This is a genomic window from Cohnella sp. GCM10020058 (genome assembly GCF_042683485.1).
Classification (GTDB): Bacteria; Bacillota; Bacilli; order Paenibacillales; family Paenibacillaceae; genus Cohnella.
In genome coordinates this window covers 775,192-890,534 of record NZ_JBHUJV010000009.1, presented here as the reverse complement: position 1 = coordinate 890,534, position 115,343 = coordinate 775,192, and the positions used below count along the sequence as shown (strand labels likewise).

Sequence of the window (115,343 nt, the reverse complement as noted above, 5' to 3'; positions counted from 1 at the left end):
TCGGCACGCGCGCAACGGATGCGGTTCCGTTGCTTGGTCTTGTCCAGGGTATCTCCTCGGGGTTGTTCTGGCTTTCCTTTAACGTCGTCTACTTCGAAATTACGGATCCCGGCAACCGGGATCGTTTCAACGGCTGGAGCGGCTTGCTCGGCTCGCTGTCCGGCATGCTGGCGCCCTGGCTCTCCGGCATTCTAATCGCAAGCAGCGGCGGCAACACGGGCTATCGCCTCATATTCGGGATCTCGCTGGCAATCTTCATCGCAGGCGCGGCGCTGACGTTCGGGCTGCACAAGCGGGAGCCCGCCGGCCGCTATGACTGGCGGATCGGCCTTAACAGGCTGCTGCGTGCAGGAAGCCCCTGGCGGGCCATCACCTGGGCGATGGTCGCCCAGGGCTTGCGGGAAGGCATTTTCGGCTTTGTCATCGCGCTTCTCGTCTACACGTCGACAGGAAGCGAAATGAAGCTCGGCAGTTTTTCGCTGTATACGTCTGCCGCGGCGCTGCTCAGCTTTTGGATCGCGGGCAGACTGCTTAAGCCGAAGGGCCGTTACTGGGGTATGTTCATAGGGGCGGTCATGCTCATTGCGTTCATCGTCGTCCCTCTATTCTGGGGAACGGGCTACTCGCAGCTCCTCATCTTCGGTCTCGGGACTGCCATTTTCATGCCACTCTATTCAATCCCGTCGGTCTCCGTCGTTTTCGATCAGATCGGCGGCAACGAAGCGGACGTGAAGCAGCGGGAAGAACGCGTCATCCTGCGGGAGCTGGCGCTCAACGCCGGCCGCTTCCTCGGCACGATCGTGTTCATCGTCTGCGTATCGCAGAGCGCGAACCCGTTACTCATCCGCGTGCTTCTGCTCGTCTTCGGCAGTTCGCCGCTATTAGCGTGGGCCATGCTGCGCAAGCGTCTGCGCAATGGGGTAGGCGCGACTGCGGTAAATAAGGGACACCCCTAGCTAACCTAGCCAATCGCAAATCCCAGCTTTCTGCTTGCATAACTGTGTATGATCAAGTTACAATTACAACTGATACTTTATTGCATACAGTTGAATGGAAAGTGAGTGATGAACGTGAGCAGTCTCGGATCTCCTTATTCACTAAAAGGATTAGCGCTTCGCAACCGCATCGTCATGAGTCCGATGTGCCAGTATTCCGTTGACGCAGAAGACGGCGCGCCTAACGATTGGCACTTCGTTCACTACGTTTCCCGCGCAGTCGGAGGCGCCGGCCTCATTCTCGTCGAGATGACCGACGTCGAACCCGATGGACGCATCTCGAATAGAGATCTCGGCTTATGGTCGGACGAGCAAATTCCGGCTTACCGGCGTATCGTAGACGAGGTCCACAAGCACGGAGCCAAGATCGGCATCCAGATCGCGCACGCCGGGCGCAAGGCGCTTGACGCAGAACCGCCGGTCGGCCCGTGGAACGAGCCGTTCGACAACACTGCCAAGCAGCCCCGCGCGCTCAGCACCGAAGAAGTCTGGGCACTGGTCGGCAAGTTCGCGGACGCCGCAGTCCGTGCGGTCAAGGCCGGTTTCGATACAATCCAGCTCCACGGCGCTCACGGCTACTTGATCCACCAATTCCACTCGCCGGGCATCAACAAGCGCGACGACGAATTCGGACGCGACAAAGCCAAATTCGGCGTCGAGATCATCAAGGCCGTCAAGGCCGTCTTGCCTCCCGATATGCCGCTGCTCATGCGGGTGTCCGCGATTGAGTATGCGGAATATGGTTACGACCTTGACCATATTCTGGAGGTCTCGCGCGTTTACCGCGATGCAGGCGTCGACCTGTTCGACGTCTCCACCGGCGGCGAAGGCGGTCCGGCAGTGAAGGGGAAGCCCGGCAACTATCCGGGCTACCAAGTGCCGTTCGCGCGTGCGCTGAAGGAAGCGCTCGGCGTCCCGGTCAGCGCCGTCGGCATGCTTGACGATGCCGAGCTAGCCGAGCACGTCGTCGCATCGGGCGACGCCGAGCTGGCCGTCATCGGCCGCGCCATGCTGCGCAACCCGTACTGGGCGATCGACGCGCTGCGCCGTCTCGATGGCAAAACCGACGTCGCGAAGCCCTATGAACGCGGCTATCCCGTTCATCGCTAATTTAACGCCGTCTGTGGGTCGACGCGGGTAACCCCCGCGTCGGCTTTTGCATTGTCGTCGCATAAGCTAAAGCCGTCGCCTCTTATCGCCGCATTCTGCTACTGTGCACCATTCTGATGCACCATCCACCCCGGCACCCGCTACTCATCGCCTCACGCGTCTACCGTGCACTATTCTTGTGCACCACCCCCAACACCAGCGCCTCATCGCCTCCCCCCGGCCACCGTGCACTATTCCTGTGCACCATCACTCCGACGCACGAGACAAGTTATCTATAGATCTGACTTTCACCCGGCAAGTAGCGATACTTGTTTTTGTGATCCGGGAAAAACGCAAAAAGTAGATGGAAGCATACGTCAATCCGGACTTTAGCCGCAGCAATCTGGCTCCTTTAGCTGTCCGGAGCGTCGCGGCCCACCAGAAGGCGAATGCTTTTTCAAAATGTCGGTTGGCCTCCGGATCTCCCTGCCGGTACAACGGATCGGCCTTAAACTTTTCCAGGTTAAACAAGTCTGAACCCATCGCCTCTCTGCTCCTTTTTTCACCTAACAAAAAAGCCGCCCGCCTCCCTCATCCGAAGATAAGGAATGCAAGCGGCGCGTGCTTCACGCCAATATGGTTTTTGGTTAAATTCCCGTTTCTGTTATCGTCATCGTCGCCTCGATATGCGCCCCGAGCCACCGAAGCTTGTTCGCGGCTTCGTCGTCTTGCGCGGCTTGAAGCTGGAGCCGGACTTGCTGCCGGAGCCGCTCGTGCCGTCGCGGGTAATGCTGCCCGTCGTCGACTTTTTCTTGCCGAACAATCCGTCGGAGCCTACGCTGCCGCTGGAGCCGGACTTGTTGCCGCGCTTGAAGATCGAGCCCTTTTTGTCCACCGTGAGCGGCGGCGCGACCTTCTGATCGCTGACCGTCGGCGTGCGGTAGGTACCCGTGGTTGGCGGATACGACTTTTGGCTGCCGTAGCCGCGATAGTCGCCGTAGTAGCCGCCTCTCGACGAATCGAACAGATTGCCGATCAAGCTCGCGAGCAAGTAGCCTTCCAGGAAAGAAGGACTGTAGTTCTGCCGCACGTATTCTTTGGAGTCGACCTCGACCAGGCTGTCCTCCGGCTTGTTCGGATCCTTTTGCACGTGAATGACCTGATCCGAATAGACGAGGAACATATGCTCGGGATCGTCCTTGGACACCTGCTCAGGCTTCTTCTTGGCCTCGAGCGCCGTCGCGACCTCCTGTACCGTCTCCCCCGCCGCCCGATAGACATACGAGGTCTGGCTGCCGCTGCCGCTTACTGACTCGAGCGGATACGTCTCCTGGACGTTAAGGCTCGGCCCGCACGCGGACAGCAGCGTTACGACGAGGGCCAGCATGACGGTCAGGTGAATGGAGGAACGCAGCCGTCCGCGAGTGGAACGCCGGCGCGCCGGCCGGCTCATCGTCCGCTTCCTCTCAGCCACTCCACGTCTCCCGGCAGTACGCTTTCGCCTTCATACAGCATGAAGCGTCCGTCCTGCCATTCGATCCGCAGCAGCTTGCGCCCGTCCGATTGGAAACGCCATACGTAAAGATCGCCTCCTGCGGAGGTAAAAGGCGTGCTGCCCGCCTCGACGATCCGCGTGCTGTATTGGTCCTCCAAATGGTAATCGATACCGTCCAACTCGATATGCGCCGGCACTTCGTCCATCGAATCGAGACGCCCGTCAATCGTACTGAACAAGGAATACGACAGATCGAGCCGCTGTTCAATGTTCAGATAGCGGACGTCTGCGCCGTCCCGAAGCGTCAACCAGACTTCGTTGCGGGCTGTCGGCTTGGTACGCCCGGTCACCTGGTAAGTGACAAGCGACACCTCGCACACATCTCCGGGCCCCATCGTCAGCACGCTTCGCTCCTGCGGAAGCGGCTCGGCTTTTTTCAAAATATTTTTAACCCTTTTGAACAAGCTCATCTCTTGTCCTCCTCTCCCGCAGCCTTACAGGCACGAGCCGATGATCATCGCACCGACCAGATGCAGAGAGCCCGCGATCAGGCCATGCCCTACGACGCCGTCCCGCACGCCTTCGTCCAAACGCAAATCTCCGATGCGCCTGAACGCGAATTCGACGATCCACTCCAGCACGAAGAGGATGACGAACGAAATGAAGGAGACAAGCAGCGCCTCGCCCAGATCGTCGGACGTCGCGATCGAGCGGGACAGAATGTAACCTTGTGCGACGAGCTTCAGCACGAACCGGACGGTGACGGCCGTATTGCCCCGCTTCATCTCTTCCATATCCTTGTACTTGGTGAAATAAGCGTCGATGCCCATGAGAATGAACAGAAGCACCGCGCCCGCCGCCGTCCACAGCAGCGTGCCGACCACGTTTTCAATCGTCAATGTTAACGTCTCTCCTCCCGCGGATAAAACCGGGCGATATCCGCATGAACCTGCGGGAATAAGCTGCCCGAAGCGCCCCTTTTCGGACGCGCCATGAATGCTTAACTCATTTTAGCTTAGATGGGCGTTTGAAAAAAGGACCCCGCGGGGGAGTCCTCTTGGATCGCCTTAGCTCTCGTACTTCTTCATCAGGGCCGCCAGTTCGTCTTCGACGGCTTTGTCCTTGCCTAGCGTCGCGAACTCGTCGTCCAGCGACCTGCCTTTGGACTGGCTAAGTTCCTCTGTCGCCTCGGCGTGCGCTTCCATCTGCCGGACCTTCTCTTCCATCCGGCTGAGACCGGACATCGCCGTGTCGGTACCGAATCCAGCCATCGCCTTGTTGATGCCGGCTTGCGCCTTGGCCGCGTTGGCACGGGCGACCAGCGTCTCGCGCCGGTTCTTGAGGTCGGTGAATTGCTTGCGCATCTCATCGAGCTTCAGACGCAGATTGTCGGCGGCCTGCTTGTTCTGCTCGTAGCTGGCCTTGTACTCGGCAACCTTCGTCTCTGCCGCTTTCTTCTCCTCGAGCGCGCGGCGCGCAAGGTCGATATTTTTTGCCTGCGCGGCGATGTTCGCCTGCTCTTCGCGCTTGGCGACCAGAGCCGATTGCTCCTCGTACAGCTGCTTGAATCGCTTTTCGATCGCGATCTGGGCGGCGACCGCCTTTTCCGCATCCTCGAGATCCTCTGCCATATCGCGCAGATATTGATCGGTCATCTTGACCGGGTCTTCCGCCTTTTCGATCAGGGCATATACGTTAGACAGCGTGAGATCGCGCAATCGTTTGAAAATAGACATTTACACGAATCCTCCTCTTGTCCGCTTGTTCGCGGCTATGTATTCTAGTACGCGGATGCAGGCCGACCGTTTCAACATTTCCCCGCAGACGCCCAAGTATCCGTCAAAATAAATATACATCCGGCCTGCCTCGGAAGGCAAAGCCGGATGTATGATAAAAGACCGATTAATCTCCGATCTGATAAGGCCGCTTGACGTAAGAAGTGCGGAGCCCGTAATCCTCGGAGTCCGTCCAGTCGATCGTCAGCGACCCGATCTTCGATTCGCTGCCCGGCAGCTCGGTCAGCCACAACGCGTCGTCGGGGCAGTCTGCCGTGATGAACTTGCCTGCGTCGTCGTCGGGTGACGCGTGAAACTTCAGATAGGCCTTGCCGCCTTCGACGGCCAGCACTTCGACGAAGCCAGCGTCGTGGTTCACCGCAAGGCGCGCCCGCCGCCCGAGCCCCGCCGTCGTCAGCTTGGCTTCTTCGACCAGATGGTACGCCCTGGATAGCGGCACCGAGAATTCCCCGTTCTCCTCGCTCGGACGATCGACGAAAAAGTAATACGGCGTCACGCCGGCCAGCTCGAGGCGATCCAGCAGCTCACCCAGCAACTCCGGCGCGTCGTTGATTCCGCCAAGGATCGGCGTCCGGTTCACGATGACGGCTCCTGCGTCGCGGAGCGAGCGGAACGCACGAATCGCTTGATCCGTCATCTCCCGCGGATGATGAATGTGCGCCATCAGATAAAGCGGCTTGGAAGGCGTAGAAAATTCGCGGATAAGGCGCAGCAAGCCCAGGTCGTCCGATATGCGCATCGGCTCCATGACCGGCATGCGCGTGCTGAGCCTGATAATTCCGACGTGCGGGATGGCCCGCAAGCTTTGGATTAGATTCCGCAGCTTGAGCGTAGGAAGGCTGAAGCAGTCGCCGCCCGCCAGAATCACCTGGCGGATCTCCGGATGAGCCGCCACATATGCGAGCGCCGGCGACACGCCCTCTTCGGCCTCCGTCTCAGGAAGCATCAGGAAAGCGGACGTCCGGAACTTATGGCGATAGCCTTGTGCCAGATAGTCGGCTTCGTCGTCGGAGGCGCCCCAGATCCCTTGGCCGCCGGCCGCCGGCAAAGATGGAGACAGCAGCTTGCGGAGCGGATCGTCGGCGTCGCCCCAGTCGATGAGGCTATGATAATACGTATTCGTGTTCGTGCAGAAAGGAGCGGCAGCGTCTTGGTCCATGTTTCTGGCGAATTCCGGCATGGCCAACGTAAATTCCTCCTTCTCCCGGTCTAAAGTCGACACGCCTCGAAGGACAGAAAAGACCCTTCTGCAACAGGCGCGCGCAATACGCTTAGCCAGACAGAGGGGTCTTGTAGAGACGCCAAAAGACCCGGCGAGGGTCATTCAAGCTTCAATAAATTAGATGTGACCCATCCACTGCCTACGAGGTTAGCTGACGGACTCGGGTAAGATGGTACCCTATGAAGCCTGGAATAGCTTCAATTCGCCCCATAAAGACTTGGTTCCCCCGTTTCCCGGCCGATACCGGGAATTAAGCGTACACTTAGTTTATACCGAATGTCCCGAATCGTCAAACAAATGGCGCCCAATTCGGCCTCGAAAGGTCAAAATTGGGCGCCTGTACCTGTTTTTAGGATACGCTGGCGAGCCTGGTCTTAGTATTCAAGACCTTGATACAGCGGATATTGCGAGGCGAGCTCGCGTACCAGCTTGCGCGCTTCTTCAAGCTTGGTCTCGTCCTTGGCGTTCTTCAATGTGATGGCGATGGCCTGGCCGACCTTCTTCATCGCCGCGGCGTCCATCCCGCGCGAAGTAACGGCCGGCGTACCGATGCGGATGCCGCTCGTGATGAACGGGCTCGTCGGATCGAACGGAATCGCGTTCTTGTTGACGGTGATGCCCACGGAGTCGAGCAAGTGCTCGGCATCCTTGCCCGTAATGTTCAGGCTGCGGGTGTCCACGAGCATCAAGTGGTTGTCCGTGCCGCCGGAGACGAGGTTGATGCCCTCTGCGGTCAACGTCTCGGCAAGCGCCTTGGCGTTTGTCACGACGTTAGCCGCATAATCCTTGAAGGACGGCTGCAGCGCTTCGCCGAGCGCAACGGCTTTGGCTGCGATCGTGTGCATGAGCGGACCGCCCTGCGTGCCGGGGAATACCGCCTTGTCGATCGCCGCAGCCCACGGCTTGGTGCACAGGATCAGGCCGCCGCGCGGTCCGCGCAGCGTCTTGTGCGTCGTCGTCGTGACGAAGTGCGCGTGCGGCACCGGGCTCGGGTGCTGGCCGCCTGCCACGAGACCGGCGATATGCGCCATGTCGACCATGAACAGTGCGCCCACGTCGCGGGCGATCTGGCCGAGCACTTCAAAGTCGATGATGCGCGGATACGCGCTCGCGCCGGCGACGATCATGCGCGGACGGTGCTTGAACGCGGCTTTGCGGACTTCGTCGTAGTTGATCGTGAAGGTCTGCTCGTCGACGCCGTAAGCGACGAAGTTGTACAGCAAGCCGGAGGCGTTGACCGGGCTGCCGTGCGTCAGGTGGCCGCCGTGCGCGAGATTCATGCCGAGCACGGTGTCGCCCGGTTGCAGCGTCGCCAGGTAGACGGCGAGGTTGGCCTGCGCGCCGGAGTGCGGCTGCACGTTGGCATGATCGGCGCCGAACAGTTCCTTGGCGCGGTTGCGGGCGATCTCTTCGGGAATGTCGACGTACTCGCAGCCGCCGTAGAACCGCTTGCCCGGGTAGCCTTCGGCATATTTGTTGGTCAGAACGGTGCCCATCGCTTCAAGGACGGCTTCGCTAACGATGTTTTCGGATGCGATCAGCTCGAGGTTGTCGCGTTGGCGGCCGAGCTCGAGGTTAAGGGCTTTGACGATCTCGGGATCTTGCTTGCGCAGATTGGCGGTCATGGGTGGTCCTCCTTGGGGTTATGAGAAAGTTGAATTTAAAGCGATGACGAGAATAACTGCAATCATGCAATCATGTTGCTTTTTTCATTTATGTTGGCCGATGACGAGGAGATAACTGCATACATGCAGGTATTTCTCATCATTTGGTTGTTTTGTTTACAGCTAAAGCAATTTAACTGCAATCTGCAGCTATCCGGCTCATCTGGCCGCCATCCCGCTCCATAACCTGCATATTTGCAGTTATTTCCGTTCGGAACGGGACGAAATCGGCGCCAAAGTGCGCTGATAGCCGCCGCTTTACTCGGGGTTAATCGGGCAATTCGCCTCTTCCGCACGTACGAAGGCTGAACAAACCGGCGGCAGAAGCCGTTGCCAGCCTGGCGGCTCAGTCGCACGTTCCGGAAGGCGGCGCCTCCCGGCTCGGCTTCGCGTATACTGCGCGCTCGCCGCCGATCAGCTTCGGCCGCGCGTATGCCATCGTCACCCGCGCTTCTCCGATCCAGCGGCCGGATGGCCTTACCGGCACGGCGACCTGGCGCAGGTGCATGCCGATCAGCGTTTCGCCGATATCAAGGCCCGCATCGACGGCTACCGCCTCGACGAGGCAGGGATCCGCCAACTGACTGAAAGCGTAGGCGGCCATGGAGCCGCCGGCCTTGGGCACGGGCACAGCCGATACGATCGTCCAGCCCCGGGCCATGGCCAAGCTTCGCTCGGTCACGAGCGCGCGGTTCAGATGCTCGCAGCATTGCCATACCGTCTCGAACCCCTGCCGCTCGCGGACGCGCCGCACGCCTTCGTAGATCTCCCGGGCGACGGCCGGCGCTCCGGACGTGCCGATGCGGCGTCCTTGCACCTCGCTCGTGCTGACGCCCAGCACGACGATCTGTCCGGCGCCCAGCGCAGCCGCTTCGGCCAGCTCGGCCAACGCTTGCTCGACTTGTCCCGATACGGGCAATGCTTGGTTACGGTCAGTCATTCGCTATGCGCCTCCGCTTCCGTTCAAGGGTGGAGTGCCTGCTGCTCTTCAAGGGCCTTGACCTTGTTCAGACGCCCGACATGGCGAGGCCCTTCGGAGAAGGGCGTGTCCAGCCAGACGCGCACGATCTCCTCGGCAACGCCCGGTCCGACAACGCGCTCGCCCATCGCCAGCACATTAGTGTCGTTGTGTTCGCGCGTGGCCTTGGCCGAGAACAAATCGTGCACGAGCGCGCAGCGGATGCCCGGCGTCTTGTTGGCCGCGATCGACATGCCGATCCCGGTGCCGCAGATCAGAATGCCCCTGTCCGCTTCCCCGCTGACGACCTTGCCGCATACGGGCACGGCATAATCCGGATAATCCACCGAATCCCCGCAATGGCATCCGAGATCGATAATCTGGTGACCCTGCGCTTCCAGGAAAGGGACGATGACGTCCTTGAGACGATAGCCCGCGTGGTCGGCGCCGATGGCGATGATCATGACTGTACCTACCTCCCTTGATTGTCAGTTGTATTATACCGAATTTGCCGAAAAAAGACGAAAAAGAGCACGCATGCTTAAAGCACGCTGCTCTCTGCCCAGGCGACCGGCCGACATTCCGGTGCTCCACTGTGGTTAACCCCACTTGTGTCGCCAGTTACACCGGAACTGCAACTTGTAGCTTCATCATAGCGAAGGAAAATGCCGAAGTCAATCGAAAATAGACTATAATCATCCTTATCAAGGCTTACGACGGTTCAGTAAGGAGCTCGCATGAACAATCTGCTGATTACCGGATACCGCGCGCACGAGCTCGGCATTTTCGGACAAAAACACAAGGGTATTCCTTTTATACGCAAAGCAATCGAGTCCAAGCTGATCCCGTTAATCGAAGAAGGTCTCGAATGGGTCATCACGCCCGGCCAATACGGCGTCGATCTGTGGGCTTGCGAATCGGTCATCGCGCTGAAAAAGGAGTATCCGCAGCTGCGGCTGTCGATCCTGACGGCCTTCGAGGGCCAGGAGGAAAAGTGGAGCGAGGACAAGCAGGAATATTACCGCGGCATCCTGAAGGATGTGGACTATTACGGCGCCGTGAGCAAGCAGCCTTACAACGGCCCCTGGCAATTCGCCGCGCGCGACGATCTGCTTCTCCGCAAAACGGAAGGCATCATTCTCGTATACGACGAGGAAGCCGGGGATGCCAGCCCGAAGTTTATGAAGGAAAAGGCGCTGCGCAAAAACCGCGAAGACGGTTACCTCTATTTATCCGTCAGCTCGGAGGACATTCAGAGTGCCGCAAACGAGGAGCAGTACGAAATGGCGGACGGGATGGCCGAAGCGGAGAATTACGGGGACAGGAGTCCGGACTGGAACGAAGAGATTTGATGGGGACCGGGCGTTGCAACTTGACCGATCGCCTGATAAACTGATGTCACGAATACGGTCGCAAAGCATGCGTCGCACGCTCTCCAAGGAGAGTTTGCGGCGCTTTTTGTTTGCCCCGGGGGAGCGTGAGATCCGAGATGGCACCGCATGACGAAGCCTTCAAGAAGCTGCTGCAAGCTTTTTTCGCCGAATTCATGTCCTTGTTTTTTCCCGAGCTTTATCGTTTGATCGACTTTGCGCATACTCGCTTTCTCATGCAGGAACTGCTGGTGGATGTCGTTGGAGGCGAGAAACGTACGGTAGATCTGCTGGTCGAGGTTCGCCTGCGAGACGGCAATGCGTTTATTCTTATTCATCTGGAGCCTCAGTCTTATGCGCAGGCGGATTTCGGAGAGCGAATGTTCCTCTACTTCGCCAGGTTGCTGGAGCGTCACCGCAAGACCTATAAGGTAATTCTCCCTGTAGCCGTGTTCACCGGAAGCCGCACACGAGACGAACCTGGCGGATATGCCATGCGCTTTGAGGAGGAGAGCATCGTGGAGTTCCGCTACCGCAAGCTGGAGCTGGCCCGCCTGGATTGGCGGCGCTTCGCCAAGTCGGATAACCCTGTAGCCGCTGCGCTGTTATCGCGGATGGGTTATAATGAAAAGGATAGACGCGAGCTTCGCCTGGCTTACCTCAAAATGCTGGCGAGGCTGCATCCGAAGCTGGACGACGCCAAGCTGGCGCTCGTCATGTCGATTGCGGATCTCTACTACCGGCCCGAGCCCGAAGAGGATCGGTCCATATTGCGCGAGCTGCAGGCTCGCGACCCGGAGGAGGCCGAACGCGTAATGGAATTGATGCCCGCATGGAAGCGTTGGGGTTACGAGGAAGGCTTGGAGGAAGGTCTGGAAAAGGGAAAAGAAAAAGGCATAGAAGCCGGCCGCGCCGAGAGCGTGCGCAAGCTGCTGGCCAAAGGCTTTACGCCCGGACAGATCGCCGACCTGCTCGATCTGCAGCAGGAAGAGATCGCCAAGCTGCGGGATTCGCATTAAGAATAGCGCCGCCCGCTCCCCTGACAAGAAGCAGACGGCGCTTTGCCGTTCGGTATGGACGCATAATTTTAAAAGGATTCAATTCGAAGCGGGCCGCCCGCCAAAAGCCCGGTCGATCGCCTCGCGAATCTGCCGCGCGCAAGCCTCGTATACCGCAAGCGGACCGCCGTACGGATCCGCGATGTCAAGATCGGGCGCGCGCCGCGACAGCTCGGTCAGACGCCGCCTATCCTGTTCGGGGAACGGCTTGCCGAGCGCCAGCGCCATCTGAAATTCCGCATGAAGGCGATCCATCTCCTGCAGGTCGGGCAGCAGCGCTTCGCTCTGACGCGCGTATTCCTTTAAAGTATAGGTCTTGGAAGCGGCGTGCGGATACCGTTCCGCGATCGCGCGCTTGTGAGAAGCGGTCATCGTCAGGATAAGTTCCGCCCACTCCACGTCTCCCCGGTCAAGCCTCGTCGAAGAACCGGGAAGTGCGACATTGCTGCGCCTTAGCGTCTCCGCCGCATTCGCGGAGATCGGCATGCCCGATTGGGCGGCCACGCCGGCGGACCGTACTTCCATCTCCGTGCCCGTCCGTCTTGCCCAATCTCGCAGCAGGGCTTCGGCCATCGGACTCCGGCATGTATTCCCGGTGCACACCATCAATATACGCCGCATCATCCTAGCCTCCTCGTTCGGACGGACCGTCGCACCGTCACTTTATAGTGAACTAGTTATATCAGAAACAGCAGGCCGAATGCAAACAAAATGACCCCGCCGAACGCTTCTCCGTAGCCGCCCAGCGACTGGCTCACCCGCGTCCCGAGCAGCAGCCCCAGCACGCTCATGGCGCCGCCCACGAATCCGAACATGAGCACCGTGAACATCATATGCGCCGAGAACATCCCCAGGGAGACGCCGACCGAAAAAGCATCGATGCTCACGCTGAGCGCAAAAACGAGCATCCCCCAAAACGTCCGATGGTTGAACGACGAGACCGACTCTCCGCGAATCGCGCTGTACACCATATGCCCGCCGAGAAGGATCAGAAGCGCGCCCGCCGCCGACGTGGCGACGCCGCCCAGCAGTCCGCTCACATAGTGACCGGTCAGCATCCCGCCAAGCGGCATCAGGATGTGAAACAATGCGATCAAGGCGCTCAACTTGAGCACGTCCAGCTTCCGGATGCCCTTAAGCCCGATTCCGATGCCGAGCGAGAAGGCATCCATCCCGAGCGCGACCGCCATAATGCCGATCGTAATCAAATGCCCTGCCGCCGCAGACCATTCCATGATTTAGCCCCCTTGTCCAGCTAACCCGATATAGGGAGTATATGCGGACAAGACGGGGAACATGACCCGACGAAGGCAGATGAACCGGTTTGCGCCAGAAGAAGAGCAGAAGCGTGTCGAAGCTGCGAGCCGGGGGACGATGATAAGCAGAGCAGCTGGGCTATACGCGAGAACCGGCAGGCTCGTATCTAGCGACGAGCCTGAAAGCCTTCATGGCGTCCTTGGGCAGCGCCGGTCAGACCGGCAGCGTGCGGCCGCCAGCCGCCTTGCGCATGCGGTTCATGAGCGCGGCCCCGATGCCTTCCTCCGGGAAGGCTTCGGCCGCGATGAACCGCAGACCGCGCGCGTCGCACTCGCGCAGCGCCGCGTACAGCGCCTGCGCGGCGGCCGCCGGCGCAGCGCGCTGGCCCAGCGCGATGACGGCGTCCGCGCTGTAAAACGCTGCGTGCTCGTCGCAGCACAGCACGCCGGCAGGCTCGCCCCGCCGCCGCGCCGCGTCGACGGCGGCTTGAACCGCGGCGCGCACGGCCTCCGGCGCGCCCGAGGCGATTGCCATTGCGCCCTGCGGGGCGTAATGGGCGTACTTCACGCCGGGCGAGCGCGGCGCGCCCGCAGCACCCACAGCCGCCCCATCGGCGCCGGCGGCATCGATCGCCCTCGCGGCGTCCGCGGAACCGGCGGCTGCATCGACCTCGCTCCCGCCGGCCGCAGCCTCCGCCTCCGCGCCCGAGACCACGATGCGCGCCGCGCCGCCCGCGGCCTCGCGCAGTTGCTCGGCCGTCACGCCGCCCGGCCGCAGAATATGCACGTCGCCGCCGAGCACGCGGACGACGGTCGACTCCACGCCGACGCCGGTCGGGCCGCCGTCGAGCACGCCGTCGATGCGCCCGTCGAGATCGTCGCGCACATGGCTCGCGAGCGTCGGGCTCGGTCGGCCCGAGCGGTTCGCGCTGGGCGCCGCGACCGGGCAGCCGGCGGCCGCGATCAGCCGCCGCGCGATCTCGTGCGCCGGCACGCGCACGGCGACCGTGTCGAGCCCCGCGGTGACGCGGGCCGCTATGGTCCCGGGACGCACGGGCAGTACCAGCGTGAGCGGCCCCGGCCAGAAGGCGGCCATGAGCGTCCGCTCCAGCGGCGACGCCTCTGCGGCCAGCGCATCCACGTCCGCCGCATCCGCCAGATGCACGATCAACGGATTGTCGGAAGGCCTCCCCTTGGCCGCGAAGATCCGTTCCGCTGCGGCTTCGCTGCGCGCGTCCGCCCCGAGCCCGTACACCGTCTCGGTCGGAAACGCCACGACGCCGCCTGCGGCAAGCGCCGCGGCGGCTTCGTTCAAGCCGGCATCCCCGTCGGCCGGCGTCCAATATTTCGTTTTCGTATGCATGTCCGTCCCTCGCGTTCCTTCAAGTTAGGACGATTATATCACAGCGTTCGGGAGAACAACGATCCGTTCAGGAGAACAACGATGCGATAAAGCTGAACAGCTTCTCGAGCAGCACGATCAGGAAGAACTCGGCCTTCGGCTTCTCAGCAGGCACTGCCGCGGCGATGACGCCGTCCTCTTGCGCTGCGTTTGCGGACGCTTTTTTAACCTTTGCAGCATTGTCTTGATCGCCCTTTTGCACGGCTGCCGTCTGCTTGGAAGACTGCTTCGCGTCCGACGCGGCAGGTTCTTCCGCCTTGGCCGACGCGGCCAGGCACAGCGGCGGGAACAGCACGCACCACCAGTTGGCGCCGCCGCCCTTGCCGAGCGTAATCCGGAGCGCCTCGTACTGTCCCGCCGGATACGTTTTTCCCTCGAACGTTTTCGCCGGAAAATCCACGACCGCAAGCTCCGTTTTTTCGCCGTAACCGGCCTTGGAGCCCTTCAGCGACTTGTCGGCCGCCGCCTCGACATCCGACAGCCGCGAGCGGATAAGCGCACGCGCTTCTTCGATCGTACCCGGCATTTCGCCCCAAGCTTCAATTAACGCGGAGACGTCGTCGCGTACTTTGCGTTTGATCGCCTGATCGCGATCGCTGTCCGAATTGGCGATGATCCGGATGCGGATCGCCTGGTTCGGTATTGTATCGTCGCCTTCGGCGTCCGCCGAGGCGCGGTTCACTGCCAACGTGGAAAAGCCCGACAAACCGATAAGAAGAAGAAAAAGAAAAGGACCATAATGACGAAGACCACGCATCGTTCTCGCTCCTTGTGCGCACCCGTCGGTGCGGCCGATGCGTTCCGGAACGGCTTAGTCCTCATTATGTCCTTCTCTCAAATCTGTAAACCTAGCAATCTATATTTTGTTATTTTAGAAACGAAGCGCGAGCACGTGACGGTCGATGCCGGCGTAATCGCGTACGATGCGGATCTCGTCCCACTCGGCCGCCTCGCGAAGAAGCGACGACGCTTGCTCCGCTTGGTGGATGCCGACCTCCCAGGCGACCATCGCCGGCAGTTCCGCCAGCCCACTCAGCTGCTCCGCCATCCGGCGGTAAGGCGCCAGCCCGTCCGGCCCTCCGTCCAGCGCAAGATGCGGTTCGTGCTCCCGCACTTCTGCCTGCAGGCCGGACAGGTCCGAAGAAGGGATGTATGGCGGATTGGAAACGAGGATATCGATCCGCTCGCCCGCATGCGCGCCTCCTGCCAGAAACGGCGCCAGCAGATCGCCCTGCACGAAGCGAACGTTCGCGCCGAGCGCGGCCGCGTTGCCTGCCGCCACTTCAAGCGCTTCCGGCGACAGATCGCTGGCGGTCACCTGCCAGCCGGGCTGCTCCAGCTTCAGCGTGACCGCCAGCGCGCCGCTGCCCGTGCCGACGTCCAGCAAGCGCAGCTCTGTTTCCGGCGCATTGACCGGCGCTGTCTCCGCCTGCCCTTCGCCTCGTGCCGCCTTGCGCGCCACTGCGATCTGGGCCGCGCCTTCGAGCACCGCTTCGGCCAGCAGCTCCGTCTCGGGCCTCGGAATCAGTACCGCAGACGTCACGGCAAATCGCCGTCCGTAAAAATATTGCTCGCCGGTCACGTATTGCGCCGGCTCTCCTGCAGCCCTTCGCGCCAGCATCGTCTCCCACGCCTGCCGCTTCGCCTCCGGAAACGGCTCCCGCAGATCCCGCAGCAGCTCGCCCTTTCCGATCCCGAGCGCGTGCAAGATCAGAAGCTCCGCCCCCGCTTCTGCCTCAGTATTCTCGATACCGGCTTCCGCCAACTGCCGGGCACCGGCCTTCCACACTTCGCCGTACGTTCTTCCTCTTTCCATGCCGTCCTCCCTTTGCCGAAAATACCGCGATTCCGGTCTTCGATATACCGCCATGGTACCACATGCCGCTGTATTGGACGAGAATGGCGTCAGTTTGTGCTTATTTTGCTCGGAAAGAAATTACAAGGTTTTTCCGTGCAACGCCGCTCCCCGGCGGACGGGGCAGACAACTTGCCCGCAGCAGCGGCGCCGACTGCCGTTATTCGTTCCCTAACGCCAAGCGCCGCCCCGCAAGCACGCCTATCGCCGACGCTCCCGCCCGATCCCCGACCAAGCCAGGATCGCACCCGCCGCCAGGACGAGCCCAAGCGCGACAAAACCTTGTCGGACGCCCGCTTCCATCGACTCGGCATGCCGCAGGAAGGCGCCCGTCAGCACGACACCTAGCGTCGCGCCAAGCTGGCGCGAGGCATTCAGGGCGCCGGAAGCCGCCCCCGTCCACTCGTGCGGCGAAGCGGCCATCACGGCGGCCATCAAGGACGGGATGGCTAAAGAAGTGCCGAACCCCACGAGCAGCAAGCCGCTAACATCATAAGCGTAGCCGTGATCTCTCGTCGCAGCCGCCAGGGTCATTACGCCGGCCGCGCATAAGCCGAAGCCGAAGGTCATAGGCAGTCTCGCGCCGACGCGGCCGACGATTCGCCCCGTCAATATCGGGTTAAACGCCAGCGGGATCGTCATCGGCAGCATCGCCAGGCCCGCCGCATGCGCCTCGTCCCCCCGTGCCTGCTGGAAATAGAGCGGCAGCGCGAACAGCACACCGGACAGACCGATATTGACGAGCAGTCCCGACAGCATGCCTGCAGCTACTGTTGGCACCGCAAACAGGCGAAGCGGAAGAAGCGGCGCCTTGCCGCGGGACTCCGCAATCGCAAAGCCAGCGGACGCGAGCGCAAACAGGCCGAATGCCCCCACCACGATAGGCGACGTCCATCCGCGAGCCGGCCCTTCGGTCAGCGCGTAGGCAAGCGAAGCGATCGCCGCGATACAGGTCGCTTGTCCGGCCGGATCAAGGCCGCGCCGCACTCGGCCTGCATCGGTGCCCGCAAGGCGGCCGACCGCGACCAGACTGACGGCGGCGAGCGGTACGTTGATCAGGAAGATGCTCCTCCAGCCCAAGCCGTCAGCGAGCAAGCCCCCGGCGACGGGACCGACTGCCATGGCGGCCCCCGTCGTCGCCGCCCAGATGCCAAGCGCCCTCGCCCTGGCGGCCGGCTGCGGATACGACTTTGCCAGCAACGCTAGGGAAGCGGGCAGCAAGGCCGCCCCGCCGACGCCCAGCATGGCACGAAACCCGATAAGCGCGCCCAGCGAAGGCGAAGCGGCACACAACGCGGATGAAGCGAGAAACACGGCCAGTCCGGCCGAGTAGACTCGCTTCGCGCCAAGCCGGTCCGCCAGTGCGCCCATGGACATCAGCAGCCCCGCGAAAACGATCGTGTAGGCGTTGACCACCCATTGCAAGCCGGATAAACCTCCGCCAAGATCGGCTCGGATCGCGGGCAGCGCCACGCCGAGCGCCGTCGTGTCCATCAGCACCATAAAGTAGCCGAGCGACAGGCCGAGCAGCAGCGCGGCGCGACCTTGCCTGGTTTCGCGCCATACGCTTGTTCGAGCGACATTTTCCATTTGTATTCCTCCCGTTTCCCGGACGGCGTCGGTCGCCATCCGCATCCAGGTCAGTTTATAATGGTGCTGACGCATGCGTAAGCGGACGGTTTATCCCGGGAGCGGCGCTCCCCGGATAACGCGCCTCTCGGAAAAGGAAGTGAAGCAAGTCATGGAACCTGCAAACGGCAAGCGACAGCAGGAGCTCGCGCTGTTTTTGAAGACTCGGCGAGCCAGACTGACACCGGAGCAGGTAGGATTGCCTGGCGGCGGCAGGCGTCGGACGCCCGGTCTGCGGCGCGAGGAAGTGGCCATGCTGGCAGGTGTCAGCGCGGATTGGTACAAGTGGCTGGAGCAAGCGCGCGATATCCAGGCATCCGCTCAGGTGCTGGACAGCATCGCGGCAGCCCTGCAGCTTGATGCAACCGAGCGCAGGCATCTGTATCTGCTCGCGCTGCGGCAGCTTCCGGCCGACCCCCAGCCCAACGATGGGGTCGTGCCGCGGACGCTGCGGCGATTTCTCGAGCTGCAGGCGCCCAGTCCGGCCATCGCGACCGATCAGCGGATGGACGTGGTGGCCTGGAATCGGCCAGCCGGCCTGATTTACGGCGACTACGGGGCGATGCCGCAGCGGGAGCGCAATACCGTGTGGCGGACCTTTACATCGTCCTACGTACGCGAACTGCTTCGCGAAGGCTGGGAGCCGCATGCGCGCCATCGGCTGGCCCAGTTCCGGGCAGGGTACGCCAGATATGCCGGCGATCCTTGGTGGCTGGCGATGATCGAAGAGCTCGCCCGCGTGAGCGCCGAATTCCGCGAATGGTGGCCGACGCACGACGTGCTGATCGGGCCGGAGGGCACAAAGCGCAACTACCATCCGACTGCCGGACTGCTCGTCTTCGAGCAAGCCGCCTTCACCGTGTCGAATGCGCCTCATTTGACGGTTATCGTCAATATGCCCTCGCCCGAAGGCGACACGGCAGCCAGGCTTGAACGCCTGTCGAACGATCCGCGCCCCGCACAAGCCGAACTCGCCGATTAAGCCAAAGCTCCCCAAACAAAAGAGCTCCTGCGCGGTTTAATCGCAAGAGCTCTTTTTTGCCAATTCCAGCTTCTTCAGCAAACTACAGCTCCACCCAAGTCAACGTGAGCTCCACGACGCCAAAAAAAAGCAGACATCCGCCCTCATATAGGCTAGCTGTCTGCTCGTTCATTTCAATGGCTCTGTGCCATGCCTTCCTTCTCCAACAGCTCTGCCTGCTCCGCGATCGACAGCGCGTGAACGATGTCGTTCATCTCGCCGTTCAGCACGGAATCGAGCTTGTGCAGCGTCAGGCCGATGCGGTGGTCGGTAACGCGGCTCTGCGGGAAATTGTACGTGCGGATGCGCTCGCTGCGGTCGCCCGTGCCGACCTTCTCGCGACGTTCGCCCGCGTACTTGGCAGTCTCTTCCTGGATCTTGATGTCCATGATCCGGGTACGGAGCACCTGCAGCGCCTTCGCCTTGTTGTCGTTCTGGGACTTGCCGTCCTGACAGGTGGCGATGATGCCGGTTGGAATATGCGTCACGCGAACCGCGGACTTGGTCGTATTGACCGACTGGCCGCCCGCGCCGCTCGAGCAGAACGTGTCCACCCGGATGTCTTTGTCCAGAATCTCGATGTCCAGCTCTTCAGCCTCCGGCATGACGACGACGGTCGAGGTCGACGTATGAATCCGGCCGCCGGACTCGGTCTCGGGTACGCGCTGCACGCGGTGGGCGCCGCTCTCGAACTTCATCTTGCTGTAGGCGCCCTGTCCGTTGATGGTAAAAATGACTTCTTTGAAGCCGCCGAGATCGCTCACGCTCGCTTCAAGCAGCTCCGTGCGCCAGCCCTGGCTGTCGGCGTACTTGGCGTACATCCGGTAAAGCTCCGCGGCGAACAAGTTCGCCTCTTCGCCGCCGGCCGCGCCGCGGATCTCGACGATCACATTCTTGTCGTCGTTGGGATCCTTGGGCAGCAGCAGGACGCGCACCAGTTCCTCCAGTTCCTCTTTGCGGGCGGCGAGCTCCTCGATTTCCATTTTGACCATGGATTTCATCTCGTCGTCCAGCTTTTCTTCGAGCATCGCCTTGGCATCGGTCAGCTGCTCCGACACTTGCTTATATTCCACGTAAGCCTGAAAGGGCTCTTGCAGGTCCGATTGTTCCTTCGCATAGGCGCGCAGACGGGCCGAATCGTTCATCACGTCCGGGTCGCACAATAACTCGCTCAGCTTCTCGTATCGGTCCGCCAGTGCCTGCAAACGATCCAGCACTTCAACCAACCTCCGGTAATTTTAATCGTAGTCTCTCCATTATATCATACCGATGCAAGTACCGACGCGTTATAGCCTTAAGCCCGCTCGGCCGTCACCGGGACGCTCCGGGACGCCGTGCCGCGCCAGTTGACAAGGAAGATGCCCGCGCAGATCATCGCGCCTCCTGCCGCCACGTAAGCATGGAGAGGCTCGCCGAGCAGTATCGCTCCGCCGATGACGCCGAAGAACGGCGCGAGGAACAGGAAAGCGTTGGTTTTTGCCGGATCGCCCCGCTGAAGCAAGAAAGACCAGCCCGAAAACTGCAGGATCGAATTAATGAGCACGAGCCAGACGAGCGAGAAATAAAAGCCGCCGCCGAATGCAATGCGGGGATGCTCGAACAACGTACTCATGAGGCCAAGCACGATGCCGCCGAACAGCATCTGATAGCCGCTCAGCACCCAAGTGTCGAACGCCTGCCCCCATCGTTTGATCAGCAGCGATGAGGCCGCGAAGCAGCAGGCGCCGAGCAGCGAGATCAGCGTGCCGGGATTCATCGATAGATGCGCGCCCATCGTGCAGAAGACGCCGGCGAAGCCCAGCGCCACGCCCGCCCACTGCAGGATCCTGTATCTGGCCTTCATAAATAGCGCGCCGAACAAAATGACGAGCAGCGGATTCACAAAGATCAGAATCGCCGACTCGCCGGAGGTGATCCACCGCATGCTGTAATAGCTGCAGCCCATGACGCCGGCGGAGCCCAGCGTGCCGATCAGCGCGATGCGCAGCCAGGAGGAAACGTCCTTCGGCTTGGGGCGACGCGCGGTAAATGCCGCCATGAGCAGGCCGGCAATTACGAATCGCACGCTCATCAGCAGGAATGGCGGCGCATAGTCGATGCCGATCCGTCCGACCGGAAAGGCAAGCCCCATCGTTAACGTGGTGACGAGTATCAGCACAGCGTAGGCTTTAGGATTCATCGGGTATTCTCTCCTTCGGGAATTCGTTTGATAAAAATGATTGTATTCTTCGTTCGCGTTCAAATAAAATAGAAATAAATCATAGTCGCCATCATAATAAGTGATATCCAAAAAGGGGATGACGAAATGGAGAGCGGGGACTTGCGCGTATTTCGGGCGGTGGCGCTAGAGGGAACGGTGACGGCCGCCGCTGCCAAACTCGGGTATGTGCAATCGAACGTAACCGCGCGCATCCGCCAGTTGGAGACCGATCTGGGCAAGCCGTTGTTCCATCGCCACAACCGTGGAATGACGTTGACGGCCGACGGCAAGCTGCTGATGGAATACGCAGGACGGATCGTCGGCCTGTTGGACGAGGCGGCCAAAGCCATATCATCGCTGGAAGGACCGCTCGGGCCGCTCGCGATCGCCTCCACGCAGAGCTGCGCGGCCGTGCGGCTGCCGGCGCTGCTTGCGGGCTATCACCGCCTGTATCCCGACGTCGAGCTGTCGCTCTCGACGGGACATTCGGCTTCCGTGCTGGAAAAGGTGCTGCGGTATGAAGCGGACGGCGGATTTCTGGCGGGACCGTGGCCGGAGGACGAGATTAGTGCGGTGCCCGCGTACGACGAAGAGATCGTCCTGGTGTCCGCCGCGGACGATAAGGAGACGGACGGCCTTGCAGGCGCCCCGATGCTCGTGTTTACGGACGGCTGCTACTACCGATCCGTGCTGGAGCGCTGGACCAAGGAGCGCGCCTGGTCGCAGCCCCGGATCATGGAATTCGGCACGCTGGAGGCAATTATCGGCGGCGTATCCGCCGGGCTCGGCATTTCGCTGCTTCCGCTTAGCGTCGTCGCCAAGGCCGCGGCGGAGGGCGCGCTGCGCGTGCATCCGCTGCCGGAGCCGTACAACCGGATACGGACATACTTCGTCATGCGCAGGGATGCTTACGTGAGCCGGCCGTTGGCATTGTTTCTGGAGGAGTTGGCCGGCGCGCGGGAAGGTGCCGGGGCTATTCGGACCGTTGAGGACGGAAGTCGTGATGGTGCTGCCGTTCGTTCGGAGGACAAGGATGAGAGCAGTCGGAATAACGCAGGCGGTTTGTTGGATGCAGGCAGTTATGATCTGGCTACAGGAAGGACATCCGACGCGGAAGCGGACCGCGGCTTGATGCAGGATACCGGGCAATCGACCGACCCGGGGCAAGTTAAATCTTCCCGCCGCGGAGGGCGCAAAGGAGAGATTATCGCATGAAGCTGGACCGGTTGCTGGCCATCACGATGCTGATGCTAGGCAGACGGCGGATCGGCGCCAAGGAGCTTGCCGATCGGTTTGAAGTATCGCTCCGGACCGTTTACCGCGATATGGAGACGCTCTGTCAGGCGGGCATCCCCATCGTGTCGTATGCGGGCGAAGGCGGCGGCTACGAGATTATGGAGCGTTACCGGCTGGAGCGGCAGTTCCTCACGCTCGAGGAGCTGCAGGCGATGGTCATCGCGCTGAAGGGCATCAGGCCGACGCTGGAGGAACGGGAGATCGGCAGGCTGCTGGACAAAGTCGGTGCGATGCTGTCGGGGACGGAGCATGACCGCCTGTCGGACGCTTCGGAGCAAATGGTCATCGACATTAATCCCTGGAGCGGCGGCACGCAGGACAAGGCGAAGGTCGCCCTGCTCCGGGAGGCGATCCGCGACCGGCATATCGTGCGATTCGCCTACACGGATATGGCCGGAGAGCGCTCGGAGCGCCGCTGCGAGCCGGTACGCCTCGTACTCAAGGGCCTGGTATGGTATGTATACGGTTATTGTTTGATCAGGGAGGACTTCCGGTTGTTTCGGCTGTCGCGCTTAAGAGATCTCGCAAGGACGGACGAGACCTTCGAGCGCCGGGAAGAGCCGGAATCGCGGCCGCTCACATGGAGCAGCATGTCGCGGGGGGAGTGCGCTCGCGTCAAGGACATCGTCGTTCGATTCGCGCCGGTCGCGCGGACGCGGGCGGAGGATTACTTCGGATCGCTCGACGGCACGCAGAGCATGGAGGATCTGCCCGACGGCTCGCTGCTCGTGCGCGCGACGCAGCCGGATGAGCCTTGGCTGCACCTGTGGCTGCTCGGATTCGGTACGAGCGCTTACGTCGTTTCGCCTCCTGAATTGGCCGCCGCCGTCCGCGAGCGCGCCGAGGAAGTGCTGCAGCTCTACCCGGTCGCTGACACGCTGTTGTCAGGAGTACGGTGATAAGCTGGTTGGGCAAGGTACGGAGCGGCCGTCTTTACGGACAGGCGGCGGCCGATGAATCCTGAGAGGATGATCGTCATGTTTACGAGTATCGAGAGCTTTATTCAAGAGTGGGAAAGCGTATCCGCCGGCACGCGCCAGCTGCTGGAGGAGCTGACCGATGCGTCGCTGTCCCAGAGCGTGGGCGATGGCTTCCGAACGCTTGGGCGGCTCGCCTGGCACTTGACCTGCAGTCCGCAGGAAATGCTGGTGCGCACGGGACTCTCGCTGCCGGTGCCTGGCGACGAGCATGTCGTGCCTGCGTCGGCAGCGGAGATCGCGGCCGCATACGCGCGGACCGCGCGCGAGGTCGCCGAGGCCGTAAGCGGGCAGTGGACGGACGCGAATCTGGCGGAGTCGAGCGACATGTACGGCGAGCAATGGCCGAACGGCCTGACGCTGCGCGTCGTGATCCAGCACGAGGTGCATCACCGCGGTCAGATGACCGTGCTGATGCGGCAGGCGGGCCTGCGCGTGCCAGGTCTGTACGGACCTTCGCGCGAGGAGTGGAGCGACATCGGCATGGAGCCGCCGGTTGTCTAAGAGGGTGCCGAGATAGCCGGGTTTTCCGGCTATCTCCTCCCGCGAACCGCGGATCCGCGAGCGTAACTCTGTTGCAGATAAGCGCATTTGGGCATTAACGCCACCTTCGAGGCGCTCGGGGCGGTGTCGATAAGCGCATTTGGACACTAACGCCACCTTCGAGGCGCTCGGGACGGTGTCGATAAGCGCATTTGGGCACTAACGCCACCTTCGAGGCGCTCGGGACGGTGTCGATAAGCGCATTTGGACACTAACGCCACCTTCGAGGCGCTCGGGACGGTGTCGATAAGCGCATTTGGGCATTAACGCCACCTTCGAGGCGCTCGGGATGGTGTCGATAAGCGCATTTGGACACTAACGCCACCTTCGAGGCGCTCGGGACGGTGTCGATAAGCGCATTTGGGCATTAACGCCACCTTCGAGGCGCTCGGGACGGTGTCGATAAGCGCATTGGGGCACTAATTCGCCTGTAATGTCACTTTCCTCGCAAAAAAGCTTTCCGCCCCCAACCCGTCACCTGCATCAGCCGACTCTTCGCGATCCCTTCTCTCCCTGGCTCATTCTTCATTTCCGTTCCTCTGTACCGACTTAAAAACTACTCCCCGGCGCCCGCCGGCGTCTCCGCGAATTGCGTGCGGTACAGCTTGGCATAGAGGCCGTCCCTCGCCAGCAGCTCCTCATGGGCGCCCAACTCGACGATGCGTCCGCGGTCCATAACCGCGATGGCGTCGGCGGCACGGATGGTGGATAGCCGATGCGCGATGGCTACCGTCGTGCGGCCGGCCATCAGGCTGTCGAGCGCCTCCTGCACGTACGCCTCCGAACGGGAGTCCAAATGCGAGGTCGCTTCGTCGAGCACGAGAATGCGCGGATTTTTCAGAATCGCCCTCGCGATCGCGATCCGCTGGCGTTCGCCGCCCGAGAGCCGGTGGCCCCGCTCCCCCACCTTCGTGTCATATCCCTGCGGCAATCCCGCGATTACGTCGTGGATATAAGCCTGCCTGCAGGCAGATTCCATTTCCGCCTTCGTTGCGTCCTCTTTGGCAAACCGAAGGTTGTCTGCGATCGTGCCGTAAAATAAAAAGGGCTCCTGCGTCACGTAACCTACCTGCTCGCGCAGCGACGCAAGCGTCACGCCGCGAATATCCCGTCCGTCGATTCGCACGGAACCCCGCGTCGGATCGTACAGCCGGCCGACAAGTCCGGCCAGCGTCGTTTTGCCCGCGCCGCTCGGCCCCACCAACGCGAGCAATTGTCCCGGCCGAGCAGTAAGGTTGATCTCCTTCAGCACGGCCGCCCCACCCGACGCATACGCGAACGATACGCCGTCAAACTCGACCAGACCGCCTCCACGTTGAAGCGGCCGGGCATTCGGAGCGTCCGCGACCTCCGGCTCCAGATCGAGATATTCGAAGATGCGCTGAAAAATTCCCATCGCCGCAGACAAATCCAGATGCATGCCGAGCAGGCCGGACACCGGCTCGTACATACGACCGGTCAACGCGGCGAACGCGATGACCGAGCCGATGGACAAGCCGCCGTGAATCACGAGCCAGCCGCCGTACAAATAGACAATCGCCGTGGCCACAGGATTGGACACGCCCGCAGCCATCCCGTACCATCTGCCGATGAGGCCGAGCCGCAGCTCCATGCTTTTCACCGTGTCGTTCATCTCGCCGAACTTGCGGACCTGGGCCTCCTCCCGCCCGTAAATGCGGGTCAGCAGCGCCCCCGACACGCCGAACGTCTCCGAGAGGTGGGAAGACATCTCGCCGCGCAGCGTTTGCACGCGCAGCCGGAGGGACTTGCGCAATGCCCCGATTCGTCTGGCGGGCAACAGCAGCACCGGGATGACGACCATCGACACGAGCGCCAGCCGCCAATCGAGCCGAAGCAGGATGACGACGGTTGCAATTAAGGTGACTGCTTGCGTAATCGCATTGACGATCGTGCCCGTAATAGCGCCCTGCACGGCCTGCACGTCGCCCGAGATGCGCTGTACAATCTCGCCTGTCCGCGATCTCGTAAAGAACGACATTGACTGCCGCTGCAAATTGCGGAAGAGCCGGTCGTTCAGATCCCGCATGACGCTCTGCCCCACTTTGTTGTTCAGATGGGTCTGCCAGACGTTCAAGACGCCTTTGGCGAGCGGACTTGCTGCCATGAGGCCGGCGAACAGCAGCAGAAGGCCGGCGTCCTTTTGCGGAATCGCCTGGTCGACGAGCTCCTTGGTTGCGAGCGGAGCCGCCAGCCCTGCAAGGGTCGCCGCAAGAGAGAGTAGCAGGATAAACGTCAATTGGCTGACATACGGCCTGAACAACAGCAAGACCCGGGACAGCTTGACGTCCGACAGCTTTGCGCCTGCTTGATGATTTTCGCTTAGTCTTCGCATTTTCGCATAGCTTCTTTCCGATGATCCATAGTAGAAATCCGATAGCTCGATTATAACAAGATCGGCACGGCCTCACATCCGCCTGCTTAAGTGCCGATTCACGTGTTGTTCCTACGCCGGAAAAGCCTGCAAATATACATCTTATTTCTACGATGTCTATCCTTATTGGAAGAAAAGATGCATATGTGCAGGTATTTCACGACAACTGCCCGATTTCTGGCTTTCACTTTGCATTTACCTGCATATTTGCAGGCATTTCGTCAGTTACCGTTGGCCGGCAGAAAATACATGTAAAAATACAGGTTTTGGGGCACACAAGCGTCCGAAAAGCGCCGGCATGCCGAATGTACGCTTACCTCCACTCAAATCGCCGCCAAATCTAGCCAAATCTATAAAAAAAAACGGCCCCATCGGGACCGTTCCGGCTCAAACTATCGTGCGAAAGCTTTTGCTGAAATTATTGCGCGTCCGCCGGCAGCACGACGATCGTGTCCGCCGCGCTCTGCGGGGGAATGCTGCGCGTCGTCGCCGGGCCGTAGTACGCCTGCACCTTGTCGCCGACCTTGATATCCTCGGCCTTGACCGGTTCGCCCATCGACGTCACGATCAGCGTGTCCGCGCCGACGTTCAGCACCAGGTTGGAGATGGCGGCATCGCCCGTGCCCGAGCCGAGCTGAATCTGCCAGCCGCTATCAGTCTTATTGACGGCGCCGACTTTATCCTCCTTGATCGACCGTTCGCCGAGCACCGTGACCTTGGCCGCGTGCGATTGGGCCGGGAAGCTCAGCGCGACAATCGGGCCGTATTCGACAGAGACGCGCGAGCCCGCCTTGAGATCGGCAGCCGTCTTGGCCGCACCGGACTCGTCCACGATGACCGTATCCTTGTCCACCTTGGCAATGATCCAGTTAAAGGTTCCCGCGGCCCCCTTGCCCATGACGTTCAAGCTCGTCAGGCCGTTCGCTGTCTGCGCGTCCGTCACGACGCCCGTACTTACGATATAAGCGTCCACCGGCGCCTGCTCCTCCTTCTTCGGTGTCAGGTCGAACTGCTTGGCTTGCTGATTCCAGGTCAGCTCGTAGCCCAGGGCGCCTGCGGTATCGCGCAGCGGCACGTAAGCCTTGCCGTCGATATAGACCGGCTGGATTGAGCCGTAGGCGGCTCCGTTGACGGATACATGGATATCGCCGCGCAGGAGGCCACTGACCTTCTGGGTGAGGCCGGAGGCGCCGGCGACCGCGGAAGCGCCGAGAATGCCGGCGGCGGTCAGCAGAATTACGGATTTCTTTTTAAGATTCATGTGTGATGCTCCTCTCTAGGTTGCGTTGTCTTGATCCCAAGCCGCCCGATTGGCGGTGGCTCTAAAGGCAAGCCAGGTAAGTCTTGCACATTCCCCCAGACGAGCATTAGACATGAAAGGTTGCACAGAAGCGCAAACGGCCGTCTCCCGAATAGCAGGAAACGGCCGAACTTGGTGACGGATCAGTGTGCGCCGGCTTTGTCGACATGCAGCAAGTGGCGCCGATTCAGCATGATAACGATGACGGCCGCCAGAACGAAAGCGCCCCCGACGACAAACGGTACGTGCGGATTGTACCACTCGGCCAGCTTGCCGGCGAAATAAGGCGCGATCGCGCCGCCGATGAAGCGCAGGAAGCTGTACGCGGCGGACGCCGTCGAGCGCTCGACTGGCGCCGCATTCATGACCGCCGTCGTAATGAGCGTGTTGTTGTTGCCCAGCAGGGCACCTGCGAACACGATCGCCCCTACGACCACCCACTCGGTCGTCGTCCAGATGCCCATCGCGAACAGCACGAGACCGAACAGCGTCAGCATGGCGTACATCGACTTAAGCGTGCCGAACTTGCGCTGGAGCACCGGCGCCATAAATACGGACGTGACGGCAAGCAGAATGCCCCAGCCCAGGAAGATGTAACCGAGACCGTGCGCATCGTAGCCGAAATAGTGATCAAGAACGAGCGGCGCATATGCCAGCAAGGTGAAAAATCCGAAGTTGTACAAGCAGGCGCCGAGGCCGAATACGAGCAGCGAGCGGTGCTTCAGCGCGCGGAACGGATCGGCCAGCGATGCTTTGCGGCGAACGGCGGACGCTGCGTGCTTCTTCGCCTTCGGCATCGTGAACGCGAGAGACAAGAAGGCGATGACCATAAGCGTAGCGACGCCGAAGAACGGTCCCCGCCACGAGATGGAGCCGAGCTCGCCGCCGATCAGCGGGCCGACCGAGATGCCGAGGCCGATCGCGGCCTCGTATAGGATAATTGCGCGGGCGACGCTGCCCGTCGAGAGCGAGACGATCGCCGTCAGCGAGGTGGCGACGAACAGCGAGTTGCCGAGGCCCCAGCCGCCGCGCAGTCCGATAAGCGGCCAGATGCCGCTGGATGCGCCGCCTAGCGCAGCGAATATCGCAATGATGACGATACCGGTCAACAACGTCCCTTTCATGCCGAGACGGGATTGGATGACGCCGGTGATGAGCATCATGACGGCCATAACGGCATTATAGCTGGTGAAGAGCAAGGAGACTTCGCTTGGCGAGGCCTCCAGTTCCTTGGCGATGGCAGGCAGGATCGGGTCGACGAGTCCAATGCCCATAAACGCGATGACGCAGGCGAAGCCGACCGCCCATACGGCGCGCGGCTGCTTGAGCAAGCTCCCTTCCGGCGCTAACGGCAACTCGGCAGGGGAAGCCTTGGATGTGGATGACATATGAAGATTAGCTCCTTTGAATGATGAAGTGTGAATACTGCCCCGCCCATTCCTACAGCAGATTCTCGAACGCATGACGCACGACATTGCCGCGGCTGATGATGCCGACCAGCACGCCGTCCCGTTCCACCGGCACCTTCTTGATCTGCTTCTTGCCCAGCATGGCCGCGATATTTTCGACCTCGTCGTCCCACATCGCCTTAACTACCTTGGTCTTGGCGATGGACATCACGTTCAAGTCCAGCAGCCTGCTGGCTCTTTCCTCGAACTGCTCATTATCCCCTTGAATCAGGATGGACGCGTAAAAAAAGTCGACATACCGATCCTCGTGCTTGCCGATGTACCGCATAACGTCGCCGTCGCTGACGTATCCGACGATCTCGTTGCGGTCGTTGACGACGGGCAGCCCGCTGATGCCGTGCTCGATGAACTTTTCGATCACGCGGCGTACCGTATCGCTCTCTTTGACCTTGTACACCTGCTTGATCATAACTTCTTGCGCTATCATGCGAAGCCCCTCCATTTAGTTGTATTGCAAAACTAAACATTTAAGTGTATTATACAACTACTTTGCGAAATGTCAATCCTTCCGCCTCGACTTCCGCTTGAAATGCGCGCGGCTTGTGTTACGATGGGGAACAGAAAAGCAGCAAGGTGGTGAGATTCGTGAGTCACGAAACCAATACAAGCATCGAGCTTGAGATCGCCCTTCTGATTCGCCGCCTCACTTCGATCTCGACCAGCCGCAGATTCGGTGCGCTCGATCGCTCCGCTTATTTGCTGCTCGGCCAGATCGAGTCGCACGGCTCTGCCGGCGTCAAAGCGCTCGCGGAGGAGTTCCGCCTCGACATCTCCACCGTCAGCAGGCAGACGTCCGCGCTCGAACAAAAAGATTACGTCTACAAAATGCCCGATCCGGAAGACGGAAGGGCCTACTTTTACCAGCTTACGGACGAAGGCCGCCGCATGCTCGAGGAGACGCGGAAGCAGCGTAGCGAGCGAATCGACGAGCTGCTTAAGGATTGGACCGAGGACGAGCGTACCCGGTTCGGCGAGCTGCTCGCCAAGTTCAATCGGACCTATCTGGACGATTAGCGCCGCTCTTATTGTATTCAAAAGCTGCAGAAGTTATTGGGCGGCATGCCCAACGCGAGGTTTCTCGCGCAAAGGACAGCTGGCCAGGTGAGATAGCGAGGAGCGTTGTACGGCGGAATCGCATAACTCGCGGCTTTGGCCGTCTACGGGGCGGAGTTGTGCGGTAAAACCGTACACGCCTGCTGTACCTGCCGCATCCCGCTCCATACGCATACAGAAGAGCCCCGGGCATCCGCCCGGGGCTCTTCCATGCGCTTTTCGGCGCCAACCGTCTATACGTTAAACCGGAAATGCATGACGTCGCCGTCGGCTACGACATATTCCTTGCCTTCGAGGCGGAGCTGGCCCTTTTCCTTGGCGGCATTCATGGAGCCCGCGCCTACCAAGTCCTCGTACGACACGACCTCGGCGCGGATGAAGCCGCGTTCGAAGTCGGTGTGGATGACGGCGGCCGCCTGCGGCGCCTTGGTGCCCTTGCGGATTGTCCAGGCACGCACTTCCTGCACGCCGGCCGTGAAATACGTGTACAGGCCGAGCAGCTTGTAGGCCGCCCGGATGAGCCGATCGAGGCCGGATTCTGTAAGCCCGAGCTCTTCGAGGAACATCTCGCGGTCCTCGCCCTCGAGCTCCGCGATCTCCGACTCGACGCGCGCGCTGATCGGTACGACCTCGGAGCCTTCGGCCGCCGCGAATTCGCGGACGCGCTGCACGTACTCGTTGCCGTCGGCGTTCGCCGCCTCGCCCTCGCTCACGTTGGCCGCGTACAGCACCGGCTTGATCGTCAGCAAGTGAAGGTCGCGCACGAGCAGACGCTCTTCGTCCGACAGCTCGACGCTGCGGACGGGCTTCTCTTCGAGCAGCGCGGCATGAATGCGCTCCAGCACTTCGACCTCTTGGGCGTACTTCTTGTCTCCGCCCTTCATGTTCTTGCGGGAGCGGTCCATGCGCTTCTCGACGGAGTCGATGTCCGCCAGGATCAGCTCCAGGTTGATGACCTCGATATCGTTGATCGGATCGATCTTGCCCGATACGTGGGTAATATTCTCGTCGACGAAGCAGCGCACGACGTGCACGATAGCGTCGACTTCACGGATGTTGGCCAGGAACTTGTTGCCGAGGCCCTCGCCGCGGCTCGCGCCCTTGACCAGGCCGGCGATATCGACGAATTCGAAGGCGGTAGGCACGATCCGGTTAGGCGTGACGATGTCGGCGAGCTTCTGCAGGCGCTCGTCCGGCACCTCGACGACGCCGACGTTCGGGTCGATCGTGCAGAACGGATAGTTGGCCATCTCGGCACCCGCTTGGGTGATGGCATTGAATAAAGTCGACTTGCCGACGTTGGGCAGGCCGACGATACCACAGGACAGTGGCATTCGCTAAACACTCCTGACTTCGCGCGGCCTTCACGGAGTAGCGCCGGACGGCCGTTCACGGTTCAATTATACTTCAGCCATTATAACGGAAGGCCGGGACCTGCGTCCACCTGGCCGACACCCCCGGCTTTCAAAAACCAACGCCACCCGCCGATTCTTAATAGGAATCCAATCCCTCAAGCCCGTCTATCCCATCCAGTCCGTCCAACCCGTCCAGCGTCCCCAGATCGCCCTGGGTCGCCTCCGGGTCGTCGATCGGCGGATCGAGCTCCGGCGCCTCGAGCGCCGCCTTCGGCACCGAGATCGCTTCGGTCGTTCCGTGCTTCGCATAGGTGCCTTCAAACGTCTGGCTCAGCTCGGACGGCAAGCCCGGCTCGTATTCGATCGTCATCTTCGAGTCAACGCGATAGGCAAGCGGCAAATGCGTAGCGGCGTCCAGCGTGAAGCTGGCGGACAGCGATTCCAACGCAATGCTGCGCTGCACCGCTTCGTCCAGACCGCCGAGGTCGAGCGTCCCCTCCAGAATGTGCTTGAGAAACGCCAGCGCCTCCGGCCCCTTCCCTTCGTAGCGGATGACGTCGCGCCCTGCCTCTCTTGCGGACGAGAGTCCGGCGCCGAGCGAAGCGGCCGAAGCCAGCGCGGCAGCCGGGTCGATCTGATAATCGGACAGCGTCCGCGCGATATCCGCGGCTTGTTCGCTGGACAATTTGCCCCATTCTTCAAAAGAAGGGTCGTACACATAATAGGCGTCGGGCACGAGGATTGCGCGCAGCGAGGACGTCTCCCCGTCCTGGACGCTGTCGATCGTCTGGTCGAGCTTGAGCGGCGAACGCTCGGCCTTGCCGGCATTGGTCACTTCGAAGACCGAGTCGGCCGCTGCGCCCCCGCTCAGTTTCTGAACGAGATGGAGCGTGAATGCATAACGTCCGACGTCCGCCATGGCCGCGCGGGCTTGTCCGATCAGCGCTGCCGCTTCGCTGCCGGCTTCCGAGTCGGAAGGCGATGCGACGGCAGTCTCCAACTGCTGCGCGGCCGGGGACGAAGCGGCGTCCGGCTCCGCAGGCGAAGCGCCGCCGCTGCACGCCGTCAGTGCCAGCGCTGCCGTGAAGATGAAGGCAAAAACGAAAATCGAGTATCCCTTGGATGTGCGTGACATGATGGATAACAGCCCCTTCAATTCGGTTAACCTATGCTGCGCGAGGCGCTGCGGCCGATGCCGGCAGTCGTCCCTACGCCTACATTCGCACGAGCCCAAGGAGGATTCGCATGGAAAACGAAAGCCACAAAGGAAATTACAAAGGAACGAAGGCGATGGCTGCCAAAAACCAGGATATGGCGTTCGTAAACGACACGCTGGAGAATACGAAGTCCGTCGCCCCGACGCCGCAAAAAAAGAAAAAGACCGACTGACGCGGCGCGGTCCATTCAATAGAAATCCCCGCAGGGCGGCGCTCATGCCGCTCTGTTTGCCATCCCCGTCAAAAGTCTCTCTACCCTACCATACCCCCGACGCCTCCACAACGATCAAACCGGCAAAAAAAATTTAGCGGCATATATTTAGCGGCATATATTAGGGAACTTTTGGCTGCGCACGTCGTTCCTTAGATGTGCCGGCCGCACGAACATCGGACAAAGGAGAATGCGAGGCGGTCTTCCCCGGACGGCGCCGGAGGGCTACTATGAAAAAAAGAAAGCACGGAAGCTCCGGAACGGCTGCAGCCGTCGACGGAGGAGAGGTGGCAGCGTTGGATCACGATTATTTGAAGCATATGACCGAAGGCGTCGATCGCGACGCCGTGCTGGAGGAGCTTATGCTCACTTACGGCCGCGACGTGTGGAATTACGCCTTTTTTATGACCGGCAAACGGGAAACGGCCGAGGATATCGCGCAGGACGTGTTCGTCAAGGCTTATCAGAGCCTGCATACGCTCCGAGGCGAATCGGGGGCGCGCGCCTGGCTGCTGAAGATCACGCGCAATACGGCGCTGGATTACTTCAAGTCGGCCTGGTACCGCCGCATCCGGCTGCCAGCGGACTTGCCGACGCGCGAGTCGCAAATGTCTGCGGAAAACGAATGGCTCGGCTCCTACCGTCAGCGGGAGATCTGGCGAACGGTGATGGAACTTCCGCGCAAGCTGCGGGAGAGCCTGCTGCTTCAGGCGCATCATGGGCTGAGCATGGCCGAGATCGCCGAACTGCTCCAGGTGTCGGAGGGTACGGTCAAGTCGCGCATTCACCGGGCCCGGGCCGCCATGAACAAAAAGTTCGAGCATGGGCGCGAAGACGACGAGGAAGGGAGCGGGCGAGCATGAAGGACGATCGCGACCGCTGGGAACGCACGCTGTCAGACCTGCCGCTCGGCTCCGGCGGCTTCGGCACCCCGACGATAAAAAAAGTGAAGGAGCGCATCAAGATGCTGGAACGACGCGCCAAGCGCAGAAGACGCGTCGCGGCGGCCTCCGTCGTCGCGCTGCTGATCGCGGGAGCGGTAGTCTTCCGGGGCGAGCTCTCGGAGCTGCTGACGCGCGAAGAGACGGCGAAGCCGGTCATCAGCGAGACGGAGACGACGACGCTGAACATTATGTATTGGGACAACAGCGGCTTTATGTCCATGTACGGACAGCCCTTTATCATCAGACATCCGTCCGTACGATTCGAATATTCGGAATACCCGGGCAAGAGCGCCAATGTGTACAACCTGACGCCAGGCATCGACGCCTTTAAGGCGCAACTGCAAAAAAGTCATGCCGACCTGGTGCAAGTCCCGCTTGCCTACGTATCCGAGCTGTCGGCAGCCGGACTGCTGAAGCCTCTGGATACGTGGATGAAACGGGATAAAGTATCCGACGACAACTGGCAGACGGCCGTCAAGCAGACGGTGCGCGAAGCCGGTGGCGGCGAATTGTACGGATTCGCGCCCGAATTCACGGGTCACGCGCTTTATTTCAACCGCAAGCTGTTCCGGGAAAACGGCGTTGCCGAACCGACGGACGGCATGACGTGGGACGAGGTCATGAACCTGGCCGCAAGATTCCAAGGCATCCAAAAAAACGGCAAACCGGTCTACGGCCTGAGTTTCGGCTATAACTCGACGATCTGGTTCGAGGCCCATTCGATCGCGAGCAGTCAGGGGCTCCGTCTCGCCGACGCCAAGCTCACAGAAGCGGCGGTCAACACCCCCGCGTGGACGACGCTGTGGACGAAGCTGGCTGCAGGCCATCGGGAAGGCTGGATCAGCAACGAACCGGCGCTCAAATGGGAAGGCAGCGTCGAGATGAAGCAGCTGTACGCGCACGATCCGTTCCTGAACGGCCGTTCGGCGCTGGCATACGCCTCCAGCGCCTATCTCAACAATATCTCCCAGACCGGAACCGGAATGGGACTTGGCGACGAAGACTGGGGCGTCTTGGCTCCGCCGACCGACGAGGGATCCCGGGGCACGGACGGCGCGTTCGAGATTCCGTTCGTGTTCGCCATTTCAGAAAAGGCCGCCAACGCGGATGCCGCCTGGGAGCTGCTGAAATACATCATGAGCCCGTCGCAGGCGAACCGGTCGGTCCGGCTCCCGCACGGCGACGTCTTGCCGACCGTCGCGGCGGACGCGGCGGCCGACGATGCCAGGTCCTCCGTCTTCTACCGCGCAGCCGTCGATCCTGCGCGCGTGCTTGACGCAGCCGCGCGCAATTCAGATCCGGCTTACCAAAAAATCGTTAACGCCGTTTGGACAGCAGCGAACGACAAGACGAAGGATTTAGGCGACGATCGCGAGCTCGACGTGCCCGCGCTCCTCAAGACGCTGCAGGCCGAGGCCGAGCAGGCGATTCACGCCGTCGCCGCGGACGGCCAAGCGAAGACGGAGGCGAACCCATGAAGCGGCTCGCGGCGCTGATCGCGCTCGTCGTGCTGCTCGCGGCTGCGGCCGGATGCACGAAAAGCGCTCAAACGATAGACGCACCCAAGACGCTTACCGTCGCCTGCTGCCAGACTTATACGTACGACATCCAGTTCAGAGACTTCGTCGAAGCCGGTTTTCCCGACTGGGACGTCCGCTTCGTCCCCATGCAGCCCGACAACGACTATAAAGCTTACGACGAAAAGACGCTAGCCGCTTTTATAGATAAAGAAAAGCCGGATCTGCTCATTTTGAACGTCCCGGACTACCGACTGCTGCATAAAGCCGACAAGCTTCAAAATTTAGAGGAATGGGCCGCACGGAAAAAGGTGAAGCTGACCGATAGCTTGACGCCGGGCGTGCTGGACTTCCTCCGCGGCGAGGACAGCGGTCCCCTCTACGGAATCGGCCCGGGTTTCCACGCCAGCGCCATGTATTACAACAAAAATATATTCGATCGCCTCGGCATTCCCTATCCGACGGACGGCATGAACTGGGAGCAAACGATCGCGCTGGCCGACCGCGTCATGCAGGACAAGCGGCTGGAAAAGGGCGAGGTCGGACTGCATATCCCCTGGCTGCGCGGCCCCTTCGACTTGCTGCAGCGGATCGCGGGCACCGAAGGGCTGACTTATGCGAATGCGAAGACCGGCGCGGTTACCTTCGATTCCCCCGGCTGGGAGCGCCTTTTCAAGCAGGTCGCCGCCGCCTACAAACGCGGGACGTTCGTCGCCACTTGGCCGAAGGCGCGGGAGTCGGACGGCCAGACCTACTATGACCAAGCCGCAATGGAAGCGGTCGATCTGTTCAAGCAAGGCAAAGCAGCGATCACGATAGACGACGACAACCTGCTGATGAACCTCAAGGCGCAGGCGAAGCCCAAGTTCGAGTGGGGCGTCGTCACGACGCCGGCCCGCAGCTCCGACCTTACCGTCGGCGGGGAGCTTCAAATGTACGAGATGTTCGCGATTCCCGCCGCCGCTGCCCACGCCGAAGAAGCCTGGGCGGTTCTGTCCTACTTTATGTCGGCGCACGTCGGCCAAGCCAAAGCAGCGTTAGGCGGCACGCTCGGAGGCATGGACCTGTCCGTCCAGTCGGACTACCCAGAGTGGAAGCAGGACGCGAGCTTTAAGCCCTTCTATGCGCTGCGGCCTACCAATACGATCGATCGCTATTATTTTGGCGAACCGCAAGGTCCCGGCAGCTTCGACGAAGCTTTTGCCGAGCTGGTGAACGGGCATATCCGAGATGTGCTGGAAAACAAAGAGACGCCAGATGCGGCGTTCGGCGCGATCCAGCCCCATGCGGAAACACTCATGAAAAAAGCGCTGTCGGAGGCGCAAGCCGACAGCGCGGATGGGGAAGGCAAAACCAAATAAACGAATGCAATACGCAGGGTGGGGGCCGATCAGGCCTTCACCCATGCGTCGTTGTCATAACCCCGTTCTTCCCAATAGCCGATATGGGGACGATCGATCAGCTCGATGCGGTCCAGCCATTTCACCGACTTGTACGCATACATACCCGGCACGATCAGTCGGACAGGACCGCCATAATCGCGGTGAATCGGCTTGCCGTCGTGGAGCACGGCGACCAGGACGTCCTTCATGCGCGCTTGCTCAAGGGACAGGGCGTCCGTGTATTCGCCGTCCCCGGAGTAGAACTTCACGTACTGCGCGCTGGCCTGCACGCCCGCGGCATCCAGCAGCTGCGCCAGTGGAATCCCCTCCCACGTGTTGCCATACACCGACCATCCCGTGACGCAGTGAAAGTCGCTGACCTGCACCTTGCGCTTGATCTCAAGAAATTGTTCCCACGCCAACGTCGCAGGTTTGTCGACCAGACCGTCAATCTTGAAGCGCCAAGTGTCCGAGTCGAAATGCGGGAGCGGCGTCACCGTGTAGAGGCGGAAGCTGCCCTTGGCGCCACCGCCGATCACGTTCGCCGAGTCCGGCAGCGGCTGCGGCGCCGGAAGCATGCGGTTCGCATCCGTCTCGTCCGCGGCGATATTGCCCGACCCGGAGGCCGGGATCAGGCTGCCGCCCATCCAGCGGAAGAAGGACGGCAGCACTGCGGCGGCCAGCGCCACGCCGACAGCGCTCCGGATGAACTGGCGGCGCGTCATCCAGGGCTGCGGGGTCGCGGCCGGATGCAGACCGCCGGCGGCATACTGGCGCATCGCGTCCGGTCCGCCTGCTGCCGCAGCGCCCTCGTCCGTGCGAACGGCTCGACGCGCCGGCTTTTTGGCCCAACGCATCCGGGTAATCGAGTGATACGCCGCGTACGGCAGGCCCACCCACGTCAAGAGATCGTGAACGACGAGCGCATTGGTCGCCCAGCGCGGCGGCAGATGGCGGAGCTGCCAGAGTACGATGCCCGAAGCCAGCCAGCCGAGCAGCAGGAAGACGACGAACGCCAGGTTGCCGCGCTGCCCGGACCTGCCGCGCAGTTGCTTCAAATGCCGTTTCAGCAGGGGCGCATACAGGACGAGCACAATGCCCGTGATGAGACCGATGTAGATGTGCAGTTGCTTGATCCACACGCGCCCCTCGCCGAGCCACCCTCTCGCCGCGCCCCAGGACAGAATCAATCCGCTTACCGCCAGCACGACGACGAGCCATGCATTCCAGCGGTGAAGCTCTGCCAGCTGTTTGCCGAAGCCCGGCCGTTTACGATCCTTCATCTTTGTCCCCCCTTCCGTCCGAGCGCTCCGCCCGGCCGACGCCGCCGCGCCCGAGTCCTCGCCCTTATCCGATTACCCAGATTATAGCATAACGCCCGGCTCGGATTGTGAACGCTTCCTGAACGCCTCTCCCCTGCTCCCGTTTAAAGTTCCAGATTTCACCGCTTTTTTATCCTAATAATCGTTCCGCCTCACCGGAACATCCGGCGACATTTTGCGTCTAAGATATACGAAATTTAAAAAAAAGTTAAATTCCGTATCTCTTCTAGGAGGTTATACATCATGAAACGCAGGATGTTCCCATATTTGGCCTTGCTGCTCGCCGTGGCGCTGCTGGCCGGATGCGGAGGAGGCAACGACGGCGGAAATGCCGCTCCGACAGCGGCTTCCGGCACCGCGGCCGCTCCATCCCAATCCGAGGGCAGTTCTTCGCCGGCAGCCTCGGCATCCGCATCCGCCGCACCGTCCGATTCCGAAGCGGCGCTGACCGACGCGGCCAAGGACGTCGTCGAGGCGCTCCGCGACCGCGATTTAAAGCGCCTCGCCTCGTGGTCCGATCCCAAGCTCGGGCTTCGCTTCTCGCCCTATGCGGCAATGACCGACGCGGATCAAATTTTTAAACCGGAGGCTTTGCCTTCCTTTAAGAGCCCGGACAAGATCAAATGGGGCACGGCGGACGGCAGCGGCGACCCGATCGAGCTGTCCTTCCGCGATTACTTCGATCAGTTCGTGTACGACAAGGACTTCGATACCGCCCCGTCGGTTTCGGCGAACAAGCTCATCGGCCAAGGCAATACCGTATACAACGGACAGGATACGTATCCCGGCTCGGCCTTCGTGGAATTCCACTTCCCGGGCTTCGACGCCTCTGCCGACGGCATGGATTGGGAGAGCCTGATCCTCACGTTTGTCCAGGACGGCAGCGAATGGCGGCTCGTCGCACTCACGCACGCCCAGTGGACGATCTAGTACGAGAAGCATGGACGCGCGGTACGAGCGGCCATAATTACCGTCAAGGCAGTCCGGATCTCACTCTGACGTTCTTGTCCGGAACGCTCTCGATGGCTCATCCACAGGCCCTCCGATAGGTTGGGCTATCGCCGCCTGCGTTGTCCTCTCGTAGTAATGCCTGCAAAAATACATCTATTTTCGCCAGGATCGGTCCTTTTAGGCAAAAAGGATGCAAAGCGTAGTTATTTTCCTTCATGGGCCCCAGTTCCGGCTTTTGCTTTGGATTTACCTGCACATTTGCAGGCATTTTATTAAGCGGCGTCGGTCGACAGAAAATACATGTACAAATGCAGTTTTTCGCTCCGAAAACGTCGAAAAACACCTGCGCGCCGAAAGCGCGCTAACCTGATACGGATCGCCTCTCACGGCTTAGAGCGGCTACAGACCTACAAAAAAACAAGCACCGCGTCCTCGGACGCGGTGCTTGTTCGCTTAGCAAACTCGATTAGAGCTGGTTTTGAATCTTGGCCTTCAGGGAATCCTTGCTTTGCAGACCGACCAGCTTGTCGACCGGTTGGCCGTCCTTGAACAGGATCAGGGTCGGGATGCTCATAACGCCGAATTGGGAAGCCAGTTCAGGCTGCTCGTCGACGTTGACCTTGGCGATCGTCGCCGTGCCTTGAAGCTCGGACGACAGCTCTTCGACGATCGGGAGCTGCATCTTGCAAGGTCCGCACCATGGTGCCCAGAAATCAAGCAGAGACACGCCTTCGCTGACGGTCTCGTTAAAGTTGTCCTTCGTTACGACTACGGCCATCGTAATCCACTCCTTCAGAGGTTTAATGAATCTCGTAGATCGATCCTATATGATGATCGGTTGACGGAGCGCGAAGCTCCGGCCCGCTCCATCCTGCTGCTGCACCCTTTGCCCGTGCGCGGAGCGCACAACGAACCTTACCCTTGCCTACGTCTTCTGACACGCCTTGATGCGCGACAGCATCTGGCCGATGGTGATCCCCTGGAAGTAGCTCTCGAGCTGCTTCTCGGCGCCGCAGAAAACGGAATTCATCACTTCCTGCATATTGGAGCCGACCATGCAGTCCATGTCCGGATTGCCGCTGCACCAGTTCGGCGTGATCGCGCCGGCCGCCATCGTTCGGTAAATATCCGCCAGCGTCATGTCCGAAGGATCGATGCAGAGCCTGTAGCCGCCGCCCGAGCCTTCGCGCGTCGTCACGTAGCCGCTTTTTCGCAAGAAACCGAGCACCTTCCGCACCCGCGCCGGATGCGTGCAAACATTGGCCGCGATCTCTTCGCTCGACGCCATGCCGTCCGGCTTGTGAGCGAGCAGAACCAGACTGTGTACGGCAATAATAAATTCGCTGTTCAATGCGGCGCCCCCTTTCCCGGCGGGTTACTGTAATACTAACAGTTACAGTTGAGTCTGTCAAGGGGAGCATCATTCGCAGGCAAGGCTTAGCATGCCGCCCGCGGTCCCGCCCTATTCCGCCGCCGGGGCCTTCAGACGCTCCCGACCAGATCCGGATCCATGCCGAAGCGGCGATCCTCGTTCAAGCCGTCAATCCGGGCCATGTCCTCCTCGGAGAGCGCGAAGTCGAATAGATCCGCGTTCTCCTCGATGCGCCGCGTCTGCACGGATTTGGGAATCACGACGATCTCCTGCTGCAGATGCCAACGGAGCACGACCTGCGCCGGCGTCTTCCCATACTTGCTCCCCAGCTCGGCCAGCAAAGGGAGGTCCAGCCGCCCCTGCATAAGCGGCCGCCACGCCTCCGGCTGGATGCCTTCGCGCCGCAGGAATTCAAGCAGCGGCTTCTGCGTCAGCAGCGGATGCAGCTCCACCTGATTAACCATCGGCTTGATCCGGCAAGCGCCCATCAGGTCCTCCAGGTGGCGGATCTTAAAGTTGCTGACACCGATGGCGCGCACTTCGCCTTCGTCGTACAGGCGCTCCAGCGCCCTGTATGTATCCTTGTACTTGCCGGGCACCGGCCAATGCACCAGATAAAGATCGACCGCGCCGATGCCAAGACGCTCCTTGCTCCTGTAAAATGCGCGCAGCGTCTCGTCGTAGCCCTGCTCGTCGTTCCATACCTTTGAAGTGACGAACAGCCTGTCCCTCGCGATGCCCGAGCCACGGATCGCACGGCCTACGTCCGCTTCGTTGCCATACAGCGATGCGGTGTCGATCGCGCGGTACCCCGCCGCCAGAGCGGCCTTTACCGCGCCTTCCGTTTCCGCGCCGGACTTGGCTCTCCATACGCCGAGACCCAGCCGGGGCATCCGCTCTCCATTAAGCAGCTCCACGGCGGAAGCTTTCGTCCACCCCATCCCGTCCACTCCTTTTCGCGGTGATCTTAGGTCATGTTACCATGGAAACGCGAGGTCCGCACGTTGATCGCGACCGTCCGTTCTGGCATACTCAAGGTGTCGGCGAAGCCTTGCGCCCGCCCCAACTTCATAGAGACGAGGAGCTTACGCTCATGCATATCGACATTTACTCCGACATGGTCTGCCCCTGGTGCAGAATCGGCAAAAAGAACGCGGTCGACGCGATCGAACAGTGGGTCACAGAGTCCGGAGAGGAGGTCACTGTGAGCTATCACGCCTTTCTGCTGGATCACTCGCTGCCGCCCGAGGGACTGCCTTTCCGCGCTTCGATGGCGCACAAGATGGGCGGCGAGCACCGCATCGAGGAGATGCTGCAGCGCGTGACCGATGCCGGCACGGCCGTCGGCGTGCCGTTCCGGTTCGACCGGGTGACCCGGATGCCGAATACGGTGCTGGCGCATCGCCTGACCGCGATCTTGCCTGCAGACAAGCAGGAAGGCTGGATCGACGCCGTTATGATGGCTCATTTCGAGTACGGCAGAGATATCGCGAAGCGCGACGTGCTGCTCGAGATTGCAGCGGATCTGGGCCTTGAGACTTTCCCGCTCGAGACCGCGCTGGACGAAGGCCGCGGAGCCGAGGAGGTCCAAGAGGATCTGGAGCGCGCTTCGGCCATGGGCATCTCGGGCGTTCCCTTCTTCGTGCTGAACGGCAAGTACGGCCTGTCCGGCGCCTATCCGGCAGCCGAATTCGTCAAGGCGTTCGGGAAGATCGCGGAGCAGAGCGGGAGCTAGGCCGGGATTCAGGTCAAGCAAGTCAAGTCAGCGCAAGGCCCAACGCGGGCGGCGGCATAAGAAACCGTGCATCGGAATCTTGTCCGCCGTTCAGTCGGGGTCGTGCGCATCGATTCCGGCACGCTCCATGAGCTGTCGGGTCGTCTTCTCCAACTGCTCGAGAAAAGCCTCCAGTGTGCGCGTCCGCACATCGCCCTTTCGCAGCAACCTATAGAAACTCCGTTTAAAAGGCAATCCCTGCGCCAGGACCAGCCTCAGCGCGCCGCTCTCCAATTCCTTCCGCAGCGACCAGCGGGACTGCAGCGTAATGCCAAGTCCGGCCTCGGCCATTTCCTTGACCAACTGCGTGCTGCCCAGCTCCATCATGCGAGGCGGGCGAATGCCCCACGTCTCGAACATCTGCTCGGTTGCCGCGCGCGTACCGGAGCCCCGCTCTCTTACCAGCCAAGTTTCCTCTTGCAGCCTCGCCCCCTCCACTTCGTCAGCCCCCGCCAGCGCATGCTCCGCTCCAGCGACGATCACCATCTCGTCACCCGCGATTCGCCGGCTCTCCAAGCCAGGCCCGATCTCTTCACCTTCGACGATGCCGACGTCGAGCTCCCGCTTGCGCAGCCGCTCCGCGATCTCTGCGGTATTCGCGATTGCAATGGAAGGCTTGATATCGGGGTAGACGCGCATCAAATCAGCCAGCGTGCGGGGCAGCACGTATTCCCCGAACGTATAACTGGCACCGATGGCCAAAGGGCCGCGCACGCTTCCCGACAGCTCATCCACCATCTCTTGCATCCGATCGTACAATAGGCCGATTTCCTTGGCATGACGCAGCACGATCTCGCCGGCGCGCGTCAGCGCGACCGACTTGCTGCTGCGATCGAGCAGGCGGGCGCCGAGCGCGGTTTCCAGCGCGCGGACATGCTGGCTAACGGCAGGCTGGGTCATATGCAGCCGTTCGGCCGCGCGGGAAAAGTTCCTCATCTCGGCAGCGACAACGAACACCTGCAGCGCGATATCCAAGTTTTCCACCCTCCCTATACATAAGCATTAGCTTATCTTCGATATAATAATAATTCATTTCTCTTATAGAAAAAAGCGAGCTATGCTTGCAATAGCTGAAAGAAAGCTTACGCAAGCAAGCGATAAGGAGATGGATAAAATGAACGTCGTACCCGGAGGCCGATTACAGCCTGAACGTCTGTCGCTCACGCGCCTGATGCGCCGCTCCGGCTCCGCGCGCAGCTTGGTTCCCGGATTGGCGCTCGCAGCCGCATTGGCTTTGCTCGGCTGGCAGCTAGCCCGCATTCCCGGCTTCGGCCTATTCGGACCGATGGCTTGCACGCTGCTTGCAGCCGTCGCCTACCGCCAATTGTTCGGCTACTCGGAAACGTTGGCGCCGGGCGTACGGTTCGGCTCGACCAAGCTGCTTCGCGCAGCCATTATTTTGTTCGGTCTGAAGCTGCCGCTCGGCACGGTGCTCCAGCAGGGCTTGCCGCTCCTGGCAAGAAGCGTAGGCACGTTGGCCTTCTCGCTTGCAGCCGGGCTTGCGCTGGGCCGTCTGCTAAAGGCCGACAGGCAGTTGACGCTGCTGCTGGCCGTAGGCACGGGCATTTGCGGCGCAGCCGCGATTGCCGCCGTATCGCCGCTGATCGCTGCCAGGGAAGACCGCACCGCGACCGCAGCGGGATTGATCGCGGTCGTCGGCACCGTGGCGGCGGTCGCCTCGATGCTGCTGGCAGACGTCCTGCCGCTAAGCGGGACCGCTTACGGCCTGTGGACCGGCTTGACGCTGCACGAGATTGCGCATGTAGCCATGGCCGCTTCGGCAGGCGGACCCGATGCGCTTGCAAGCGGCATGTTGGCGAAGCTCGCCCGCGTGTTCCTGCTGGTGCCGCTCTGCCTGGCGCTTCATCTACGTAACACTCGCCTCGCCCGGCGCCGAATAACGAGCGAAAAAGAAGCCGCAGCCGGCACCGCAGCTTCATTCCCCTGGTTCTTAATCGGCTTTCTGGCCATGAGTCTGCTCTACTCGGGCTTGACCGCCGTCGGATGGACGGCCCCTCCCCGCGCGATCGCGGGAGCTTCGACGCTGACGACCGCCCTGCTGACGGTTGCGATGGCCGGCATGGGCCTCAATGTGAATGTCCGGACGCTCCGGCAAGCGATGCGCCCCATCGCCGTCCTGCTGATCGTATCCGCGCTACTGTCGGGATTGACGCTATTGACGCTGCTTTAAACCGGTCTCCCTGCCTTGCGGCGGATTCAACAACATTTAAAGCTGTTCCGCCGCTCTCGCTTCCTTCCCGCCGTTCTGCGCAAGCCGATCCGCGACCGCCCGCGCGATCCACACGCCTGCCGCGCCCGCTTGCGCAAGTCCCCGCGTGATGCCCGCGCCGTCGCCGCCGCAGTACAAGCCGGCGATCTCTGTCTCGAGTCGGTCCGTCAGCTGCGGACGCGCGGAGTAGAACTTGGCTTCGACGCCGTAGAACAGCGTGTGCTCGGACGCGAGGCCCGGCGTGACTTTATCGAGCGCTTCCACCATTTCAATCAGGCTTTTCATCGTATTGTAGGGCAGCACCAAGCCGAGATCGCCAGGCACCGCTTCCTTCAGCGTCGGCTCCAGGAAGCCTTCCTTGATTCTCGCCGCCGTCGAGCGGCGGCCGCGCAGGATATCGCCGTACTTTTGCACAATGACGCCGCCGCCGGACAAATCGTTCGCGCGCTCGCATATCTCGCGCGCATATTCGTTGGGCTTGTCGAACGGCTCGGTGAACTTATGCGACACAAGCAGCGCGAAGTTCGTGTTGGACGAGCCGAGCGCGGGATCCTTGAATGCATGGCCGTTCGCGGCCATGACGCCGCTGTGGTTTTCGACGACGACGTGTCCCGAAGGATTGCTGCAAAACGTGCGTACGCGCGTTCCGACCGATGTATTAAATACGAATTTACCCTCGTATAAATGCTCGTTGATCTCGCGCATGACTACGTCAGAAGTCTCGACGCGCACGCCGATATCGACCTGGTTGCTGTGCATTTTGACGCGCCGCTTCTTCAGCACCTCCGTTAGCCAAGCCGAGCCGTCCCTTCCCGGTGCAATGACGACCGTGTCCGCGCGCAGCTCCTCGCCGCCTTTAAGCAAGACGCCGGTTATGCGATGTCCGCCGTTTTCCTTTACGGTCAGCAGGTCCGCGACTTCGGTCTTGAATCGCATCTCGATCTTGTCCGCCAGATAGGCGGCGATCGACTTCAGAATCTCCAGATTCTGCTCGGTGCCCAGGTGCCGCACCTGTGCGCGCATCAGCTTCAGACCCGCGGCATAGGCCCGCTGCTCGATGCGCTTGACGACGTCCGTCGTCGGATCGGTGATCGAATGCGTCGCACCGTGGGCGAGGTTGATCTCGTCTACGTAATTGATGAGTCCGAGCACTTGCGAGGCCGGCAGATAATCCGTCAGCCACCCGCCGAACTCGGTCGTAATGTTGAATTTCCCGTCGCTGTATGCGCCCGCGCCGCCGAAGCCCGCCGTGATCGAGCAGGCCGGCAGACAGCCGGCGAATTCCTTTTTCCCCGCGGCAGGGGGACAGAGCTGGATCTTCTCTTCGAGAATGGGGCAGCGGCGGCGGTGTATCTCGTGCCCTTTGTCCAACAGCAGCACTTTCAAATGCGGGGACTTGCGATAGAGCTCGTAGCACGCGAAAATACCCGCCGGCCCGGCGCCGACGACGATGACGTCATAATGATTCATCATTTTTTATGCCTCCCGAAAATGAAAAAATTCCCGACCGCCAAAAGATACGGAGATGCCCTCCGCTCCTTCGTAGTCGGGAATTCACGGTTCCCGGTAGAGACCACCGGCCCTTATCGCCGGAGATATACGAATGCGCGTATAAATGCGTTGCCGGTACGGTATACGTCTTTTCGACGCCGATGCCATCTTATCCAATTAACGCGAATAAGTCAACATATCCGCTTTCAAATATTCGCTTTTAAACGTATTATTCATTCAATATAAATAAATAAATCGAAAACCGTCCAAAAAACCGAACATTAAACACTTTTTTCTTCGGTTGCCGCGGAAGATGGAGCCGTTCCGGCCGATCGGCCTCTCAACAGAGAGACCGTCAGCAGCAGCAGCGGGAGCACGACCAGGAAAATGGCGGAAAACGGCAGCCAAGACGTCGACAAAAACCGTATGATGAAAAACATGTCAGGATAGCAGACAAGAGACAGGCCGATCAGGCCGATAGCCAGCGGCCACAAAATCGCCCGTTCGTCGGATATGCGGAAGGTCTGCCTGAAGCCGATCAGCGAAGCGTGGAAGGTCAGCGTGATTTTCAGAAAAATCGAGCAAATCCAAATAAAGATCATAATGCCTTCGATTCGCTCCAGAAAGCGCCCGATCTTAATGTTCTTGGCGAGCGTATAGGCGGGATACAGGTTGTTGGCGGTCACGGGGGCTTCCAGCACGCCGATGCACCCGGTCGTCATCATGATCAGCACCAAGCCGCCCAGCGCGACGCCCAGCATGAATCCCCTTCTTCTCGCGACTCCCGCCTCCACGCGTTGATACAACATGAACAGGACGATAAGCTCCTGAAGCCCGAAAAAATTCATCCCTCCCTTGAAGATCGGAAGGGCGCCCTTCTCGAACATCGGCTTCAACCGGTTGGCGTCGAACACGGGGAGCAGCGGTAGTACGAAGAGGACGAGCAGCAGCGCGATCCAAGGAAAAAAGATTTCAGCCGCATAGGCGTATCCGCGAAGACCCGACCGGACGGCGGAAACGATGGCCATTACAAACAAAATTTCAAGCGCCTCGATCGGCGTTTCGGTCAAGATCTGCGAGGTCATGAAATACCCCATATCGCCCACCATCAAAGCGGCCAGCAGGTAGAAGAACAGGCTGAACAAGCACGCGACGACCCTGCCCGCCCACATGCCCAGCAGCGTCTCTGCGATCTGCGCCAGACTCTGCCCCGGGTGACGTTCGGCGAGAACCAGATAGACGGCGGCAAACCCGAAGTTCAGACCAATACCGACGACAGCGGCCATCCAGGCATCCTGCCCGGCCGCTTCGGCAAGGCCTGCGGGTGCGATCAGTATGGAAGTGCCGAGCATAAAGAAAAAGGTCAGCAACATATAGTTCCGTGCGCTGATGGACGCGGAGGCTTCCATATTCGGCCATCTCCCTTCCTTAAGGACCGAGCTGCAAGCCTGCCGCTCTGACCGCCTCTTCGATCCATGCCAGCGGATTCGGGAGCCGGGCGTGAAGCGAGAAGCCTGCGAACAATCCCGAAGTCAGCACGAGCAGCGATAAAAATACCGCGATATTTTTTATTCTTTCCTTTTTCTCCCGAGCGGCAGCCAGGTTCCGGATCTCATAGACCGCGATCGCGGCGGCCCCGGCCGCGACGCCGATCGCTCCGATCATCGCCATTCCCGCGTTCACTTCCTCACGTTGTTTTCAATCGTTAAGTGGATGCCGCCTAACTTGCGGATGTGCAGCTGCGCGTCAATCTTCACGTCCATGCTGCGAAAAAGCTCGTCCCAATCGGGTATCTTGCGCCACAGCGCCGGTTGCTGGCGATGCACTTCGCGCCCGAATCCGAAAATATCGGCTCCCATCTTCTGGGCTTCCTCGATTCCATCCTGCAACAATCGGACGAGCTGAAGGCGGCCCTCCTTCAAGATGCGGTCGGTCACCGCCGGATCGGCCAAGTCCGCGCTGCATTCCACGTCCGACAGGTTGGCTTCTACGCGAACATGAACATAAATAACGGGCCGGTCGCCGTTTCGCCCGATACGGATCTTGGTGGCTGATTCGGTCACCGCAAGCGAGAGATAGCCCGTGTCTCCATCGCATCGCTGCGCCCCGAGCGTCTGCTTGATGGAATCCTGCAAATAATTCAGCGCTTTGGTGCCGTCCGGACTCAGCCAGCCCACCATTCTGTCACTCCGGAATGCGGCCATGCCGTCATAGACGAGCACCGCGGCCGGCTCGATGGTTTGATTGAGCCTGCGCGAATGGCCGGTCGCCTTGTCCCCGGATATACGGACGACCGTCAGCACCGGATCCTTGCCCGGCGAGGCCAAATCCATGAGCAGCCGATCAAGCGTAATCTTGCCGGTCGCCGCCCAGAGCGTATCCGAGTTGAACAGCTTCGTGAACATATTGTTCGCCGGGATCGGATCCATCGCGCTGTACGTGCTGAGAATCTCCTCCGGCGTAGCGTCCCGGGCGACCACGAGGAAAAAGTCGTTGCGCATCTCGGTTTCGCGGGACAAATAATCCAGCGGCTTCGACAGCCCCGCTCTGGCCAGGCGCTCTCCGAAAACGACGATCCGCAGATGAGAGAACATCAAACGCTTGGAGGATTTAACCGTCATTTTCCGCACGGCCTCCGGCACGGTCCTGCCCAACTCGCTGAACGTGACGACGGACTGCAGGCCGGAGCTCGTGCCGTTGCGCGTGGACACCTGGCTCGGATTAACCAATTGAATGGACACCTTGTATCCTTGATCCGCCTCGTCGATCCCCATCCCGACGACGATCGCCAATTCGTTCAGCTCGTGGCGGCTCCAGCAGCCGGTCGTCGACGCAAGAGCCGCGAGCAAAGCCGCGACGGCGCAGATGCGGGCGACAAGCCCGATAAGAACGCCTTTCACGGGCGCTCGCGCTCCTTCGCGGGCTCCGGCAGACGCAGGCGCCTGCCGGGTACGGCCGTAGACGGCCGACGGGTCATCCAGCGAAAGGGCACGCGCACGAATCCGTCCCTCAGCTCCCGCAGTCGGAGCGGGGCGAAAGGCGTCATGTACGGGACGCCGAACGACTCCAGATTGCAGAGCTTCACAATAATGACGATGATGCCGAGAAAGACGCCGAATAGTCCGAACGTTCCGGCCATGGCCATTAAGAAGAAGCGCAGGATGCGAGCGGCGATGCCCATGTTGAAGGCGGGCATGACGAAGTTGGATATCGCCGTAACGGAAACGACGATGACCATCCCCGCCGTCACGAGGCCCGCTTCGACGGCGGCCTGGCCGATGACCAACGTCCCTACAATCGAGATCGACTGCCCGATTGTCTTGGGCATCCGCACGCTCGCCTCGCGCAAAATCTCGAACGTCACTTCCATCAGCAGTCCCTCCATAAAAGCCGGGAACGGTACGCCCTCCCGCTGGCTCGCGAGATTGTAGAGAAGGGTCGTCGGAATCAGTTCCTGATGGAACGTCGTCACCGCGATATAGAGCGAAGGCGTCAACGTCGCCAGAAAGAACGCGATAAAACGGAGCCCCCGCACTAGCGAAGCGAAGTCGGGCCTTTGATAATAATCTTCGCTTGATTGAAAAAACTGCACGAACAACGCAGGCACGACCAGCACGAACGGCGTGCCGTCCACCAAAATTCCGACCTTGCCTTCCAGGAGATTCGCGGACACGACATCCGGCCGTTCGGTATTAAACATCGTTGGAAAAGGCGAATACTGCTTTTCCTGGATGCACTCCTCGATATAGTTGCTCTCCAGCACCGCATCAATATCGATCGCGTCGATCCGCCGGCGCACCTCCTGCAGCACGTCTTCCTTCACGACGCCGTTCAAGTAGGCAATAACCACACGGGTCCGGCTCTGCCGTCCGATCAGCCGCGTCTCCATCCACAGATCCGGCGTGTGAAGCTTGCGCCGCAGCATCGCCGTGTTCCAATCCAGCACTTCCGTGAAGCCTTCCCGCGGCCCTCGGACGACGGACTGAACGTTCGGTTCCTCGACTTGCCGCGCTTTGAGATCGAGCGCATTCACGGCAAGTCCCTTGTCCAAGCCGTCCAAGAGGAGCAGGGCGCAGCCGTTCAGCATGCAGCCGAGCAACTGGTCCCGATCCGACGATTCGACGACGACGCGTTCGGCCAAGACGCGCTCCTTGAGTACGGCAAGCCAAGCGGCCGGCTCTTTTCCGTCCTGCGGCGAGGCAGACGGCTCCAGCAGCTTTGTCATCATTTGCCGAATGTCGGACAGTCCTTCCGTGAACATCACCGCTCCGCGAAGGCCGCCCCCGTCCGGCAGCGGCAATTGAAACGTTTGGGTGAGGATGTCGGAACTACCGCCCATAGCGGACATCAACAGGTCGACATTGTCATCCAGCGCGGCGCGAAGCAAGGAGTCGCTCCGCGTCGCAGCGACGCCAGCGGTCATCGGCTTCCCTCCATCTCCGCGAGTACCTACAGGTTGACCGAAGCTGCGCCAGATTATACCGGTATATCCAGGCGTCCGCCCGTATGCCTTGCGGCGGGCGGGCGGATGGCTTCTACGCGGGAGCAAGAAGGTGCCCGTCCAGCGGCAGACATCGGGCGCCGCCGCACAGCGGATGCGAACAGACGCAAAAAAACCGTTGCTTTCGTAAACGGCGGGCCGGCGCTCCGCCTTTTACCGAAGAACGGTTTCTTCTTAATCTCTGTTTTCTTCTCAATCTCCGTTAACCTTCGAACCTAACCGGCCAACTGCACGTCCACGCTCACTGTCAGCGTCTGCTCGCCGGTGCCCCGGTACACGCCCTTGACGGGCACGATGTCCAGGTAGTCCCGGCCGTGCGCAAGCTTGACGTACCGCCAGTCTACGAGTCCGTTGTTGGTCGGGTCGAAGCCCTGCCAGCCCATGCCCGGCACGTACACCTCCACCCACGCGTGGGAGGCCTGCTCGAAGTCCGCGTTGCGGCCCTGCAGGTCGCCGACGAAGTGGTAGCCGCTCACATACCGCGCGGGCACGCCGCGCATGCGGCAGATCGCAAGCAGCAGATGCGCGAAGTCCTGGCAGACGCCTGAGCCGATGCCGATCATCTCGTCCGCCGTCGTGTGAACCGCCGTCGTCAACGGCTTGTACTCGAAGTCGCCGAAGATACGGCCAGAGGCGCACTGGACGAAGTCGAATACGCCCACTTCGCCGGCGCCGCACTCCGCCCCCTCCGCGTACCTGGCGACCGCCGGGTGGAAGGTCGCGAACGGCGTGGGCAGCAGATATTCCGCGTTGGCGTCGCGGAAAGCGCCGGTGCGCAGCAGCGCCCACGACTCGGACGGTTCCGTCTCGGACTTGCGCTTCATCTCCGAATCGCGCGTGACGACCGTCGACTGAGAGGTGATGACAAGCTCCCGGTGCGATTGGTTCGCCGTAAAGGCGTGCACACGGTTGCCGAAGTAGTCCTCGTAAAACATCAGGGAGACGTTGGGTTCGATGATCAGCCGATGCTGGTAGCAGGCCTGACGCTCGTCGGTCCGCGGCGCGAGACGCAGCTCATTGACACTGTCCGTCACCGGCGCGCCGTATTTGTAAGTCGTGACGTGGGTAATATCCAGCTTCATGCCGTGACCTCCCGTCCGGGGGAAAAAAACACCTTCGCCATCGCCTCTCCGAGCTGTCTGTTCGTGGCGAGCAACTGCTGCAGGACGGCATCCAGCGATTCGGCGTTGATGTCCGGACGCTCCAGCCAACCCAGGTCGGAGCGGGCTTTGTCGGCGGTCCGGATGATCCTGTCGAGCCCCGAGCCCGACCGGCTCGCGCCGGCCCGCAGCGTCTTGAGATGATCCGAGAAGCTCGCGAGCGCATAATGGACGGAGCGCGGGAACTGCTCTTGCGCCAGCAAAAACGACGCTACCTCCTCCGTGCTCAACTCCTGGATGCCGAGCCTGCGGAAAGCCTCGTACCCGCCGACCGACTTGAGCACGGCCATCAGATAGGCGTAGGAGGAGCTTCCCGTCTCGGCGGTGTACCGCAGCACGGATTGGAGCAGCCGCACGATATTTTCGGAACGTTCGAGATATCGTCCGCTCTCCATCATGCTGTATGCGTCGTCGCGCAGCGCGATCGATACCGCCGTCCCCTGGAATGCCGCCAACCCCTCCTTGATGCGCTGATAGAACCGATGCGGGGAGTCTCCGAGCACCTCGGCCGTATCGCAGCTTTTCAGCCACAGGTAGAAGCCGTTCAGCAGATTCCACAGCTCCGACGGGAGCCGGTCTCTGATCTTCCTCAGATTGTCCCGCGCCTGGGCGACGCAGACGACAAGCGAGTTGGCCTGCGTCGCATCCAGCGTCAGGAAGTGGATGACGTCTCGTTCTCCGTAAGCCGCATGCTTCTCCTCGTAGGCGGAAATATCGGCGATCGCGCCGACGATGCGGCGCCATACCTGTCCGTCGGGCCCCTGCTCATCCTCCCGGAGATGATAGTACACGTCGATGAGCCGCGCGTGGTTCTCCGCCCTCTCCGTATAGCGTCCGATCCAGAACAACGATTCCGCGATGCGGTCCAGCATAGCGTTCCCTCCTCGTCACGATCAAGCTAATACCCATGTATCCTTGCAGCCGCCCCCCTGGGACGAATTGACAACCAGCGAGCCTTCCTTCATGGCGACGCGGGTGAGCCCGCCGGGCAGCACGTGCACCTGCTTGCCGTTCATGAGCGCGAACACGCGAAGATCGATGTGCCGCGATACGAGCCGTCCGTCCATGCATACAGGCGCGGTGGACAGCTTGATCGTCGGCTGCGCGATATAATTGTCGGGATCGGCGACGATCTTCTGCGCGAAGGCGGCACGCTCCGCCTCGGTCGAGGACGGACCGATCAGCATGCCGTACCCGCCGGACAACGAGGTCTCCTTGACGACCATCTCATCCAGCCGCTTAAGCACATATTCCCTTTCCTCAGGGCGGCTCATCAAATAAGTAGGCACGTTGGAAAGGATCGGTGTCTCGTTCAGATAATAGCGGATCATGTCCGGCACGAAGGTGTAGATCGCCTTGTCGTCGGCGACGCCCGTGCCCGGCGCGTTGGCGATCGCGATATTGCCGAAGCGGTAGGCATTCATCAGTCCGGCGACGCCGAGCATCGAATCCGGCCGGAAGGCGAGCGGGTCGAGAAAATCGTCGTCGATGCGCCTGTACAGCACATCGATCCTCCGTTTGCCGCGGGTGCCGCGCATGTAGATCTTGTGGTCCTCACAGACGAGATCGCGTCCTTCGACCAGCTCGATCCCCATCTGCTGCGCCAGAAACGCATGCTCGAAGTACGCCGAGTTGAAGCTGCCGGGCGTCAGCAGCGCGATGACGGGATCGCTCTTGTCGGTCTGGGCCATGGCGCGCAGGGAGGAGCGGAAAGCGTCCAGGGTACGGTCGATGCCGCGGATGGCGTGGGAGAAGTACAGCTCCGGGAAATCGTGGGTCATGATCGATCGGCTCTTGAAAATGTACGAGAATCCCGAAGGAGAGCGCAAATTGTCCTCCAGCACGAAGTAGTCGCCCTTCTCGTCGCGGATCAGATCGATGCCCGAGGCCGTCACGTAAGCGCCGCCCGGCACGGAGAGACGCATCATCTCGCCTCTGAAGTAGCGGTTGCCGAGCACCATACGCCTGGGGATCAGTCCGTCCTGGAAAATATGCTGCTCGTGGTACACGTCCTTGAGGAACGCGTTCAAAGCGCGCACGCGCTGCGAAACGCCGCGCTCAATCTTCTCCCATTCGGCGCCCGGAATGATGCGCGGCACGAGATCGAACGGAATCGTGCGCTCCAGCGCCTCGGATTGCCCGGGCTGCGACAAGGTGAAGGTGATTCCTTCCTCCAGCAGCCGCCGGTTCATCTGGCGCTGCCTGGCCGCGCGCTCGTCGAGGCTGAGGCGGGAGAGAATGGCTTGAACTTTCTCGTAATGCCCCCTGACCTGTGTTCCCTCGAACATCTCGTCGTAAAACTTGGAGGCGGGAGGCGACAGCGAAGTGATCGCGTTCCATAATTCCATGAACTGCGGCTCCTCTCCGCGCAGATATACGAAGGAGAAGAGCCATTCCTCCCTTCGGGCGGGGATCCGGCGATAGCGGCTGCCTGGTCGGCAACCGTTGTTAAATGAATCATATTCTCTCGCGTATTACATGTCAATATTTTTTACATAAAATAAACAATTTTAACGAATAATCTTACTCAAATATAACTCAAAGCGTTATAAATGAGTGGAATATTTACAACAATGAATATAAAATTGAATAAACCATCCTCCAAATCCGAACATTTACACAGCCACCCCTACTATACATAACACATATATGACGCAATAGGCACAATCACGGGCTGGACCTCTTTCTTTTCCCGTCAAGCAAGCGATGAATCTCATCCATTCCAGCGCAGCTGCCGCCGAGCTATGTTTGATTTGTAACCGAATTCAAAAATGATGCGAGGCGAATGTCCCCATGGAAAAAATCGTGTTGAACGAAAAGGAATACTACGAAAAGGTTTACGGCGGCTGGCTCGGAAAAAATATCGGAGGAACGCTCGGCGTTCCGGTGGAAGGCGTCAAGGAGCTGCTCGCGCTCGATTTTTATCCGGTGCTGCCCGACGAGCCGCTGGAGAACGACGATCTGGACCTGCAGCTCGTCTGGCTGCACGCACTGGAACAATACGGCCCGCATCTGAACGCTCGGCAGCTGGGCCAAGAGTGGCTGGACCACATCTTTTTCCCGTTCGACGAATATGGATACGCGCTGGGCAATCTGCGCAGAGGGCTGCTCCCGCCGGTCGCCGGCCGGCACAACAATCCGTTCGTCGATTGCATGGGCTCGCCGATCCGTTCGGAGATCTGGGCCATGGTGTCGCCGGGCGCCCCGGGACGGGCAGCCGCCTATGCGCGTGAAGATGCGATCGTCGATCACGCGGGCGGCGAAGGCGTGTACGGGGAAATGTTTTTCGCGGCGATCGAGAGCGCCGCCTTCGTGGAGTCGGACCGCGATACACTGATCGCCATCGGGCTGTCCTATATTCCGGCAAGCTGCCGTACCGCGCGGGCCGTGAACGACTTGCTCGGCTGGCATGCGGCTGGCATCGGCTGGCAGGAGGCCCGCGCGCTCGTATTAAAGCATCACGGCAGCGACAACTTTACGGACGCGCCGCAAAATATCGCCTTCACGATACTCGGATGGCTCTATGGGGAGGACTTCGGAGACGCGCTGCTTAAAGCGGTCAACTGCGGATACGATACGGATTGTACCGCCGCCACGCTCGGCGCGATTCTCGGCATCGTCGGAGGCCGGGACAGCCTGCCCGACCGCTGGATCGAACCGGTCGGCCATCGCGTTGTCGTCAGCCCGCCGGTGAACGGATTTTCCGCGCCGTCCGACCTGGACGAGCTGACGCGCCGGACATTGCGCATCGGGCGGCAGGTATTGGCCGCCTGGGAGCTGCCGGTTCGCCTCTCGGCGGTCGAGCCGACGTCCGGCCGGATCGCTCCGTCGCAGGCGCGGCCTCTGCCGCACGATCAGGCGACGAGCGCCAATCTGCACCTGCTGCCGCCAGGCTCGGTCGCCGAAGCCGCTCGCCGGCTGACGATCGAATATGGCGCCGCCGGCCCGTCGATCGGGACCGGCTGCCGCCGCACGATCGAATTCGAATTGGCCAACGATACGCCGACCGCCTGGACGGGCACGGCCGAGCTCCGCCTCCCCGACGGATGGTCCGGGGGAGAATCAAGCGCCCTCTTCGTCGTAGAGCCGGGCGCCAGCGCGTCCTGGACCTGCGAGATCGCGCACGGCGGGGAAGCGATGTCGCACTATTCGCTCGCGCTGCTCCTGCGCAGGCGGCACAACGGTCGAGGCTGGAGCGAAGAGTCGGTCCCCTTCGCGCTCGTCGCCGCACCCGGCTGGACGCTGACAGGTCCGGACGGCCGAACGGCCGACGCGGTTTTCCATGGCAACCTGCTGTCATTCGCGGACGAGCTCGGCACCGAGGCGCCTGGAACCTACGCAGCGACGACGGTCGCCCACATCCCCACGCACCGCAAAGTACGCTGGATCGCCGCCACCGAGGCGCCCGTCACGGTGCGGATCGACGGCGAGACGGTCATCAGCTGCGAGGAGCGGACCGAATACATGCCCGCCTTGCACCGCGCGCTTCAAAGCAAACTCGTCGAGTTGGAGATGGAGCCGGGCGAGCACCGCATCGAGCTGATTGCGACTAAAGGGGAAGCGCCGCTCCAAGTGTTTTTCGTCCCGGCAGCCACCGCGGAGACCCAGGATCCCGGCCCTTACGATCTGATGATCGATATCGTATTCCATCCGTAAGCGGTCCGGCTCATAGGCGCGTCATAACGTCCCTTGTCTCGCGTTGTTCCGGCAAACGGTCGGCGTCTCTCCCGTCAGCTTTTTGAACAATTTGGCGAAATGGTACGGGTCGTCCAGCCCGACATCGGCGGCAATGCGCTGGATCGGCTCCTGCGTCGCTTGCAGCAAATGCTTGGCCTGCTGGATGCGCAGACGCTGGACGTACGCGAAGATCGTCATGCCGCCGTATTTTTTGAAGATGGCGCAAAGATACCGATAGTTCAGGCCCAGCTCGGCCTCCAGCACGCCGCCCGTGAGCGGGCGCCGATAATGGTTATCGAGATGGGAAACAAGCTCGCGGTATGCGATATAAGCCGGGGGCAGCGGACTCTCCTTCCGCTCGCGCCCCAGCAGCTCGCTCGCCAGCTGTTCGAGCATCGCTTCCAGCAGCATGGCCGCACGGAAGCGATAGTAGCCCCGCCCCCGCTCAAGCTCCCGGACAAGCCGCTCGAACAGGCCGAGCAAGGCGTACCGCCCGACGGCCAGCGCCTGCTTCGGCAGCACGAGCGGCTCTTCCGGCACCAGCGCATCGGGGACACGGAGATCGGACAGCCCCTGCGGCTCCGGCTCGCGCGAGGGCTTCGCGGACGTCAGATCGACCGGCGCAAGCGGCGGATCGGCGGAAAATTGGACCCAAAAAAAGCCGCCCTCGGACGCCTCCGGCTTCCAGCCCCGGTGAGACTCCCATGGCGACAGAAGCATGATCTCGCCCGCGCGCAGCACGACTCGCTCCTGCCCGGCCTGCAGATAGATTGGCGCATCCGCGGCTGCGATCAGTTCAAAGTAAGGATTGGCATGCTGCGTCGAGGCAAACTCGGCCGTCTGCCGGTGATAACGCGCCCACTTGACGTCCAGCCTGGTCATACGGGACATGGCGTAATACATGATCGGCGCTCCTCCGGCTCCGCCGCAGCCGATATCGTCTCCGGCCTTGCGCGTCTGCGCAAGGCCTGCTCCTGTCGGAGCGGAGAGACGATCGGCCCGTACGAATCAGTTAAGCCTTATTATAAAGGAGCCTGCTGAGGCGTAAAAGAGGGCAGAACGCGAGGGGTGACGATTCGGCCGTATGCCGTGAACGGGTTGTCGATGAGAAGCCGCCCGGGCCAGAGACGGCTTTTCCTTTTTCGCTTCGGATTCTCCTGCGCCTGCCCTGCGGTAAATTTCCCCTTTTTCCGTATTAGGAATCCCCCGCGGCGCTATGATAGAATATCGAAACAATGATTGGCAAAAGGAGCCATCGCCTTGACCTCTAAAGCAAACGCAGGGCTGCTGTCCATCTGGATCAGTCTTGTCAGCAACATCGCGCTCACCATTCTCAAGATCGTCGTCGGCCTGCTGTTCGCAAGTCCGGTGCTCGTGGCCGACGGCATTCACAACGCCGGCGACATCATCGCCACCGTGGCTGCGCTGACGTCGTCCATGGTATCCAAGAAGCCGGCGGACGACGAGCATCCTTACGGCCACGGCAAAGCCGAGGTCGTCGCTTCCGCGCTCGTCGCCATCATCCTGGCGATCGCCGCGCTATGGATCGGGTACCATGCCATTCTGACGCTCCGAGAACCGCCCGAGAGCGAGAGCTTGCTGCCGCTGGCCGCCGCCGTCGTCTCTCTTGTCTGGAAGCAGGTCCTGTACGTATACACGATCCGGGTCGGCCGGGCCATCAACAGCAAGAGCGTACTCGCCACCGCCTACGACCATCTGGCCGACGTGTACGCCTCGCTAGCCGCGGTAATCGGGATCGGCTTGGCTTATATCGGCGAGCGGCTCGACTGGTCCTGGGCCGCATACGGCGATCCAGTAGCGGGCATCGTCGTATCGCTGCTCGTGCTCAAGCTCGCCTACGAGATGGGCACCGACGCCATCGACATCCTGATGGAACGCAACGTAACGCCTGCGAAGCTCGCACAGTACGAGAAGCTGATCGCCAGCGAGCCCGAGATCAAGCGGATAGACCGCGTTCGCGCCCGCGAGCACGGACACTATATCATCGTCGACGTCCGCGTCGGCATCCCGAGCCAATATACGATTCAGCAAGGCCACGACATCGGCCGCGCGCTCAAGCGCTGTATTATGGACAGCGATCCCGACGTCGTCGAGGTGCTCGTACATATGAACCCCTGGAACGAGGGCGAATAAACCGTTCAAAATGAAAAGTACGGCCCCGCAGAAGCTCAAGGGGCCGTACTTTTTCATACGCCGCTACAAGCTCACTTGTTGCGCCTGCAGCCCCAAGCCTGCGACTTTAGCCGTCTCTCCTTTTACTAATCACTCATTGCGCCCATGGCAAGACTCTCCCCTCGACCAAAAACACCCGAAAAACATTGCGATAATATTCGTCTCCTATAATAAAGCCGGCTGACCGCCAGCATTTAATACGAATACGGGGAGAACGCCATGAACTGGAGACACGGAATACGCTCCCTCTTCGCCAGCTGGAAGCTGCTGCTCTTCATCCTGATCTCGTTGTTTCTGCTGTTTCTGACTTCATTGCAAGGCTATATCGTCAGCAGGCAGTCCACCAGGACGATCGAAGATCAGTACGCCCGGCTGATCGCCGAAAATATGGATTCGGTATCGGTCAACTTGTCCAACTACCTGAATTATATCGACGACTTCGCCCGGACGCTGTCGAATCATCCGGCGCTGATCGAATCGCTTCAGTCCGGCGCAAAGTCGCAAACGGAGAGACAGCTGAGCGCGTTCGCGGAATATTATCACCTCCGGCTGCCCGTCAACATTCAAGTGTTCGACAGCCGACAGCGCGTCTACGCCTATCCTGCGGTGAACACGGAAGAGGAACAGCGGCTCCTTCGCACCGTATCCGACTTCCCCTGGTTCGAAAACCGCGTCGCTCTCGACAACAACTTTCTTCATTGGAACGTTTCTTCCGATTATCATATCGCCTCGCACGCCGAAGCCGCCCTGTACGTCAGCAAAAACATCATTCTAAACAACCGTTCGCTCGGCCTGCTCGTGATCGAGCTGAACGGCACGCTCATCGAGCGGATGCTGGATCGGGCGCAAATCAATCCCGACAATCCGATATTCCTGTTCTCCGGCGACGAGGAGACGACGCTCTTTCACAGCGAGCGGCTGGCAGGCGATATCGCGGACTGGTCCTCCTCCCTTCTCGCTATCTACCGGACGATCAAGGATACCCGCACGGACGAAGGAGCCGCCGATATCCGGCTATCGGGACGATCGTATCGCCTGCTGTATATGCAGGTCGCCTCGACGCCCTGGACGATGGCCTCGCTCCTCCCGCCCAACGCACTCCATGCGAGCAGCGTCAGCACGTGGCGCATCACGGCGCTCACGACGGGCGTCTCGATCCTTTTCATCGCGGTCTTCTTCGCCGTTCTGCACCGGAAGGTGACGATGCCGATCCGCCGGCTGTCCCGCATCGTCGAGGATTCGAACGGCGAAGGCATGCAGCCGGACAGCTACCGCTACAACGGCTTCAAGGAGATCGAGACACTGAACAGCGGCATTTACCGGTTTCTCGGTAAAATTCAGGAGCAGGTCGAGACGATCAGGCGCGGCGAGACGGAAAAACGGATGCTGGAGCTGCAGAGACTGCAGGAGCAGATGCGCCCCCACTTCTGGCACAACTCGCTGAACGCGCTGCGGTTCATGGCGATGCTGCGCGGCGACCCTACGATGGCCGAGGCGCTCCTTTCCCTGACGAGGATGCTCGACTATACGCTGCGCAATACCGACGTGCTGTACAGCACGCTGGAGGAAGAGATCGAATACGCGATGAGCTTCGTCAAGTTCCAGGAGATCCGCGCGATGCGAACGTATCGCGTCGAGCTGGACGTCGACGCGGATGCGCTCCGTGCGGAGATCCCGAAGTTTACGGTCCAACCGCTCGTAGAAAATGCAATCGTACACGGATTTGCAGCGCCGTTCGACGGAGAGCCGCTGCTGCGGATCGAGGCGAGCGCACGCGGAGGAGATCTTGCGCTACTCCTCGCGGACAACGGCAAAGGCATCGGTCCCGCAATGCTCTCCGAGACCCGCGGCACGGGACGGCGAGGCGGGCGCCGGGCGCCGGGCGGGCTTAGTCTCGCCAATCTGCAGCAACGGCTCCGGCTGGAGTACGGTTCGCCTTACGGCCTTGAGATCGACAGCGCGCTTGGCGGATACACAAAAGTAAAGCTCGTCCTGCCCTATCGGCCGGCCGAGCAGAAGATGGAGGGAATGCCGTCATGAAAGTCATGATCGCCGAAGACGAAATTCTGGTCAGGCTCGGCCTGCGCAAAACGATTCCATGGTCCAAGCTCGGCATGGATCTCGTCTGCGAGGCGCAGGACGGGGAAGAAGCCTACGAGCAATTCAAGCGCCACCTTCCCGATATCGTGCTCGTCGACATCGAGATGCCGAAGATGGACGGCCTTCAGTTCGTACGCTACGCCAAAGGAAAACGGGCGGATGCCCGGTTCATCGTGCTGACATGCCATCAGGACATGAAGTACATGCGGGAAGCGATCCAGCTTCAGGTGCACGACTTCATCCTGAAGTCCACGCTGGACATGGACGAGCTCTGCGGGATCCTGCGAAGTCTGGCGCTCGACCTGGCACGGGAACAGGAGGCCGCCGCCGCGCTCGCGGGACGGACGGCGATCGAGGCGCCCGCTCCGGATGCGGCTTCTGCGCGGGAAACGACGGAGCGCGCCTTTTACGGCGCACCGGCCGGATCGGGCGACCCGGCGCCGCTCGAGGTGCTGCCGGAGGCGGTACTGAAGCTGCGCAAGCCGCTGGCCGCCAGCCTGGAGTCGCTGCGCTTCGCCGACGCCAGGCGGCAGCTTGAGGGGCTGGAGCAAGCGCTCCGCGAGCCGCCGCGCGCGCATCCCCACATCGTCAAAAACATGATGACCGAGCTCTTGTTCCGCTCCTGGTCCGCCTGCGACGAGCTGCTCGCCGGCCAACAGGCGGCGGATCATCTTCTCGTCGACCGGATCTATGCGTCCGAGCGGCTGGAGGACGCCGCAGAGCTGCTGGCTGCGGAGCTGGAACGGCTGGAACAAGCGCTCGCGCTGACGAATTCGGCCGGCGACAAAGCCAAGATCGTCCTTCTGATCAAGCAATATATCAAGACCCATCTGGACCGCGACATCACGCTTGCGGAGATCGCGAGCGCCTTTTACATCAACAGCAGTTACTTAAGCAGACTGTTCAAGGAAGTCAGCAGCATGAGCTTCACCGAGTTCGTCGTGCACGAGAAAACGGAGCAAGCCATCGTCATGATGAGAAACGGGAAGAGCCTGACTGAAATCTCCGACAAACTCGGCTATCTGAACCTGAGCTCGTTCACCCGCATGTTCAAAAAAGCGCGCGGCGCCTCTCCCTCCCGTTACCTCAAAGGATAAATGAAAAGGCATGTCCGGATAAAAGGCACGCTTTTCCTTAACCCCCCGTTGACATTCGCCTTACAGGCGCTTGATGCGCGGCGATCGGCCGCGCGCCGAAGATAAACGACCTCGTCATATGCTGTAGTCCTCGAAAGGCGCCCCGCCTCCTATGATGAAGATAGCAAAATATCATCAATGCGGGAGGAATGGATATGACAGTCGGCAATACCGCCGCGCGGCCGGTTCGCCGTCTCGCGGCAGCGGCCCTCGCGGTCGCCCTGATCGGGGCGGGACCGCTGGGCTCCGCGCTGGCAAGCCCTGCGCAAGCCTCCGACATCAAGGGCAACTGGGCGGAGAGTACGCTGGAAAGCTGGGCGCAAAGCGGTCTGCTGAAAGGGAACGCGAGCGGCAAGCTGGAGCCGAATCGTCCGGTCACCCGGGCGGAATGGATGGCGCTGGCGAATCGGGCCCTCGGCTATGCCGATGCGGGCGAGGCGAGCTTCTCCGACTTGTCCCCGGCGAATTGGGAATACAACGATATCAGAATCGCGGTCAAGGCCGGTTATATCTCGGGTTACGAAGACGGTACGATCCGCAGCAAAAAAACGGTCAGCCGACAGGAAGCGGCGGTCATGCTCGCCCGCATCTTCAGGCTCGATACCGCCTCGGGCGCGAGCGTCGCGCTCCCGTTCACGGACAAGGCGTCCATCGCCAGCTGGAGCCGCGGCGCCGTAGGCGCCCTCGTCAAGCTTCATCTCATCGGCGGCTATACCGACGGCTCGTTCAAGCCGCTCGCCTCCCTTACCCGCGCGGAAGCGGTTGTCCTGCTGGAAAAAGCCAGGAATGGTAAAGGATCGAACGACGGTTCAAACCCGGGCGGTTCGACGCCGGGGAACGGCGAATCGACGACAGGCGGCTCGGGCAACGACGGCGGATCGAATGGCAATGGATCGAACGGCAACGGATCGAACGGCAACGGATCGAACGGCGGCAATAACCCAGGCGTCGAGCCGCTTCTGACGTTCCCCGTCGTGAGCGATACGCACGTCGGGATCGAGGATGTCTCCGTGGACGCCGCCGCCAAGTTCGAGCAGGCGCTTCAGGTATACCGGTCGCTCGGCAGCTACGACGCGCTCGTCGTTGACGGCGACATGACGGATGCGGGCACGATCGCCCAATACGACAGCGCGATGCGCATCCTGGACGCCAACAAGCTTAAAGGCGCCAAGCCGATCATCGTCCCCGGCAATCACGAGTACTATGCGGCGGGCGACGAGCTCGGCGGCGACAAGTACGCCGCGGCCAAACGCTTTTACGAGAAGACCGGCATGGACGCGGAGGGCTATGCCGCGGAGAACGTCGACAAGGCCACTGAAAATGCCGGTGTCTTTTACGACACGTGGGTCAAGGGCTATCACTTCATCGTCGTCGACCACGACCGGAGCGCGATGTCGGACGCCAAGTACGCTTGGCTCAAAAAGGAGATCGCGACGGACGAGAAGGGAAATCCGGCGGACGCCAAAAAGCCGGTCTTCGTCCTGATGCATTACCCGTACAAAAACACCACGTACGGCAGCGAAGGCGCGGGATGGAACAATCCGTCCGAGTACGCCAAGCTAAAAACCGTCATGGCCGCCTATCCGAACGCCATGCTCTTTACCGGCCACACGCATTATACGCTGGATCATCCGAACACGATCAATGCGGACGACGGGTTCATCCGCGTCAACGACGGCTCCACCGCCTTCGTTCAGGCCGGCGGCTACAGCAATGACAGCGATCTTTATCTGGACAAGACCGTATCCCAAGGCTTGCTGGTCAAGGTCTACAACGACAAGGTCGTCATCGAACGAAGAGAACTGGACAAACAGGGCGCGGTCATCGGCACGCCTTACGCGATCGATCTGGCCTCGCCGGTTCAGTCCGCGCGGAAATATTCGACGGATACGGCTGCGCCCGCGTTTGCCGCCGGCGCCAAGCTGAATGTCTCTGCTGTCGGCGCCTCCTCCGCCACGCTGACCTGGCCCAAGGCGACGGACGACACCAAGGTGGATTCGTATATCGTCACGGTGAACGGCAAGCTCATCGGCGCGCCGTCGGTCATCTCGCCGTACGACGAGACCTCGACCCACACGTTCGCGGCCAAGGGACTGAAGCCGAACACCGACTACACGGTATCCGTCAAGGCGCTGGACGCGTACGGGAAGGAATCCGCGTCGATCGTCTCCACGTTCAAGACGACAAGCGCAGGAACCGGATATGACGCAAGCGCCCCGGACGTGCTGAATATCGACTTTACGAACGTAGCCGGCACGACCGTCAAGGACGGCACGCTGAACAAAAACGATGCCGTACTGGAGAACCGCGCCAAGGTGCAAAGCGATTCCCTGTTCAGCAAGCAGGCGCTCGTACTGGACGGCGCCGGTTCGAGAGGCAAGCCGAGCTCGGTGGCGCGGGTCGGATACAACAGCAGCCTGTTCACGCAGGATGCCTTGACCGTCGAAACCGCCGTCTCGATCTCGTCGGACAGCAATCTGTCCAGCGACGAATACCACATCCTGGGCACGTATGAGGATGGCGGCTACGCCCTCTACTATTCGGCCGAGGACCACAAATTCGTGTTCGATACCCAGAACTCGAAGGACCCGGCGGAATCAAGCGCGATGACCGATGTCAAAGGCAAGCTCGTCTATCTCACCGCCGTCTACGAAGGCGACGCGGCGCACGACTATGCCGGCGGCACGATCAAGCTCTATGTCAACGGGACGGCCGCTGGCAGCAACGCGACTTCGGGGCCGCTGCCGATCAACGAGAACAACGACCTGATCATCGGCGGCGATGTCGAGGCGTACGGCGACGTAATCCACTACTTCGAGGGCACGATCGGCGAGGTCAAGATCTACTCCCGCGCGCTCGGCGCAAGCGAGATCGCGGCTCACTACCAGGCGTTCCTTAAAACGCTGCCGATCGGAACCGTCAAGTTCTACGACACGACCGACGCCTCGGTGCCGCAGGCACTCCGGGAGTATGCGCAGGTGCTGGCCGGCACGAAGTCGGTCGACTATACTTACGGCTTCCAGACATCCGCGTTGGCCGTGGCCGGAACAAGCGGCAGCATCAACCTTTTCGACGCAGCCGGATTGATGTGGACAGCCTCCGGCACGACGCTGAAGCGGTTCGACGTGTACGCGACGGACGCGGGCTCGGCTAAGACCTATGCCGAGGGCAAGTACTTCAAGGGTACGATCCGGGCGCTGCTGGCTTCCGATCGCGAGCTATGGGTGCTGACGGACCAAGGCGTCTCCAGCATTCGATACCAATAAACATTTAACCGACAGGAGGATGGATCCGTTGCGCGTGAAAAAGTACGCCGGAAGCTTAAAAGCCATTCCCGCAGTTCTGCTGTTCGCCCTGGTCTCTCCGCTGCAGGCGCTCGCCGGCAGCGGCGGCCCGCCGCCGACCGCCGCCTACACGGCTGCAGTCATCGGCGATACGTATCAGAAGCAGATGGATTATTACAGCTTGAACGAGTTCAATACGACGACCGACTTGAACGACACGCAGCGGGTAGCCGTACTGAGCGGCCTCGACGCCTCTCTCGCGATTCCCGATCAACTCGAGATCGTCCAGGCGATCGGCGCGGACAACGTGACCGCGTTCGCCCGGGAAGGCGACACGCTATGGATCGGCACGAAAAAAGGATTGCAGCGGATCAACGTCAAGGAAACCGACAACCGGGACTACGTGCAATACTTGGCCGGCCCCCGCTATCTGTATGGCGGCGACGATCAGGTCGCCGGCTTGTATGCGGACGGCGACCACGGCGTCTGGGTGCGCAACGGCAAGGGCATCGTGCATATCCGAATGACGATGCGTTCGCTCAAGGACAAGGCGGATACGTACGAGCAGCTCACCAAAGCGGTGAACGACCGCTTCGGCATGATCGGCGAGGACGTCGCATTCAGCCGCAGCGGCCAGGCGTATACCGGCTCTCCGACGACCAACGACAACGACGGCTTGTGGACGAGCGAGTACGCGATCGGCGAGATCTACCGGTATTTGACCGCCAAGCAGCTGGGCGACGCAGCCGAGACGGCTGCGGCCAAGGCGGATGCGACGCGCGCGGCGAAGGCCGTCATGCTGCTCGCGCAAGTATCCGGACGCGGCGACGGCTTCATCGCCCGCTCCTATATCATGGAAGGCGATGCGCAGCCGAACGGCTTGTGGTTCAAGAAGTCGTCGGTGAACGGCGCCGTGTACGGCATCGCCGTCGACACGTCGGACGCCCAGAAGAAAGACACGCTTGAAATTACCGATCCGGCGCTCGTCGCGGAAGCCAAGAACGCGTACCTGGCGGCCACGGGCCGCACCTACGAAGCCGACTACGGCGCGAAGGGCATTTTCCCTGTCCTCAAGAGCAAGAGCGACGGCAGCGTCGCCTGGCGGCTGACGTCGCCGATCGTCGAAGATGTCGACCCGGCGCTCGCCGAGCTGTACGGCGGCAGCCAGAACGACTATAAGGTCATCTACAAGGCGGACACGTCCTCCGACGAAGTGAACGGACAAATGGCCCTGCTCTACTTCGCCGCGAACTACCTGTTCGACGGCACCGGCGCAGAGGACGCTCATCTGAAGGAGCTGGCGATCAAGTTCGCCGACCGGATCGTCAAGGGCATCGTGACGCACGGCTTCGCGATGATCGACGCGACCCGCAATCCGACGACCTGGGCGCGGTGGAACGCGACTTATTTCGCTCCGCAGATCGACTATACCGTCAACACGGAAGGCGTACCGCCCGGCGAGTACGAAGGCGGATACGAGAGCGACGTCAACGCGGACGAGATCGTGAGCTTCGTCAAGACGGCGATCTATCTGACCTCGCTCGATCCGCAGCGTTATAGCGAAGACAACGCGCTGTTCCGCGAAGTATACCGCAAGCTGTGGGAGCCGCGCACCGACGGCGGCAGCTACGACAACAACGATGCCAGCTACTCCGACGCGACAAGCGGCATCGGCTACGTAGACATCATGAAGCAGTATATCGAGCGCAAGAAAAACGTGCTGTCGAGCGACTTCGACGATTATCCGGACATCAACAGCGCCATCCATGCGAGCGGGAACTGGAGATTGGCCGTCAATTTCTCCGACGAGAATCTGTTCGCGATCGCCTACCTCCCGCTCATCGATATCGAGATGAACGAGGATCCGAACTCCGAGCGGGTGGCGACGCTGCGCGGCGTGTTCGATCAATGGTGGGCGAACATGAAGGACGAGGACAATCCCTTCTACATCTATCTGTACCAGAAGACGTATCCGGAGCGGACGGACGCGGAGCTGGATACGGCCGCATGGGCCCTCTCCCGCATGCCGCAGCAGCAAGTCAATTTCCCGGTCAACAACAGCATGCGCGCCGATGCGCTCCTCGTCCAGTACTTCAACTATCGCGACTATACGAAGATCAGCGGGGACCGCAAAGGCGTCGTCTCGACGAACCGTCCGCTGCCGCCGGACGAGCGGCATGTTCACAAGTTCAATACGAGTCCGTTCGCGGCTTTCTCCAACTACACCAACGCGACCGTACTGAATACCGATTACGTCGACTATACCAAAGTGCAATACAATTCAGTCAGCTACACCTCCGGCTCGATGCTGAGCGGCACGTGGTTCCTGCTCCCATACTGGATGGGACGCTACCACGGCATGCTGGAGCAACAACAATAAGCAGATAAGGGGCGACAACAGAACCATGCACAGCAATCAACGCAAGGCGCTGGCGCTGCTGCTGGCCGCAAGCCTCGCGCTGCTGTCCGCTTGCGGCAGCAACGACGCGAACGGCTCGAACGGCGCAGGCAGCGCCAGCGCAAGCGGCGGACCCGCTTCGGCTTCGTCCGCTTCGGCCGGCGCGAGCGCAGGAGAGAAGACCAAGCTCGTTTTCTGGAACACGTCCTATCCGACGATCGACGAGAACGACAAGACGAAGAAAAAAGAAGACTTCTACATCTACAAAGCGATCGCGCGTTATGAGGCCGCCAACCCGAACGTCGAGATCGTCATCCAGGACATTCCCGACGGCACGAACGCGATGACGAAATTCCAGACGGCGGGCATCGCGAACAACGGTCCCGACGTGACCAATCTTTGGTCAGGCAACTATACGATGGACTTGAAATCGTTCATTCAGCCGCTGAACGACTACCTGAAGCCGTCCGATATCGACGCGATGACGGGCTGGAACGCCGTTACCGAGAACTTCGCGGATACGGGCACGATCTACGGCGTTCCCGACGGCAGCGACGGCACGATCGGCATTTTGTACAACAAGAAGCTGTTCGCGGCCGCGGGCCTCGATCCGGCGCAGAACCCTCCGGCCACCTACGACGACTTCGTCGCGATGCTGCAGAAGCTGAAGGACAGCGGCGTCACGCCGATCGGCTCCGAGCAGGACGGCGACTTCGTCTACTTCCTCGACTACTGGCTCGCCCAGACGGTCGGCACGTCCGGCATCAACGATATCGTCAACGGCAAGACGAACTTCAACAACCCGAAGCTGCTCCAGGTTATGCAAGGCTATGTCCAGCTTTACAAGAACGGCTTCGTCACTAACGACCAGCCGCAGACGCAATTCTATAACCGCAAAGTCGCACTGATCTTCGGCGGCTACGGCTACCTGAACGACGCCCGCGCCGCGCTCGGCGACGATCTGGGCATGATGAAAATCCCGAACTTCAGCAGCGATGTCCTTGTGAAGAACGGAGGCATCGGAGGCACGGGCGCCGACTTCGTCGTCTCGAAGTCGTCCAAGCATCCGGAGGAAGCGGTGAAGTTTATCCTCTTCCTCGTCAGCAAGGAAGAGCAGATCGCGCGGTTCAAGGACGGCTACGGCAAGCTGCTGAACCTGAAGAACGTCGACCCGGGCGAATTCACGAATGACCCGTACGTCGTCAAACAACAGGAGTGGGCCGGCGAACCGTCGACCATCTTCTGGCCGGACAACATCTACCCGTCGGAGCTGTCCGATTATATCAGCTCGATGAACGAGCTTGTCGTCAAGCAGCAGCTGGACGTCCGCGATTTTCTCGCCAAGCTTGACCAGAAGCGGGACGAGATCAACAAACAAAGATAGGCTTGCCACCCTCTCTGCCCAGGCCTTCATTCCTTTCCGTGAAGGCCTCATTTTTTTATAAAGCGAGGCTTGCCGCCGATGCACTTCCGCACCAAAGAGTCCATGACCGGCTACCTGTCGCTGCTGCCGGCTTTTGCGGCGCTGGCCGCGATCGTGTTTTATCCGATGGTCAATACGTTCTACCACAGCTTCACGAAGTGGAACGGAGCCGAGTCTCACGGGATCGGCTTGCGCAATTACACGCTTATTTTCACAAACGGCGAGCTGTGGACGCTGCTGCGGAACAACGCCTTTTTCCTGCTGTCGATTCCCGGCATTCTGCTCTTGTCGCTCGTCGTCTCCGTCTTGCTGTTCGAGGAAGTCCGCGGCTGGCGCTTTTTCCGCTCGCTCTATTATATTCCGACGATTCTGTCGTCCGTCGTCGTCGGCATGCTGATGAAAATGATGTTCGCCCAATCCGGCGTCGTCAATCAGCTCCTGCATGCGCTCGGGCTGACCGACGGCAAGACGGAATGGCTGACCCAGGTGCCTACCGCCTTTATGGTGCTCATCTTCTGCTTTTATTGGCAAACGCTCGGACAAGGCGCGCTCATTTTCTTATCCGGCCTGTCCGCCATCTCGCACGAGATCTTTGAATCGGCCGATCTGGACGGAGCCGGCTGGTGGCAGCGTCTGTTCCACATCACGATACCGTCGCTCGTGCCGACCATCGTTTATTTTACCGTGACCAACGCGATCTACTGCTTCATCGGCCTCTTCTCGCTCGTTTATGCCGTCACGCAAGGCGGCCCCGGACGCGAGACGACGCCGATCGATTACATGATTTATATCAAGGCGTTTCAAACGCCCGACCAACTGGGCTATGCCAGCGCGCTGTCGATCGTGCTGTTCGCCATCGCGCTATTGGCGTCATGGGTGCAAATCCGGTTGTCGAACCGTTATCAAGACTAGCCAGACAGGAGCGGTTAGCGATGACCAGCCGAAGAGCTTTACCCGTTCGAATGATTGTATACGCCGTTCTCGTCGCGATCGCGATCGTCGACTTTTATCCGATCGTCTACATGGCCGTGAACAGCTCGCGGACCTCGGTCGACTTTTTCCAAAATCCCGGCGGGCTGCCCGACGCATGGCACCTCGACAACTTCAAAGCGCTGTACTACCGGTTCGACGTGCTGCGTCTGTTCGGCAATACGCTGCTGGACGCGCTGCTTGCGTTCGCCGTGACGATCGCGCTGTCCGTTCCCGCCTCCTTCGCCTTCGCGAAGCTGCGGTTCCCCTGCCGGTCCGGCCTGTACATGGTCGTCATCGCTACGATGGCGATACCTGGCATCACGTTCGTCATCCCGAACTTCCTGCTCATGTCCCGTCTCGGCCTCGTCGACCATCCGGGATCGGTCATCCTCATTTGGGCCGTGACCGCCGTCCCCTCGAACATCTTCCTGCTTGTCGCGCTCATGCGCGGCATTCCGAACGAAGTGCTGGAGGCGGGCAAAATCGACGGCATCTCCTACGTCCAGACGCTCGCGCGGATCGTGATGCCGCTGTCGGTTCCCGGAATCGTCACGCTGGCCATCTTCAATACGACAGGCTGGTGGAACGATCTGTTCACGCCGCTCATCTTCCTGCAGTCCGACGATCTGAAGACGATGACGGTCGCGGTGGCCACGATTCTGAAGCGGTTCGACACGGACTACCCGCTGCTGCTCGCCGGGCTGTTCATGACCTCGATCCCGCCGATCGCCATCTATGTCGCGCTGCAGAGTCACATTAAAAAAGGACTCGTCATCGGGTCCGTCAAATAAGGAATGGAGGCTGTAACGATGGATACGAAGCCATTGCGCCTGGGCATCGTGGGCGGCAACCGGGGAGGAAGATTCAAGGCGACGATCGAAGCGTTGTCGCACCTCGTCCGGCTGTCCGCCATCTGCGATCTGCGGGAAGACGCGGTGCGCCTGTGGCAGGCCGAATATCCCGGACTGACGGGGTATACGGATTACGACCGGCTGCTGGACGATCCGGATATCGACGCCGTATTGCTCGCGAGTCCGATGCTGCTGCACGCCCGACAGGCGGTTCGGGCTTTGCGGGCGGGGAAGCACGTGCTGAGCGAAGTCACCGCCGCGCACACGCTGGAAGACGCGTGGGAGCTGGTCGAGACGGTAGATTCGACCGGATTGACGTACATGATGTCCGAAAATTATTGCTTCGAGCGCGCCGGCATGACGGTCCAGCGCATGGCGGAGGCCGGCGCCTTCGGAGAAATCACGTACCTGGAGGGCGGGTACATTCACGATCTGCGGCATGCCGTTCATACGGAGGACGGCTCGCTGACCTGGCGGGGCGAGCTGCACCGCGATTACGACGGGCTGAATTACCCGACGCACTCGATCGGCCCGCTCGCCAAGTGGCTGTGGCTCGGACGCGAAGGCGGGGACAGGCTCGCCAGCCTATCCGCCTTCACCTCGAATTCGCGCGCGCTGCAGCACTACTTTCGCAACAAGTTCGGCGCCGGTCATCCGGCTGCGCAGGACGGCTACTGGAAACAAGGCGACTCGGCCGTCGCCCACCTGACGACGGAAGCCGGCGTGATCATCGCCCTTCGGGTCGACTGGACGTCGCCTCGCCCGCATAATATGCATAGCTACTCGCTGCAAGGCACGAAGGGCGCTTACGTATCCCGCCGCCACGACGACGAGGACGACCTCGTCTGGCTCGACGGCCGCTCCCCGATGCGGACGCCCCCTTGGGGCGGCTCGCCGGAGGGCGTATGGGAGCCGCTCGGCAGCTATGCGACCGAGTTCGATCCGCCCGCCTGGGCCCGTCTCGACCGCGAAGCCGCCGAGAGCGGCCGCGCTGGCCACGGCGGCTCCAACCATCTCGCGCTGGAAGAATTCGCCCTGGCCATCCGGGACCGCCGGCCGCCGCTCATCGACGTGTATGACGCCGTCGAATGGAGCGCCATCTTCCCGTTGTCCGCGCAGTCCCGCGCCAAAGGCGGCGAGCCGGTGGCGATGCCCGACTTTCGCAAGTTTTGCAAGCACAACAATCTGACGAGGAGACCGTAACGATGACGCAACAGAGACAGCTTCCGCAGCTCGTGATGCGCAGATCGAACTTGGCCGATCTGCCGCCCTTCCGGTTGCCGGAAGGGTATGCCTGCCGCAGCTTCGAGCCGGGCGACGAGGCGCACTGGGAGCGGATCGTCAAGCTGGCGTTCGGCTGGGAGCGGAGCTTCCGCGAATATATTCAATCGCACTTTTATTATCGGCCGGGCAGGGTGCTGTTCCTGTGCCGCGAAGGGATTCCCGTGGCGACCGCCTGTGCCTGGCAGGAACCGGAGTGGGGCGAGGACTGGGGCTACTTGCATATGGTCGGCGTCGATCCCGCGTTTGCCGGGCAAGGGCTCGGCTATGCGGTTAGCCTGGCGGCGCTGCATCGGATGCAGGAGGACGGCAAAGCTTGCGCCGTGCTCGAGACGGACGACTTCCGCCTGCCGGCGGTTCGTACGTACCTGAAGCTGGACTTCCGTCCGGACGTCCCCGACGAAGCGCTTCGGAACCGGTGGAAGCTGGTGTACCGGGAGTTGGGCTTGCCCTACGGCGTGAAGGTCGCTTCCGCTACCCGCCCTGGCAGCGCCGCTGCGGCGAACGAGGACGCGCTGGTCGTCTATCCGGAATCCCATGTGTACGGCGTCGTGGACGGCGTGTCCGCGATGCTTCCCTACAAGGACGAGGCGGGCTTCACCGGCGGCCGTATCGCCGCCGGCCTGCTCGCCGAAGCGCTCGGCGCCGGTGCTGGCGATGCCGATTTTGATCTGGCAGATGCCGTCCTGCGCGCCAATGCGTCGCTGATGGATCGCATGCTTGCCGCGGGCGTCGACGTCGCCTCCAAGTGGAAGCGCTGGGGCGCGGTGTTCGCGGTCGTCAGGTGGCGGTGCACGCACCTCGAGTACGTACAGGCCGGAGACTGCATGCTGCTCGCGCGATACCGCGACGGGAGCGTCCGGACGCTGACCCGCAATCAAGTCGCGGCGTTCGACCTGAAGGCACTGCAGGCCAAGCAGCAGCTGCTCAAGAATGGCACCTTGCCCGCAGAGAAGGTATCGCAACGGCTGAAGCCCGTATTCAAGTGCAATCGCGACAAAGCCAACGCGCCGGACGGCTACGCCGTCATGAACGGGGACCCTGCGCTGGCTTATACGATGGAATACGGCCGCATCTCCTGCGCCAACGTCGTCCGGCTTTACGCGGTGACCGACGGCATGTTCCACTTTATCGAGAATGACGACGATCCGCGCAAATGGGAAAAGCTCGCGGACGCACTCGACGAACGCGGCATCGAGCTTTACATGGACCAGCTCGAGCGCGAGGAAGCGCTCGATCCCGATTGCGAGCGCCATCCGCGCCACAAAAAATCGGACGACAAGTCGGCCGTCATTTTGGAATTGCCGAGCGAGACGGAGTCGGGCCTCACAGGGTCCTGAACGTCCCGCAGACTCCTGCAATCGCGCTTTTATCGCCTCGCTCTCACCTCCCAGCCGAATGGGGTTAAGAAAGACCGTCATGGTGATCATCGATCGCCCTGACGGTCCTTTTAGCATTGGCAGATATCCGATACTCGATTCGTGCACAACGCCTGTCATTCGCTCATCCGCCAGCCGCTCCGATGGCCCCGCTTACCGTCGTCCGCGTTACTCTTTCGCCGTAAAGCCTGCAAATCTACATCTATTTCCGCCGATGTCGGCCCTTTTAAACAGCTGCGAAAACGCAGTTATTTTCCTTCATCGGCCCCATTTCCGGCTTGCAACTTAAATTTACCTGCATAATTGCAGGTTTTTGATCAAGTGTCGCTGGTCGACAGAAAATACATGTACATATGCAGGCTTTGCGACTCGCAAAACATCGAGAAGCGCCGTCACGCCGAAAGTGCGCTCACCTGTCACGAATCGCCGCCAAATTGATGATGTCTGATCTATATATAAAAGCGAAAGAGCAGCCCGTCGGGCTGCTCTCTCACTTTCTACACGGCGTGCCGCATCTCCCGCAAGGAGATCAGTGCGCCACCATATTGTACTTCATGATCCAGATGGAGCCTGCGACGATCGTTACGACGATGACGAGGCCGAGCAGCAGCGTCATCAGGTTGTAGCGCGGCTTTTTCTCTTCCTTCAAGTGCATGAAGAAGAACAGCTGCACGACGAATTGCAGGACGGCCGTCCCGAGCAGGACGACGTCGGCGGCGTTGCCGGTGACGATGTCGTTCAGCACGAGGATCAGCGGAATCGCCGTCAGAATGAGCGACAGGACGAAGCCGATCACGTAGGACTTGAGCGAGCCGTGAGACTCGTGCGCGTCGGCACCGTGCGAGGCGTGCGTGTCATGATGCTGCGCCATCTTACCTCACCCCCATCATGTACACGATCGTAAAGACGAAGATCCAGACGACGTCGAGAAAGTGCCAATACAAGCTGATGTTACCGATCTTGCGCTTGGTCACCGGCGTAATGCCGCGCTTCGCCACCTGCAGCATCAGCGCGATCATCCAGATCAGGCCGATGGAGACGTGGATACCGTGCGTGCCGACGAGCGTGTAAAAGGCGGACAGGAAGGCGCTGGTCGAAATCTTGGCGCCCTCGTCGATCATCTTGAGGAATTCGGTTACTTCGAGCGTGATAAAGGATGCGCCCAGCAGCGCGGTGACGATCAGCCAGCCGATCAGACCCTTCTTGTCGCCCCGGTTCATGGACAACACGGCAAGACCGCTTGTGAAGCTGCTGGTCAGCAGGATAAACGTCTCGGCGATAACGCCCGGCATCTCGAACAGCTCGGCGCCGGTCGGGCCGCCCGCCGTGCTGTTCATGAGTACGGCATACGTCGCGAACAGCGTGCCGAAGATAATACAGTCGGTAATGATAAAAATCCAGAAGCCCATCGTCCGAAGCGCTTCGAGGTCATGATGGCCGTCATGGCCGTGATCGTGGTCGTGCGATGAATGATTAGCCGCGACATGCGCCATTAGACAACCCTCCCCGCTTTAGCTTCGGTCCTTTTAACCTCTTCGGCCGTTACGTAATAATCCGTGTCGTAGTTAAACGAGTGATACAGCATCGTAGCCGCGATTCCGATCGCGCCCGGCACGATCAGCCACAGCCAATCGAATACGAAGCCGAAGCCGAGGATGAACCAGAAGAGCGACATGACGATCGGCGTCCCCGAATTCTTGGGCATGTGGATCGGCTCGTACTTCGGCGGCGGATCCTGAACGCCCTTGGCGGCCAGCTCCTTGCGGCGCCACCAGTCGTCTCTGCCTTCGACCTTCGGCGTGATCGCGAAGTTGTAGAACGGCGCCGGCGAAGGAATCGACCACTCGAGCGTGCGGCCGCCCCACGGATCGCCCTTGACGCGCTCCATGAACTTGATGCTGTGCAGAATCTGCCACACCTGGAACAGGAAGCCGATACCCATCAGGAAGCCGCCGATCGTGGAGACGAAGTTCCAGCTCCACCAGCCCGTGTCCCAACTGTACGAGCTGACGCGGCGCGTCATGCCCATGAGGCCGAGCACGTATTGCGGCATGAAGCAGACATAGAAACCGATGTTCCACAGCCAGAACGCCCATTTCCCCAGCTTGTCGTTCAGCTTGAAGCCGAACACCTTCGGCCACCAATAGTACAGACCTGCGAAGTAACCGAACACGACGCCCCCGATGAGCACTTGGTGGAAGTGAGCGATCAGGAAGTAGCTGTTATGGAACTGGAAGTCGGCCGGCGCGACGGACAGCATGACGCCGGTCATGCCGCCGACGATGAAACAAGGAATAAATGCCATCGTCCAGAGCATCGGCAGCTCGAACGTAATTTTCCCCTTGTACATCGTAAACAGCCAGTTGAATATTTTGACCCCCGTCGGGATCGCGATGATCATCGTTGTGACGGCGAAAAACGCGTTAACGTTTGCGCCCGAACCCATCGTGAAGAAATGGTGGGCCCATGTGAAGAACGAGAAGATGCTGATGCTCATCAGCGCGAACACCATGGAGCCGTAGCCGAACAGCCGCTTCTTGGAGAAGGTGGCCACGATCTCCGAGAATATGCCGAACGCCGGCAGTACGACGATATACACTTCGGGGTGACCCCACATCCAGATGAGGTTGATGTACATCATCGGATTGCCGCCCATGTCGAGCGTGAAGAAGTGGGCGCCGAAGTAACGGTCGATGAAGAGCAGCGCCAGCGTCACAGTCAGAATCGGGAACGCCAGGATGATCGTCAAGCAGCTCGAGAGCACCGACCAGGTGAACATCGGCATCTTCATGAGCTTCATGCCCGGCGCGCGCATCTTCAGAATCGTGACGATAAAGTTAATGCCGGTCATCAGGGAGCCGATACCCGAGATTTGAATGCCCCATATATAGAAGTCCTGCCCCACGCCGGGACTGAACATCTTTTCGGATAATGGCGGATAGGCCAGCCATCCAGCCTCCGGCGAGCCGCCGATGACGAACGAGACGTTGAACAGCATCGCGCCCATGAAGAACAGCCAGAAGCTCAGGGAGTTCAGCAGAGGAAACGCGACATCGCGTGCGCCGATCTGCAGCGGCACGGTCAGGTTAAAAAGACCGAACATCAACGGCATCGCCATAAACAAAATCATAATGACGCCGTGCGTCGTGAAAATATCGTTATAGTGATCGGGCTTCAGGAACTCCATGCTGTCTGGCAGCGCCAGCTGCGTCCGCATGAGCAGGGCGTCGACGCCCCCGCGGAACAGCATGAGCAGCGAAGCGATGACGTACATAATGCCGATCCGCTTGTGATCGACGGTCGTCAGCCATTCGCGCCACAGCCATCCCCAGCGCTTGAACGCGGTGAGCGCGACGACGATGGCGACCATCGTCAGTCCGATCGCGACGTCGGCGCCGTAGATGAGCGGGTCCCCCGTCACGAAGAAATCGGATAGCTTGGTAATCTTCAATCGGGTCCCCTCCTTAATGTTGATGCGCGGCGTCGCTATGGCCCGCGTCGGACATATCCATATCGCTCATGTCCATCTTGCTCATATCTTGGCTGGCCTGGCTGTCCGCAGCGGCCGCATCGTCCTTGGACGAAGCCGCTTCGCCGCCGTGATGATGGCCGGATTCGCCTGCCACGACGTATTTGTTAACGATATTGTCGAACATGCCGCTCGGGAAGGCAGAGAACGAACGCACCAGCGAGGTCGCCGGCTGCGCGAGCTCGTTATAGCCTTCCTGACTCATCGCCGGATATGATTGCTTGACGTCCTGCACCCACTTGTCGAAGTCGGCCTGCGACGTCGCCTTGGCGTTGAAGGTCATCTTGCCGAAGTATTCGCCGCTGAAGTTCGCGCCCGTGCCGAAGTAATCGCCCGGTTCGTCCGCGATCAGATGCAGCTTCATCGCCATGCCGGACATCGTATAGATCTGGCCGCCCAGCTGCGGAATCCAGAACGAGTTCATCGGCGCGTCCGCGGTCAGTTGGAACTGAACCGGAACCTTCTCCGGGAATTGCACGTAGTTAACCGTAGCGATGCCTTGCTCCGGATAGAGGAACAGCCACTTCCAGTCCAGCGCGACGACCTGGATCGTGATCGGCTTCTCGTCGGAAGCGAGCGCCTTGGAAGGCTCCAGCTTATAGCTGTATTGAACGGTGACGATCGCGATCAGCAGAATGATCAGGATCGGAATGCCCCACCAGACGGCTTCCAGCTTCGTGCTGTGATCCCACTCCGGCTGGTACGCTTCTTTCTTTCTGCTCTTCGCCCGGTATTTCCAGGCGATCCAGAACGTCAATATAAGGACGGGCACGATAATGATGAGACACAGCCCCGTCGTGATGTAGATGAGATCAAGCTGATGCTTGGCGATCTCCCCTTTGGGATTAAGGACGACTACGTCCGCACATCCCGACAGCAGGAACGTCATCAGCGCCAGCGGCAGGAACGCCGCCGCCCGCAGGAACCACCCTTTGTACTTCATTTGCTCACACTCCTTGATTGCGGCTTGGCGCCGGGCCTGCGGCTGCTCTCGTCAGAGCTCCGCGCTATGTCATTAACATATCAAAATCCGGAGGCCACGGCGCTGCTGTTAACAAATGCGTCAATGTTTGTTTGATATTTAGCAATAAATTGTTCACCATTTCGACCTTTGTTCAAACAATTGCAACAAAAAAACTGCCTTGCGCGGAGAAGTCTCTCTGCGCAGGCAGTCTTTGGGTTGAATCGTATGATATAGGGGTGACGGATTAAGCGAGATCTTCGACCTTATCCAAGCCTTCAGGCTCCAGATCCGACTTCTTCATCATCAGCGGCGCGGCCACGCCGAACAGCAGAATCTGCAATCCGCCCACGAGGAACCCGATGCCGATCATCAGTCCGAGGTTGCCATCGTTAAATTCGTTCATATTCAATGCGCTGCAAATGACGCCAAATGCAATAATAACAGCCGCCGTCCATTTCAACGCAATCGTCATGTCTTTTCTCATCGAGAACAGCTCCCTTCACTGGAAACGCTATCTGTGAACATTCTATCACAGAATTGTGACAAAATATAGTCTAAAACCGCCTAATTTAAATCTCTACTGCGCAGGCCGGCTTCGATTCAAGTTTCAAGCTGCATCACGCTCGTCTATATTTTACCCGGCCGAAAAGGCTTCCAAACGAAAAGCCCCCCCACCAGGCCTAACAGATGCCAACTCTTCCCTGGACCTGAGGCGGAGCCCCGGTCCAACCGGCGTCTGTTTCCCGGACGCGTGCGTTCAACTTATAATGAAGCGGCAGGCTTGGAATTATGCAGGCCGCTTAACGTGGAGAAATGGGGAACACATGTGAACGACAACAGATCGGCCGGTCCGGCGGCCCTCGCATTGCTCTGGCTGCTCGGCATCTTCGCCATCCCGCTGGGGCTCGCGCTGTGGGCCGTATTATCCGCCCTGGCCGCAGCCAATATCGCACTCATCGCCGCACCGGTCGCGGTTCTGCTGGATTGGACGCTGAGCGGAGAACGCTACCCGGCAGCCCTGTTCGTCAGCTTGGCGGCGACGGGCTTCGGTATGCTCGCCGCGCTCGGCACGATCGCGGCATTTAAAACCGGCATTCGATGGACGGCTGGCGGACTCGCCTTGTCGGCCCGCATTCGGAAAGGAAGGGCTTAATCATGAGAAAAGTATCCTGGGTAACGATCGCGATCGGCCTCGTTCTCATCGGCTTGGGAGGCGCGGCTTATTACAAATTCCACTTTGCGGAACCGCTGACGGCGCATTCGCAGGCGTGGACGTTCGACGAGGGAGCGCTTCGGGCACTCGAGATCGACGGAGAGGCGAAGAGCCTGGACGTGCGCTTCGTCGCAAGCACGGACGGCAAAAATAGCGTCTCGTTAAACGGCGAAGAGGAGCAGGAAGTCATCGACCGGCTGTCGGACGCGACCGTGCAGGACGGCAAGCTTAAGCTCGATCTGAATGCCAAGAATAGATGGTTTAACCTGAACTTCGACTTTGGCAGCCACAAACAGACGATCGTCGTCGCGTTGAGCGGGACCGGCCGATTGGACGATGTCACGATCAAGTCGGACGCCGGTTCCGTCGTTGTCGACGGCCCTCAAGCGCAGCAGGTTGTCATTCGTTCGGACTCCGGCTCGCTTCGAATCTCCAATATTGCCGCGAGCTCGATCGACCTCAAGTCCGATTCCGGCTCCGTGAAGCTCAGTGCCGTTCAGGCGGAACAGTTGAAGGTAAAAACGGACTCGGGCAGCATCCAGGCCGACAGCGTGAAGGCAGACGCGACTGTCTCTTCGGACTCCGGCTCGGTAAAGATCGCCTCCTTGACCGGTTCAGTTTCCATCAAGACCGATTCCGGCAGCGTCCGGCTGTCCAAGACCGACACCGCCTCCGCCGATGTCTCCTCGGACTCCGGCAGCGTGCGCGTCGAACTGCCCGCCGCCTTTGCCGGTCACTATGACCTCCGCTCGGACTCTGGCTCGATCCATGCGCCGGAATCCCCCGGTCAGACTGCCGACACGATCAAGGTGCGTACGGATAGCGGCAGCATACGGGTAGGAACGGCTGAATAAAGAATAAACAATAAAAGCTGCACGCCAGTCGCGATTTGGACTGGAAGTGCAGCTTTTTTTGCATTCAAGAGATCGGTCCAACAAACGCGGCATGAGCGCTTTCGGCATCAGGCCGTATACGGCTGCGACGGCGACGACGCAGACGCCAGCGCTTCCTCGGTAATCTTGCGGATGTCGACGGGAGACATCGACTCCTCGCTGACGAGGTCCGGCAAAATGCTGTCGAAGAAATAATCCACGCATTTAAGCGGTATGCTGCGAATCTTAAGGAGCGCATGGCGGTACATCGAGACGAATTCCTTTTCCGTGTTGCCCCGCTGAAGCTCGGAGAACGCCTCGTACACTTGGTCAAGCTTGTCGGCCGCCTCCAGAATCAGTCCCTCGATCGACTGGTCCTTGCCTTCCCGCAGTTGCTCCTGGAAGATCGCCTTGAACTCGCGAGGAATATGCTCCTCGATAAAATTATGAATCATGCCCTCCTCGACGCGCTGCAGCAGGGTGCGCAGCTGCATGGAGGAATGCTTGACGGGCGTCTTGATGTCTCCGATGAAAATTTCCCCGTAATCGTGGCTGCTCGTGATCCGGTACAGCTTTTTCCAGTCGATGACCGCGCCCTGCTGCTCCTCGATATCCGCGAAGGTTTTGGCATATTGAACGACCTTCCAAGAGTGCGCGGCGACGCTATGTTCCTCGAACTTGAATTTGCCCGGGCAGCGAATGATCCGATCGAGCACGTCCAGCGATCTGAAGTAGGCATGAATTCCCATGGCGGGCTCTCCTTTTTGGATCGGCGATTGTCCGGCTTTGCGTAAAATGATGTCGGGCCGCAAATCTATTGTAGCCGGACGTTGTAAAGCCTGAATTAACGGAGCGTTAAAACGCCGGTTCGTTTATGAACGCAGCATGCGGAGACGGGCCGAAAAACATAAAAAACCGCGATGCGTCGGCGCATTCGCGGTAACTCGGATGGTTCATGCAGGCGTCAGTCCCGTCAACGGGACGGGAGACGCATTCTTTTTTGTCAATGCATGGCCGTCTGGTGGCCCTCGCCCCATTCCTTAAGCATCAGGATGACGGGCACCAGCGTGCGGCCGTAATCGGTAAGCCGGTAGCCGATCTTGGGCGGAGTCTCCTGATAGACGATGCGCTGAACGAGGCCTTCGCGCTCCAAATCCCGCAGCTGCAGCACCAACATACGCTGCGTAATGCCGGGAATCATCCGGCGAAGCTGATTGAACCGGGCTTCCTGCTGGATGAGCTGATAAAGAATGACGCCCTTCCACTTGCCTCCGATGACGCTCATAGCCGTGCCGACGGGGTTGGTTGCCGTTTCGTTCGCTTCGAATTTAATGGTTTGCAGCATGATGGTGCCTCCTATTTTCGGTGCTCGGCAATTTATATACTCCTTTTATACCACTTGTTACTGAACAAATTCTGAAAAAAACGGCGGATGCGAAGATTGGCTTTGTTGCATACTATTGACAACCATTTGCGGAAAAGGAGGCGGCGACACCCGCATGCTTAAACGTCTGATTCGGGCCTGGCTCCGGCATTCGCTCCAACGGCGTCCGTCCGAAGGTGCGCCGGGCGGCTTTGGCACGCGGACTGCTTCGCGAGGCGGCGTCCGCGCCGCTTCGGGAGACCCGCTCGCCGCCCTCCTGGACGCTTTCAAGCATTCCGAGGACCTGGTCTGCCAGCCGGTATCGGCGGGCGGCGTAGCTTGCACGCTCGTATACTTCGAGACGATCGTGGACAAGGCCACACTGTTCGCGCATCTGATTCGGCCGCTGCGGGAGCAGACCGCGATGCAGGCGAACGATCTGCTGGACGGCCTGCTGGACGGTGCGCTCGTCTCCATTCAAGCCGCCCGCTGCCGGGATGTCGACCAGGCTGTCTCGGCGCTGCTGGAGGGACAGGCAGCGCTGCTGATCGACGCCGGCCGCAAAGGCGTATGCCTTTTTCCCGTTACGCAGTACAACGACCGCGCCGTCACCGAGTCCCAACACGAGACGGTTATCGTCGGGCCGCAAGAAGCGTTCGTGGAGAACATCCGCACCAATCTCGCGCTCGTCCGCCACAAGCTGAAGCATCCCGATTTTAAAGTCGAGAAGTATACGTTCGGACGGTTCACGAAAACGGAAACCTATCTCGTCTATATTGAAGGACTTTGCAATGGAGACGTGCTAACCGAGGTTAGAAAGAAGCTCGCCGGCATCGATGTGAGCAGCATACTCGGCGCCAGTTACATCGCGGAGCGGATGCAGGATATGCCGTTGACACCTTTTCCCACCGTCCAGTATTCCGAGCGCCCCGATACGCTGGCCGCCGCGCTGATGGAAGGACGAATCGGCATGATGATCGACGGCACGCCGCAATCGCTGATCGTACCCGTCACCTTTTTTTCGCTCATGCAGTCGGCAGAGGACTATTACCAGAATTTCATGGCATCGACCTGGATCCGGTGGATCCGCCTGTTTTTCTTGGCCATGTCCTTTCTCGTGCCTTCGGTGTATGTCGCGGTCACGACGTTCCACCCCGAGATCGTTCCTGCCAACCTGTTGCAGACTATCACGGCCGCCAGAGAAAACATTCCGTTTCCCGCGCTGGCCGAAGTGCTCATCATGGAACTGATCTTCGAGGGGTTGCGGGAGGCCGGCATCCGGATCCCGAGGCCGCTCGGACAGACCGTGTCGATTATCGGCGCGATCGTCATCGGGCAGGCAACCGTGCAAGCGGGCATCGTATCGGCGCCGACCGTCATCGTCGTATCCATTACGGGCATCGCTTCCTTCGTCATTCCGCACTTCGAGCTGGGACTCGCATTCCGCCTGCTCCGATTCCCGCTGCTGCTGCTCGGCGGATTGCTCGGCATGGCCGGCCTCGTAACAGGGCTGTTCATCCTCTTCTGGCACCTGGTATCGCTATCTTCGTTCGGCGTGCCTTATATGCATCCCGTCGCCCCGCTGTCCGTACGGGATTGGAAGGACACGTTCGTCCGCATCAATTGGACGCGGATGAACCCGCGTCCCGAAGCTTATCGCAAGTCGGACGCCGCGGAAAGGCAGCACGCCCATGAATAGAGGCGTCCCAACGTTGCTCGTCGTGCTCGTCGCGCTCCTGGTCCTGCCACTCTCCGGCTGCTGGTCCAAGATCGAGCTCAACGATCGCAGCTTCATCACGAGCGCTTATCTCGATCTGGGCGAGCGTCCCGGCGAGATCATGCTGACGGTCGGCTCGCCGCTGCCCAACCGGATCGGATCGATCGGCAATACCGAATCTACCCCGCAGCAGGGAAAATCCTACACTTCCGTCGCCGCCTCGGCACCGACAATTCCGGAGGCGCTCGATAAGATCCAGAACGATCTGACGCGCAAGCTCACTTGGGGACAGACGCGCGCCCTCGTCGTCAGCGCGGATTATGCCTCACAAGTAGGTTTGCAGGATGTACTCGAATGGGCATCCCGCAACCCTTCCTTTCCATTTCGAACATTCGTATTCATATCTGAAGGAAACGCCCGCGAGGTCATGAACCTGACGCCCGTATACGAGAGAGCGCCTGCCGAGGTGCTGCGCAAGTATGGCAATCGCAAGTTCGTCGGACAGACGACCGTCAAGGACTTGGCCGTCGCCACCACCTCCGGCGTAGGCACGGTGGTCCCATTGCTGCGGACCGGCCAGAAACCGCAGATCAGTGAAAACAACAAAGTTAGCCCGTGGACCGGCATCTCCGGTGCCGCCATGATTCAGGATATGCGCATGAAAGGCAGGCTGGGAATTAGCGAGGCCAAGGTGGTCAGCTGGGTGGAAGGCAATCTTGCCGGACCTATGTACGACGTGCTCTCGAATGCAGGGAAATTCGACTACAAACTGAACCGGCTGAATGCCAGCATAGCGCCCGTCGTCTCTTCGGCAGGCGATATTACATGCAGAGTTAAGCTGAGCGCGGAGGCCACGCTTGAATCGGCAGTTACCTCAAAGAACATCACCAATCCTGCTGTGCTGCATGAACTGGAGGGGCAAATGAATGTGGCAATTGCCTCCGATCTGCAGCGTGCGCTGGAAAGCTCCCAGTCCGCAGGAGTGGATATCCTGGAGTTGGGTCAAAAGCTGGAATGGCGCTATCCTCGCTTGTGGGCGCGTCTGAAAAACAAATGGGTGCAAGTGTACGCCGAGGAAGTGCGCTTTAAAACCAAGGTCGATATTCGCGTCACCCATTTGGATGGGGAACACGAACCGCTGTGGACGATTCAGGAGGCGAAATCGCAATGAAGGCGGCATGGCTGATCATGGCGGGAGTCGCGGCGATCGAGCTGTACCGGCTTCCTTCAGGAGATAAACGGACGCGCTACATGACGATAACAGCGTGGCTGCTGAGTATCGGCTACGCAGGAACCGCAGTATTCGCCGACTGGCTCCCGCTGCCGGTCTGGATCATTCGAGGCCTATTCGGGTGGGCCGATATGCAGTCAAAGTAAAGCTATGGAGCGGAGAGTTGACGCGCGATGAAACCTCTCAAATTCGTTCATCTGTGGAGAATATTCGCGCTGCATCTGATCGCCGCGCCGATCGTATTCATGCTGAGTCCCATGTATGTGCTAGGCGGGTATTTAGGATGGCTCGCCATCCCTTGCGCCGGCTTCGTCAGCATGGTATTCGCCTTCTTTTCCCTCCGCATCGCTTACGCCTTCAAGGGACGGGAATGGGCCGAGTACGGCAAAAGCGTCGTCGGCCGCTTGCCTCACCTTTTCTTTTCCGCGATCGTGCTCCTGTATTGCCTGATAGTCGCATCCATGTGCGCATCAGCCTATTCGGATCTTTTCATCTCGGTCTACCTGGAGGGGACGCCCACGCCGGTCATGCTGGGGTGCTTCCTGCTGTGCGCCGCGCTCGCCGCCCGCTCCGGCATCCGCTCGATCGCGCTGCTTAGCGACGGCTTTTTCTTGTCCGTTTTCGCGACGATGGTGCCTGTCCTGTTCGTCCTGCTGTTTAAAATAAACTACGGCATGACAATCGCGCTTTTTACGCATTGGGCGGCCTCCAAGCTGGCAGCCTCTACGTTTTTTGCGGTCGGCTGGCTGAACGATTTATCGCTTATTTTCCTGCTCGCGCCTTTTTTCGAATCCGCGCCGAAGCCCGTTCGCAAGCTCGCTTCCATGCAGATGCTTATCGTGGTCGTCCTGGTCGCCTACTGGCTGTCCAGCCTGCTGTTGTTCGGTCCGAAGCTCGCGGGGAACATGTATTATCCTTTGCTTGAGGCCGTCCGCTTCATTTCCTTCGGCGAGGTTCTGGAAAATCTCGACCCGCTCCTGATCGGCATCTGGTCCGCCACGCTCCTTATCAAAACGGCCGTCCTGCTATTCATGGCAAGCCGAATCGTCATGCGGTATGCGGGCATCCGGTCGCATCGGCCGTTGACGTTCGCCTTGACGGCATTCGTTTTCGCTTGCGCGTACCAGTTCTCCCGCTTCCCGGCGGAATTTCAGGCGTTGACGACGATGCCGTCGTTTCAAATCTTCACCTGGCTCGTGTTTTTAACGCCCGTCATTTATTGGACCGTTGCCAAGCTCAGGGGGATGACAGGTATGCGAAAAGCGAAGGCGGACGGGAACGGCGGACGGAGCAAGGGCGCGCAGCGCGAAGGCGCGCAAAGCGAGGGCGCGCAGCGCGACAGCGCGCAGCGCAAGGGCGCGCAGCGCGAGGGCGCGCAGAGCGAGGGCGCGCAGAGCGAAGGCGCGCAGAGCGAGGGCGCGCAGCGCGAGGGCGCGCAGAGCGAGGTCGCGCTGCCACAGAGCGGGCAGCCGAGCCAAGACGCTGGCCGGTGAAAAAGCCCCTGCAGGCCGCGAACTTGCGGCCAGCAGAGGCTTTTTTTGAAGGAGAAGCGGTTTATTCGCGCTCGAGACCGAGCTTGCCGAGCGCCTCGGCAGCCCGCGAGCGCGCCTCGAGCACGGTATCCGCGGCAGCCAGCGCCACGGCCATGCGGCGTCCGGGCTTGGTCACCGGCTTGCCGAAGACGCGCAGCTGCGTATCCGGCACGGCGAGCGCCTCCGTTGCGCCCGTGAGGCGGTAGTCTTCCCATGCCTCCAGCGCCTTGAGCGGACGGCTCGCGCCCGGCGAAGCGAGCTTAATCTCCGGGATCGGAAGACCGAGGATCGCCCGCACGTGCAGCGCAAACTCGGACAGGTTCTGGCTGACGAGGGTAACGAGGCCCGTATCGTGCGGACGCGGCGACACTTCGCTGAAGTAAACCTTGTCCTCGGCCAGGAACAGCTCGACGCCGAACAGGCCGACGCCGCCCAGCGCATCCGTGATCGCGAGCGCGATGCGCCGCGACTCCTCCAGCTGCGAGGCGGTCATCTCATGCGGCTGCCATGACTCAATGTAGTCGCCGCCTTGCTGCACGTGACCGATCGGCGGGCAGAACTGCGTCCCTTGAGCCGTACGTACGGTCAGCAGCGTGATCTCCGACTCGAAACGGATGAACGCCTCCACGATAACCCGCGCCTGCTGAACCCGGCCGCCCTCCATGGCGATCCGCCAGCTCTCCCCCAGCTCCGCCTCGGAGCGGCAGACGCTCTGACCTTTGCCCGAGGAGCTCATCAGCGGCTTGACCACGCAAGGGAAGCCCATGGCACGCGCAGCCTCGGCGAATTCGTCGAAGGTGTCGGCGAAGCGGTACTTCGCCGTCGGCAGGCCCAGCGTCTCCGCGGCCAGCCGGCGGATGCCCTCGCGGTCCATCGTCAGCTGCGCGGCGCGTGCCGTCGGGATGACCGTGAAGCCTTCCGCCTCCAGCTTCACGAGCTCGGCCGTGGCGATCGCTTCGATCTCCGGCACGATCAGGTCAGGCTTCTCGCGCACAATCAGCTCCCGGAGCGCCTGCTTGTCCAGCATGTCGATGACATAGCTGCGGTCAGCCACATGCATGGCCGGCGCGCCCTCGTACCGGTCGACGGCGATCGTCTCGACGCCGAGGCGCTGCGCCTCCAGAATGACCTCTTTGCCCAGTTCGCCCGAACCGAGCAGCAGCAGCTTTTTCGTATGGAACATGTTCTTCATCCAGCTCCTCGCACCCTCAGATGTGCCCATTATACAACAAAATGAAGGATAGGATGAACGCACAGGTCAGCTGCTTAAGCTCACGCGCGGACCGCTGCGATCGTTAGTCGCGCGCAGACCGAATGCGGCGCGTTGGCACATCAAACCTCGTCATACCTGCGCAGCACGATGACCGCGTTGTGTCCGCCGAAGCCGAAGGAGTTTGACAAACCGACCTTCAGGTTCTGACCCGCGCGCGCCACGTTCGGCACGTAATCCAGATCGCAGGCCGGGTCGGCTCGCTCGAGGTTGATCGTCGGCGGGATGACGCCCTCTCGCAGCGTCTGCACGAGCGAGATCGCCTGAGCGCCGCCGGAAGCGCCCAGCATGTGGCCGGTCATCGACTTGTTGGCCGTGACGGGCACCTCGCCCGCGCGTTCGCCGAACACCTGCTTGATCGCCAGCGTCTCCGTCGCGTCGCCAAGTTCGGTGCTCGTTGCATGCGCACTCACGACGTCCACGTCCTCCGGCGTGATGCCCGCGCTGCGCAGCGCGGCGCGCATCGCCTGGACCGCGCCCCTGCCTTCGGGGTGGGTGGCTACCTGGTGGTAGGCATCGGAGCTTGCGCCGTAGCCGATCACCTCGGCGAGCGTACGCGCGCCGCGCGCCAGCGCGTGCTCGAACGACTCGAGCACGACGATACCGGCGCCCTCGGCGAGCACAAACCCGTCGCGATCCGCATCGAACGGGCGGCTCGCCCGTCCGGGCTCGTCGTTGCGGCGAGACAGCGCCGTCGCGTTGCCGAAGCTTGCGAGCGACAGCTCCGTCACAGCCGCTTCGGCGCCCCCGGCGATGACGACGTCCGCCTCGCCGTCTCGAATGAGGCGGAACGCCTCGCCGATCGCCGTGTTGCCTATCGAGCAGGCCGTCACGGGGGACATCGTCGGCCCGTACGTACCGTACCGGATGCTGATCTGCGCGGCGGCCATGTTGGCGATCATCATCGGCACAAGCAGCGGACTGACCCTGTCAGGTCCGCGCTCGCGCAGCAGCGACTCGTTGTCGCTCAGCGTCCGAAGTCCCCCCGTGCCCGATCCTACGTAGACCGCAACCCGTTCGCGGTCCGTTTTTTCCATATCCAGTCCCGACTGGGCGATCGCCTGATCTGCCGCTGCGAGCGCGAACTGGGTGAAGCGGTCCATCCGCCTCGCCTCTTTGCGACCGAACATCGCCTCCGCATCGAAGTCCTGCACGATTCCCGCGATCCGCGTCTTATGCCCCGACACATCCATATGTTCGATCGTCCGGACGCCCGAGCGCCCCTCGACGAGTCCTTCCCAAAAAGAAGCCACGTCCGCGCCCAGCGGCGACACGACGCCCATTCCCGTGATGACCGTTCTTGCCATGCCGATCTCCTCCATCCTGTGTGCGTTGCGATAGTCCTATCATTTCACAGGCCGATATCCTAGTACAAGTTATAGGTTATACTGGTATAAAGAGTACCTGAATAAAGCTTAAAGCGAATTACAGGAGCTAGCGGAGCGTTCGCGCGAGAGGACGGATAAGAATGAACAAACAGGCGCGTTTGCAAGCGTTGTCGGCCTTCTTGAAGGCTCGGCGGGCAAAGCTGTCTCCAGGGGAAGTCGGCCTGCCGGATATCGGAAGGCGGCGGACGCCGGGGCTGCGGCGGGAGGAGGTGGCACAGCTGGCTGGGGTGAGCAGCACGTGGTATACCTGGCTGGAGCAGGGCCGGGATATCCAGGCTTCGCATGGCGTGCTGGAGTGCGTGGCGGAGGCGCTGCGGCTGACGGCCGACGAGCGCAGGTATTTTTATTCGCTGGCCGAAAGCGGAGGCTCGTCCGGCGCGGTCGACTACGAGCGGGAAGCCCCGCCGGTCATGACCCCCTCGCTGTCGCGCGTCGTGGACGAGCTGAGGCAATGCCCGACCATCGTGTCGGACAGACGCTGCCAGATCGTCGGGTGGAACGAGGCGGCCGTCCGCGTCTTTGCGGATTTCAGCCGGATCGCGCCCGAGGATCGCAATATGATCAGGCTCGTATTCACGCGCAAGGAGTTTCGCAGACTGGCCGTCAACTGGGAGTCGTTCGCCAGCGGTTTCCTCGCGATTTTCCGGGCCTATTACGGACAGTATGTGGAGGATGAGTGGTACGAGGCTTTTTTGGCGGAAATGAAAGGCGCCCACCCCGACTTCGAGCGTCTCTGGAACGACAGCCGGGTCAGCAGCGCGCCCGAGGTCGCCCTGGAATTCAGGCATGCCAAAGCAGGCAAGATGCTGTTCCATCTCACCTCGCTTCAGGCGCACGGCAGCGCCGATCTTCGCTTGAGTGTCTACACGCCAGCCGCCGACTCGCGCACCGAGGAGAAGCTGCGAAAGCTGCTCGATACGTAGCGGGTCTGTCGTATGTTCATCCGTACTGAAGACGCCTCCCGGCACCGAATAACGATGCGGCACATTCTTATTCCGGCCAGACAAGCTCCGCGGCACCGAATAACGATGCCGCACATCCTTATTCCGGCCAGACACGCTCCGCGGCACCGATTAACGATGCCGCACATCCCTATTCCGGCCAGACACGCTCCGCGGCACCGATTAACGATGCCGCACATCCTTATTCCGGCCAGACACGCTCCTCAGGGCAAAAGCTCCCCGGATCAACGCCCATCGGCCTGTCCCGCTTTCGTTCAGCCGATCGTGTACAGCCGGCTCGTCTCTTCCCAGATCTCGCCGGGCGACAGCGCGAAGAGTCCCGCCTGCTCCTTCTCCTCCGGCGACAGCTCGATGTTCGGCGCATTGACGAGATTGACCTGCGGCTCCGGACAGAAGTAGCCGCCCTTGGCGCCGTCGTTCCAGATCATCCATTGCTTGTAGCCCGTGCCGACGTCGTAAACGAGCTTCACGCCCGTGCGCGTATCGGTCAACTCCATGCGGTTGCGGCCGTTTTGCGGTGCTGCGGTGTAGTGATTGTCCAGCGACTCGAAAAACGGGGACTGCGTCCCGTCGCGCATGCGCGCCTCGGCATCCGTGAGCGGCAGCCTGCGCTTGGTCGGCAGCATCCTGCCGTCAGCGCCCATTTCCCAGCGTTCGCCGACAGTCAGCTTGAACGAATAGTCGTCCGGTGTGCTGCCCGGCACGAAAGGCGCATTGACCGCCGTATGGAAGGCGAGCAGGCAAGGCATCGTGCCTTCGCCGTCGTTGCGCACGCTGACGCGTTGATGGAGGCCGTCGCTGCCGAGCGTGTACTCAAGCCGGACGGTGAACGCGAATGGAAACCGCGTGTACACCGCGTCTCCTTTTGCCACCTTCACGCTGAATACCGCACGGGCGCCGAGCGCGTCGGCACTGAAGCCGTCGACCTGCCAGGGAATGTTATAAAGGAAGCCATGCAAGTGATTGTTGCGGTGGGTCTCGTTGACGGGCAGCTCGAGCACGCGGCCCTCCCACGGGAACTTGCCGTCCTCGAAGCGGTTGGGCGGGAAAAGCAACGGGATGCCGTGCACCATCGGGCGCTCCGTGAACGCTTGCAATTCGTCCGCGGCCGGTTCCCGCAGGAAGGCATATCCCCGCTCCGTGTCCCGGAACGCGATCAGGTTCGCACCAATCTCCGGCAGCACCGCCGCCTCGTAAGGGCCCGCTTTCAGCCACACTGCCTTCAAACCCTCGTACTGACCCTCGTAAGCTTGCGTATTCGCTGTCATCGTATCCTCCCAGGCGTGTAGCATGACTTGTACGTACATTTCTCCTAGCATATCATACACCTTGCGGCGGGGAACAGAAGCAGCTGGCGAATTAAGCTTCGCCTATCATGAAAAAAAACGCTCGCCAGAATTCCGGACGAACGCCTGCAGCATCTTAGTCAATCACCAAACCGCGATCGTGCCGTCCGTCCGCGAGTCGGTGCCGCCGCAGAGGACGCCGGTCGCCGGATCGCGCCAGATCATCTGGCCGCGTCCGAAGGAGCCGCCGTCCAGCGCGAAGCGGATGTCGTGGCCCAGCCTGGCCAACGCCTGCGCGGCGGCCGCCGGGAAGCCCGGCTCGACCAGCACCGTGCGCCCGCCCGTCCATTGCCAGCGCGGCGCATCCAGCGCGGCCTGCGGATGAAGGCCGAAATCGATCGCGTTCATCAACGTCTGGACATGGCCTTGCGGCTGCATCAGGCCGCCCATCACGCCGAACGGTCCGACCGCTTCGCCGCCGCGGGTCAGGAAGCCGGGGATGATCGTATGGTACGTACGCTTGCCCGGCTCCAGCCGGTTGGCCGCCGCTTCGTCCAGCGAGAAGTCGCGCCCCCGGTTCTGCAGCGCGATGCCGGTGCCCGGCACGACAAGGCCCGAGCCAAACTGCATGTAGTTGCTCTGGATAAAGGAGACCATATTGCCCTCTCCGTCGGCGACTGCCAAGTATACGGTCCCGCCGCCTTTGGGATCGCCGGCTTCAGGCAATCCCGACCGCGGTCCGATCAACGTCCGCCGCTCCGCCGAATACGCATCCGACAGAAGCGCCTCCACGCTCGCCTTCATATGATGGGGGTCGGTAATGTGTCGCTGCCCGTCCGCGAACGCCAGCTTGATCGCCTCGATCTGCTTATGATACGTGTCCACGACCCCTGCCTGCAAACCGCCGAAGCCGTCGAGCAGCCGAAGCGCAAGCAGCGCCACGAGCCCCTGGCCGTTGGGCGGAATCTCCCATACGTCGTAGCCCCGGTAAGCCGCGCGAATCGGGTCCACCCATTCGGGGCGGAAGGCATCCAGGTCCTCCCCGCCCAGAAACCCGCCCGCCTCCTGTACGAACGCGACGATGCGAGCCGCCAGTTCTCCCCGGTAAAAGTCCTCCGCCCCGCTTTCGGCGATCCGCCGAAGCGTGCGACCGTGGTCCGGCGACCGCCAGAGCTCGCCGGGCGCAGGCGGACGTCCGCCCGGCGCAAACGTCTCGAACCACGACTCGAACGCCGCTCCCTTAAACGCCACCCGGTACGATGCATGCGCTTTGCCCCAGTTGAACGCCGCCGTAGGCGATACCGGGTATCCTTCCTCGGCATAACGAATGGCGGGCTCCAGCGCTTCCCCGAGCGGCAGCCTGCCGAAACGCCGCGACAGTGCTGCCCATGCCGCCGGCGCGCCGGGCACGGTAACCGGCAGCGGCCCGTAGGCGGGCATCTCCGAATGCCCGGCCGCCTTCACCGCTTCGATCGAGATCGAGCGCGGCGCCGGACCGCTGGCGTTCAAGCCGTGCAGCTTGCCGCCCGTCCATACGAGCGCGAAGGCGTCGCCGCCGATGCCGTTCGAGCACGGCTCGACGACGGTCAACGCCGCCGCGGCCGCGATGGCGGCGTCGATCGCGTTGCCGCTGCGCTTCAATATGTCCAGTCCCGCCTGCGCGGCGAGCGGCTGCGAGGTCGCTACCATGCCGCGATGCGCATAGGTTGGGACGCGGTACGCGGGATGCGGATGATATAAAGGGTCGAAATTCATGTAACGTCCCGCCTCCTTAATCCACGAACAGGTCGGAGCTCAAATACCGCTCGCCGTTGTCCGGCGCGATGCACAGCACGCGCTTGCCCTTGCCCAGCCGACGGGCCTCCCGGAGCGCCGTCCAGACGGCGGCGCCCGAGGAAGGACCGACGAGGATGCCTTCGAACGTGGCGATCTGCCGCGCCGTGCGGATCGCGTCCGCGTCCGACACCTGCACGATCTCGTCGTAGATCTGCTGGTTGATCACGCCGGGAACGAAGCCCGGACCCGCGCCGATCAGCTTGTGCGGCCCCGGCTTGCCGCCGGACAGCACGGGCGAGCCTTGCGGCTCGATGACGACGATGCGGATGTCCGGCAGCCGCTCCCGCAGCACTTCGCCGGTTCCCGTGATCGTCCCGCCGGTGCCGGCGGCCGCCACGAACGAATCGAGCCGCCCGTCCATCTGCTCCAGGATCTCGAGGGCCGTCGTCGTCCGGTGAATCGCCGGATTGGCCGGATTCTCGAACTGCTGGGGCACGAAGCTGCCCGGGATCTGCCGCTGCAGCTCGAGCGCCTTGCGGATCGAGCCCGACATCCGTTCGTTCGCGGGCGTCAGCACGACTTCGGCGCCGTAAGCCTTCAGGATGTTGATGCGTTCCTTGGTCGCGTTGTTCGGCATCGTGATGACGAGCCTGTACCCCTTGGCCGCGGCGTTCATGGCCAGCCCGATGCCGGTGTTGCCGCTGGTCGGCTCGATGATCGTGGCGCCCGGTTTGAGACGTCCCGACTTTTCCGCGTCCGCGATCAGGTTGAACGCCGCCCGGTCCTTCAGGCTGCCGCTCGGATTGAAGTATTCGAGCTTCATATACACTTCCGCGTCGCCTTCGCTGACGAGCCGGTTCAACCGAACCGCCGGCGTTTCGCCGATCAGGTCCGTGATGCTGTTCACTCTTTTCGATGCCATGGATGTGCCTCCTGAATTCCGTCCGGCTTGTCCGGACCGGTCTATTGAGCTTGCGGCGTATCGTATAGTCGGCTGTACAGCCCTTTCATCGCCATTAATTCGTCGTGCGTGCCCTGCTCGGCCATCCGCCCGCGCTCCAGGACGACGATCCGGTCGGCGCCTCGTATCGTTGCCAGCCGGTGCGCGATGACGATGCTGGTCCTTCCCCGCATGAGCCGGCGGAGCGCCTCCTGGATATGAAGTTCGGTGACGGTGTCGATGCTGCTGGTCGCCTCGTCCAGGATGAGGATCGACGGATCCGACAGCATGGCGCGCGCGATCGCGAGCAGCTGCTTCTGACCGTGGCTGATCTCGTCGCCCTCCTGGCGGAGCACGGTGTCGTAGCCTTCGGGCAGCTTCATGATAAATTCGTGCGCATTGGCCAGCCTGGCCGCCTCCTCGACGTCAGCGTCCGACGCTTCCGGCCTCCCGTAACGGATATTGCCGCGAACCGAGTCGTGGAAAAGGATGGAGTCCTGCAGCACGAAGCCCATATGGCGCCGCAGGCTGTCCCTCGTCAAACGTTTGATATCGCGGCCGTCGATCGCGATTGTTCCCCGCTGCGGTTCGTAGAATCGGGTGATCAGCTGTACGACCGTCGATTTGCCCGCGCCCGTCGGGCCGACGAGCGCGACCGACTGGCCGGGGGCCGCGGAGAAAGACAGATCGACGAGGGCCGGCGCGCCGCTTCCGTAGGAAAACGTGACGCCCTCGAACGCGATCGCGCCCCTTACCCCAGGCAGCTCCTCCGCATCCTCCCCGTCGGTCTCCTCCTCCTGATCGAGCACCTCGAAAGCCCGCTCCGCGCCGGCGACAGCCGACAGCATGGCGTTGACCTGCGAAGCCAGCTCGTTCAGCGGACGCGAGAATTGCCTTGCGTACTCCGCAAACGTCACGATGATCCCGACGGTAACGAGGCCGTGCAGCGCGAACAAGCTGCCCGCCGCCGCGATGACGGCGAAGCTGAGATTGTTCAGCAGGAACATGAGCTTCGGGACGAAACCCGAGAAGGTTTGCGCCCAATAAGAAGCGCGCATCAGCTCGCGGCTCCGCGCGTCGAACGTCTCCTGCGTCCGGCGCTCCCGGGACAGCGCGCGGATAACCGGCTGTCCAGCCGCCGCTTCCTCCGCGTAGGCGCTGAAAGCCCCGAGCTCCCGCTGCTGCGCCTTGAACAGCGCGCCTGTCCGCGCGGAGATCCACTGCGTGCCAAGGAACATAACCGGGATTACAGAGAGGCTGACCAAGGTAAGCGGCCAGCTCAGCCAGAGCATCAACCCCAGCATCCCGCCGAAAACGACCGCGCTGGAAAGCACCTGTACGAAGGCGCCGCCCAGCGATTGGCTGAGATTGTCGATATCGTTGATCATCCGGCCGATCAGGTCCCCGTGCGGGCGGCTCGACAAATAAGGCATCGGCACGCGGTGGAGACGGCCGAACAGGTCGCTTCTCATGTCCGCCACCGTACGCTGCGCGGCCCCGATGACGAGGTACTGCTGCAGCATCGAGGCCGCCGTCTGCAGCAGATACAGGGCGCCGAGTCCGAGCAGGTAGGGCGCGAGCGACGAAGGTCCGCCGCCGCCGAGCGCGGCGTCGACGGCCTCGCCCAGCAGATACGGCCCGGCCAATCCGCAGCCGGCGCCGGCAACGACCAGGAGCAGCGCGAGCGTCAGGGGCCGCCTGTAAGGACGCATATAGCCGCCGATCCGGATCAAAGTACGGCGGAGCTCCCGCGGGCCCCGGTTCTGCGCCGCGCCCGCAGGCGGCGGCTTGCGCAGCGGGATGCTGCCGTAACGCGCGGACAGCGCTTCTCGTCTAGGCATGAATCTCTTGCGCCTCCTTCGACTGGGACCGGACGATCTCCCTGTACAGCGGGCTGCTCGCCAGCAGCTCGTCATGCTTGCCCTGCGCGGCGAGCGCGCCGTCCGCGAGCAGCAGGATCAGGTCGGCGTGCCGGGCCGCCGCCACCTTCTGCGTGGACATCAGCACCGTGCGTCCGGTCTCCCGCAGACTGCGAAGCAGCCGGCCCTCCGTAGCGGCGTCGAGCGCGCTGGTGCAGTCGTCCAGCAGCAGCAGCTCGGGCCGCCGCACCAACGCCCGCGCGACCGCCAGCCGCTGGCGCTGCCCGCCGGACAGACTGCCGCCGGCGGACAATCGCATATCGTAGCCGCCGGGCAGCGCGGCGATCTCTCCGTGGATCTGGGCGGCGAGCGCCGCCTCTTCTAGCTCCGCGTCCGTCGCCTCCAAAGCGCCCATCCGCAGGTTGTCCCGCACCGTCCCCTCGAAGAGGACGGACTGCTGCGGAACGTAGCCGATCGCCGCGCGCAGCGTCTCCTTGGGCAGCGCGCGAATGTCGACGCCGCCGATCTCGATTCGGCCCACGGCCGACTCGTACAGCCGGGGCAGCAGCTGCAGCAGGGACGTCTTGCCCGCCCCGGTCATACCCATGACGACGGCGGTGCCGCCCCGCCTCACCCTGAAGCTAAGATCTCGCAGCACGGCGACGTCAGGCGCGTCGGGATAGCGGAAGCCGACGCAGTCGAAGACGATATCGCCCGTGGGCCGACGGATCGCATCTGCATCCGCATCCGACTCCCCCACGCCCCGGCCCCCGCGATGCCCGGCCGGCGCCGCGGCTGCGCGATCCCGCTCTTCCGGCAGGCGCAGCACCTCCGCAATGCGCCGCCACGATGCCGCCGCACGCGACAGGCTGGTGATAATCATCGTGACGAACGACAGCGCGCCGATGACGCGCAGCGCATAATTGACGACCGCGACCAGCTCGCCGGCTTCGGCGCCGCCGTCGGCCAGCAGGCCGCTGCCCGCGGTCAGAATCGCGAGGACGATCAAGTTCATCGCGAGCAGGGCGCCGGGAATCGTCATCTCCGACAAGCGCAGCGCCGACGTCGTCCGGTCCCGCCATGCCGCGTTGGCGGCGCCGAACCGTTCGTACTCGCCCGCCCTGCGCACCATCGCCCGGATCAGGCGCATGCCCACCAGGTTTTCGCGCAATATGCCGCTGGTCCGATCCATGTTCTCCTGCGCCTCTCCGAACGCGTGAAATCCCTTGCGAATCGCGACATAGACGACGGCCAGCAAGATCGGCACCGTCACGGCCAGCGGCAGGCCCAGCCGCCAGTCGACAAGCATTGCCAGCACGACCGAGCCCGCGATCAGCAGCGGCGAACGGAAAAACAGCCGGAGACAGAAGTAAACCGCCGCCTGCACCTGCGTAACGTCGCCGGTCATCCGCCCGAGCAGCGCGGCGGGCTTGAACCCGCGCAGGTCGGACAGCCCCGCGGATTGCACGCCGCGCAGCAGGTCCGAACGCAAATCGTGCGCGAGAGACTGGCTGACGTGGGACGCCCAGAACGTATTGACGATGCCGCAGACGAAGCCCCCGAGCGCGGAAGCGATCAGCCAGCCTCCCCAAACGTAGACAGCCCGGACGTCTCTCCCGCCGATCCCTTCTTGGATCAGCTTCGCGAGCAGCAGCGGCTGCCACAGCTCGACGGCCGCCTCGATCAGCATGAGGACGAAGGCCAGGCTCATCGGCCGCCGATACGGCCTTAAATACGGGAGCAGCGCTCGCATGACTTAATCCAGCAGGTCCGGCTGCTCTCTCACGATCGCCTGGTAGTAAGGCTGGAAGTTGAGCCAGCCGAACTGCTCGCCCGTGCGGTCCGCGATCGCCTGGGCGTGCTTGTCGCCGATCAGCGTCGGCTCGCCGGCGGCTTGGGCCAGCAGCTGGGCCTGGCTCGCCTTTTCAAAGGAAACGAACCAGTACGCGGCTTCGTCGACCGTCTTGCCCAGCGACAGAATGCCGTGGTTTTTGAGCAGCACCGCCTTGTTGTTGCCGACCGCCTGCGCCAGGTTGTCCCCTTCGCCGCGCTCGAAGCTGTCGTAGATCGAATGGCTATTATAGAAGACCGCGGCCTCCGCCGTCAGCGGATCGAGCAGCCGGCCGAAGGTGGACCAGGTGCGCCCGTAGATCGAATGCGTATGCGCGGCCGATACGAGATGCGGGTTGTCGCGCAGAATCGGCAGATGAAGCTGGATGCCGCCCGGATGGACCAGGCCGCGTCCCTCGACGATTTTCCCCTCGAAGTTCATGAGCACGAGATCGCTCGCCTTAATGAGGCCGAAGCTGAGTCCGAACGGATTGGTCCAGTAATGGTCGGTCTTGATGGGATCTCGGGCGGAGATATGGCCCATGACGCCCTCTTCGAAGCCCAGCTTGGCGAATACGCGGAAGGCGGCGGCCAGCCGCTCCTTACGGTGCTGCCTTTCGTCCTCGGGATTCGCGAACTGCGGCTGCTGATTAATGGTTAACGGATCGATGAACGGATCGATTGCCATGGCGGTTCCTCCTGTTCTCTTTGAAATAAAGCGTTATTGAACGACCGCCTGACGCCTCTCCAGCGCATGCCGGTTCTCCGGGAACGAGATGCCGAGATTGCCTCGCAGCGTGTCCGACTCATATTCGGTGCGGAACAGCCCGCGGGCCTGCAGCAGCGGCACCACCTGGTCGACGAAGTTTCGCAGGTTCGCGTGCGAGCCGCCCAGGATGAAGCCGTCGACCGCGCGTTCTTCGAAGAAGCGGGCGATCTTGTCGGCGACGTATTCGGGCGTGCCGACGAAGTCGCCGCGCGGGTTGGTCGCCCGCAGCGCGAGCTGGCGGAGGGTCAGATTCTCCTCCTTGGCGATCCGCAGGTAATATTCCGCCGTCGAGCGGAAGCTGTCCTTGCCGATGTCGCCGAGTTCGGGCAGCGGTTCGTCCAGCGGGAATTGCGAGAAGTCAAAGAAGCTGAAGTAACGGCTGAGATACTTGACGGCATAAGCAGGATCGATGAAGCGGTTGCCCTCCTCGTAGAGGCGGTCCGCTTCCTCCTGGGTCGCGGCGACGATGGGTTGGATCGACGGGAACAGCAGGAGCTCGTCGGGATTGCGGCCGTACGCGACCGCCCGGTCCTTGATATCCTTGTACTGCGCCTGCGCCTTGGCCAGGTTGCCGGATTCCTCGAAGCTCGAGAACACCGCGTCGGCGTAGCGCGCCGCCAGGTCCCTGCCCGTCTCGGAAGCGCCGGCCTGGAAAATGACCGGATGCCCTTGCTTCGAACGCTCCAGATTCAGCGGGCCCTGCACCTTGAAGAACTCGCCGACGTGGTTCAGCGTGTGCAGCTTGTCGAGGTCGACGTATTCGCCCGTCTCCTTGTCGCGCGGGAACGCGTCGTCCTCCCAGGAATTCCACAGCCCTTTGACCACTTCGATAAATTCGGCCGCGATGCGGTACCGGAGCGCGTGATCGTGCAGCTTGTCGTGGCCGTGGTTGCGGGCGACGCCCTCGAGCGCGGAGGTGACGGCGTTCCAGCCCGCCCGGCCGTCGCTGATGATATCGAGCGAGGCGAGCTGGCGTGCCGTCGTGAACGGCTCGCTGTAAGAGGTGGTAAAGGTGCCTACGAGCCCGAGATGCTTGGTGACCGCCGATACGGCCGCCAGCGCGGTCATCGGCTCGAGCCGGCTGAGGAACGGAATGGTGGAGTCCTTGGTGATATAAGCGGAGTCCGCGATAAAGCCGAAGTCGAACTTGCCGGCCTCGCCGATGCGCGCGTATTCCTGGTAAGCCTCGATGCTGACCGCGCCGTCGGCGCGCACGTCCGGCTCCCGCCAGTGTCCGCCGCCGCCCTGCAGGAAAATGCCGAACCGGATTTGTCTTTTGCCGCCGTTAGCCATGGCTGTATTCCTCCTCGAATGAATCGTTAATTGCCTAAAACTTTAATGGCATCCTTAAGTGACTTAAGTATCGCGGAATAAGCGACGTCTTCGGTTAACGCACGATCCACTCGTCGATGTTGAAGTCCTTCTTGGCCAGCTTCTCCGCGACCAGGAAGTCCTTGGACGCCTTGATGCGGCCGATGCCGGCTTCGGAAAGCGCCTCGGCGGGCAGCGACTCGATCGGCTGGATTTCCTTCAGCACGTCGACCGGGGTGCCGGTCTGATCGGACAGCCATTGGTAATACTCGTCCGGCTTGGCCTTGAGGTCGTCATAGGATTTCTTGAGCGCTGCCGTCCAGACAGCCTGGAAGCCAGGGAACTTGCCAAGATAGTCCTCGGTCGCATAGACGACGCTGACGCTGAGCAGGCTCGGGATTTCCTTCGACTGCGCGAGCAGCGGGTTGCCCTGCTGCAGCAGCTTGTAGGCGGAATAGTAGGAACTCGTAATCGCATAGGCGTCGATCTCGCCGCGGAGCAGCGCCGCCTCGGTATCCGGGATGCTGTTGATGTTGATGACCTTCACGTCTTTATCGAGCTTCTTTTCAGCCAGGTAGCCGACGAGGAAGCGGTACATCAGGGAGCCTTTGACGACGGCCACGGTCTTGCCCTTCAGCTCGTCGACGGTTTGCGCGCCGTCCTTGCGGCCGACGAGAATCGTGTTAACTTCGGTATTGGTAAAGTTGACGAGACGCGTCTTGGCGCCGGACGAACGGGCGAGCAGCGCCGGCGTGTCGCCCGAGCTGCCGACGTCGACGCGGCCGCCGATGACCGATTCGTTCAGGTCGGGTCCGGTCTGGAACGGCACGAGCTTGACGTCCGTGACGCCGTACTTCTTCAGCTCCTCCTGGATAATGCCGGTGTGGAAGCCCCATCCTTCGACCCCGGCCGGTTCCTTCGTGCCGACGAAGCCGTAGGTCAGCGAGGTCGTGTCGGCCGTCGCCGGAGCGGCGGATGCGGAAGCCGATGCGGAGGCCGAAGCGGCGGCGGAAGACGCGGCCGAGCCGGAAGAAGCGCTGGCTGCGGCGTTGCCTTCGTTTTTGGCGCCGCAAGCCTGCAGCAGCAGCGTCGTCAGCAGCAGGGCGCCGAGTCCCAGGCGGCCTGCCGGATTTTTGATGAACGAAAGACGATTGTTAAACATGCGAAATACCCCTCTCAAATGGTTGAAGCCGGAATGGTGGTCTTGCGAATAATGACTTAGCGCTGTCGTTCGATGGCCACGTGCAGCCAAGTTCGGCCAGGTGCGGTCAATTGCCGCCGAAGCTGTCCCGCCAGCGGAGCAGCCTGCGCTCGATCGTCACGACGAGCGCGTCGATTAGCTTGCCGATGACGGCGAAGACGATGACGCCGACGAAGATGACCTCGGGCTGCGAGTTCGTCTGTGCGTGGCTCATCAGGAAGCCGATGCCGGTCTGCGAGCCAAGCAGCTCCGCGACGACCAGGGCCAGCCAGCCGTAAGCGATCGACAGCCGCAGTCCGGACAGGATGCCCGGCACGGAGGCTGGCAGGATCAGGCGGGCGAGCCGCTTGCCTCTCCCGAAGGACAGCACGCGCGCGACCTCGACCAGCTTGTTGTCCACGCTGCGTATGCTTTCAACCGTGCTCATGTAAAGCGGGAAAAAGGCGCCGAAGGCGATGATAACGATCTTGGACGTCTCGCCGAAGCCGAACCACAAGATAATGAGCGGCGCCGTCGCCAGGCTCGGCGTGAGACGCAGCAGCTGCATCGACGGATCGAGAATCTTGCGGACCGTCCGGGAAAAGCCGACCAGCGCGCCGAGCAGCAGCGCCGCGCCGGCGCCGTACAGCACGCCGATCGAGGCGCGAAGGATGCTGTAGCCGAGCTGCTTGGGCAGTTCGCCGGACACGGTCAGCCTGCCGAACGCTTCCGCGATGGCTGCAGGCGAAGGCAGCAGCAGCGGGTTGATGCGGCCTGCGGCCCCGAACCATTGCCACACGACCAGAATGACGGCAGGCAGCAGCGCGGCCATCGCAAAGTGAATCCACACGCGGCTCCTGCCGTTCGCGACGCGCTTGTTCGGACCCGCCACGCCGGCGCGCACCGCTTGCGCTTGCTGACTCATTTATATCCCCCTTCTCTCATCCGTCATGGACGTCGCGCCAGGCCAGCAGTCGGCGCTCCGCGAACAGCACGACGGAATCGGTTATTTTGCCGAACAAGGTGAACAGTGCGATTCCGACGAAGACGGTCGGCGTATCGCTCATCGCCCTCGCGTCCATCATCAGGAAGCCGAGTCCTGAGCTGGCGCCCATCATCTCCGCGACGACCAGGCTCACCCAGGCGATCGCGAGCGACAGCCGGATGCCGAGGATAATGCCCGGCACGGTCGCCGGCAGCACCAGCCGGACGATCTGTTTGAAGCGGCTGTAGCCGAGTACCCGCGCCACTTCGAACAGCTTGTTGTCCGTATTGCGGATGCCGAGAAACGTATAGATGTACAACGGGAAAAAGCAGCCTTTGGCGATCAGCAGCACCTTGGACGTGTCGCCGATGCCGAACCACAGCACGAACAAGAAGGTGACCGAGATATGCGGGATCATACGCACCATCTGGACCGTCGGATCCAGCAGCCGTTCGACGCTCCGCGACAGTCCGACGAACAGGCCGAGCAGCAACCCGAGCCCGGCGCCGAGGCCGAAGCCGGCGAATGTCCGGTACAGGCTGACGCCGAGATTTTCAAACAGGACGCCCGAGTTCCACAGCCATACGAACGATTCGGCAATGACCCGTGGCGTCGGGAAAAGCAGCGGAGAAATCAGCTCCCTGTCCCCCAGCCACTGCCAGACGAGGAGCACGGCCACGGGGAGTGCCGCACCCCAAGCGAAGTCGGCCCATTTTTTCCGGTAGCTTCCCGTTTTTCCTGGCGATCGTCTGCGCTTCGCGGACGCTGCCGCAGGCAGATCGGCTCGATCGACGCTCATGAATAGCCAGCCTCCTTCCTCATATGCCCGCCCCCGACTCGCCCCAGGACAGCTCCTCGATGCGTTCGAACTCGCTCAGCACCTTGTATCGCAGCTCCTGGAAGGCGGTGCTGGACTTTTTGCGCGGATACGGCAGTTCGACTTTGATCCGTCCGCGAATCTCGCCGGGCCTCGGCTTCAAAATAACGATCTGGCTGCCGAGGAATACGGCCTCGTCGATATCGTGCGTGACGAAGATCATCGTCGTGCCGTTGCGCTTCCAGATGTCGAGCAGCACCTCCTGCATATGCGCTCTCGTGAAGGCGTCCAGGGCGCCGAAGGGTTCGTCGAGCAGCAAAATCTTCGGATTGCGCAGCAGGGCTCTCGCGATTGACACGCGCTGCGCCATACCGCCCGACAGTTCCTTCGGATAGGCTTTTTCGAACCCTTGAAGCTTCACCAGCTCGATGAGCTCGTCGACCTTGCGCCGCACGCCCGCATCCCGCAGCGACAGGTCCGCGGCGATGTTCTTCTCCACCGTCAGCCAGGGGAACAGGCGCGGCTCCTGAAAGATAAAGCCCTTGTCGATGCCGGGACCGGCGATCGGCTGCCCCTCCAATTGAACGCTGCCCTGAAAACTCGTATCGAGTCCCGCGACGATCCGCAGCAGCGTGCTCTTGCCGCAACCGCTCGGCCCGATGACGGTGACGAAGTCCCCCTCTCTGACATCCAGCTCGATATGGTGGAGTGCCTGCACGAATTTGTTGTCCGTTCTGAAGCGCTTGTTCAGATCCTTGATCGCAAGCAGCGTAGCTCCGATGATAACCACTCCTTTTCTACCAGCTCGGCCTTTCGTCGATGGATGAAAAAAGAGACACCTCCAAACAGGCGCGATTCATGATCGCCCCGATGCTTGGGGATGCCTCCGACGGTTCGGTCAGCATGCTCGTTAAAAGCGTCGCTTTTTCGAATTCGACATTAAACCAAGTAATCCAGTAGGTTTTACTTAAAATTCTTGAGTGTACTTTATCACCGTGCTTTAGGATTGTCAATTCATTTTTGAATGAGAAAAAAGCTTATATTTACGGGGGTTACGGTACTTTTAGAGAGTAGCCACAGAAAATCCGCATTGCCGTTCGCGATTGCATATTCCTAGTTACCAAGTATGATTTTGAGTTTTATTTTCCGCGCGAATCCGTTATGATGCGGTGAGAAAGACAAGCCAAAGGAGGAATCCAAGGATGGAATACAAGAGACTCGGACGCACCGGCCTGCAAGTATCCCGCCTGTGCCTGGGATGCATGAGCTATGGCGATTCCGGACGCGGGACGCACCCGTGGACGCTGGACGAGGAGCGGAGCCGCCCCTTTATCCGGAAGGCGTTGGAGCTGGGCATCAACTTCTTCGACACCGCCAACGTGTATTCCGACGGCACAAGCGAAGAGATCGTGGGGAGGGCGCTCAAGGACTTCGCGCGACGCGACGAGGTCGTGATCGCGACCAAGGCGCACGGGCGCATGCGGCCGGGACCGAACGGCGCGGGGCTGTCGCGAAAGGCGATCCTGGGCGAAATCGACAACAGCCTGCGCAGGCTCGGCACCGACTACGTGGACCTGTACCAGATCCACCGCTGGGACCCGCATACGCCGATCGAGGAAACGATGGAAGCGCTGCACGACGTCGTCAAGGCGGGTAAAGCGCGCTACATCGGCGCTTCGTCCATGTATGCATGGCAGTTCCTGCAGGCGCAGCATGCGGCGGAGCGCGAGGGCTGGACGAAGTTCGTCAGCATGCAAAACCATCTGAACCTGTTATACCGCGAGGAGGAGCGCGAGATGCTGCCGTTGTGCGAAGCGCTGGGCGTAGGCGTCATTCCGTGGAGCCCCTTGGCCAGGGGACGACTGACGCGCGACTGGGACGAGCCGAGCGAGCGGTCCGAATCGGACGCCTTCGGCAAGACGCTCTACCGCTCGGCGGTCGAAGCGGACCGGGCGGTCGTGGCGCGCGTCGCGGAGATCGCGGCGGCGCGGGGCGTGCCGCGCGCGCAAGTCGCCCTGGCCTGGGTGGCGCAGAAGTCCGTCGTGACCGCGCCGATCGTCGGCGCCACGAAGCCGCATCACTTGGAAGATGCGGTCGCGGCGCTGTCGCTTACGCTGACGGCGGAAGAGATCGCGGCGCTCGAGGAGCCGTATGTACCGCATCAGGTGCAGGGGTTCTGAATTGATTCGGCAGTAGGCTGCGATAGCGCGTGCCTAGCAAAAAGCGGGGGCGCGCCGTCGCTGATCGGTGGCGGGGCTGCCGACTGTGGACGTACGTGCATACCTTTTTCCGAAACCCACGCCGACGACGCCCATGACACTAACCGCAACAACCGCAACAACCGTTTAGGCGTTCTGCCCGAACGGTCGTTGCGGTTTTCTCGCCTTGTCGCCGCGTTACGAACGATTCCATGGGCATCTGCGCCGACGATTTCATTTGGAACCGCGATGCCAAACTATTATAATGGAAGACGTGATGTCAAAAACGGCTCTCGGTCCGCATCGGCGTACGGGGCCGCTTTTATCGAAAGACGGTTCGGTCCAAGGAGCGGAGGTACATTCCGCCTGGGCGGATCGCATAATTTAAAAAGGCGTAGGAGGAGAATCAGCAATGGAATTCCGGATTGAACGCGATACGATGGGCGAGATTCAGGTGCCTTCTACTGCGATGTGGGGCGCGCAAACCGAGCGCAGCCGCCAGCACTTCAAGATCGGCACGGAGCGGATGCCCAAGGAACTGATCACGGCTTTTGCCCAACTGAAGAAGGCGGCCGCACAGGTCAACCACAAGCTGGGCAAGCTCGACGCCGACAAGAAGGACGCGATCGCAACCGCGGCCGACGAGATCGTCGCCGGCGAATGGGATGCCGAATTCCCGCTCGTCGTCTGGCAGACAGGCAGCGGCACGCAGTCCAACATGAACGTCAACGAAGTTATCGCTCGGCGCGCCAATCAGTTGCTTGAAGCGAAGGGCTCGGACAAGCGCGTTCACCCGAACGACGACGTGAACAAGTCGCAAAGCTCTAACGACACATTCCCTACGGCCATGCACGTCGCAAGCGTCGTTGCGGTTGACGAAGTTCTCCTCCCGGCGCTTGGCGAACTCAAAGAGACGCTGAAGGCCAAGTCCGAAGCGTTCATGGATATCGTCAAAATCGGCCGTACCCACCTGCAGGACGCGACGCCGATCACGCTCGGCCAAGAGATCAGCGGCTGGCACGCCATGCTGGAAAAAACCGAGCAAATGATCCGTAGCAGCGCGCAGACGCTGAAGGAGCTGGCGATCGGCGGCACGGCGGTCGGCACCGGCATCAACGCGCATCCGGCGTTCGGCGACGGCGTCGCGCAAGCGCTGAGCGAAGCGACCGGCGGCAAAGGCTTCGTTAGCGCACCGAACAAGTTCCACGCGCTGACCAGCCACGACCAATCCGTCTTCGCCCACGGCGCGCTGAAGGCGCTCGCGGCCGATCTGATGAAGATCGCCAACGACGTGCGCTGGCTCGCGAGCGGTCCCCGCAGCGGCATCGGCGAGATCACGATCCCCGAGAACGAGCCGGGCAGCTCCATCATGCCGGGCAAGGTCAACCCGACTCAGGCCGAAGCGATCACGATGATCGCCTGCCAGGTCATGGGCAACGACGCGACGATCGGCTTCGCGGCTTCCCAAGGCAACTTCGAGCTGAACGTGTTCAAACCGGTCATCCTGAACGCGTTCCTCCAGTCGGTCCGCCTGCTCGCGGACGGCATGCGCTCCTTCAACGAGCACTGCGCCGTCGGCATCGAGCCGAACCGCGAGGTACTGAGCCGCAACCTGGAGCAATCGCTCATGCTCGTCACGGCGCTCAATCCATACATCGGCTACGAGAACGCCGCCAAGATCGCCAAGCTGGCGCACAAGGAAGGCCTCACGCTCCGCGAAGCCGCCCTCAAGACCGGCCTGCTGACGGACGAGCAGTTCACCGAGTACGTGAAGCCGGAAGATATGATTCACCCGAAGGAATAGGCTGGAGGAGCCACTCTCGGCCGACTAGGTGAACTTGTGACCCGCATGACGGATACTTTAAAAGTGTCCTCTTGCGGGTCATTCTGTTTTAATTCACTACGGATAAGTAACAAATGAAAATGGAAAGTTGCATAAAGCACCATGTCATAGAATGTATTTTAATTTTATGTATTCAAATGTATGAGATGTGACGTAGCCATCCATCACTAAAAAAAAAGACCTTGAAGAAGGATATCCTCAAGGTCAAACTATTGCTAATAAGTTAGCTGTTCCTGCCCATCAATAACAAGCAAATCATCATATATTTCGCCCGATGGTATTCTAAAAAACAATTCGTATCTACCAATCTCCTTACAATCGTAGACAATTGGTACTAATGCAATAATATGCGAGTATTGCTGTTCTTTCCAATCGATAATCGCATAAACTTTCTTTAGTTCTAAATCTATTTTCTCAGGACAGTACTCACCAAAGTACTGTTTTGCGTCATCAATAAAGTCATTTAAATAGTTATTGATACACCTTTTACAATAACTAACTGCTAATATTTCTAGATCAATGGCTTTCGCCCAATCGGTTATACTTTCCTTAACGAGCATAGTTCCTCCTTCAATATTTTATCCGCTTATGGTTTGCCATTACAGTATACAGAACTTGATTTTGTTTTTCATCCCAATTCCCCAGCAGTCTCCAATCTCCTTCCGGACCACCAACTAACTTAACCTCATATTTGTAATATGTGTTGCCAAAAAGTACTCCCTTGCCGTTATGAGAACTACCAACAAATTTGACTCCGTTTTCCCCTTGACTTCTAACAATCCCTTTATTCATCGCTTCAACGAATCTCTCTCTGCCTTTTTCTCCAAACTTGTCTCGGAGGTCTCTATACAATGAGTGTTTTATCCCACCTTTAAGACACTCAGAATTATGCACCCAAATCCCAAGATCACTAACAAAGTACGTATGGAACTCATCCACTGTCATGTTGTAAACCGTGACATGCTTCTGTTCCAATTCAATACTGTCTATCTTGAGTGTATGCCCATCACTTTGGACAAGCAAGTCGCCAGCTTGGAGATCCTTAACAAACGTCCACCCTTTACCATCTACATAAAACGGATGATTAAAAGTCGATTCGATCGTCTGTGCGCCAACTTGGATGTTGTAAATTTCATCCGTTTCATGGTTAAACGTTGCCGTGACTTCTTTATACGCTACTTCGCCAGTCGCTTCATCCTTCGAGAGAACCCTATCTCCGACTTGAATGTCTTCGATATTTTTCTCACCTTCGTCTGTTTGAACCTTCGTTCCCGCAACAAAACAATTACAAGCCCCCAACACTTTATCCGCCAGCTTACGATTGCTTGCCGAATTTTCAACGGCACGTTCGACAACCTTGCCTTCTTTATTTACCAGCTTAACAACTAGCTTTCCGCCCTTGATTACCTTACCTACAGGTATGAAGCTGGCCGCAGCTAATGCTTTATCGAAGGTGGATGCATTAGGATCGAGTATGGTCCGAATATCGTCAACGACCAAGAAATTCGCTACCGCTACTACGCCTTTCTTGATTAATCTCCAGCCATCTCCAACCCATTTATAAACGTTACCGGACGGATCGACGTAGATAAGCGGATTGTTAGCCGCATACGTATACTGGTTCAGCGTCAACGGGTTGTTCAGCTGTCCTTCAACTGAATCCTCGTTCATAAAACGACCTACGCTCGGGTCGTACCAACGCGCACGCAGATATTGCAGTTTGGTTGTCGAATCCCAATATTCGCCTGCATACAGGAAAGGATTCGCCACCTGCGCGTTAAGCTGCGTTGGCTTGCCCCACAGATCGTACGTGTAGCTGTTAACGATGTGGCCCGTAGCATCAGTCATATATTCCGTATCGCCATGACCATTGGTCATGTAATAGGATTTGATGCCGCTGCCGTTTGTCTGATAGCTCAGTCCGACTCCTCGTGCATAGCTTGCGATCTTGGTAACCGATCCGTTGGCATTCACTTTGCCTTCAGCGATAATCTCGTTGTTGACGTCATAGTAGTAGCGGGTTCTCTCACCGTTTTCCGTGCGTTCAACCATTAATCCGTCGCCGTTGTAACGATAGGTCACGCCTGCTTCTTCATCGTTCGTCGCGGCAGTCAGTTGGTTAAATGCATCGTACTGGTAGCCGAGCAACGGGTTATCGCCGAGATCGTCCGGCAAAGCGTCGGTCTGCAGCGTGCTCCGATTGCCGCGCGAATCATAGGTGTAGACTTCATTGTTCTGGCTGGAAGTCTTAACCCGATTCAATGCATCGTACGCATAGCTTTGTACCGCACCGTTTTTCGAGACGGTCTCGATATTATTGTTAGCATCATAGCTATAGCGATACTGAACAGGAGACAAATTGGCGCCTGAATAGTTCAATGCAGTCAGCACTAAGCCGCTATAGAAATAATTAGCAGTTACGCCATTGCCCTGAACGATCGACTTCAGGGAACCATTAGAATAGTATCCGTATTCACTGTCTACACCGTCATTAATAAGCTTCAGGCGGTTGCTCGTATCGTATTTGTAGGAAACGACATCACCAAACGGACCTGTAAGCTTCTTAACGTTGCCGCGGCTATCATGCTCATAAGTCAATACTTTTTGGTCAGGATAGGTTACCTGATCGTTAAGACGACTATAGGGATCGTAAGTGTAAATGGTGGTCCCGATCGTATCGGCCATCGTTTTGCGCAAGCCGTCATCCGTATAGGTGAATTGCGTCGTATTTTGACCGTCAGACTGCGTCAGCAGCTGGTTCCGGAAGTTAAACGTCGAATTGAACACTTTCCCGGACTCATCCGTGTAGGCCAGTACATTGCTATTACCGTCATACACGAACTTCTCTTCAGTGCCATCGCTCTTAGTCGACTTTAAGACGCGCCCGAGGGTGTCGTACGTCTTGGTCGTCGTCGTCTGATCTGGATACTGGATGCTTTCAAGAGAGCCCACAAGGTTATACCGATAAGAGGTAACCTCATTCAAGGGATTGGTCACGCTCGTTAAACGTCCGAGACCGTCATAGCCATACTGGGTCGTCTGCGTTTTGGCATCTTTGTAGGTCAACATATGACCGGAATAATCGTAGGTCATATTTTCAGTGTTAACCACCGTCGGTTTTGCCGGCACTTCGGTACTAATATTGGTCGTTTGCGTTTTGACCGTATTCCCCATTACATCCAACGTATTACTGACCAGGTTGCCCAGGCCGTCCCCAGTGGTTTGGATAAGGTTGACTACGTCGGTCTGGGTGTACGACTGGCTGTTGTCCGGAGCAGGGGATGTTTCGGCCACCTTTGTACCGGAAGGCAGCAGTTGATAGTCGTATTTAGTTAAATTGCCTTCGGCATCCTCGACACTCTTAATTCTGCCATATGCATCATAGATATTCTTTTGCTTAGCCATGTATACGCCGTTGCTGTAGATGCCCTGCTGCGTCATGCGGCCCAGCGGATCGAACCGGCTTTCAATTTTTGCGCTAGCCTCGTTCGTTTGCGTTACGACGTTGGTACTGTCGTTATATTGGATCTGGACCGATTTGAGCTCGGGATTCGTAATTTTTTTAATACGGCCTAGCTTATCGTATTCGTAGTCCGTCCCCTTCTGATTGCCGTCGACAAATCGAGTCATCTGGCCAGTCGCTCGATTGTACTCCGCTTGCGTTGTGACAGTAAACGCCGTTGAATTGACATCCTTACCGTCAATTTGCTGACGCGTCAAATAAGCGTTGTTGTACGTGCCGCTGTACTCCAGGATAACGATGTTTTCCTTGCTCAGATCCTGGGCATCTTTTTTAGTCACGATTCGCGTCACATTGCCGTAGCTGTCATAATCGTAATCCGACATCTGAAGCAGTGCGCCTGAGGCGTTGTTTTCAGTAACCTTAACAACATCCGGATCGTTCTTCGCCGTTTTGGTCACTACGGTATACAAGCTCTTGTTGGCCGCAGTAGGCTGAAGGATCGTCTGAACGAGATGCGTACCTGGGAAGTACGTGTACTGCGTCGTTATATTCTGCTCATTGGTCTGCGACGTTACGTTGCCGCTATTGTCGTAGACTTGGCTTGTTGTTACAGTCCGCGTCGCTCCCGACTGCGTGTTCTTGAACACGGTGGTGGAGCTGTTCGGCATCGTCAGCTTCCGCGTGCGGTCGTATACCTGACTCGTCGTCGTATCCAAGCCGCCTTGAGATTGTTTAATTTGCGTCGTGTAATAGACTTCAGGATTCGAATCGTCTATGAAATCTTTATCATACGTATAGGTTGTCTGGCCAAGGATTGTGTCGACGACACTGGAGAATGTCATATCGTTTCCATAAGAACTTTGAATATCGCCGGTATACGTAAAATTGACTCGATTGTTAGGCACAAAGGTAGGCGCCTGCGTATCCGGATTAACCGTTACAATATGGTCTTCTCTGGACTGAACCCTGTACGCTTGATTAACGGCTGTCGTGGATAGATATCGTGTAACAGGCGTGGACTCGTACGTATAATGCGTTTCTGCGCCCGTCGGATAATAAACCGTCTTCAAGAGCGCATAACCATTCGCAATGCCGCCTGCAACATTATTATTGATCACGTTATAGCGCGTATCTGTCGCCTGCTTGTACTCGTAGCGGGTAACCCGGTTCATCGGATCCGTCACGCGATCAAGCAGTTCGATCGTACTGCCGTTGTTTTGTATAGAAGCTTTCGTCAGTTTGACTGTCCGATCGCCGTAAGTTAGCGTGACTTCGGCAGTCGTGTACTGAATCTGAATCTTATTGTTCAGCGGATCGGTGATGCTCGTCAGCAAATTCTGACCGTAAGTCGCGCTGTAGGTGTAACCGAAGTCTATATAGTTATCGTAGGCGTCGGTCATTTTAATGATTTGACCTTCGGCGTTAAAGTACTGCTTGATCCCCGATAGATTGCTTACTACATACGAATAGGATTGGGAAGCTTGGTTGACCGTAACTGTGCCATTTTGCGCAGCAAACGAGATATCGTCAAACGGATATCCCTTCAACTGTGTCCCGTTGACTTCATAAGAACCGCCGCTAAGATGGACGAATTTCCCTTCTTTTACATAAGGAACATCCCAGCTCCAGCCTTTCCCCAGCGGGGAATGCAAGTCAGAATACGTCTTGCCGGCCGAATTGTAAGCATGCCAATTTCCTGCAGCTTCTTGCGCAACGAAAGTCGAGGAAGCTCCGCTATCTACATAATAACGATTAAAGGTATATTGTGTTGCATCCGTACCTTCAGGATCGTCTTCTAAATAAGCGGTGCTGCCGACATACGGCGCAAGTTCCGTTTGTTTGGCTTGGTTGGCAGCCGCTTCCGTTTCGTACTTGTCGTACAGAAGGTTGTTGGCGTGGCTCGTGCCGATCAACTCTTCCCCTGCTTGAATAACGCTTGCGCTGCCCAAAACGAAATAGTATTTGTCGCGCTTTTTTACGTTATTCGTGCAAGCAGAATAATCCCCTACATAGGACGGTTGCGTAGTTTGCAAAGAACTTGCGAGGCTAAGTGCTTCATTGTATTTAGCAGACTTCGCGGTAAGCGCCCAATAGTCTGTGCTGATCCATTCGTTCACAAGCACGCTGCCGGTACAGTCGGTGTAATCCCGAGTATGCGTCATTTGGAACATCGGCGTAAAAAGAAGCCGATACTGTTTTACCGTTGCATTGAACATAACGTCGTACAAAATCTTATCATTGTAATAGGATTGGCTGATTTCAAAATATTGCGAGTCGGAGGTACTATAGTTGCGAGTCAAAGAAAAGGATAGACCATTTCGTCCCGGCAGCACGAAATCCGTATTCGTCGTGGACAGGCTGCCGTCCAGAGGGGAGATCGACTCCTGATCGTTGCTGACGGCAAAAGGAGCGTTGTCCAGCTTCAAGTTAAGGTTTTTAAGCGTAACGTCGCTGACCGGATTAGCGGGAGCCGTTGAGGACGCTGCCATCATGGTATTCTTCGGATTTTCAAGAATATTCTTGCCGACTTCCGTCTCAATCTCGCTCTTGTCCTTGGATCGATTCAGGTTAAGCTTCCGCGCTTTTCCCAATGCCGTCGTAAGCGACAGCGTTTCGGATTTTTGACGAGCCAGAGCGCCGCTTACTTCGTCCGAAGTATAACCTTGATTCAGCAGCGACTGAATATCATCTTCGGTTTTTCCGAATTTGCCGGCAATCTCGGTGCGTTTATCGTTAAGCTTTTTCGCTTTAGCCTTTTCCGTCTGCACGGTATCGCCTGTCTTTGCCAGGCTTGTGCCCGCCGGCCAAGAGGTCGCGAGAAGCGACCCGATGACCAAGCTTGCCAGTATTTTTGAAAATGTGCTTTTCATTTTTTAATTCCCCCGTACTATGATAAAGGATATGCCGTATAGGTTTTGCCGTTCATTGGGAAGGTAAAATAGGTCGGAAGGGTTCCCTTGCCATCCGTATTAATAGAGATCTGCGTAGTCAACGAGTTGTTAGCTGTGACCTGCAGCGTATACGGGGTTCCGGCAGTTAATCCCGCAAATGTATAGTTGGTATTGGAAGTGTCAAAGGATTGGCTACCTGTCGGTTTAATGATTTTGATCGTATATAGGTACGCGCCGGGAACTGCATTCCATGTCGCCTTAATGCTGTTGGACGTTACAAACGAAGCAGTAAAGCCGGTCGGTCCTGCTGCTTTGGCCGTCCATGCATTGGTGGCGAGGGAAGTTGCACCTGAGTTTGAGTCATATGGATCAACCGCCTTGACCTGAACGGAATAAAGCGTGTCCGGGTTCAGACCACTAACTGTTGTCCCTGTAGTGCTGACAGTCGTATTTAAATTCCCGTTAATCAAAACTTTATAGCTGGAGACGCCGCTTACCGCATTCCAGGATACATAGAAGGAGTTCGCAGTAGCGCTCGATACCGTTGGAGCGTTAGGTGCGACTAGCGGATCCAATGTCGACGTATTTACTAAATTGGAAGTCGACTCCGAACCGGTGACGGCTCCGGAGACCGCTTTAATATAAAATGAATATGCGGTTCCTGCGGAAAGTCCGCTTGATGTATAGCTCGTGCTCGAGACCGTATCGATCAGCGTGTTGTTTCTAAACACCTTATATGACGAGACACCGCCAATCGCGCCCCAGGAAAGGGAAATGCTCGATCTAGTTCGGGTCCCCAATGAAAGCGAAGGAGCTTCTGGGTCCAGTGTGAAATTTTCAATTATTTGTTTGGTTCCGCCGGTGTAATAAAAAGTATATTTCACACTATACGTACCGAGCGGCCATGAACTGGTTGATGAGCAGCTTAGGGCTGGCGAAGGAGCTGCATTCCCGGTTTTATATGTTGTCGTATACGTATTGGAGCATCTGCGCACGGAAGTCGGATCATCCACGCCTACATCTAACTTGGTAAATTGGGTCACGCCCGTTGGATAAGACGGCGTGGTTGTAGATATACTGATCGAACTTCCTCTAGTTGCGCTAGCAATGCTAACTTCTCCGGCTCCAGGCGTTTCCGGCGTGGTCGAATCGTTAGAATCGACTTGAAAAGCAGGGATTGCAGAATCGATCACGCCTGCTGCTTTTGCCAGATTAACAAGTCCATGGCCATACTCATGCGAAGAACCAAGCGGAGTAGCCGTCGTATATAACATATCCATGATGGCGGCTGCGCTCATGGACCGGTGTTTGGACCAGAGCGAAGCAGCAGCAGCGGTAACATGCGGAACCGCCATCGATGTACCGGACCGGGAACTGTAGTTCCCGTCGTTAGAGGTGCTGTAAATATCCACTCCGGGCGCAACCAAATCCAGTTGGCTGCCCGTACTCGACAAATTTGCGCGTAAATTCGCTTGTGTCGTTGCCCCTACGGATACCACTTCACCGAAGAGCGCCGGGTACATCTCCGTTTCCGTCCCACTCCCGCGATTGCCTGCCGCAGCTACAAGAAGGATTCCTGCTTCGCTGGCTTCTCGTACAGCCTGATGAAGGGCTTCTGAATTCTCGGCGCCGGTAAAGCTCATGGATATAATATCCATATGGTTTTCGATCGCCCATTCAATACCTTGAATAACTTGAGCGTACGTCCCCGTCCCGTCTGCCTTAAGAACCTTAACGGCGTACACGGAAGCTTGAGGAGCAATGCCTACGATACCAGCCTTATTATCCTTGGCCTCAATCGTACCGGCCACATGCGTCCCGTGTCCATTATCGTCTGCGTATCCAACCGATCCCTCTACAAAGTTAATGCCGCCTGCAATACTAAGGTCGGAATGCGCGGAGACGCCGGTATCCAACACCGCAATTTTAATGCCGCTGCCTTTAAATTCCGAATCTTCCACCAAGTTAGCACCAATCGCTACATTCCCCCACGATAGCGAATCGGTTACCGCAGCATCAGCGCTCGTCTCGCCCTCTGAAACGTCAATGTTTTGAATCGAAACCTGGCTATTCGGTTCAATGAATGCAACATTAGAGTCCGCGCGGAGTTGCGCCAGCTCGGCTTGGTCCAGATCGACAATGATCGTATTTTGCTTCTTTAAAGATTTCTTTTGCTGATGTTTGACTTTTCGTGTATTCAAGATGGTCTGCGGCTTCACGTTTTGCTTGAAACTAATCATGTATTCTTTTGTAGCATTGCCTGCCGTTTGGCTTGCCGCCCCAACCAAAGGTTGGGGAAGCGCAAGCCAAAGCAATGAAGCAGCCGCTACTATACTTATTGCGGATCGAATTGGTCTGAACGAAACCTTCATATTACTTCCTCCGTGATTACATAATTTAATAGGTTGGTGCCGCAGGCCGGCATTTTACAGAACATATTCCAAACGCATGTCGTCCACGTCTATCGTTCCTGCGCCATTGTTGGCGTTGGCTAGCACCGCTATGCGAACTGTCGCTCTCGTCGTTCCTGCAGGAATCATTCCCTGCAGATCGATATCGCCGTAGCCATTGGTCAGCGCGTTGTAGTCCGTATGGTTCTCACCCAGCATCTGATAGTTATCATCGTAGAAACGGATGAATACTTGACCCAAGCCTTGATTAAGTGCCTCGATATTCAGCTTGCCGCTCAGCTTGTAGCCACGGCCCGCCGTTACCAGCGCTCCCTGCTGCACGGCTGCATCATTCCATTGCGATAGTCCGCTGGCCGTGATGCGCACCGCGCGGCTTCCCGCTGTTACCGGCGTGCTAATCGTGCTGAACGTGCCTGTCGCACCGCTCGGCAGACTCGTTTCCCAGCCTACCGGCTTCGTCCCGTTCACATTCTCGAAGCTCGCGTTGTCTAACAGGTTGTTGTCCGTCGTGTAGACCAGGCTCAGCTTGTCCGCGTAGATCGTGCCCGATCCGTTTGTATCGTTGGCCACGAGGTACAGCTT

General features: G+C 60.1%; 95 protein-coding genes, 1 pseudogene and 3 riboswitches (1 of these 99 running past the window's edge). Of the genes and pseudogenes, 36 read left to right on the top strand and 60 right to left on the bottom strand.

Features of this window, described 5'->3' with window-relative positions; genetic code table 11:
- Together ACFSR7_RS19195 and ACFSR7_RS19190 are read left to right on the top strand one after the other, a co-directional pair.
- Positions 1–956 carry the 3' portion of an MFS transporter gene (locus tag ACFSR7_RS19195; protein WP_378164305.1) on the top strand. The gene continues 364 nt to the left of window position 1, outside the view, so only the last 956 of its 1,320 coding nucleotides appear in the window; its start codon lies beyond the left edge, outside the window; the stop codon is at positions 954–956.
- Between the two features lie 114 nt (positions 957–1,070).
- Positions 1,071–2,105 carry an NADH:flavin oxidoreductase/NADH oxidase gene (locus ACFSR7_RS19190; RefSeq protein ID WP_378164653.1) on the top strand — a complete coding sequence of 345 codons (1,035 nt, stop codon included), beginning with the start codon at positions 1,071–1,073 and terminating at the stop codon, positions 2,103–2,105.
- A gap of 649 nt (positions 2,106–2,754) precedes the next feature.
- On the opposite strand, the gene ACFSR7_RS19185 is transcribed toward ACFSR7_RS19190, so the two are convergent.
- The 8 genes from ACFSR7_RS19185 to rpiB form a co-directional block, all read right to left on the bottom strand.
- The gene (locus ACFSR7_RS19185) at positions 2,755–3,537 is read right to left on the bottom strand and encodes a DUF4247 domain-containing protein (protein WP_378164651.1); all 783 of its coding nucleotides are present in this window, start codon (positions 3,535–3,537) and stop codon (positions 2,755–2,757) included.
- Positions 3,534–4,049, bottom strand: a complete 516-nt coding sequence (locus ACFSR7_RS19180) for a DUF4178 domain-containing protein (protein WP_378164303.1) — start codon at positions 4,047–4,049, stop codon at positions 3,534–3,536. The genes ACFSR7_RS19185 and ACFSR7_RS19180 overlap by 4 nt, the downstream gene beginning before the upstream one ends.
- A gap of 24 nt (positions 4,050–4,073) precedes the next feature.
- Entirely contained in the window at positions 4,074–4,478 is a 405-nt protein-coding gene (locus ACFSR7_RS19175; protein WP_378164301.1) for a DUF350 domain-containing protein, read from the bottom strand.
- Between the two features lie 168 nt (positions 4,479–4,646).
- The gene (locus ACFSR7_RS19170; RefSeq protein WP_378164299.1) at positions 4,647–5,315 is read right to left on the bottom strand and encodes a PspA/IM30 family protein; all 669 of its coding nucleotides are present in this window, start codon (positions 5,313–5,315) and stop codon (positions 4,647–4,649) included.
- Between the two features lie 166 nt (positions 5,316–5,481).
- Entirely contained in the window at positions 5,482–6,555 is a 1,074-nt protein-coding gene (locus ACFSR7_RS19165; RefSeq protein WP_378164649.1) for a KamA family radical SAM protein, read from the bottom strand.
- Between the two features lie 163 nt (positions 6,556–6,718).
- Positions 6,719–6,864, bottom strand: a riboswitch (cyclic di-AMP (ydaO/yuaA leader).
- Between the two features lie 107 nt (positions 6,865–6,971).
- A complete protein-coding gene (locus ACFSR7_RS19160; RefSeq protein WP_378164297.1) occupies positions 6,972–8,222 on the bottom strand; it encodes a serine hydroxymethyltransferase in 1,251 nt (416 codons plus the stop codon).
- A gap of 385 nt (positions 8,223–8,607) precedes the next feature.
- Positions 8,608–9,201: a TIGR01440 family protein gene (locus ACFSR7_RS19155; protein ID WP_378164295.1), complete on the bottom strand. Its 594-nt coding sequence runs from the start codon at positions 9,199–9,201 to the stop codon at positions 8,608–8,610.
- Positions 9,202–9,224: 23 nt separating this feature from the next.
- The gene (gene rpiB, locus ACFSR7_RS19150; RefSeq protein ID WP_378118507.1) at positions 9,225–9,683 is read right to left on the bottom strand and encodes a ribose 5-phosphate isomerase B; all 459 of its coding nucleotides are present in this window, start codon (positions 9,681–9,683) and stop codon (positions 9,225–9,227) included.
- An 89-nt stretch (positions 9,684–9,772) separates the two neighbouring features.
- A riboswitch (ZMP/ZTP riboswitch) is annotated at positions 9,773–9,854 on the bottom strand.
- A gap of 102 nt (positions 9,855–9,956) precedes the next feature.
- Between rpiB and ACFSR7_RS19145 the strand changes: the two genes are divergently transcribed.
- On the top strand, positions 9,957–10,571 hold the full coding sequence (locus tag ACFSR7_RS19145; protein ID WP_378164293.1) for an SLOG family protein: 615 nt from the start codon (positions 9,957–9,959) through the stop codon (positions 10,569–10,571).
- Between the two features lie 137 nt (positions 10,572–10,708).
- Positions 10,709–11,608, top strand: a complete 900-nt coding sequence (locus ACFSR7_RS19140; protein ID WP_378164291.1) for an Rpn family recombination-promoting nuclease/putative transposase — start codon at positions 10,709–10,711, stop codon at positions 11,606–11,608.
- Positions 11,609–11,686: 78 nt separating this feature from the next.
- Here ACFSR7_RS19140 and ACFSR7_RS19135 read toward each other — a convergent pair whose 3' ends face one another.
- The 6 genes from ACFSR7_RS19135 to ACFSR7_RS19110 all read right to left on the bottom strand — a co-directional run bounded on the left by ACFSR7_RS19135 (position 11,687) and on the right by ACFSR7_RS19110 (position 17,750).
- On the bottom strand, positions 11,687–12,268 hold the full coding sequence (locus ACFSR7_RS19135) for a low molecular weight protein arginine phosphatase (protein ID WP_378164289.1): 582 nt from the start codon (positions 12,266–12,268) through the stop codon (positions 11,687–11,689).
- A 56-nt stretch (positions 12,269–12,324) separates the two neighbouring features.
- A complete protein-coding gene (locus ACFSR7_RS19130; protein WP_378164647.1) occupies positions 12,325–12,885 on the bottom strand; it encodes a manganese efflux pump MntP in 561 nt (186 codons plus the stop codon).
- A gap of 232 nt (positions 12,886–13,117) precedes the next feature.
- Positions 13,118–14,266 (bottom strand): L-threonylcarbamoyladenylate synthase, encoded by a 1,149-nt coding sequence (locus ACFSR7_RS19125; protein ID WP_378164287.1) that lies wholly within the window; start codon positions 14,264–14,266, stop codon positions 13,118–13,120.
- Positions 14,267–14,333: 67 nt separating this feature from the next.
- Complete coding sequence (gene spoIIR / locus ACFSR7_RS19120; protein WP_378164285.1) at positions 14,334–15,062, bottom strand: stage II sporulation protein R; 729 nt, start codon at positions 15,060–15,062, stop codon at positions 14,334–14,336.
- Between the two features lie 114 nt (positions 15,063–15,176).
- Positions 15,177–16,121 carry a peptide chain release factor N(5)-glutamine methyltransferase gene (prmC, locus tag ACFSR7_RS19115; protein WP_378164283.1) on the bottom strand — a complete coding sequence of 315 codons (945 nt, stop codon included), beginning with the start codon at positions 16,119–16,121 and terminating at the stop codon, positions 15,177–15,179.
- A gap of 240 nt (positions 16,122–16,361) precedes the next feature.
- The gene (locus tag ACFSR7_RS19110; protein WP_378164281.1) at positions 16,362–17,750 is read right to left on the bottom strand and encodes an MFS transporter; all 1,389 of its coding nucleotides are present in this window, start codon (positions 17,748–17,750) and stop codon (positions 16,362–16,364) included.
- A gap of 151 nt (positions 17,751–17,901) precedes the next feature.
- On the opposite strand from ACFSR7_RS19110, the gene ACFSR7_RS19105 reads away from it, so the two are divergent.
- Complete coding sequence (locus ACFSR7_RS19105) at positions 17,902–18,771, top strand: helix-turn-helix transcriptional regulator (RefSeq protein WP_378164279.1); 870 nt, start codon at positions 17,902–17,904, stop codon at positions 18,769–18,771.
- A 173-nt stretch (positions 18,772–18,944) separates the two neighbouring features.
- Here the strand turns inward: ACFSR7_RS19105 and prfA are convergent, their stop codons facing one another.
- Both prfA and ACFSR7_RS19095 read right to left on the bottom strand, forming a co-directional pair.
- On the bottom strand, positions 18,945–20,027 hold the full coding sequence (prfA, locus tag ACFSR7_RS19100; protein ID WP_378118485.1) for a peptide chain release factor 1: 1,083 nt from the start codon (positions 20,025–20,027) through the stop codon (positions 18,945–18,947).
- A gap of 77 nt (positions 20,028–20,104) precedes the next feature.
- A complete protein-coding gene (locus tag ACFSR7_RS19095) occupies positions 20,105–20,989 on the bottom strand; it encodes a DMT family transporter (protein WP_378164278.1) in 885 nt (294 codons plus the stop codon).
- 126 nt (positions 20,990–21,115) lie between these two features.
- Between ACFSR7_RS19095 and ACFSR7_RS19090 the strand changes: the two are divergent.
- The 3 genes and pseudogenes from ACFSR7_RS19090 to ACFSR7_RS19080 form a co-directional block, all read left to right on the top strand.
- Positions 21,116–21,952 (top strand): annotated as a pseudogene (locus tag ACFSR7_RS19090) (LysR family transcriptional regulator); the annotation flags it as partial.
- A 269-nt stretch (positions 21,953–22,221) separates the two neighbouring features.
- Positions 22,222–23,205, top strand: a complete 984-nt coding sequence (locus ACFSR7_RS19085) for a helix-turn-helix transcriptional regulator (RefSeq protein WP_378164276.1) — start codon at positions 22,222–22,224, stop codon at positions 23,203–23,205.
- Between the two features lie 78 nt (positions 23,206–23,283).
- Positions 23,284–23,787, top strand: a complete 504-nt coding sequence (locus ACFSR7_RS19080; protein ID WP_378164274.1) for a DinB family protein — start codon at positions 23,284–23,286, stop codon at positions 23,785–23,787.
- A gap of 595 nt (positions 23,788–24,382) precedes the next feature.
- On the opposite strand, the gene ACFSR7_RS19075 is transcribed toward ACFSR7_RS19080, so the two are convergent.
- From ACFSR7_RS19075 to ACFSR7_RS19060, 4 genes are all read right to left on the bottom strand, one after another.
- Positions 24,383–26,179, bottom strand: a complete 1,797-nt coding sequence (locus ACFSR7_RS19075; protein WP_378164272.1) for an ABC transporter ATP-binding protein — start codon at positions 26,177–26,179, stop codon at positions 24,383–24,385.
- Positions 26,180–26,636: 457 nt separating this feature from the next.
- Positions 26,637–27,479, bottom strand: coding sequence for a stalk domain-containing protein (locus ACFSR7_RS19070; protein WP_378164271.1), 843 nt, complete (start codon positions 27,477–27,479; stop codon positions 26,637–26,639).
- A 182-nt stretch (positions 27,480–27,661) separates the two neighbouring features.
- Positions 27,662–28,906 (bottom strand): MFS transporter, encoded by a 1,245-nt coding sequence (locus ACFSR7_RS19065; RefSeq protein ID WP_378164270.1) that lies wholly within the window; start codon positions 28,904–28,906, stop codon positions 27,662–27,664.
- A gap of 52 nt (positions 28,907–28,958) precedes the next feature.
- A complete protein-coding gene (locus ACFSR7_RS19060) occupies positions 28,959–29,414 on the bottom strand; it encodes a CBS domain-containing protein (RefSeq protein WP_378164268.1) in 456 nt (151 codons plus the stop codon).
- 158 nt (positions 29,415–29,572) lie between these two features.
- On the opposite strand from ACFSR7_RS19060, the gene ACFSR7_RS19055 reads away from it, so the two are divergent.
- Positions 29,573–30,001: a MarR family winged helix-turn-helix transcriptional regulator gene (locus tag ACFSR7_RS19055; protein WP_378164266.1), complete on the top strand. Its 429-nt coding sequence runs from the start codon at positions 29,573–29,575 to the stop codon at positions 29,999–30,001.
- A gap of 272 nt (positions 30,002–30,273) precedes the next feature.
- Here the strand turns inward: ACFSR7_RS19055 and ychF are convergent, their stop codons facing one another.
- The gene (gene ychF, locus ACFSR7_RS19050; protein ID WP_378164264.1) at positions 30,274–31,374 is read right to left on the bottom strand and encodes a redox-regulated ATPase YchF; all 1,101 of its coding nucleotides are present in this window, start codon (positions 31,372–31,374) and stop codon (positions 30,274–30,276) included.
- A 157-nt stretch (positions 31,375–31,531) separates the two neighbouring features.
- Positions 31,532–32,530, bottom strand: a complete 999-nt coding sequence (locus ACFSR7_RS19045; protein WP_378164262.1) for a DUF6612 family protein — start codon at positions 32,528–32,530, stop codon at positions 31,532–31,534.
- 110 nt (positions 32,531–32,640) lie between these two features.
- On the opposite strand from ACFSR7_RS19045, the gene ACFSR7_RS19040 reads away from it, so the two are divergent.
- The 4 genes from ACFSR7_RS19040 to ACFSR7_RS19025 all read left to right on the top strand — a co-directional run bounded on the left by ACFSR7_RS19040 (position 32,641) and on the right by ACFSR7_RS19025 (position 36,645).
- Positions 32,641–32,784, top strand: coding sequence for a hypothetical protein (locus ACFSR7_RS19040; RefSeq protein WP_378118461.1), 144 nt, complete (start codon positions 32,641–32,643; stop codon positions 32,782–32,784).
- 269 nt (positions 32,785–33,053) lie between these two features.
- Positions 33,054–33,686: an RNA polymerase sigma factor gene (locus tag ACFSR7_RS19035; RefSeq protein WP_378164260.1), complete on the top strand. Its 633-nt coding sequence runs from the start codon at positions 33,054–33,056 to the stop codon at positions 33,684–33,686.
- Complete coding sequence (locus ACFSR7_RS19030; RefSeq protein ID WP_378164258.1) at positions 33,683–35,245, top strand: extracellular solute-binding protein; 1,563 nt, start codon at positions 33,683–33,685, stop codon at positions 35,243–35,245. The genes ACFSR7_RS19035 and ACFSR7_RS19030 overlap by 4 nt, the downstream gene beginning before the upstream one ends.
- The gene (locus tag ACFSR7_RS19025; RefSeq protein WP_378164256.1) at positions 35,242–36,645 is read left to right on the top strand and encodes an ABC transporter substrate-binding protein; all 1,404 of its coding nucleotides are present in this window, start codon (positions 35,242–35,244) and stop codon (positions 36,643–36,645) included. The genes ACFSR7_RS19030 and ACFSR7_RS19025 overlap by 4 nt, the downstream gene beginning before the upstream one ends.
- Positions 36,646–36,674: 29 nt before the next feature.
- Here the strand turns inward: ACFSR7_RS19025 and ACFSR7_RS19020 are convergent, their stop codons facing one another.
- On the bottom strand, positions 36,675–37,949 hold the full coding sequence (locus ACFSR7_RS19020; protein WP_378164254.1) for a molybdopterin-dependent oxidoreductase: 1,275 nt from the start codon (positions 37,947–37,949) through the stop codon (positions 36,675–36,677).
- A gap of 282 nt (positions 37,950–38,231) precedes the next feature.
- On the opposite strand from ACFSR7_RS19020, the gene ACFSR7_RS19015 reads away from it, so the two are divergent.
- Complete coding sequence (locus tag ACFSR7_RS19015) at positions 38,232–38,918, top strand: hypothetical protein (RefSeq protein ID WP_378164252.1); 687 nt, start codon at positions 38,232–38,234, stop codon at positions 38,916–38,918.
- Positions 38,919–39,405: 487 nt separating this feature from the next.
- Here the strand turns inward: ACFSR7_RS19015 and trxA are convergent, their stop codons facing one another.
- From trxA to ACFSR7_RS19000, 3 genes are all read right to left on the bottom strand, one after another.
- Positions 39,406–39,717 (bottom strand): thioredoxin, encoded by a 312-nt coding sequence (gene trxA, locus ACFSR7_RS19010; RefSeq protein WP_090116128.1) that lies wholly within the window; start codon positions 39,715–39,717, stop codon positions 39,406–39,408.
- Between the two features lie 147 nt (positions 39,718–39,864).
- A complete protein-coding gene (locus ACFSR7_RS19005; protein WP_378118450.1) occupies positions 39,865–40,290 on the bottom strand; it encodes an RrF2 family transcriptional regulator in 426 nt (141 codons plus the stop codon).
- Between the two features lie 131 nt (positions 40,291–40,421).
- The gene (locus ACFSR7_RS19000; protein ID WP_378164250.1) at positions 40,422–41,252 is read right to left on the bottom strand and encodes an aldo/keto reductase; all 831 of its coding nucleotides are present in this window, start codon (positions 41,250–41,252) and stop codon (positions 40,422–40,424) included.
- A 152-nt stretch (positions 41,253–41,404) separates the two neighbouring features.
- On the opposite strand from ACFSR7_RS19000, the gene ACFSR7_RS18995 reads away from it, so the two are divergent.
- A complete protein-coding gene (locus ACFSR7_RS18995) occupies positions 41,405–42,046 on the top strand; it encodes a DsbA family oxidoreductase (RefSeq protein WP_378164248.1) in 642 nt (213 codons plus the stop codon).
- Positions 42,047–42,136: 90 nt separating this feature from the next.
- Here the strand turns inward: ACFSR7_RS18995 and ACFSR7_RS18990 are convergent, their stop codons facing one another.
- Entirely contained in the window at positions 42,137–43,060 is a 924-nt protein-coding gene (locus tag ACFSR7_RS18990) for a LysR family transcriptional regulator (RefSeq protein WP_378164246.1), read from the bottom strand.
- A 139-nt stretch (positions 43,061–43,199) separates the two neighbouring features.
- Between ACFSR7_RS18990 and ACFSR7_RS18985 the strand changes: the two genes are divergently transcribed.
- Positions 43,200–44,276 carry a YeiH family protein gene (locus ACFSR7_RS18985; protein ID WP_378164244.1) on the top strand — a complete coding sequence of 359 codons (1,077 nt, stop codon included), beginning with the start codon at positions 43,200–43,202 and terminating at the stop codon, positions 44,274–44,276.
- Between the two features lie 36 nt (positions 44,277–44,312).
- On the opposite strand, the gene ACFSR7_RS18980 is transcribed toward ACFSR7_RS18985, so the two are convergent.
- From ACFSR7_RS18980 to ACFSR7_RS18945, 8 genes are all read right to left on the bottom strand, one after another.
- Complete coding sequence (locus ACFSR7_RS18980) at positions 44,313–45,785, bottom strand: NAD(P)/FAD-dependent oxidoreductase (RefSeq protein ID WP_378164645.1); 1,473 nt, start codon at positions 45,783–45,785, stop codon at positions 44,313–44,315.
- Positions 45,786–45,838: 53 nt separating this feature from the next.
- Positions 45,839–45,938, bottom strand: a riboswitch (purine riboswitch).
- Positions 45,939–46,087: 149 nt separating this feature from the next.
- Positions 46,088–47,215, bottom strand: coding sequence for a GerAB/ArcD/ProY family transporter (locus ACFSR7_RS18975; RefSeq protein WP_378164242.1), 1,128 nt, complete (start codon positions 47,213–47,215; stop codon positions 46,088–46,090).
- 19 nt (positions 47,216–47,234) lie between these two features.
- Positions 47,235–47,477 carry a hypothetical protein gene (locus ACFSR7_RS18970; RefSeq protein ID WP_378164240.1) on the bottom strand — a complete coding sequence of 81 codons (243 nt, stop codon included), beginning with the start codon at positions 47,475–47,477 and terminating at the stop codon, positions 47,235–47,237.
- A gap of 8 nt (positions 47,478–47,485) precedes the next feature.
- The gene (locus ACFSR7_RS18965; protein WP_378164238.1) at positions 47,486–48,706 is read right to left on the bottom strand and encodes a Ger(x)C family spore germination protein; all 1,221 of its coding nucleotides are present in this window, start codon (positions 48,704–48,706) and stop codon (positions 47,486–47,488) included.
- On the bottom strand, positions 48,703–50,229 hold the full coding sequence (locus tag ACFSR7_RS18960; protein ID WP_378164236.1) for a spore germination protein: 1,527 nt from the start codon (positions 50,227–50,229) through the stop codon (positions 48,703–48,705). Before ACFSR7_RS18960 ends, ACFSR7_RS18965 begins: the two co-directional genes overlap by 4 nt.
- 293 nt (positions 50,230–50,522) lie before the next feature.
- Entirely contained in the window at positions 50,523–51,389 is an 867-nt protein-coding gene (locus ACFSR7_RS18955; RefSeq protein ID WP_378164234.1) for a transglutaminase family protein, read from the bottom strand.
- Positions 51,386–52,339, bottom strand: a complete 954-nt coding sequence (locus ACFSR7_RS18950; protein ID WP_378164232.1) for an alpha-E domain-containing protein — start codon at positions 52,337–52,339, stop codon at positions 51,386–51,388. Before ACFSR7_RS18950 ends, ACFSR7_RS18955 begins: the two co-directional genes overlap by 4 nt.
- A gap of 21 nt (positions 52,340–52,360) precedes the next feature.
- On the bottom strand, positions 52,361–53,815 hold the full coding sequence (locus tag ACFSR7_RS18945) for a circularly permuted type 2 ATP-grasp protein (protein WP_378164230.1): 1,455 nt from the start codon (positions 53,813–53,815) through the stop codon (positions 52,361–52,363).
- 445 nt (positions 53,816–54,260) lie between these two features.
- Between ACFSR7_RS18945 and ACFSR7_RS18940 the strand changes: the two genes are divergently transcribed.
- Entirely contained in the window at positions 54,261–56,123 is a 1,863-nt protein-coding gene (locus tag ACFSR7_RS18940; RefSeq protein WP_378164228.1) for an ADP-ribosylglycohydrolase family protein, read from the top strand.
- A gap of 21 nt (positions 56,124–56,144) precedes the next feature.
- Here the strand turns inward: ACFSR7_RS18940 and ACFSR7_RS18935 are convergent, their stop codons facing one another.
- A complete protein-coding gene (locus ACFSR7_RS18935) occupies positions 56,145–57,047 on the bottom strand; it encodes a helix-turn-helix transcriptional regulator (protein ID WP_378164226.1) in 903 nt (300 codons plus the stop codon).
- A 357-nt stretch (positions 57,048–57,404) separates the two neighbouring features.
- On the opposite strand from ACFSR7_RS18935, the gene ACFSR7_RS18930 reads away from it, so the two are divergent.
- The 10 genes from ACFSR7_RS18930 to ACFSR7_RS18885 all read left to right on the top strand — a co-directional run bounded on the left by ACFSR7_RS18930 (position 57,405) and on the right by ACFSR7_RS18885 (position 73,122).
- Positions 57,405–58,298, top strand: coding sequence for a cation diffusion facilitator family transporter (locus ACFSR7_RS18930; RefSeq protein ID WP_378164224.1), 894 nt, complete (start codon positions 57,405–57,407; stop codon positions 58,296–58,298).
- Between the two features lie 258 nt (positions 58,299–58,556).
- The gene (locus ACFSR7_RS18925) at positions 58,557–60,377 is read left to right on the top strand and encodes a sensor histidine kinase (protein WP_378164222.1); all 1,821 of its coding nucleotides are present in this window, start codon (positions 58,557–58,559) and stop codon (positions 60,375–60,377) included.
- The gene (locus ACFSR7_RS18920; protein WP_378164220.1) at positions 60,374–61,534 is read left to right on the top strand and encodes a response regulator transcription factor; all 1,161 of its coding nucleotides are present in this window, start codon (positions 60,374–60,376) and stop codon (positions 61,532–61,534) included. Before ACFSR7_RS18925 ends, ACFSR7_RS18920 begins: the two co-directional genes overlap by 4 nt.
- Before the next feature lie 194 nt (positions 61,535–61,728).
- On the top strand, positions 61,729–64,839 hold the full coding sequence (locus ACFSR7_RS18915) for an S-layer homology domain-containing protein (RefSeq protein WP_378164218.1): 3,111 nt from the start codon (positions 61,729–61,731) through the stop codon (positions 64,837–64,839).
- Between the two features lie 28 nt (positions 64,840–64,867).
- On the top strand, positions 64,868–67,237 hold the full coding sequence (locus ACFSR7_RS18910) for a hypothetical protein (RefSeq protein WP_378164216.1): 2,370 nt from the start codon (positions 64,868–64,870) through the stop codon (positions 67,235–67,237).
- A 25-nt stretch (positions 67,238–67,262) separates the two neighbouring features.
- Positions 67,263–68,639 (top strand): ABC transporter substrate-binding protein, encoded by a 1,377-nt coding sequence (locus ACFSR7_RS18905; protein WP_378164214.1) that lies wholly within the window; start codon positions 67,263–67,265, stop codon positions 68,637–68,639.
- Positions 68,640–68,717: 78 nt separating this feature from the next.
- Positions 68,718–69,590 carry a carbohydrate ABC transporter permease gene (locus ACFSR7_RS18900; protein WP_378164212.1) on the top strand — a complete coding sequence of 291 codons (873 nt, stop codon included), beginning with the start codon at positions 68,718–68,720 and terminating at the stop codon, positions 69,588–69,590.
- 20 nt (positions 69,591–69,610) lie between these two features.
- Positions 69,611–70,441 (top strand): carbohydrate ABC transporter permease, encoded by an 831-nt coding sequence (locus ACFSR7_RS18895; protein ID WP_378164210.1) that lies wholly within the window; start codon positions 69,611–69,613, stop codon positions 70,439–70,441.
- Between the two features lie 18 nt (positions 70,442–70,459).
- Positions 70,460–71,704 (top strand): Gfo/Idh/MocA family protein, encoded by a 1,245-nt coding sequence (locus ACFSR7_RS18890; RefSeq protein WP_378164208.1) that lies wholly within the window; start codon positions 70,460–70,462, stop codon positions 71,702–71,704.
- A gap of 2 nt (positions 71,705–71,706) precedes the next feature.
- Complete coding sequence (locus ACFSR7_RS18885; RefSeq protein WP_378164206.1) at positions 71,707–73,122, top strand: GNAT family N-acetyltransferase; 1,416 nt, start codon at positions 71,707–71,709, stop codon at positions 73,120–73,122.
- A gap of 568 nt (positions 73,123–73,690) precedes the next feature.
- On the opposite strand, the gene cyoD is transcribed toward ACFSR7_RS18885, so the two are convergent.
- The 5 genes from cyoD to ACFSR7_RS18860 form a co-directional block, all read right to left on the bottom strand.
- On the bottom strand, positions 73,691–74,032 hold the full coding sequence (gene cyoD / locus ACFSR7_RS18880) for a cytochrome o ubiquinol oxidase subunit IV (protein WP_378164204.1): 342 nt from the start codon (positions 74,030–74,032) through the stop codon (positions 73,691–73,693).
- Position 74,033: 1 nt separating this feature from the next.
- On the bottom strand, positions 74,034–74,654 hold the full coding sequence (cyoC, locus tag ACFSR7_RS18875; protein ID WP_378164202.1) for a cytochrome o ubiquinol oxidase subunit III: 621 nt from the start codon (positions 74,652–74,654) through the stop codon (positions 74,034–74,036).
- A complete protein-coding gene (locus ACFSR7_RS18870) occupies positions 74,654–76,612 on the bottom strand; it encodes a cbb3-type cytochrome c oxidase subunit I (RefSeq protein WP_378164200.1) in 1,959 nt (652 codons plus the stop codon). Before ACFSR7_RS18870 ends, cyoC begins: the two co-directional genes overlap by 1 nt.
- 13 nt (positions 76,613–76,625) lie before the next feature.
- Positions 76,626–77,633, bottom strand: coding sequence for a ubiquinol oxidase subunit II (gene cyoA / locus ACFSR7_RS18865; protein ID WP_378164198.1), 1,008 nt, complete (start codon positions 77,631–77,633; stop codon positions 76,626–76,628).
- A gap of 265 nt (positions 77,634–77,898) precedes the next feature.
- Positions 77,899–78,138: a hypothetical protein gene (locus tag ACFSR7_RS18860; protein ID WP_090116116.1), complete on the bottom strand. Its 240-nt coding sequence runs from the start codon at positions 78,136–78,138 to the stop codon at positions 77,899–77,901.
- Between the two features lie 342 nt (positions 78,139–78,480).
- Between ACFSR7_RS18860 and ACFSR7_RS18855 the strand changes: the two genes are divergently transcribed.
- The gene (locus ACFSR7_RS18855) at positions 78,481–78,807 is read left to right on the top strand and encodes a hypothetical protein (RefSeq protein WP_378164197.1); all 327 of its coding nucleotides are present in this window, start codon (positions 78,481–78,483) and stop codon (positions 78,805–78,807) included.
- 2 nt (positions 78,808–78,809) lie between these two features.
- The gene (locus ACFSR7_RS18850) at positions 78,810–79,721 is read left to right on the top strand and encodes a DUF4097 family beta strand repeat-containing protein (protein ID WP_378164195.1); all 912 of its coding nucleotides are present in this window, start codon (positions 78,810–78,812) and stop codon (positions 79,719–79,721) included.
- Between the two features lie 107 nt (positions 79,722–79,828).
- Here ACFSR7_RS18850 and ACFSR7_RS18845 read toward each other — a convergent pair whose 3' ends face one another.
- A complete protein-coding gene (locus tag ACFSR7_RS18845) occupies positions 79,829–80,488 on the bottom strand; it encodes a YfbR-like 5'-deoxynucleotidase (RefSeq protein ID WP_378124464.1) in 660 nt (219 codons plus the stop codon).
- A gap of 254 nt (positions 80,489–80,742) precedes the next feature.
- On the bottom strand, positions 80,743–81,084 hold the full coding sequence (locus tag ACFSR7_RS18840) for a winged helix-turn-helix transcriptional regulator (RefSeq protein ID WP_378164193.1): 342 nt from the start codon (positions 81,082–81,084) through the stop codon (positions 80,743–80,745).
- 154 nt (positions 81,085–81,238) lie between these two features.
- Between ACFSR7_RS18840 and ACFSR7_RS18835 the strand changes: the two genes are divergently transcribed.
- Genes ACFSR7_RS18835 through ACFSR7_RS18820 form a run of 4 tightly spaced genes read left to right on the top strand, consistent with a single transcriptional unit; the run spans position 81,239 to position 85,543 of the window.
- Positions 81,239–82,801 carry a spore germination protein gene (locus tag ACFSR7_RS18835; protein ID WP_378164191.1) on the top strand — a complete coding sequence of 521 codons (1,563 nt, stop codon included), beginning with the start codon at positions 81,239–81,241 and terminating at the stop codon, positions 82,799–82,801.
- Positions 82,794–83,990: a Ger(x)C family spore germination protein gene (locus ACFSR7_RS18830; RefSeq protein ID WP_378164189.1), complete on the top strand. Its 1,197-nt coding sequence runs from the start codon at positions 82,794–82,796 to the stop codon at positions 83,988–83,990. Before ACFSR7_RS18835 ends, ACFSR7_RS18830 begins: the two co-directional genes overlap by 8 nt.
- On the top strand, positions 83,987–84,196 hold the full coding sequence (locus ACFSR7_RS18825) for a hypothetical protein (protein WP_378164187.1): 210 nt from the start codon (positions 83,987–83,989) through the stop codon (positions 84,194–84,196). Before ACFSR7_RS18830 ends, ACFSR7_RS18825 begins: the two co-directional genes overlap by 4 nt.
- A gap of 27 nt (positions 84,197–84,223) precedes the next feature.
- A complete protein-coding gene (locus ACFSR7_RS18820) occupies positions 84,224–85,543 on the top strand; it encodes a GerAB/ArcD/ProY family transporter (RefSeq protein WP_378164186.1) in 1,320 nt (439 codons plus the stop codon).
- A gap of 61 nt (positions 85,544–85,604) precedes the next feature.
- Here the strand turns inward: ACFSR7_RS18820 and purT are convergent, their stop codons facing one another.
- Together purT and fabF are read right to left on the bottom strand one after the other, a co-directional pair.
- The gene (gene purT / locus ACFSR7_RS18815) at positions 85,605–86,765 is read right to left on the bottom strand and encodes a formate-dependent phosphoribosylglycinamide formyltransferase (protein ID WP_378164184.1); all 1,161 of its coding nucleotides are present in this window, start codon (positions 86,763–86,765) and stop codon (positions 85,605–85,607) included.
- A 149-nt stretch (positions 86,766–86,914) separates the two neighbouring features.
- Positions 86,915–88,159, bottom strand: coding sequence for a beta-ketoacyl-ACP synthase II (fabF, locus tag ACFSR7_RS18810; RefSeq protein ID WP_378164182.1), 1,245 nt, complete (start codon positions 88,157–88,159; stop codon positions 86,915–86,917).
- Between the two features lie 161 nt (positions 88,160–88,320).
- Here fabF and ACFSR7_RS18805 point away from each other — a divergent pair, with 161 nt between their 5' ends.
- Positions 88,321–89,163 carry a helix-turn-helix transcriptional regulator gene (locus tag ACFSR7_RS18805; RefSeq protein WP_378164180.1) on the top strand — a complete coding sequence of 281 codons (843 nt, stop codon included), beginning with the start codon at positions 88,321–88,323 and terminating at the stop codon, positions 89,161–89,163.
- A 293-nt stretch (positions 89,164–89,456) separates the two neighbouring features.
- On the opposite strand, the gene ACFSR7_RS18800 is transcribed toward ACFSR7_RS18805, so the two are convergent.
- From ACFSR7_RS18800 to ACFSR7_RS18750, 11 genes are all read right to left on the bottom strand, one after another.
- Positions 89,457–90,470 (bottom strand): aldose 1-epimerase, encoded by a 1,014-nt coding sequence (locus tag ACFSR7_RS18800; protein WP_378164178.1) that lies wholly within the window; start codon positions 90,468–90,470, stop codon positions 89,457–89,459.
- A 162-nt stretch (positions 90,471–90,632) separates the two neighbouring features.
- On the bottom strand, positions 90,633–92,243 hold the full coding sequence (locus ACFSR7_RS18795) for a gamma-glutamyltransferase family protein (protein WP_378164176.1): 1,611 nt from the start codon (positions 92,241–92,243) through the stop codon (positions 90,633–90,635).
- A 16-nt stretch (positions 92,244–92,259) separates the two neighbouring features.
- Positions 92,260–93,186, bottom strand: a complete 927-nt coding sequence (cysK, locus tag ACFSR7_RS18790) for a cysteine synthase A (protein WP_378164175.1) — start codon at positions 93,184–93,186, stop codon at positions 92,260–92,262.
- Positions 93,187–93,227: 41 nt separating this feature from the next.
- A complete protein-coding gene (locus ACFSR7_RS18785) occupies positions 93,228–95,045 on the bottom strand; it encodes an ABC transporter ATP-binding protein (protein WP_378164173.1) in 1,818 nt (605 codons plus the stop codon).
- The gene (locus ACFSR7_RS18780; RefSeq protein ID WP_378164172.1) at positions 95,038–96,816 is read right to left on the bottom strand and encodes an ABC transporter ATP-binding protein; all 1,779 of its coding nucleotides are present in this window, start codon (positions 96,814–96,816) and stop codon (positions 95,038–95,040) included. The genes ACFSR7_RS18785 and ACFSR7_RS18780 overlap by 8 nt, the downstream gene beginning before the upstream one ends.
- Positions 96,817–96,819: 3 nt before the next feature.
- Positions 96,820–97,581, bottom strand: coding sequence for a class II aldolase/adducin family protein (locus ACFSR7_RS18775; protein ID WP_378164169.1), 762 nt, complete (start codon positions 97,579–97,581; stop codon positions 96,820–96,822).
- 33 nt (positions 97,582–97,614) lie between these two features.
- Positions 97,615–98,955, bottom strand: coding sequence for an LLM class flavin-dependent oxidoreductase (locus ACFSR7_RS18770; protein WP_378164167.1), 1,341 nt, complete (start codon positions 98,953–98,955; stop codon positions 97,615–97,617).
- Positions 98,956–99,049: 94 nt separating this feature from the next.
- Positions 99,050–100,135, bottom strand: a complete 1,086-nt coding sequence (locus ACFSR7_RS18765) for an ABC transporter substrate-binding protein (RefSeq protein WP_378164165.1) — start codon at positions 100,133–100,135, stop codon at positions 99,050–99,052.
- Positions 100,136–100,241: 106 nt separating this feature from the next.
- The gene (locus tag ACFSR7_RS18760; RefSeq protein WP_378164163.1) at positions 100,242–101,078 is read right to left on the bottom strand and encodes an ABC transporter permease; all 837 of its coding nucleotides are present in this window, start codon (positions 101,076–101,078) and stop codon (positions 100,242–100,244) included.
- 16 nt (positions 101,079–101,094) lie between these two features.
- Positions 101,095–101,937 (bottom strand): ABC transporter permease, encoded by an 843-nt coding sequence (locus ACFSR7_RS18755; RefSeq protein ID WP_378164161.1) that lies wholly within the window; start codon positions 101,935–101,937, stop codon positions 101,095–101,097.
- A gap of 19 nt (positions 101,938–101,956) precedes the next feature.
- Positions 101,957–102,736, bottom strand: a complete 780-nt coding sequence (locus ACFSR7_RS18750) for an ABC transporter ATP-binding protein (RefSeq protein ID WP_378164643.1) — start codon at positions 102,734–102,736, stop codon at positions 101,957–101,959.
- 421 nt (positions 102,737–103,157) lie between these two features.
- Here ACFSR7_RS18750 and ACFSR7_RS18745 point away from each other — a divergent pair, with 421 nt between their 5' ends.
- Together ACFSR7_RS18745 and fumC are read left to right on the top strand one after the other, a co-directional pair.
- The gene (locus ACFSR7_RS18745; RefSeq protein ID WP_378164159.1) at positions 103,158–104,135 is read left to right on the top strand and encodes an aldo/keto reductase; all 978 of its coding nucleotides are present in this window, start codon (positions 103,158–103,160) and stop codon (positions 104,133–104,135) included.
- A 430-nt stretch (positions 104,136–104,565) separates the two neighbouring features.
- Positions 104,566–105,957, top strand: coding sequence for a class II fumarate hydratase (fumC, locus tag ACFSR7_RS18740; RefSeq protein WP_378164157.1), 1,392 nt, complete (start codon positions 104,566–104,568; stop codon positions 105,955–105,957).
- Between the two features lie 254 nt (positions 105,958–106,211).
- Here the strand turns inward: fumC and ACFSR7_RS18735 are convergent, their stop codons facing one another.
- From ACFSR7_RS18735 to ACFSR7_RS18720, 4 genes are all read right to left on the bottom strand, one after another.
- On the bottom strand, positions 106,212–106,556 hold the full coding sequence (locus ACFSR7_RS18735; protein ID WP_378164155.1) for a hypothetical protein: 345 nt from the start codon (positions 106,554–106,556) through the stop codon (positions 106,212–106,214).
- A 10-nt stretch (positions 106,557–106,566) separates the two neighbouring features.
- Positions 106,567–112,329, bottom strand: coding sequence for a polymorphic toxin-type HINT domain-containing protein (locus ACFSR7_RS18730; RefSeq protein WP_378164153.1), 5,763 nt, complete (start codon positions 112,327–112,329; stop codon positions 106,567–106,569).
- A 17-nt stretch (positions 112,330–112,346) separates the two neighbouring features.
- Complete coding sequence (locus ACFSR7_RS18725) at positions 112,347–114,722, bottom strand: S8 family serine peptidase (protein ID WP_378164151.1); 2,376 nt, start codon at positions 114,720–114,722, stop codon at positions 112,347–112,349.
- A gap of 54 nt (positions 114,723–114,776) precedes the next feature.
- The coding region (locus ACFSR7_RS18720; protein WP_378164149.1) for a hypothetical protein at positions 114,777–115,343 on the bottom strand (567 nt) is incomplete at its 5' end.

Bases quoted from the DNA above. Each gene is read 5' to 3' on its own strand.
- ACFSR7_RS18820 (WP_378164186.1), top strand. From the start codon at position 84,224: ATGAAACCTCTCAAATTCGTTCATCTGTGGAGAATATTCGCGCTGCAT.
- ACFSR7_RS19080 (WP_378164274.1), top strand. From the start codon at position 23,284: ATGTTTACGAGTATCGAGAGCTTTATTCAAGAGTGGGAAAGCGTATCC.
- ACFSR7_RS18735 (WP_378164155.1), bottom strand. From the start codon at position 106,556: ATGCTCGTTAAGGAAAGTATAACCGATTGGGCGAAAGCCATTGATCTA.
- ACFSR7_RS18725 (WP_378164151.1), bottom strand. From the start codon at position 114,722: ATGAAGGTTTCGTTCAGACCAATTCGATCCGCAATAAGTATAGTAGCG.
- ACFSR7_RS18900 (WP_378164212.1), top strand. From the start codon at position 68,718: ATGCACTTCCGCACCAAAGAGTCCATGACCGGCTACCTGTCGCTGCTG.
- ACFSR7_RS18935 (WP_378164226.1), bottom strand. From the start codon at position 57,047: ATGTATTACGCCATGTCCCGTATGACCAGGCTGGACGTCAAGTGGGCG.
- ychF (WP_378164264.1), bottom strand. From the start codon at position 31,374: ATGCCACTGTCCTGTGGTATCGTCGGCCTGCCCAACGTCGGCAAGTCG.
- ACFSR7_RS19065 (WP_378164270.1), bottom strand. From the start codon at position 28,906: ATGTCATCCACATCCAAGGCTTCCCCTGCCGAGTTGCCGTTAGCGCCG.
- ACFSR7_RS19125 (WP_378164287.1), bottom strand. From the start codon at position 14,266: ATGCATACGAAAACGAAATATTGGACGCCGGCCGACGGGGATGCCGGC.
- ACFSR7_RS19075 (WP_378164272.1), bottom strand. From the start codon at position 26,179: ATGCGAAGACTAAGCGAAAATCATCAAGCAGGCGCAAAGCTGTCGGAC.
- ACFSR7_RS19180 (WP_378164303.1), bottom strand. From the start codon at position 4,049: ATGAGCTTGTTCAAAAGGGTTAAAAATATTTTGAAAAAAGCCGAGCCG.
- spoIIR (WP_378164285.1), bottom strand. From the start codon at position 15,062: ATGCGTGGTCTTCGTCATTATGGTCCTTTTCTTTTTCTTCTTCTTATC.
- prmC (WP_378164283.1), bottom strand. From the start codon at position 16,121: ATGGAAAGAGGAAGAACGTACGGCGAAGTGTGGAAGGCCGGTGCCCGG.
- ACFSR7_RS18825 (WP_378164187.1), top strand. From the start codon at position 83,987: ATGAAGGCGGCATGGCTGATCATGGCGGGAGTCGCGGCGATCGAGCTG.
- cyoD (WP_378164204.1), bottom strand. From the start codon at position 74,032: ATGGCGCAGCATCATGACACGCACGCCTCGCACGGTGCCGACGCGCAC.
- ACFSR7_RS18980 (WP_378164645.1), bottom strand. From the start codon at position 45,785: ATGAATCATTATGACGTCATCGTCGTCGGCGCCGGGCCGGCGGGTATT.
- ACFSR7_RS19165 (WP_378164649.1), bottom strand. From the start codon at position 6,555: ATGCCGGAATTCGCCAGAAACATGGACCAAGACGCTGCCGCTCCTTTC.
- ACFSR7_RS19135 (WP_378164289.1), bottom strand. From the start codon at position 12,268: ATGCGGCGTATATTGATGGTGTGCACCGGGAATACATGCCGGAGTCCG.
- ACFSR7_RS19060 (WP_378164268.1), bottom strand. From the start codon at position 29,414: ATGATAGCGCAAGAAGTTATGATCAAGCAGGTGTACAAGGTCAAAGAG.
- ACFSR7_RS18885 (WP_378164206.1), top strand. From the start codon at position 71,707: ATGACGCAACAGAGACAGCTTCCGCAGCTCGTGATGCGCAGATCGAAC.
- cysK (WP_378164175.1), bottom strand. From the start codon at position 93,186: ATGGCATCGAAAAGAGTGAACAGCATCACGGACCTGATCGGCGAAACG.
- rpiB (WP_378118507.1), bottom strand. From the start codon at position 9,683: ATGATCATCGCCATCGGCGCCGACCACGCGGGCTATCGTCTCAAGGAC.
- ACFSR7_RS18955 (WP_378164234.1), bottom strand. From the start codon at position 51,389: ATGAAGCTGGATATTACCCACGTCACGACTTACAAATACGGCGCGCCG.
- ACFSR7_RS19085 (WP_378164276.1), top strand. From the start codon at position 22,222: ATGAAGCTGGACCGGTTGCTGGCCATCACGATGCTGATGCTAGGCAGA.
- cyoA (WP_378164198.1), bottom strand. From the start codon at position 77,633: ATGAAGTACAAAGGGTGGTTCCTGCGGGCGGCGGCGTTCCTGCCGCTG.
- ACFSR7_RS18760 (WP_378164163.1), bottom strand. From the start codon at position 101,078: ATGAGTCAGCAAGCGCAAGCGGTGCGCGCCGGCGTGGCGGGTCCGAAC.
- ACFSR7_RS19040 (WP_378118461.1), top strand. From the start codon at position 32,641: ATGGAAAACGAAAGCCACAAAGGAAATTACAAAGGAACGAAGGCGATG.
- ACFSR7_RS18960 (WP_378164236.1), bottom strand. From the start codon at position 50,229: ATGACCGCTGGCGTCGCTGCGACGCGGAGCGACTCCTTGCTTCGCGCC.
- ACFSR7_RS18970 (WP_378164240.1), bottom strand. From the start codon at position 47,477: ATGGCGATGATCGGAGCGATCGGCGTCGCGGCCGGGGCCGCCGCGATC.
- ACFSR7_RS18950 (WP_378164232.1), bottom strand. From the start codon at position 52,339: ATGCTGGACCGCATCGCGGAATCGTTGTTCTGGATCGGACGCTATACG.
- ACFSR7_RS19140 (WP_378164291.1), top strand. From the start codon at position 10,709: ATGGCACCGCATGACGAAGCCTTCAAGAAGCTGCTGCAAGCTTTTTTC.
- ACFSR7_RS19015 (WP_378164252.1), top strand. From the start codon at position 38,232: ATGAAACGCAGGATGTTCCCATATTTGGCCTTGCTGCTCGCCGTGGCG.
- ACFSR7_RS19160 (WP_378164297.1), bottom strand. From the start codon at position 8,222: ATGACCGCCAATCTGCGCAAGCAAGATCCCGAGATCGTCAAAGCCCTT.
- ACFSR7_RS19030 (WP_378164258.1), top strand. From the start codon at position 33,683: ATGAAGGACGATCGCGACCGCTGGGAACGCACGCTGTCAGACCTGCCG.
- ACFSR7_RS18745 (WP_378164159.1), top strand. From the start codon at position 103,158: ATGGAATACAAGAGACTCGGACGCACCGGCCTGCAAGTATCCCGCCTG.
- ACFSR7_RS18860 (WP_090116116.1), bottom strand. From the start codon at position 78,138: ATGAGAAAAGACATGACGATTGCGTTGAAATGGACGGCGGCTGTTATT.
- ACFSR7_RS18850 (WP_378164195.1), top strand. From the start codon at position 78,810: ATGAGAAAAGTATCCTGGGTAACGATCGCGATCGGCCTCGTTCTCATC.
- ACFSR7_RS18780 (WP_378164172.1), bottom strand. From the start codon at position 96,816: ATGCGAGCGCTGCTCCCGTATTTAAGGCCGTATCGGCGGCCGATGAGC.
- ACFSR7_RS19045 (WP_378164262.1), bottom strand. From the start codon at position 32,530: ATGTCACGCACATCCAAGGGATACTCGATTTTCGTTTTTGCCTTCATC.
- ACFSR7_RS18770 (WP_378164167.1), bottom strand. From the start codon at position 98,955: ATGGCTAACGGCGGCAAAAGACAAATCCGGTTCGGCATTTTCCTGCAG.
- ACFSR7_RS18920 (WP_378164220.1), top strand. From the start codon at position 60,374: ATGAAAGTCATGATCGCCGAAGACGAAATTCTGGTCAGGCTCGGCCTG.
- ACFSR7_RS18730 (WP_378164153.1), bottom strand. From the start codon at position 112,329: ATGAAAAGCACATTTTCAAAAATACTGGCAAGCTTGGTCATCGGGTCG.
- ACFSR7_RS18940 (WP_378164228.1), top strand. From the start codon at position 54,261: ATGGAAAAAATCGTGTTGAACGAAAAGGAATACTACGAAAAGGTTTAC.
- ACFSR7_RS19025 (WP_378164256.1), top strand. From the start codon at position 35,242: ATGAAGCGGCTCGCGGCGCTGATCGCGCTCGTCGTGCTGCTCGCGGCT.
- ACFSR7_RS19145 (WP_378164293.1), top strand. From the start codon at position 9,957: ATGAACAATCTGCTGATTACCGGATACCGCGCGCACGAGCTCGGCATT.
- ACFSR7_RS18805 (WP_378164180.1), top strand. From the start codon at position 88,321: ATGAACAAACAGGCGCGTTTGCAAGCGTTGTCGGCCTTCTTGAAGGCT.
- ACFSR7_RS19000 (WP_378164250.1), bottom strand. From the start codon at position 41,252: ATGGGGTGGACGAAAGCTTCCGCCGTGGAGCTGCTTAATGGAGAGCGG.
- ACFSR7_RS18995 (WP_378164248.1), top strand. From the start codon at position 41,405: ATGCATATCGACATTTACTCCGACATGGTCTGCCCCTGGTGCAGAATC.
- ACFSR7_RS18835 (WP_378164191.1), top strand. From the start codon at position 81,239: ATGCTTAAACGTCTGATTCGGGCCTGGCTCCGGCATTCGCTCCAACGG.
- ACFSR7_RS18840 (WP_378164193.1), bottom strand. From the start codon at position 81,084: ATGCTGCAAACCATTAAATTCGAAGCGAACGAAACGGCAACCAACCCC.
- ACFSR7_RS18775 (WP_378164169.1), bottom strand. From the start codon at position 97,581: ATGGCAATCGATCCGTTCATCGATCCGTTAACCATTAATCAGCAGCCG.
- ACFSR7_RS18765 (WP_378164165.1), bottom strand. From the start codon at position 100,135: ATGTTTAACAATCGTCTTTCGTTCATCAAAAATCCGGCAGGCCGCCTG.
- ACFSR7_RS18800 (WP_378164178.1), bottom strand. From the start codon at position 90,470: ATGACAGCGAATACGCAAGCTTACGAGGGTCAGTACGAGGGTTTGAAG.
- purT (WP_378164184.1), bottom strand. From the start codon at position 86,765: ATGTTCCATACGAAAAAGCTGCTGCTGCTCGGTTCGGGCGAACTGGGC.
- ACFSR7_RS18915 (WP_378164218.1), top strand. From the start codon at position 61,729: ATGACAGTCGGCAATACCGCCGCGCGGCCGGTTCGCCGTCTCGCGGCA.
- ACFSR7_RS18785 (WP_378164173.1), bottom strand. From the start codon at position 95,045: ATGCCTAGACGAGAAGCGCTGTCCGCGCGTTACGGCAGCATCCCGCTG.
- ACFSR7_RS18925 (WP_378164222.1), top strand. From the start codon at position 58,557: ATGAACTGGAGACACGGAATACGCTCCCTCTTCGCCAGCTGGAAGCTG.
- ACFSR7_RS19070 (WP_378164271.1), bottom strand. From the start codon at position 27,479: ATGAATCTTAAAAAGAAATCCGTAATTCTGCTGACCGCCGCCGGCATT.
- trxA (WP_090116128.1), bottom strand. From the start codon at position 39,717: ATGGCCGTAGTCGTAACGAAGGACAACTTTAACGAGACCGTCAGCGAA.
- ACFSR7_RS19035 (WP_378164260.1), top strand. From the start codon at position 33,054: ATGAAAAAAAGAAAGCACGGAAGCTCCGGAACGGCTGCAGCCGTCGAC.
- ACFSR7_RS19110 (WP_378164281.1), bottom strand. From the start codon at position 17,750: ATGGAAAATGTCGCTCGAACAAGCGTATGGCGCGAAACCAGGCAAGGT.
- ACFSR7_RS19155 (WP_378164295.1), bottom strand. From the start codon at position 9,201: ATGACTGACCGTAACCAAGCATTGCCCGTATCGGGACAAGTCGAGCAA.
- ACFSR7_RS18890 (WP_378164208.1), top strand. From the start codon at position 70,460: ATGGATACGAAGCCATTGCGCCTGGGCATCGTGGGCGGCAACCGGGGA.
- ACFSR7_RS18945 (WP_378164230.1), bottom strand. From the start codon at position 53,815: ATGGAATTATGGAACGCGATCACTTCGCTGTCGCCTCCCGCCTCCAAG.
- cyoC (WP_378164202.1), bottom strand. From the start codon at position 74,654: ATGGCGCATGTCGCGGCTAATCATTCATCGCACGACCACGATCACGGC.
- ACFSR7_RS18985 (WP_378164244.1), top strand. From the start codon at position 43,200: ATGAACGTCGTACCCGGAGGCCGATTACAGCCTGAACGTCTGTCGCTC.
- ACFSR7_RS18830 (WP_378164189.1), top strand. From the start codon at position 82,794: ATGAATAGAGGCGTCCCAACGTTGCTCGTCGTGCTCGTCGCGCTCCTG.
- ACFSR7_RS18895 (WP_378164210.1), top strand. From the start codon at position 69,611: ATGACCAGCCGAAGAGCTTTACCCGTTCGAATGATTGTATACGCCGTT.
- ACFSR7_RS18755 (WP_378164161.1), bottom strand. From the start codon at position 101,937: ATGAGCGTCGATCGAGCCGATCTGCCTGCGGCAGCGTCCGCGAAGCGC.
- ACFSR7_RS19020 (WP_378164254.1), bottom strand. From the start codon at position 37,949: ATGAAGGATCGTAAACGGCCGGGCTTCGGCAAACAGCTGGCAGAGCTT.
- ACFSR7_RS19095 (WP_378164278.1), bottom strand. From the start codon at position 20,989: ATGAATCCTAAAGCCTACGCTGTGCTGATACTCGTCACCACGTTAACG.
- ACFSR7_RS19170 (WP_378164299.1), bottom strand. From the start codon at position 5,315: ATGTCTATTTTCAAACGATTGCGCGATCTCACGCTGTCTAACGTATAT.
- ACFSR7_RS18795 (WP_378164176.1), bottom strand. From the start codon at position 92,243: ATGAATTTCGACCCTTTATATCATCCGCATCCCGCGTACCGCGTCCCA.
- fabF (WP_378164182.1), bottom strand. From the start codon at position 88,159: ATGGCAAGAACGGTCATCACGGGAATGGGCGTCGTGTCGCCGCTGGGC.
- ACFSR7_RS19185 (WP_378164651.1), bottom strand. From the start codon at position 3,537: ATGAGCCGGCCGGCGCGCCGGCGTTCCACTCGCGGACGGCTGCGTTCC.
- fumC (WP_378164157.1), top strand. From the start codon at position 104,566: ATGGAATTCCGGATTGAACGCGATACGATGGGCGAGATTCAGGTGCCT.
- ACFSR7_RS18905 (WP_378164214.1), top strand. From the start codon at position 67,263: ATGCACAGCAATCAACGCAAGGCGCTGGCGCTGCTGCTGGCCGCAAGC.
- ACFSR7_RS18845 (WP_378124464.1), bottom strand. From the start codon at position 80,488: ATGGGAATTCATGCCTACTTCAGATCGCTGGACGTGCTCGATCGGATC.
- ACFSR7_RS19105 (WP_378164279.1), top strand. From the start codon at position 17,902: ATGGAACCTGCAAACGGCAAGCGACAGCAGGAGCTCGCGCTGTTTTTG.
- ACFSR7_RS18975 (WP_378164242.1), bottom strand. From the start codon at position 47,215: ATGGAAGCCTCCGCGTCCATCAGCGCACGGAACTATATGTTGCTGACC.